105 protein-coding genes and 2 pseudogenes (1 of these 107 only partly in view) are annotated in these 113,328 nt (G+C 64.8%); 60 read left to right on the top strand and 47 right to left on the bottom strand.

The features are described from left to right. From uvrC to AABA86_RS32035, 9 genes are all read left to right on the top strand, one after another. A protein-coding gene (uvrC, locus tag AABA86_RS32075; RefSeq protein ID WP_212248417.1) for an excinuclease ABC subunit UvrC crosses the window boundary here: on the top strand, positions 1-1,901 show its 3' portion. The gene continues 154 nt to the left of window position 1, outside the view; only the last 1,901 of its 2,055 coding nucleotides appear in the window; its start codon lies off the left edge, out of view; it ends in the stop codon at positions 1,899-1,901. Positions 1,902-1,997: 96 nt separating this feature from the next. Then, a complete protein-coding gene (gene pgsA / locus AABA86_RS32070; RefSeq protein WP_212248418.1) occupies positions 1,998-2,615 on the top strand; it encodes a CDP-diacylglycerol--glycerol-3-phosphate 3-phosphatidyltransferase in 618 nt (205 codons plus the stop codon). Next, the gene (gene moaD, locus AABA86_RS32065; protein ID WP_018453492.1) at positions 2,612-2,863 is read left to right on the top strand and encodes a molybdopterin converting factor subunit 1; all 252 of its coding nucleotides are present in this window, start codon (positions 2,612-2,614) and stop codon (positions 2,861-2,863) included. The genes pgsA and moaD overlap by 4 nt, the downstream gene beginning before the upstream one ends. A gap of 3 nt (positions 2,864-2,866) precedes the next feature. Next, positions 2,867-3,349, top strand: coding sequence for a molybdenum cofactor biosynthesis protein MoaE (locus tag AABA86_RS32060; protein ID WP_212248419.1), 483 nt, complete (start codon positions 2,867-2,869; stop codon positions 3,347-3,349). After that, positions 3,349-4,308: a 50S ribosomal protein L3 N(5)-glutamine methyltransferase gene (gene prmB, locus AABA86_RS32055; RefSeq protein WP_338309622.1), complete on the top strand. Its 960-nt coding sequence runs from the start codon at positions 3,349-3,351 to the stop codon at positions 4,306-4,308. Before AABA86_RS32060 ends, prmB begins: the two co-directional genes overlap by 1 nt. A 90-nt stretch (positions 4,309-4,398) precedes the next feature. Continuing rightward, entirely contained in the window at positions 4,399-4,986 is a 588-nt protein-coding gene (locus tag AABA86_RS32050) for a phage holin family protein (protein ID WP_338309621.1), read from the top strand. Then, complete coding sequence (locus tag AABA86_RS32045; protein ID WP_212248422.1) at positions 4,987-6,117, top strand: YihY/virulence factor BrkB family protein; 1,131 nt, start codon at positions 4,987-4,989, stop codon at positions 6,115-6,117. Between the two features lie 163 nt (positions 6,118-6,280). Beyond that, the gene (locus tag AABA86_RS32040; RefSeq protein ID WP_338309620.1) at positions 6,281-7,780 is read left to right on the top strand and encodes an EAL domain-containing protein; all 1,500 of its coding nucleotides are present in this window, start codon (positions 6,281-6,283) and stop codon (positions 7,778-7,780) included. Positions 7,781-7,795: 15 nt separating this feature from the next. Next, positions 7,796-8,650 (top strand): TIGR01459 family HAD-type hydrolase, encoded by an 855-nt coding sequence (locus tag AABA86_RS32035; RefSeq protein ID WP_212248424.1) that lies wholly within the window; start codon positions 7,796-7,798, stop codon positions 8,648-8,650. Positions 8,651-8,829: 179 nt separating this feature from the next. On the opposite strand, the gene AABA86_RS32030 is transcribed toward AABA86_RS32035, so the two are convergent. After that, entirely contained in the window at positions 8,830-9,225 is a 396-nt protein-coding gene (locus AABA86_RS32030) for a response regulator (protein WP_008567674.1), read from the bottom strand. A 229-nt stretch (positions 9,226-9,454) separates the two neighbouring features. Between AABA86_RS32030 and AABA86_RS32025 the strand changes: the two genes are divergently transcribed. The 7 genes from AABA86_RS32025 (at position 9,455) to arfB (ending at position 18,453) form a co-directional block, all read left to right on the top strand. Beyond that, positions 9,455-10,426 carry a bifunctional riboflavin kinase/FAD synthetase gene (locus AABA86_RS32025; protein WP_338309619.1) on the top strand — a complete coding sequence of 324 codons (972 nt, stop codon included), beginning with the start codon at positions 9,455-9,457 and terminating at the stop codon, positions 10,424-10,426. 203 nt (positions 10,427-10,629) lie between these two features. Further along, positions 10,630-13,647, top strand: coding sequence for an isoleucine--tRNA ligase (gene ileS, locus AABA86_RS32020; RefSeq protein ID WP_338309618.1), 3,018 nt, complete (start codon positions 10,630-10,632; stop codon positions 13,645-13,647). 8 nt (positions 13,648-13,655) lie between these two features. Next, positions 13,656-14,150, top strand: coding sequence for a signal peptidase II (lspA, locus tag AABA86_RS32015; RefSeq protein WP_338309617.1), 495 nt, complete (start codon positions 13,656-13,658; stop codon positions 14,148-14,150). A gap of 95 nt (positions 14,151-14,245) precedes the next feature. Next, a complete protein-coding gene (locus tag AABA86_RS32010) occupies positions 14,246-14,971 on the top strand; it encodes a hypothetical protein (RefSeq protein ID WP_212248428.1) in 726 nt (241 codons plus the stop codon). Positions 14,972-15,160: 189 nt separating this feature from the next. After that, entirely contained in the window at positions 15,161-16,555 is a 1,395-nt protein-coding gene (locus tag AABA86_RS32005; protein WP_445083393.1) for a M16 family metallopeptidase, read from the top strand. Then, on the top strand, positions 16,552-17,919 hold the full coding sequence (locus tag AABA86_RS32000; RefSeq protein ID WP_212248430.1) for a M16 family metallopeptidase: 1,368 nt from the start codon (positions 16,552-16,554) through the stop codon (positions 17,917-17,919). The genes AABA86_RS32005 and AABA86_RS32000 overlap by 4 nt, the downstream gene beginning before the upstream one ends. Positions 17,920-18,036: 117 nt before the next feature. Beyond that, positions 18,037-18,453, top strand: a complete 417-nt coding sequence (gene arfB / locus AABA86_RS31995) for an alternative ribosome rescue aminoacyl-tRNA hydrolase ArfB (protein WP_212248431.1) — start codon at positions 18,037-18,039, stop codon at positions 18,451-18,453. A 58-nt stretch (positions 18,454-18,511) separates the two neighbouring features. Here arfB and AABA86_RS31990 read toward each other — a convergent pair whose 3' ends face one another. Next, positions 18,512-18,820 carry a hypothetical protein gene (locus AABA86_RS31990; protein ID WP_212248432.1) on the bottom strand — a complete coding sequence of 103 codons (309 nt, stop codon included), beginning with the start codon at positions 18,818-18,820 and terminating at the stop codon, positions 18,512-18,514. 302 nt (positions 18,821-19,122) lie between these two features. Here AABA86_RS31990 and AABA86_RS31985 point away from each other — a divergent pair, with 302 nt between their 5' ends. Genes AABA86_RS31985 through AABA86_RS31970 form a run of 4 tightly spaced genes read left to right on the top strand, consistent with a single transcriptional unit; the run spans position 19,123 to position 22,083 of the window. After that, complete coding sequence (locus AABA86_RS31985; protein ID WP_212248458.1) at positions 19,123-19,509, top strand: c-type cytochrome; 387 nt, start codon at positions 19,123-19,125, stop codon at positions 19,507-19,509. Further along, on the top strand, positions 19,510-19,905 hold the full coding sequence (locus AABA86_RS31980; RefSeq protein ID WP_212248433.1) for a VOC family protein: 396 nt from the start codon (positions 19,510-19,512) through the stop codon (positions 19,903-19,905). Positions 19,906-19,936: 31 nt separating this feature from the next. After that, on the top strand, positions 19,937-20,485 hold the full coding sequence (locus AABA86_RS31975) for a gluconate 2-dehydrogenase subunit 3 family protein (protein WP_212248434.1): 549 nt from the start codon (positions 19,937-19,939) through the stop codon (positions 20,483-20,485). Between the two features lie 29 nt (positions 20,486-20,514). Continuing rightward, positions 20,515-22,083, top strand: coding sequence for a GMC family oxidoreductase (locus AABA86_RS31970; RefSeq protein WP_212248435.1), 1,569 nt, complete (start codon positions 20,515-20,517; stop codon positions 22,081-22,083). A 239-nt stretch (positions 22,084-22,322) separates the two neighbouring features. On the opposite strand, the gene AABA86_RS31965 is transcribed toward AABA86_RS31970, so the two are convergent. Beyond that, positions 22,323-22,640, bottom strand: a complete 318-nt coding sequence (locus AABA86_RS31965) for a ribbon-helix-helix domain-containing protein (protein WP_212248436.1) — start codon at positions 22,638-22,640, stop codon at positions 22,323-22,325. 251 nt (positions 22,641-22,891) lie between these two features. Here AABA86_RS31965 and mutL point away from each other — a divergent pair, with 251 nt between their 5' ends. Beyond that, the gene (gene mutL, locus AABA86_RS31960; RefSeq protein ID WP_338309615.1) at positions 22,892-24,703 is read left to right on the top strand and encodes a DNA mismatch repair endonuclease MutL; all 1,812 of its coding nucleotides are present in this window, start codon (positions 22,892-22,894) and stop codon (positions 24,701-24,703) included. Positions 24,704-24,799: 96 nt separating this feature from the next. Here mutL and rsmD read toward each other — a convergent pair whose 3' ends face one another. Together rsmD and AABA86_RS31950 are read right to left on the bottom strand one after the other, a co-directional pair. Next, positions 24,800-25,354, bottom strand: coding sequence for a 16S rRNA (guanine(966)-N(2))-methyltransferase RsmD (rsmD, locus tag AABA86_RS31955; RefSeq protein WP_338309614.1), 555 nt, complete (start codon positions 25,352-25,354; stop codon positions 24,800-24,802). Positions 25,355-25,356: 2 nt separating this feature from the next. Further along, positions 25,357-27,486 carry a pseudouridine synthase gene (locus AABA86_RS31950; RefSeq protein WP_338309613.1) on the bottom strand — a complete coding sequence of 710 codons (2,130 nt, stop codon included), beginning with the start codon at positions 27,484-27,486 and terminating at the stop codon, positions 25,357-25,359. A 119-nt stretch (positions 27,487-27,605) separates the two neighbouring features. Here AABA86_RS31950 and AABA86_RS31945 point away from each other — a divergent pair, with 119 nt between their 5' ends. Continuing rightward, complete coding sequence (locus AABA86_RS31945) at positions 27,606-28,064, top strand: nucleoside deaminase (RefSeq protein WP_011090228.1); 459 nt, start codon at positions 27,606-27,608, stop codon at positions 28,062-28,064. A 107-nt stretch (positions 28,065-28,171) separates the two neighbouring features. On the opposite strand, the gene AABA86_RS31940 is transcribed toward AABA86_RS31945, so the two are convergent. Both AABA86_RS31940 and purD read right to left on the bottom strand, forming a co-directional pair. Beyond that, positions 28,172-29,074 (bottom strand): alpha/beta fold hydrolase, encoded by a 903-nt coding sequence (locus AABA86_RS31940; protein ID WP_338309612.1) that lies wholly within the window; start codon positions 29,072-29,074, stop codon positions 28,172-28,174. Between the two features lie 189 nt (positions 29,075-29,263). Continuing rightward, entirely contained in the window at positions 29,264-30,547 is a 1,284-nt protein-coding gene (purD, locus tag AABA86_RS31935; RefSeq protein WP_338309610.1) for a phosphoribosylamine--glycine ligase, read from the bottom strand. A gap of 490 nt (positions 30,548-31,037) precedes the next feature. On the opposite strand from purD, the gene AABA86_RS31930 reads away from it, so the two are divergent. Further along, positions 31,038-31,661: a hypothetical protein gene (locus AABA86_RS31930; RefSeq protein ID WP_338309609.1), complete on the top strand. Its 624-nt coding sequence runs from the start codon at positions 31,038-31,040 to the stop codon at positions 31,659-31,661. Positions 31,662-32,116: 455 nt separating this feature from the next. Here the strand turns inward: AABA86_RS31930 and AABA86_RS31925 are convergent, their stop codons facing one another. Genes AABA86_RS31925 through AABA86_RS31915 form a run of 3 tightly spaced genes read right to left on the bottom strand, consistent with a single transcriptional unit; the run spans position 32,117 to position 34,073 of the window. Continuing rightward, positions 32,117-32,416 (bottom strand): winged helix-turn-helix domain-containing protein, encoded by a 300-nt coding sequence (locus AABA86_RS31925; RefSeq protein WP_200296180.1) that lies wholly within the window; start codon positions 32,414-32,416, stop codon positions 32,117-32,119. Further along, positions 32,416-32,970 (bottom strand): hypothetical protein, encoded by a 555-nt coding sequence (locus AABA86_RS31920; RefSeq protein ID WP_338309608.1) that lies wholly within the window; start codon positions 32,968-32,970, stop codon positions 32,416-32,418. The genes AABA86_RS31925 and AABA86_RS31920 overlap by 1 nt, the downstream gene beginning before the upstream one ends. Next, complete coding sequence (locus AABA86_RS31915) at positions 32,967-34,073, bottom strand: alpha/beta hydrolase (RefSeq protein ID WP_338309607.1); 1,107 nt, start codon at positions 34,071-34,073, stop codon at positions 32,967-32,969. Before AABA86_RS31915 ends, AABA86_RS31920 begins: the two co-directional genes overlap by 4 nt. 138 nt (positions 34,074-34,211) lie before the next feature. Between AABA86_RS31915 and xseA the strand changes: the two genes are divergently transcribed. Then, entirely contained in the window at positions 34,212-35,834 is a 1,623-nt protein-coding gene (gene xseA / locus AABA86_RS31910; protein ID WP_338309652.1) for an exodeoxyribonuclease VII large subunit, read from the top strand. Between the two features lie 251 nt (positions 35,835-36,085). Here xseA and AABA86_RS31905 read toward each other — a convergent pair whose 3' ends face one another. Further along, a complete protein-coding gene (locus AABA86_RS31905) occupies positions 36,086-36,232 on the bottom strand; it encodes a hypothetical protein (protein ID WP_338309606.1) in 147 nt (48 codons plus the stop codon). A gap of 267 nt (positions 36,233-36,499) precedes the next feature. Next, the gene (locus tag AABA86_RS31900; RefSeq protein ID WP_338309605.1) at positions 36,500-37,324 is read right to left on the bottom strand and encodes a dienelactone hydrolase family protein; all 825 of its coding nucleotides are present in this window, start codon (positions 37,322-37,324) and stop codon (positions 36,500-36,502) included. Between the two features lie 190 nt (positions 37,325-37,514). Here AABA86_RS31900 and AABA86_RS31895 point away from each other — a divergent pair, with 190 nt between their 5' ends. After that, on the top strand, positions 37,515-37,742 hold the full coding sequence (locus AABA86_RS31895; RefSeq protein WP_018321926.1) for a DUF2093 domain-containing protein: 228 nt from the start codon (positions 37,515-37,517) through the stop codon (positions 37,740-37,742). A 130-nt stretch (positions 37,743-37,872) separates the two neighbouring features. Here the strand turns inward: AABA86_RS31895 and AABA86_RS31890 are convergent, their stop codons facing one another. Beyond that, the gene (locus AABA86_RS31890) at positions 37,873-38,187 is read right to left on the bottom strand and encodes a hypothetical protein (RefSeq protein ID WP_212253315.1); all 315 of its coding nucleotides are present in this window, start codon (positions 38,185-38,187) and stop codon (positions 37,873-37,875) included. 507 nt (positions 38,188-38,694) lie between these two features. On the opposite strand from AABA86_RS31890, the gene AABA86_RS31885 reads away from it, so the two are divergent. Then, positions 38,695-38,892, top strand: coding sequence for a hypothetical protein (locus AABA86_RS31885; RefSeq protein ID WP_246551052.1), 198 nt, complete (start codon positions 38,695-38,697; stop codon positions 38,890-38,892). A 369-nt stretch (positions 38,893-39,261) separates the two neighbouring features. Here the strand turns inward: AABA86_RS31885 and AABA86_RS31880 are convergent, their stop codons facing one another. From AABA86_RS31880 to AABA86_RS31850, 7 genes are all read right to left on the bottom strand, one after another. Beyond that, positions 39,262-39,597, bottom strand: coding sequence for a GYD domain-containing protein (locus tag AABA86_RS31880; protein WP_212253313.1), 336 nt, complete (start codon positions 39,595-39,597; stop codon positions 39,262-39,264). Between the two features lie 284 nt (positions 39,598-39,881). Further along, on the bottom strand, positions 39,882-40,898 hold the full coding sequence (gene lpxK, locus AABA86_RS31875; RefSeq protein ID WP_338309603.1) for a tetraacyldisaccharide 4'-kinase: 1,017 nt from the start codon (positions 40,896-40,898) through the stop codon (positions 39,882-39,884). Further along, the gene (locus tag AABA86_RS31870; RefSeq protein ID WP_338309602.1) at positions 40,891-42,237 is read right to left on the bottom strand and encodes a 3-deoxy-D-manno-octulosonic acid transferase; all 1,347 of its coding nucleotides are present in this window, start codon (positions 42,235-42,237) and stop codon (positions 40,891-40,893) included. The genes lpxK and AABA86_RS31870 overlap by 8 nt, the downstream gene beginning before the upstream one ends. Then, positions 42,200-42,919 (bottom strand): lysophospholipid acyltransferase family protein, encoded by a 720-nt coding sequence (locus tag AABA86_RS31865; protein WP_212253307.1) that lies wholly within the window; start codon positions 42,917-42,919, stop codon positions 42,200-42,202. The genes AABA86_RS31870 and AABA86_RS31865 overlap by 38 nt, the downstream gene beginning before the upstream one ends. Then, positions 42,916-43,158: a DUF4170 domain-containing protein gene (locus tag AABA86_RS31860; protein WP_212253305.1), complete on the bottom strand. Its 243-nt coding sequence runs from the start codon at positions 43,156-43,158 to the stop codon at positions 42,916-42,918. The genes AABA86_RS31865 and AABA86_RS31860 overlap by 4 nt, the downstream gene beginning before the upstream one ends. A gap of 62 nt (positions 43,159-43,220) precedes the next feature. Next, on the bottom strand, positions 43,221-44,030 hold the full coding sequence (locus AABA86_RS31855) for a 3'(2'),5'-bisphosphate nucleotidase CysQ (RefSeq protein WP_338309601.1): 810 nt from the start codon (positions 44,028-44,030) through the stop codon (positions 43,221-43,223). Continuing rightward, positions 44,017-45,435, bottom strand: a complete 1,419-nt coding sequence (locus AABA86_RS31850; protein WP_338309600.1) for a TldD/PmbA family protein — start codon at positions 45,433-45,435, stop codon at positions 44,017-44,019. The genes AABA86_RS31855 and AABA86_RS31850 overlap by 14 nt, the downstream gene beginning before the upstream one ends. 265 nt (positions 45,436-45,700) lie before the next feature. Between AABA86_RS31850 and AABA86_RS31845 the strand changes: the two genes are divergently transcribed. Then, on the top strand, positions 45,701-46,219 hold the full coding sequence (locus tag AABA86_RS31845; protein WP_338309599.1) for a DUF6101 family protein: 519 nt from the start codon (positions 45,701-45,703) through the stop codon (positions 46,217-46,219). Between the two features lie 103 nt (positions 46,220-46,322). Here the strand turns inward: AABA86_RS31845 and ubiA are convergent, their stop codons facing one another. Next, a complete protein-coding gene (gene ubiA / locus AABA86_RS31840; protein ID WP_338309598.1) occupies positions 46,323-47,255 on the bottom strand; it encodes a 4-hydroxybenzoate octaprenyltransferase in 933 nt (310 codons plus the stop codon). Then, positions 47,252-47,914: a hypothetical protein gene (locus AABA86_RS31835; protein ID WP_212253294.1), complete on the bottom strand. Its 663-nt coding sequence runs from the start codon at positions 47,912-47,914 to the stop codon at positions 47,252-47,254. The genes ubiA and AABA86_RS31835 overlap by 4 nt, the downstream gene beginning before the upstream one ends. Before the next feature lie 210 nt (positions 47,915-48,124). On the opposite strand from AABA86_RS31835, the gene AABA86_RS31830 reads away from it, so the two are divergent. The 6 genes from AABA86_RS31830 to AABA86_RS31805 all read left to right on the top strand — a co-directional run bounded on the left by AABA86_RS31830 (position 48,125) and on the right by AABA86_RS31805 (position 54,076). After that, positions 48,125-48,877 (top strand): 16S rRNA (uracil(1498)-N(3))-methyltransferase, encoded by a 753-nt coding sequence (locus AABA86_RS31830; protein WP_212253292.1) that lies wholly within the window; start codon positions 48,125-48,127, stop codon positions 48,875-48,877. 133 nt (positions 48,878-49,010) lie between these two features. Beyond that, positions 49,011-50,162 carry an ATP phosphoribosyltransferase regulatory subunit gene (locus tag AABA86_RS31825; RefSeq protein ID WP_338309597.1) on the top strand — a complete coding sequence of 384 codons (1,152 nt, stop codon included), beginning with the start codon at positions 49,011-49,013 and terminating at the stop codon, positions 50,160-50,162. 3 nt (positions 50,163-50,165) lie between these two features. After that, a complete protein-coding gene (hisG, locus tag AABA86_RS31820) occupies positions 50,166-51,143 on the top strand; it encodes an ATP phosphoribosyltransferase (RefSeq protein WP_338309596.1) in 978 nt (325 codons plus the stop codon). 100 nt (positions 51,144-51,243) lie between these two features. After that, complete coding sequence (locus AABA86_RS31815) at positions 51,244-52,290, top strand: glycosyltransferase family 2 protein (protein WP_338309595.1); 1,047 nt, start codon at positions 51,244-51,246, stop codon at positions 52,288-52,290. After that, positions 52,287-53,126, top strand: a complete 840-nt coding sequence (locus tag AABA86_RS31810; RefSeq protein ID WP_338309594.1) for a ChbG/HpnK family deacetylase — start codon at positions 52,287-52,289, stop codon at positions 53,124-53,126. The genes AABA86_RS31815 and AABA86_RS31810 overlap by 4 nt, the downstream gene beginning before the upstream one ends. Positions 53,127-53,251: 125 nt before the next feature. After that, positions 53,252-54,076, top strand: a complete 825-nt coding sequence (locus AABA86_RS31805; protein ID WP_338309592.1) for a DUF2076 domain-containing protein — start codon at positions 53,252-53,254, stop codon at positions 54,074-54,076. Between the two features lie 745 nt (positions 54,077-54,821). Here AABA86_RS31805 and AABA86_RS31800 read toward each other — a convergent pair. Continuing rightward, positions 54,822-55,634 (bottom strand): L,D-transpeptidase, encoded by an 813-nt coding sequence (locus tag AABA86_RS31800; protein WP_212253266.1) that lies wholly within the window; start codon positions 55,632-55,634, stop codon positions 54,822-54,824. A 315-nt stretch (positions 55,635-55,949) separates the two neighbouring features. Between AABA86_RS31800 and AABA86_RS31795 the strand changes: the two genes are divergently transcribed. Then, on the top strand, positions 55,950-56,735 hold the full coding sequence (locus AABA86_RS31795) for a protein phosphatase CheZ (RefSeq protein WP_212253263.1): 786 nt from the start codon (positions 55,950-55,952) through the stop codon (positions 56,733-56,735). A gap of 206 nt (positions 56,736-56,941) precedes the next feature. Here AABA86_RS31795 and AABA86_RS31790 read toward each other — a convergent pair whose 3' ends face one another. Further along, entirely contained in the window at positions 56,942-57,463 is a 522-nt protein-coding gene (locus AABA86_RS31790; protein WP_338309591.1) for a hypothetical protein, read from the bottom strand. 317 nt (positions 57,464-57,780) lie between these two features. On the opposite strand from AABA86_RS31790, the gene AABA86_RS31785 reads away from it, so the two are divergent. The 3 genes from AABA86_RS31785 (at position 57,781) to AABA86_RS31775 (ending at position 61,266) form a co-directional block, all read left to right on the top strand. Then, the gene (locus tag AABA86_RS31785) at positions 57,781-58,077 is read left to right on the top strand and encodes a co-chaperone GroES (RefSeq protein WP_027525027.1); all 297 of its coding nucleotides are present in this window, start codon (positions 57,781-57,783) and stop codon (positions 58,075-58,077) included. 147 nt (positions 58,078-58,224) lie between these two features. Next, positions 58,225-59,856, top strand: coding sequence for a chaperonin GroEL (gene groL, locus AABA86_RS31780; RefSeq protein ID WP_212253259.1), 1,632 nt, complete (start codon positions 58,225-58,227; stop codon positions 59,854-59,856). 198 nt (positions 59,857-60,054) lie between these two features. Then, entirely contained in the window at positions 60,055-61,266 is a 1,212-nt protein-coding gene (locus AABA86_RS31775; RefSeq protein WP_338309590.1) for a hypothetical protein, read from the top strand. A 186-nt stretch (positions 61,267-61,452) separates the two neighbouring features. On the opposite strand, the gene AABA86_RS31770 is transcribed toward AABA86_RS31775, so the two are convergent. Together AABA86_RS31770 and AABA86_RS31765 are read right to left on the bottom strand one after the other, a co-directional pair. Then, positions 61,453-61,851: an META domain-containing protein gene (locus AABA86_RS31770; RefSeq protein ID WP_212253255.1), complete on the bottom strand. Its 399-nt coding sequence runs from the start codon at positions 61,849-61,851 to the stop codon at positions 61,453-61,455. A 159-nt stretch (positions 61,852-62,010) separates the two neighbouring features. After that, a complete protein-coding gene (locus AABA86_RS31765; RefSeq protein ID WP_338309589.1) occupies positions 62,011-63,675 on the bottom strand; it encodes an L-lactate permease in 1,665 nt (554 codons plus the stop codon). A gap of 315 nt (positions 63,676-63,990) precedes the next feature. Between AABA86_RS31765 and AABA86_RS31760 the strand changes: the two genes are divergently transcribed. Then, complete coding sequence (locus tag AABA86_RS31760; RefSeq protein ID WP_212253251.1) at positions 63,991-65,751, top strand: ABC transporter ATP-binding protein/permease; 1,761 nt, start codon at positions 63,991-63,993, stop codon at positions 65,749-65,751. Between the two features lie 106 nt (positions 65,752-65,857). On the opposite strand, the gene AABA86_RS31755 is transcribed toward AABA86_RS31760, so the two are convergent. From AABA86_RS31755 to AABA86_RS31735, 5 genes are all read right to left on the bottom strand, one after another. Beyond that, the gene (locus AABA86_RS31755) at positions 65,858-66,874 is read right to left on the bottom strand and encodes a TorF family putative porin (RefSeq protein ID WP_212253249.1); all 1,017 of its coding nucleotides are present in this window, start codon (positions 66,872-66,874) and stop codon (positions 65,858-65,860) included. 389 nt (positions 66,875-67,263) lie between these two features. Further along, positions 67,264-67,662, bottom strand: coding sequence for a histone (locus AABA86_RS31750; RefSeq protein WP_212253247.1), 399 nt, complete (start codon positions 67,660-67,662; stop codon positions 67,264-67,266). An 84-nt stretch (positions 67,663-67,746) separates the two neighbouring features. After that, positions 67,747-69,069: a glycolate oxidase subunit GlcF gene (gene glcF, locus AABA86_RS31745; protein ID WP_338309588.1), complete on the bottom strand. Its 1,323-nt coding sequence runs from the start codon at positions 69,067-69,069 to the stop codon at positions 67,747-67,749. After that, positions 69,066-70,304, bottom strand: coding sequence for an FAD-binding protein (locus AABA86_RS31740; protein ID WP_338309587.1), 1,239 nt, complete (start codon positions 70,302-70,304; stop codon positions 69,066-69,068). Before AABA86_RS31740 ends, glcF begins: the two co-directional genes overlap by 4 nt. A 72-nt stretch (positions 70,305-70,376) precedes the next feature. Continuing rightward, complete coding sequence (locus AABA86_RS31735; protein ID WP_338309586.1) at positions 70,377-71,870, bottom strand: FAD-linked oxidase C-terminal domain-containing protein; 1,494 nt, start codon at positions 71,868-71,870, stop codon at positions 70,377-70,379. A 280-nt stretch (positions 71,871-72,150) separates the two neighbouring features. Between AABA86_RS31735 and cycA the strand changes: the two genes are divergently transcribed. Next, positions 72,151-72,546, top strand: a complete 396-nt coding sequence (cycA, locus tag AABA86_RS31730; protein WP_212253239.1) for a cytochrome c-550 CycA — start codon at positions 72,151-72,153, stop codon at positions 72,544-72,546. Positions 72,547-73,524: 978 nt separating this feature from the next. On the opposite strand, the gene AABA86_RS31725 is transcribed toward cycA, so the two are convergent. Then, a complete protein-coding gene (locus AABA86_RS31725) occupies positions 73,525-74,481 on the bottom strand; it encodes an alpha/beta fold hydrolase (protein WP_338309585.1) in 957 nt (318 codons plus the stop codon). A gap of 368 nt (positions 74,482-74,849) precedes the next feature. Here AABA86_RS31725 and AABA86_RS31720 point away from each other — a divergent pair, with 368 nt between their 5' ends. Beyond that, the gene (locus AABA86_RS31720) at positions 74,850-75,032 is read left to right on the top strand and encodes a hypothetical protein (RefSeq protein ID WP_212253229.1); all 183 of its coding nucleotides are present in this window, start codon (positions 74,850-74,852) and stop codon (positions 75,030-75,032) included. Between the two features lie 91 nt (positions 75,033-75,123). Here AABA86_RS31720 and AABA86_RS31715 read toward each other — a convergent pair whose 3' ends face one another. From AABA86_RS31715 to ykgO, 3 genes are all read right to left on the bottom strand, one after another. Then, positions 75,124-75,384, bottom strand: coding sequence for a hypothetical protein (locus AABA86_RS31715; RefSeq protein WP_338309584.1), 261 nt, complete (start codon positions 75,382-75,384; stop codon positions 75,124-75,126). A gap of 169 nt (positions 75,385-75,553) precedes the next feature. Beyond that, positions 75,554-76,186, bottom strand: a complete 633-nt coding sequence (locus AABA86_RS31710) for a tetratricopeptide repeat protein (RefSeq protein ID WP_338309583.1) — start codon at positions 76,184-76,186, stop codon at positions 75,554-75,556. A 121-nt stretch (positions 76,187-76,307) separates the two neighbouring features. Continuing rightward, entirely contained in the window at positions 76,308-76,433 is a 126-nt protein-coding gene (gene ykgO / locus AABA86_RS31705; RefSeq protein ID WP_006611362.1) for a type B 50S ribosomal protein L36, read from the bottom strand. A gap of 309 nt (positions 76,434-76,742) precedes the next feature. On the opposite strand from ykgO, the gene AABA86_RS31700 reads away from it, so the two are divergent. Continuing rightward, entirely contained in the window at positions 76,743-77,627 is an 885-nt protein-coding gene (locus AABA86_RS31700) for a 4-hydroxyphenyl-beta-ketoacyl-CoA hydrolase (RefSeq protein ID WP_018321552.1), read from the top strand. A 72-nt stretch (positions 77,628-77,699) separates the two neighbouring features. Here AABA86_RS31700 and AABA86_RS31695 read toward each other — a convergent pair whose 3' ends face one another. Beyond that, the gene (locus tag AABA86_RS31695; protein WP_338309582.1) at positions 77,700-78,434 is read right to left on the bottom strand and encodes an SDR family NAD(P)-dependent oxidoreductase; all 735 of its coding nucleotides are present in this window, start codon (positions 78,432-78,434) and stop codon (positions 77,700-77,702) included. A gap of 148 nt (positions 78,435-78,582) precedes the next feature. On the opposite strand from AABA86_RS31695, the gene AABA86_RS31690 reads away from it, so the two are divergent. Then, the gene (locus AABA86_RS31690) at positions 78,583-78,954 is read left to right on the top strand and encodes a winged helix-turn-helix transcriptional regulator (protein ID WP_212253325.1); all 372 of its coding nucleotides are present in this window, start codon (positions 78,583-78,585) and stop codon (positions 78,952-78,954) included. Positions 78,955-79,418: 464 nt separating this feature from the next. Here AABA86_RS31690 and AABA86_RS31685 read toward each other — a convergent pair whose 3' ends face one another. Continuing rightward, positions 79,419-81,179 carry a caspase family protein gene (locus tag AABA86_RS31685; protein WP_338309581.1) on the bottom strand — a complete coding sequence of 587 codons (1,761 nt, stop codon included), beginning with the start codon at positions 81,177-81,179 and terminating at the stop codon, positions 79,419-79,421. A gap of 101 nt (positions 81,180-81,280) precedes the next feature. On the opposite strand from AABA86_RS31685, the pseudogene AABA86_RS31680 reads away from it, so the two are divergent. Further along, positions 81,281-81,441, top strand: a pseudogene (locus AABA86_RS31680) (haloacid dehalogenase type II); the annotation flags it as partial. A gap of 38 nt (positions 81,442-81,479) precedes the next feature. On the opposite strand, the gene AABA86_RS31675 reads toward AABA86_RS31680, so the two are convergent. Further along, positions 81,480-82,181, bottom strand: a complete 702-nt coding sequence (locus AABA86_RS31675; RefSeq protein ID WP_338309580.1) for an alpha/beta fold hydrolase — start codon at positions 82,179-82,181, stop codon at positions 81,480-81,482. A gap of 129 nt (positions 82,182-82,310) precedes the next feature. After that, a pseudogene (locus AABA86_RS31670) lies at positions 82,311-83,015 on the bottom strand (alpha/beta fold hydrolase). Positions 83,016-83,124: 109 nt separating this feature from the next. Here AABA86_RS31670 and AABA86_RS31665 point away from each other — a divergent pair. Genes AABA86_RS31665 through AABA86_RS31650 form a run of 4 tightly spaced genes read left to right on the top strand, consistent with a single transcriptional unit; the run spans position 83,125 to position 86,200 of the window. Next, on the top strand, positions 83,125-84,048 hold the full coding sequence (locus AABA86_RS31665; RefSeq protein ID WP_338309579.1) for a LysR family transcriptional regulator: 924 nt from the start codon (positions 83,125-83,127) through the stop codon (positions 84,046-84,048). A 24-nt stretch (positions 84,049-84,072) separates the two neighbouring features. Then, on the top strand, positions 84,073-84,804 hold the full coding sequence (locus tag AABA86_RS31660) for a haloacid dehalogenase type II (protein WP_338309578.1): 732 nt from the start codon (positions 84,073-84,075) through the stop codon (positions 84,802-84,804). 38 nt (positions 84,805-84,842) lie between these two features. Continuing rightward, positions 84,843-85,310: a YbaK/EbsC family protein gene (locus AABA86_RS31655; RefSeq protein ID WP_212253204.1), complete on the top strand. Its 468-nt coding sequence runs from the start codon at positions 84,843-84,845 to the stop codon at positions 85,308-85,310. A gap of 59 nt (positions 85,311-85,369) precedes the next feature. Beyond that, positions 85,370-86,200, top strand: a complete 831-nt coding sequence (locus AABA86_RS31650; protein WP_338309577.1) for an adenylate/guanylate cyclase domain-containing protein — start codon at positions 85,370-85,372, stop codon at positions 86,198-86,200. 68 nt (positions 86,201-86,268) lie between these two features. On the opposite strand, the gene AABA86_RS31645 is transcribed toward AABA86_RS31650, so the two are convergent. Continuing rightward, entirely contained in the window at positions 86,269-86,616 is a 348-nt protein-coding gene (locus tag AABA86_RS31645) for a hypothetical protein (protein ID WP_212253200.1), read from the bottom strand. A gap of 251 nt (positions 86,617-86,867) precedes the next feature. Here AABA86_RS31645 and AABA86_RS31640 point away from each other — a divergent pair, with 251 nt between their 5' ends. Beyond that, complete coding sequence (locus tag AABA86_RS31640; RefSeq protein ID WP_338309576.1) at positions 86,868-89,486, top strand: autotransporter outer membrane beta-barrel domain-containing protein; 2,619 nt, start codon at positions 86,868-86,870, stop codon at positions 89,484-89,486. A gap of 112 nt (positions 89,487-89,598) precedes the next feature. Here AABA86_RS31640 and AABA86_RS31635 read toward each other — a convergent pair whose 3' ends face one another. Continuing rightward, positions 89,599-90,585 carry a tripartite tricarboxylate transporter substrate binding protein gene (locus AABA86_RS31635; RefSeq protein WP_212253196.1) on the bottom strand — a complete coding sequence of 329 codons (987 nt, stop codon included), beginning with the start codon at positions 90,583-90,585 and terminating at the stop codon, positions 89,599-89,601. Positions 90,586-90,729: 144 nt separating this feature from the next. On the opposite strand from AABA86_RS31635, the gene AABA86_RS31630 reads away from it, so the two are divergent. Then, entirely contained in the window at positions 90,730-90,987 is a 258-nt protein-coding gene (locus AABA86_RS31630; RefSeq protein ID WP_212253194.1) for a hypothetical protein, read from the top strand. Between the two features lie 30 nt (positions 90,988-91,017). On the opposite strand, the gene AABA86_RS31625 is transcribed toward AABA86_RS31630, so the two are convergent. Beyond that, positions 91,018-91,953, bottom strand: coding sequence for a LysR family transcriptional regulator (locus AABA86_RS31625; RefSeq protein ID WP_338309575.1), 936 nt, complete (start codon positions 91,951-91,953; stop codon positions 91,018-91,020). Between the two features lie 125 nt (positions 91,954-92,078). Between AABA86_RS31625 and AABA86_RS31620 the strand changes: the two genes are divergently transcribed. Together AABA86_RS31620 and wrbA are read left to right on the top strand one after the other, a co-directional pair. Beyond that, positions 92,079-92,777, top strand: coding sequence for a pirin family protein (locus AABA86_RS31620; protein ID WP_338309574.1), 699 nt, complete (start codon positions 92,079-92,081; stop codon positions 92,775-92,777). 44 nt (positions 92,778-92,821) lie between these two features. Next, complete coding sequence (wrbA, locus tag AABA86_RS31615; RefSeq protein ID WP_338309573.1) at positions 92,822-93,421, top strand: NAD(P)H:quinone oxidoreductase; 600 nt, start codon at positions 92,822-92,824, stop codon at positions 93,419-93,421. A gap of 59 nt (positions 93,422-93,480) precedes the next feature. Here the strand turns inward: wrbA and AABA86_RS31610 are convergent, their stop codons facing one another. From AABA86_RS31610 to AABA86_RS31600, 3 genes are all read right to left on the bottom strand, one after another. After that, on the bottom strand, positions 93,481-94,626 hold the full coding sequence (locus AABA86_RS31610) for a GNAT family N-acetyltransferase (RefSeq protein WP_338309572.1): 1,146 nt from the start codon (positions 94,624-94,626) through the stop codon (positions 93,481-93,483). Between the two features lie 118 nt (positions 94,627-94,744). Then, positions 94,745-96,097, bottom strand: a complete 1,353-nt coding sequence (locus tag AABA86_RS31605) for an O-antigen ligase family protein (protein ID WP_338309571.1) — start codon at positions 96,095-96,097, stop codon at positions 94,745-94,747. Between the two features lie 15 nt (positions 96,098-96,112). Then, entirely contained in the window at positions 96,113-97,216 is a 1,104-nt protein-coding gene (locus AABA86_RS31600; protein WP_338309651.1) for a glycosyltransferase, read from the bottom strand. Positions 97,217-97,461: 245 nt separating this feature from the next. Between AABA86_RS31600 and AABA86_RS31595 the strand changes: the two genes are divergently transcribed. Then, a complete protein-coding gene (locus tag AABA86_RS31595) occupies positions 97,462-98,448 on the top strand; it encodes a glycosyltransferase (protein ID WP_338309570.1) in 987 nt (328 codons plus the stop codon). A 3-nt stretch (positions 98,449-98,451) separates the two neighbouring features. On the opposite strand, the gene AABA86_RS31590 is transcribed toward AABA86_RS31595, so the two are convergent. Beyond that, positions 98,452-99,480, bottom strand: coding sequence for a glycosyltransferase family 2 protein (locus tag AABA86_RS31590; RefSeq protein ID WP_338309569.1), 1,029 nt, complete (start codon positions 99,478-99,480; stop codon positions 98,452-98,454). Positions 99,481-99,874: 394 nt separating this feature from the next. Between AABA86_RS31590 and AABA86_RS31585 the strand changes: the two genes are divergently transcribed. From AABA86_RS31585 to AABA86_RS31565, 5 genes are all read left to right on the top strand, one after another. Then, positions 99,875-100,675, top strand: a complete 801-nt coding sequence (locus AABA86_RS31585; protein ID WP_338309568.1) for a class I SAM-dependent methyltransferase — start codon at positions 99,875-99,877, stop codon at positions 100,673-100,675. A gap of 291 nt (positions 100,676-100,966) precedes the next feature. Then, entirely contained in the window at positions 100,967-103,333 is a 2,367-nt protein-coding gene (locus AABA86_RS31580) for an exopolysaccharide transport family protein (protein WP_338309567.1), read from the top strand. After that, the gene (locus AABA86_RS31575; protein ID WP_212253167.1) at positions 103,326-104,129 is read left to right on the top strand and encodes a WecB/TagA/CpsF family glycosyltransferase; all 804 of its coding nucleotides are present in this window, start codon (positions 103,326-103,328) and stop codon (positions 104,127-104,129) included. Before AABA86_RS31580 ends, AABA86_RS31575 begins: the two co-directional genes overlap by 8 nt. 19 nt (positions 104,130-104,148) lie before the next feature. Next, positions 104,149-105,141, top strand: a complete 993-nt coding sequence (gene galE, locus AABA86_RS31570) for a UDP-glucose 4-epimerase GalE (RefSeq protein ID WP_212253164.1) — start codon at positions 104,149-104,151, stop codon at positions 105,139-105,141. A 187-nt stretch (positions 105,142-105,328) separates the two neighbouring features. Continuing rightward, positions 105,329-105,670: a hypothetical protein gene (locus AABA86_RS31565; protein ID WP_338309566.1), complete on the top strand. Its 342-nt coding sequence runs from the start codon at positions 105,329-105,331 to the stop codon at positions 105,668-105,670. Here AABA86_RS31565 and AABA86_RS31560 read toward each other — a convergent pair. Further along, on the bottom strand, positions 105,644-109,759 hold the full coding sequence (locus AABA86_RS31560) for a bifunctional diguanylate cyclase/phosphodiesterase (RefSeq protein ID WP_338309565.1): 4,116 nt from the start codon (positions 109,757-109,759) through the stop codon (positions 105,644-105,646). The two genes, AABA86_RS31565 and AABA86_RS31560, sit on opposite strands and share 27 nt — an antisense overlap. A gap of 296 nt (positions 109,760-110,055) precedes the next feature. Between AABA86_RS31560 and AABA86_RS31555 the strand changes: the two genes are divergently transcribed. From AABA86_RS31555 to AABA86_RS31545, 3 genes are read left to right on the top strand one after another with little or no spacing between them, the layout of a single operon-like run. After that, complete coding sequence (locus AABA86_RS31555; protein ID WP_338309564.1) at positions 110,056-111,108, top strand: Ldh family oxidoreductase; 1,053 nt, start codon at positions 110,056-110,058, stop codon at positions 111,106-111,108. Positions 111,109-111,129: 21 nt separating this feature from the next. Then, complete coding sequence (locus AABA86_RS31550) at positions 111,130-112,497, top strand: LLM class flavin-dependent oxidoreductase (RefSeq protein WP_338309563.1); 1,368 nt, start codon at positions 111,130-111,132, stop codon at positions 112,495-112,497. Positions 112,498-112,512: 15 nt separating this feature from the next. Beyond that, on the top strand, positions 112,513-113,298 hold the full coding sequence (locus AABA86_RS31545) for a fumarylacetoacetate hydrolase family protein (protein WP_338309562.1): 786 nt from the start codon (positions 112,513-112,515) through the stop codon (positions 113,296-113,298). The last annotated feature ends 30 nt before the right edge of the window (positions 113,299-113,328 follow it).

The raw sequence follows: 113,328 nt of genomic DNA, 5'->3' as shown, positions 1-113,328 counted from the left end.
AAGAGAGCGGGGCCGTCGGCGAAGGACCGCTGGCGACCGGTCACGAGGCGATCGAGCGCGCGGTCCGCCTCGCCCCCACCTCGCCCGGCGTCTACCGCATGCTCAATGCGAATGCCGACGTGCTCTATGTCGGCAAGGCCAAGAACGTCAAAAAGCGCCTCTCCAACTATGCGCGCCAGAATGCGCCGCAGCCGGCCCGCATCCTGCGCATGATCGCAGCCACGGTGACCGTGGAAATCGTCTCGACCAACACCGAGACCGAGGCGCTGCTGCTGGAAGCCAACCTCATCAAGCAGCTTCGGCCGCGCTTCAACGTGCAGCTGCGCGACGACAAATCGTTTCCCTATATCCTGATCACCGGCGACCATTGGGCGCCGCAGATCCTGAAACATCGCGGCGCGCAGAGCCGGCCCGGGCGCTATTTCGGTCCGTTCGCCTCCGCCGGCGCCGTCAACCGCACCATCACGGCGCTGCAGCGCGCCTTCCTGATCCGCTCCTGCACCGATTCCTTCTTCGAGAGCCGCACCAGGCCCTGCCTGCTCTACCAGATCCGCCGCTGCGCCGGCCCCTGCACCCGCGAGATCGACTTTCCCGGCTATACGACCCTGGTGCGCGAGGCGAGCGACTTCCTGTCCGGCAAGAGCCATGCTGTGAAGCAGGAGCTTGCCGGCGAGATGGAGAAGGCCTCCGGCGAGCTCGAGTTCGAGCGTGCCGCGCTCTACCGCGACCGCCTCGCCGCGCTGTCGGCGATCCAGTCGCAGCAGGGCATCAACCCGCGCACGGTCGAGGAAGCCGACGTGTTCGCCATCCATCAGGAGGGCGGCTTCTCCTGCGTCGAGGTGTTCTTCTTCCGCACCGGCCAGAACTGGGGCAACCGCGCCTATTTTCCGCGCGCGGAAAAAACGTACACCCCGGAAGAGGTGCTCGGCTCCTTCCTCGCCCAGTTCTACGACGACAAGCCGCCGCCGAGGAACATCCTGCTCTCGCACGAGATCGAGGAGAGCGAGCTGCTCGCCAATGCGCTGTCGATCAAGGCCGGCCACAAGGTCGAGGTCGCCGCGCCCAAGCGCGGCGAGAAGAAGGAACTCGTCGCCCACGCGCTGACCAATGCGCGCGAGGCGCTCGGCCGCAAGCTCGCGGACACCGCCACGCAAAGCCGCCTGCTCGACGCCATCGCCACGACGCTGAGCCTGCCGCATTCGCCCAAGCGCATCGAGGTCTACGACAACAGCCACATCCAGGGCACCAATGCGGTCGGCGCCATGATCGTCGCCGGCCCTGATGGTTTCGTGAAGAACCAGTACCGCAAGTTCAACATCAAGTCGGAAGGGATCACGCCCGGCGACGACTTCGCCATGATGCGCGAGGTGCTGGAGCGGCGCTTCAAGCGCCTGATCAATCCGCCCGAGGAGGGTGCGAGCAAAGCGAAGGACGACGATTTCCCGCAATGGCCCGATCTCGTCATCATCGACGGCGGCCGCGGCCAGCTCAACGCCGTGCGCGAGATCTTTGCCAATCTCGGCCTGACCCAGGTGTCGCTGATGTCGGTCGCCAAGGGACCGGACCGGGATGCCGGCCGCGAGACCCTGTTCATGCCGGAGCGCGAGGCGATCAAGCTGGAGCCGCGCGACCCCGTGCTCTATTTCATCCAGCGCCTGCGCGACGAGGCCCACCGCTTCGTCATCGGCTCGCACCGCAAGCTGCGCAAGAAGGACATCCGCGAGGCCGGCTTGCAGGAGATTCCGGGCATCGGCCCGTCACGCAAACGTGCCTTGCTGCATCATTTCGGGACCCTGAAGGAGATCGAACGCGCCTCGATCGCGGATCTCGGCAAGGTTCCGGGGGTGAGCGCCGAGAGCGCTCGCAAGATTTTCGAGTATTTCCATCCTCAGCCGGGATGAACTAAAGGGGGCTGTGGTCATATGGTCGTCGCATCCCGCACCCCATCTGGGAGCTGAACGGTTGACCTTCAGGCCACAGCGGTATTGGTAGGACGGATGAACATCGCCACGACACGAGGGACGACCAGCCGCGCGATGTCCCTCCCGAACCTCCTGACCTATGGCCGGATCGCCGCGATCCCGGTCGTCGTCGGATGCATCTATGCGCAGTCGATTCTGGATCAGCCGCTCTGGCTACGCTGGGTGGCGGTGGCCATCTTCATCGGCGCCGCGGTGACCGATTACCTTGACGGCTACTATGCGCGGATCTGGAATCAGCAATCGGCGTTCGGCCGGATGCTCGATCCGATCGCCGACAAGCTGCTGGTCGCCTCGTGCCTGCTGATGCTGGCCGCGGACGGCATCATCCACGGCTGGTCGCTGTGGGCCGCCATCGTGATCCTGTGCCGCGAGATCCTGGTCTCGGGCCTGCGCGAATATCTCGCCGCGCTCCGCGTCAGCGTTCCCGTGACCAAGCTCGCGAAGTGGAAGACCACGGTCCAGCTCGTCGCCATCGGCTTTCTGCTCGCTGGCCCGGCCGGCGACGAGGTGGTGCCCGTCGTCTCGATGATTGGCCTCGCGCTGCTATGGGCCTCGGCGATCCTGACCATCTACACCGGCTACGACTATTTCCGCGCCGGCATCCATCACCTCATCAAGGAGGACGAGGGATGAAGGTGAAGTATTTCGCCTGGGTGCGCGAACGCATCGGCAAGGCCGAAGAGACCATCGAGCCGCCGGCGACCGTGCGGACCGTCGAGGAGTTGATCGCGTGGCTGTCCGGCCAAGGCGAGGCCTACGCCTACGCGTTCGAGAAGCCGAAGGTGATCCGCACCGCGATCGACCATGCCCATGTCAAATCGGATGCCGCAATCGCGGGCGCCCGCGAGATCGCGTTCTTCCCGCCGATGACCGGCGGCTAGACCATGACTTCCCCTGTCTCCAGCTGCCCCGTCACCATCCGCATCCAGGCGGACGATTTCGACATCGCGCGCGAGATCGCGGCTTTGACGGCGGGCCGCACCGACATCGGCGCGGTCGTCACCTTCTCCGGCATCTGCCGCGGTGACGAGGACAGTGCGAAGATCGCCGCGCTGACGCTCGAACACTATCCCGGCATGGCTGAGGAAGAGATCAGGCGTCATACCGACGAGGCGACCTCGCGCTGGCCGCTGAACGGCGTCACCGTGATTCACCGCGTCGGCCGCTTCATGCCCGGCCAGAACATCGTGCTGGTGTTGACCGCCTCGCAGCACCGCCAGGCCGCATTCCATGCGGCCGAGTTCCTGATGGACTACCTCAAGACCAGCGCCCCGTTCTGGAAGAAGGAAGAGAGCGAAGCCGGCACCGGCTGGGTCGAGGCTCAGGCTCGCGACGACGAGGCCGCCGCGCGCTGGACCCGATCCTGATGGCAAAAGCATCCAAAAAGACCGTCCGCGGCCGCGCCGCGCCCAAGCTCGCCAAAGTCGGCCCGGGTGAACTTCTCACGCTGGTCGATTTCGTCCGCTATGGGGTGAGCCGCTTTGTCGAAGCCGAGCTCGCCTTTGCGCACGGTACGACCGATCCGGTTGTCGAAGCAGCCTTCCTGGTGAGCGAAGCGCTGCATCTCAATCCCGAGCAGTTCGAGATCTTTGCCAACGCACGGGTCACGGCGGCGGAAGGCAAGACCATCCTCGACCTCATCCATCGACGTGTCACCACGCGCAAACCGGCCGCCTATCTCGTCAACAAGATCTACATGCTCGGCTTGCCCTTCTATGTCGATGAGCGCGTCATCGTTCCGCGCTCCTTCATCGGAGAGCTGCTGGAGTCGCATTTCGGCGGCGATGGCGAGGCCGGATCGCTGATCGACGAGCCTACGGGCGTCGAGCGCGTGCTCGATCTCTGCACGGGATCGGGATGCCTCGCCATCCTCGCGGCGCATCATTTCCCGAACGCCACCGTCGATGCCGTCGATGTCTCCAAGGGCGCGATCGAGGTCGCCACGCGAAATGTCGGCGAATACGGCCTCGAGGACCGGATCAACCTGTATCGCGGCGACCTGTTCGCCCCGCTCGGCGATGCGCGCTACGACCTGATTATCACCAATCCGCCCTACGTCGATGCCGAAGGCATGGCGACGCTGCCGCCGGAATGCCGGGCCGAGCCGAAGCTCGCCTTCGATGGCGGCAGGGACGGTCTCGACGTGGTGCGCCGGATCCTGCGCGAGGCGCCCGATCACCTCACCCCGGACGGCGGACTGATCTGCGAGATCGGCCGCGGCCGCGACCTGGTCGACGAGGCCTTTCCGGAACTGCCGCTGCTCTGGCTCGACACCGAGGACTCCGAGGGCGAGGTGTTCTGGATCGCAGCCGCCGATCTCGGTTGATTCGACGCGGCGGACAGAGCTCCGTCGGAACAACTCAAATACCGCCACGTTCATCCTCCGACAATTTTCTTGCTCTTGGAGGATGTCCAGATGCTCGCGCCATCGGGCGAATTGCTGCGCGCCGGCATGGCGCTCAAGCTCAACCACGTCAAACGCGCCGCTCAATCCTATCTGCGTGACCAGACCAGCCAGGCAACCGGCAAGGTGACGTCTTACGCGGTGGCTGGCGGGCTGTTCGCGGTCGCGGGCCTTTTCGTTGTCGCGGCCTTCTTCGTCGGGCTGATCGCCCTCTACCGCTGGGTTGCCATCACCTACGGGCAGTTCTGGGGGTTTGGTGCCGCCGGAGGAGTGCTGCTGGTGCTGGCGGCGGTCTGCGCTGGCGTGGCAATGGCGCAGATGAAGCGCAAATCGAAGCCGATCGTGCCACTTGCCAGTCGGTTGCGCGTTGCAATCGCGACCCCACGGATTCCGCGCGGAACGGTCAAGGAAGCCGTTAAAGAGGTCGCCACCACGATTCCCCTTGCGCCGCTCGCCCCCGGCGAGCGCCGCCATGGCGCAAGAGCTTCGGCGGCGCGCACCAACCGACCCGTGCAGCTTGGTCTGATGCTCGCGGCGATTGGGCTGGCGGGATTCACGGCGGCGCGCCGCAGACGTCACGGTCAGAGATTGGGCGCTTGAATGCTGGTGCGGCGCTCCGAACAGCTCGACTCCTGGCTGCTGGTGGCCGCCACTGCCGTCTTCGTGCTGACCGCGGAGCGCTACTTCCAGGACTCCGGCCTGGTCGGATCCGGCCCTCCGCAAGACCACCGCAAAGGCGAGGCGAATTCACCGGAAACGCACCCGGCCAGTGCGGCGGTGCAGCCCGGCCGCGGCCGCCGGGCGAAAAGTCCGTTCGAGATCCCCTGGACGGGCTGGAAGGACATCTTCTGGCGCACCTATCAGCGCATCGACGACGATCGCCTGCTCGCGACAGCGGGCGGCGTCGTCTTTTTTGGGCTGCTCGCGATCTTCCCGGCGGTGACGGCGCTGGTCTCCTCTTATGGCCTGTTCGCCGACCCCGCGACGATCAGTTCCAATCTGCAGACGCTTGCGACCATGGTGCCCGAGGGCTCGTTCCAGATCGTGGAGGATCAAGTCTCGCGCGTGGTGTCGAACGGCAATACCACGCTCGGCGCCACCTTCCTGCTCGGCCTTCTGCTCGCGGTCTGGAGCGCCAATGCGGGCGTCAAGGCGATCTTCGATGCCCTCAACGTCGCCTATGAGGAGCGCGAGAAGCGCAGCTTCATCAAGCTCAATCTGGTGTCACTGGCCTTCACCGTCGGCGGCATCGTGGCGCTGCTGCTGATGGTGGGTGCCGTCGTCGCCTTCCCGCTCGCGCTCAATCATCTCGGCATGGCGCCCGAAAGCAAGCTGATCGTGGCGCTGGCGCGATGGCCGCTGCTGTTCCTGATCCTGCTCGTGGCACTGGCGATCCTGTACCGCTTCGCCCCCAGCCGCGACGCCCCGCGCTGGCAATGGTTGAGCCTCGGCGCAGTGACGGCGGCCCTCCTCTGGATCGCCGGCTCGGCGCTGCTGTCCTGGTATCTCTCGGCATTCGCCAATTACAATGCGACCTACGGCTCGCTCGGCGCCGCCATCGGCCTGATGATGTGGATGTGGATGTCCGCCATCGTCATCATGTTCGGCGCCGAGCTGAATTCGGAAATGGAGCGGCAGACGCTGAGGGATACGACCACCGGCCGGCCCAGGCCGCTCGGCACCCGGGAGGCTGTCTCGGCCGACACGGTCGGCGCCGCCGCACCGTCCTGACTGCGTGATCGTCCTGAACGTGCAGGCCCGAGCCGCTATCCCCTCGAATCAACAATGATGTTAAGGTCATACGGCCTAGGGGGAGCATGAGGCGTGACGGGTTCGCACAGTGACCCGTGTTTTCCCGGGTAAGGCAGTCAGCTCTTGAGGCGTAACGCGCGGCATGATTCGCATTTCGACGATCTTCATCGCCATCTGCATGGTACTGGTCGCGGCCTCGCTCGGGCTTGTGCTCTACGCCGTCGCCGGCATCAGCGGAACCGAATCCGCCATCGTGGCGCTGACCGCGCTGACCTTCCTGATCCTCTACAACGCGGTGTCGATGCGGCTGCGCGACCGCAGCGACGTCGGCGGGCAGATCGCCGATTTGTCGCGCGGCACCGCCGACCTGGCCCGCCAGGTGGCGGAGTTCGGCCGCCGGTTAGCTGCGATCGAGGGACGCATCGCCTCGTCCAATTCGACCAACTCCGACCGCATCCAGTCGGTGGTCGGCGAGATCAACGAGCTCGGTGGATTGGTCAGGCAGCTCGCCGCCACCGTATCGACCCATGAAGATTTGTTGGCCGGCAATGCGCCGGCTCCCGTTCCCGCTCCGATCGCCAGGCTGGAGCCGGAGGCGCCGATCGACCTGATTGCGCCGTTCGAGGAGCGGCCGGCGGCCCCTCCCCCGCTGCCCGCACCGCCGTCACGACCGGCACCGGCGGTCCAGAGCCAGGCCGCCAACCCGGTTCCGGCAGTCACCGGGCGCAACCAGACCCAGCTGCTCGCGACGCTGCGCAACGCGATCGACGAAAACCGCATCGACATCTTCCTGCAGCCGATGGTGACGCTGCCGCAACGCAAGGTGCGGTTCTACGAGGCGGTGACGCGCCTGCGTGACGAGCGCGACCAGCTGATCGCCGCCGAGGAGTTCATCAGCATCGCGGAAGCATCCGGGCTGATCGGGCGCATCGACAACATGGTGATGCTGCGCTGTGTGCAGGTGCTGCGGCGCCTGATGGTGCGCAACAAGGACGTCGGCGTGTTCTGCAACGTCGCGGCCTCCACGCTCGGCAATTCCACAACCTTCGCGCAATGCCTCGACTTCCTCGAAGCCAACCGGGCGCTGGCGCCCTCGCTGGTGCTGGAGTTCAAGCAATCGACCTTCCGCAATCTCGGCCCGGCCGAGACCGAGAATCTCGCGGCACTGGCCCAGCGCGGCTTCCGTTTCTCGATCGACCATGTCACGGATCTCAGGATCGAGCCGCGCGAGCTGGCCGACCGCGGGGTGCGCTTCATCAAGGTGCCGGCCACGCTACTGCTCGACCCCAGACAGGCCCCGGCCTCGGACATCCATCCCTCCGACCTCTCCGACCTGCTCGGCCGCTTCGGCATCGACCTGATCGCCGAAAGGATCGAAGGCGAGCGCGCCGTCGTGGACCTGCTCGACTATGACGTGCGGTTCGGCCAGGGCTTCCTGTTCGCGCCGCCCCGGCCATTGCGGCCTGAGGGGGCATCTGCTACCGGCGGGGCCTCGCCGAACCAGGCGCAGGACATTCAGGGATCCAATGGCTCCGCTCCCCCCAGCCAAGGTACGAAATCTGGCGCGACACCTGGCGCGACGTCAGCCGCTCCTCCGGCCCAACGCATCACCGGCAACGCGGCGCTCGCGCGCCGCATCTGATCGACGCTGCGCATCATGACCACACTGCATTTCGCCGAAAGCCTGCGCGAACTCGTGGGCGGTGTCGATGTCGTGCTCAGCGACATCTGGGGCGTGGTCCATAACGGCCTCGAATCCTTCCCCGAAGCCTGCGAGGCGCTGCACACATACCGCAGCCGCGGCGGTACGGTGATCCTGATCACCAACGCACCGCGCCCCGCCGACAGCGTGCAGCGGCAATTGCGCAAGCTCGGCGTCGCCGACGAGACCTATGACGCGATCGTTTCTTCGGGCGACCTGACGCGGCTCTATGTCGCCGAGCATCCCGGCCGCAAGATGTTCTGGCTCGGACCCGAGCGCGACAACTCGATCTATCGCGGCCTCGATGCGAAAACCGCGCCGCTCGAGGACGCCGACTACATCGTCTGCACCGGCCTCTATGACGACGAGACCGAAACGGCGGAAGACTATCGCGGCATGATGCTGAAGGCGCGCGAGCGCAAGCTGACGCTGGTCTGCGCCAACCCCGACATCGTGGTGGAACGCGGCGACCGGCTGATCTATTGCGCCGGCGCCATCGCGGAGCTCTATCGCGAGCTCGGCGGCGAGGTGATCTTCTACGGCAAGCCGCACCGGCCGATCTACGAGCGCGCGATGGCACTCGCCGGCGAACGCCAGGGCCATCCGATCGAGCGGAAAAAAGTCCTTGCGATCGGCGATTCCGTCCGCACCGACTTAACCGGCGCGCGCGAATTCGGCATCGACTGCCTGTTCGTGACCCGCGGCATCCACGCCGAGGAGTTCGAGGGTCTCGACCAGCTCGACCCGGCATCGGTGATGGAATTGTTCGGCCATCCGCCGAAGGCGCTGATGCGCGAATTGAAGTGGTAGTGATCTGATCGTCATTCCGGGGCGCGCGAAGCGCGAGCCCGGAATCTTAAGATTCTCAGGTGCGCAATCGCGCCCCATAGTTCGGTGCTTCGCACCGTGCCGGAATGACGAACCGAACAACAAAAGCCCGGGACAAGCCCGGGCCTTTCCGAATTCGCCTGATGGCTTCGAACGCGCGCTTACGCGCTCGCCATGTCCGGGAAGACCGCCTCGATCTTGGTCTTCAGCGTCGCCGCATTGAACGGCTTGACGATGTAGTTGTTCACGCCGGCCTTCTTGGCCGCGATCACGTTCTCGGTCTTGGATTCCGCCGTGATCATGATGAAGGGCGTGGTGGCGAGGTTCGGATCCGCGCGCACTTCGCGCAGCAGGTCGTAACCCGTCATCGGCTCCATGTTCCAGTCGGAGATCACGAGCCCGTACTTCTTGCCGCGCATCTTGTTCAGTGCTGCCGAACCGTCGCTGGCATCATCGATGTTCTCGAAGCCAAGCTGCTTCAGCAGATTCCTGATGATACGGATCATGGTGCTGTAGTCATCCACCACCAGAACCGGCATCGACAAATCAACCGCCATCTCGACTCCCCCAACGCAAACCCAGGAATATTACGATCGGACCTGCCCAAGCCGGAGCCCGGCAGTTCCACGGTCAAGGACTAACACCAAGGCGTTAAACAGCGCGTTAATTGGGGACGCCCCCCAAGGACTGAAATCGCGTTCGATGCGGCCACCCCCTCCCGCTTGACTTCATCCGGCCGGTCGCGCCACGGTCCCGGCCGGTCCCGCCGGCTTGAGAATTCCCCTGATGGCTCCGCATTTTACCATTATCCGCGACACCACGCCGGACTCCGCGATTCCAAGGGGTGCCGTGGTCGCCATGGGCAATTTCGACGGGGTTCATCTCGGCCACCGCGCCGTGATCGCCGCGGCCCTGGAAATGGGCCGGGCGCAGGGCCGCCCCGCGCTGGCATTGACCTTCGAGCCGCATCCGCGGCGGTTTTTCAGCCCCAACACCCCCCAATTCCGCCTGACGGACGAGCGGGCCAAGCTGCGGCTTCTGGCCGGCACCGGGCTTGCCGGCGCCGTGGTCATGACCTTCGACAAGGCCCGTGCCGGAACCAGCGCGCAAGACTTCATTCACCATGACCTGATCGGGCGGCTCGGCGTCAGCGGGATCGCGGTCGGCTACGACTTCCATTTCGGCAAAGGACGCGTCGGCTCGCCGAGCCTGCTGGTCAACGAAGCGCCCCGGCTCGGCATCGAGGTCGACGTGCAGCCCCATGTCGATATCGACGAGCGGCCGGTATCCTCCAGCGCGATCCGGATCGCACTCGCCGAAGGCCAGCTGGACGAGGCCACCACCATGCTGAGCGCACCCTGGTTCGTCACCGGTCAGGTGATCCACGGCGAGAAGCGCGGCCGCGATCTCGGCTATCCCACCGCCAACATCCGCCTGGACGCCAATTGCGGACTGAAGCACGGCATCTATGCGGTGCGGGTCGGCCGCGGGCCTGAGCGGCTCGACGGGGTGGCAAGCTTCGGCCGCCGCCCGACCTTTGATAATGGCGCTCCCCTCCTCGAGATCTTCCTGTTCGACTTCAAGGGCGACCTCTACGAGCAGGAGCTGGACTGCGCCTTCGTCGGCTTCATCCGCGAGGAGCTGAAATTCGACAGCCTGGAGGCTCTGATCCGGCAGATGGACGACGATTCCGCCCGTGCCCGCGCCATCCTGGCCGCCGCCCCGGACGCGTTTCCGCGGCTCGGCACCGTCGATTGAGCCCGACCCCAGCCTCCCCGAACCTTTGCGCTTCCCTTGGCCCCCTGCTATGGAGAGCCCATGTTTGCGCGGCGCATCATAGGGATTAGCGGCCCGGCTTCCGCCTGAGCCTGAAGGCTCGGCGCAAGACCGGGATTTTGTCGTTTCACCCCGCGATTCCGCATCGCCATCCGTTCCCGCGCCCTTCCGAGCCAGTCAGCCTCATGTCCGAAAAGCCGCAAAAGTCCCAAAAGCCTGAAGCCAAAGACTATTCCAAGACCCTGTTCCTGCCGCAGACCGAATTCCCGATGCGCGCCGGCCTGCCGCAGCGCGAGCCGGAGATCCTCAAGCGCTGGTACGAGATCGGCCTCTACGAGAAGCTGCGCGAGAGCGCGAAGGGCCGCGCCAAGTTCGTGCTGCATGACGGCCCGCCCTATGCCAACGGCAACATCCATATCGGCACGGCGCTGAACAAGATCCTCAAGGATCTCGTCACCAAGAGCCAGCAGATGCTCGGCTTCGATTCCAACTACGTGCCGGGCTGGGACTGCCACGGCCTGCCGATCGAGTGGAAGGTCGAGGAGGAGCACTATCGCAAGAAGGGCAAGCAGAAGCCCGATTTCCGCGATTCCACCGCGATGATCGACTTCCGGAAGGAGTGCCGCGCCTACGCCACGCATTGGCTCGGCGTGCAACGCGAAGAATTCAAGCGCCTCGGCGTCATCGGCGATTGGGATCATCCCTACGCCACGATGAGCTATCCGGCCGAAGCCCAGATCGCGCGCGAATTGATGAAGTTCGCGGCCAACGGCACGCTCTATCGCGGCTCCAAGCCCGTGATGTGGAGCGTGGTCGAGAAGACCGCGCTGGCCGAGGCCGAGGTGGAGTACGAGGACCACACCTCCGATACGGTGTGGGTGAAATTCCCGGTCACGTCGCCCGCGCATGGCGCTCTCGCCTCCGCAAGCGTCGTGATCTGGACCACGACGCCCTGGACGCTGCCGGGCAACCGCGCCATCTCGTTCTCGCCGAAGATCGCCTACGGCCTGTACAAGGTGACGGACGCGCCCGCCGACAATTGGACCAAGACGGGCGACCTCCTGATCCTCGCCGATGCGCTCGCTGAAGAGGTCTTCAAGCAGGCGCGCGTGACGGCCTTCGAGAAGGTGCGCGACGTGCCTGGCGACACCATGGACGCGATCGAATGCGCCCATCCGCTGAAGGGCCTTGCCGGCGGCTACGACTTCGTCGTGCCGCTGCTGCCCGGTGACCACGTCACCGACGACACCGGCACCGGCTTCGTGCACACCGCCCCCGGCCATGGCCGCGAGGACTTCGATGCCTGGATGGCGCAGGCGCGCGATCTCGATGCGCGCGGCATCACCACGGCGATCCCCTACACCGTCGACGAGAACGGCGCCTACACCGATCACGCGCCGGGCTTTGCCGGCAAGCGTGTCATCAACGACAAGGGCGAGAAGGGCGATGCCAACGAGGCCGTGATCAAGGCGCTCGTCGAAAGAGGCATGCTGCTGGCACGCGGCCGGCTCAAGCACCAATATCCGCACTCCTGGCGCTCCAAGAAGCCGGTGATCTTCCGCAACACGCCGCAATGGTTCATCGCGATGGACAAGGATGTTGCAGCGAGCGGCAAGGCGAAGAGCGGCGACACGCTGCGCGCCCGCGCGCTGCACGCGATCTCGGTGACGCAATGGGTGCCGCCGTCGGGCGAAAACCGCATCAACGGCATGATCGAGGCGCGGCCCGACTGGGTGATCTCGCGTCAGCGCGCCTGGGGCGTGCCGATCGCCGTGTTCGTGCGCGAGAAGGGCGACGGCTCCGCCGAGATCCTCCAGGACGAGGCCGTCAACACCCGTATCGGCGATGCCTTCGAGCAGGAAGGCGCCGACGCCTGGTACGCCAAGGGCGCGCGCGAGCGCTTCCTGGGCGCGCGTGCCAATGAAGACTGGCAGAAGGTCGACGACATTCTCGACGTCTGGTTCGATTCCGGCTCGACGCACGCCTTCGTGCTCGAAGACCCCGTGCATTTCCCGGGCCTCGCGGGGATCAAGCGCAAGGTCGACGGCGGCACCGACACGGTGATGTATCTGGAAGGCTCGGACCAGCATCGCGGCTGGTTCCACTCCTCGCTGCTGGAGAGCTGCGGCACGCGCGGCCGCGCGCCCTACGACATCGTGCTGACCCACGGCTTCACCCAGGCCGAGGACGGCCGCAAGATGTCGAAGTCGCTCGGCAACACCATCGAGCCGCAGTCCGTCATCAAGGAATCCGGCGCCGACATCCTCCGGCTCTGGGTCGCGTCCTGCGACTACACCGACGACCAGCGCATCGGTCCCGAGATCCTGAAGAACACCGTCGAGACCTACCGCAAGCTGCGCAACACCGTGCGCTGGATGCTCGGCACGCTGCATCATTACAAGCCGGCCGACGCAGTGGCGCCTGCCGAGATGCCCGAGCTCGAACGCCTGATGCTGCACGAGCTCGCGATCCGCGCCGCCGCCATCGGCAAGGCCTACCAGGAGTTCGACTTCAAGTCGGTGGTCGCGATCCTGTCCGCTTTCCTGAACAGCGAGCTTTCGGCGTTCTATTTCGACATCCGCAAGGACACGCTGTATTGCGATCCGCCGTCGTCGCCGACGCGCAAGGCGGCGCTGACGACGATCGACCTGTTGTGTACCTCGGTCCTGAAATGGCTGGCGCCGATCCTCAGCTTCACCGCGGAGGAAGGCTGGCGCATGTACCGGCCCGATGCCGAACCGTCGGTGCACCTGACGCTGTTTCCGAACGATCTCGAAGCCTTGCGCGACGACAAGCTTGCTGAGAGATGGCAGATGATCCGTACAGTGCGCCGGGTCGTCACCGGAGCGCTCGAGATTGCACGCGCGAACAAACTCATCGGCTCCTCGTTGGCGGCCTCGCCTGAGATCTATTTGGCGAAGGAATTCATGGGAGCCTTGTTCGACGTCGATTGGGCGGAAGTCTGCATCACCTCGAACGCCGAGGTTCATGTACTCCGCGACGGCGAAAAGCTCCCCGAGGAAGCGTTCACGATCGACGGCGTGTTCGAAATTGGTGTGATCGTGAAAGAAGCGCAGGGTCGCAAATGCGCCCGCTCCTGGAAGATCTCGCAGTTTGTCGGCGATGATCCTGAATACCCCGACGTCACCCCGCGCGACGCACAGGCGCTGCGTGAGTGGAAAGCGTTGGGCGTGAGCGTCTGATCCCCGGCATGACCCCGCTTGGCGCCGGCATCCTCGCGGCCCTGGTCACGCTCGTGGCCGACCAGGCCTCGAAGCTCTGGCTGCTGAACGGGTTCGACCTCGCCCGTCGCGGCGTGGTGAAGGTGACGCCGTTCTTCGACCTGGTGCTGGCCTGGAACATCGGCATCAGCTTCGGCTGGCTCCAGAACGACAGCCAGGCGGCGCAGCTCGCGCTGATGGCGGTCAAGGCCGTCGCCGTGGTCGCGCTGGCGATCTGGATGGCCCGCTCGCACACCCGGCTTGCCACGGTCGCGCTGGGGCTGATCATCGGCGGCGCCATCGGCAACGGCATCGACCGCTTCGCCTATGGCGCGGTGGTCGATTTCGCCCTGCTCCACATCGAGATCGGCGGAAATACCTATAATTGGTATGTGTTTAACCTCGCCGACGTGGCCATCGTTGCTGGGGTGGCGGGGCTATTGTATGATTCCTTCCTGGGGGTACCCGCCGCAAAAGCGCCCTGATCCCGGCCGATACGGACCGGCAGGTGGAACCCGGCCTTTGCGAGGGTTTGCCGCGTGCGAGCGGCGATCTGACACAATATGGAACAGGTACAGTAATGCGCAGCTCGAAGACCAGCATTTCGATGGTTCGAGACCCCCGATCGGGGCTTTGGCAGGCGTTGAAATTGTCCGCCGTCGCGCTTGGCATCGGTCTCGTCATGTCGGCCGGCGTGGCCCGCGCCGGTGACGACGAGGATGAAGATGACGGGATGACCTTCGAAGAGAAGATCATCGACAATCTGATGTCCGGTATCGGCGCCAAGAGCATGGAAAAGCCCGGCATCGAATACCGCGAGCGCTCGCCGCTGGTCGTGCCGCCCAAGCTCGACCTGCCGCCTCCCGCGACCCAGGCCAAGGCCGCTCCGAACTGGCCCAAGGACCCCGAGGAGAAGCGCCGCAAGGAAGCCATCGCCGCGCGCAAGAAGGCGACCAAGGAAACGGAAAACTGGCAGGTCGCCCGGCCGCTGACGCCCGCCGAAATGAAGGCCGGCCAGACGGCTGCCCCCGAGCGCACCAGCAACGATCCCATTCAGCCGGGTACCAACGGCAACCCGTCGCTCAGCCCCGCCCAGCTCGGTTTCTCCGGCGGGCTGTGGAACATGATGAAGGGCGGCAACAGCTCCGAGGAAAAGAAATTCACGACCGAGCCCCCGCGCCAGTCTCTGGTGGAGCCGCCGCCGGGCTACCAGACCCCGTCCCCGAGCTATGCCTATGGCGCCGGGGTCGACAAGTCGCGCCGGACCTATTTCGACATCATGTCGGGTAAGGACAAGGAGCAATAACGCTCCTGTCCTACGGACCCGAAATCCCGCGCCGGCGATTCATGTACGCCGGCCGAGGCGCATAAATTGCTGATCAGTAACTTGCCACCGCGTTGAGTTCTCTGCTTCGTGACGCGAAGCCTCAGCCGCACGGTGTAGCATGCCGTGCCGCCCGAGCCGGACATCCGGACTCGGCCTTTCATAAGGATCATGATGTCCTCTTACCGATCGGCTGCCTGCCTCCTTGCCGCGCTGCTTTCGACCAGTGTCCTGACATCAGGCGCGGCCATTGCCCAGACCACGGTCACATCGGCCCCGCCCGCCAGCTTCACGCTCAGCAACGGCATGCAGGTCGTGGTGATCCCCGATCACCGCACGCCCGTCGTCACCGAGATGATCTGGTACAAGGTCGGCTCGGCCGACGAGACGCCGGGCAAGTCCGGCCTCGCCCACTTCCTCGAGCACCTGATGTTCAAGGGCACCTCGAAGCATCCGGTCGGCGAATTCTCCCAGACCGTGCTTCGCGTCGGCGGCAACGAGAACGCCTCGACCTCGGTCGACTACACCAACTATTACCAGCGCGTGCCGAAAGAGCAGCTGCCGACCATGATGGAGTTCGAGGCCGACCGCATGACCGGCCTCATCCTCAAGGACGAGAACGTGCTGCCCGAGCGCGACGTCGTGCTCGAAGAATACAACATGCGCGTCGCCAACAATCCGGACGCGCGGCTGAACGAGCAGATCATGGCCGCGCTCTATCTCAACCATCCCTACGGGCGGCCGGTGATCGGCTGGCATCAGGAGATCGAGAAGCTCGATCGCGAGGACGCGCTCGCCTTCTACCGCCGCTTCTATGCGCCGAACAACGCGATCCTGGTGATCGCCGGCGACGTCGAGGCCGCCGACATCCGCCCGCTGGTCGAGCGCAATTTCGGCTCCATCCCCGCGCAATCGGCGATCCCGGCGCGGCGCGTCCGTCCGCAGGAGCCGGAGCCCGCCGCCCCGCGCACCGTCACGCTGGCCGACCCGCGCGTTGAGCAGCCGAGCATGCGGCGTTATTATCTGGTGCCCTCGGCAACCACGGCCGCCGCCGGTGAAAGTGCCGCCCTCGACGTGCTGGCCCAGCTGATGGGCAGCGGCAGCAATTCCTATCTCTACCGCGCCCTCGTCGTCGACAAGCCGCTCGCGGTCTCCGCCAACGCCAGCTATTCGAGCATCTCGCTCGACCCGACCCAGTTCGCGATCTCGGCCTCCCCGAAACCCGGCGTCAGCTTCGCCGAGGTCGAGCAGGCGGTCGATGGCGTCATCGCCAACGTCGCGCAGAATCCGATCCGCGCCGAGGATCTGGAGCGGGTCAAGACCCAGCTCATCGCGGAAGCGATCTACGCCCAGGACAACCAAGCGGTGCTGGCACGCTGGTATGGCGGCGCGCTGACCACGGGCCTGTCGATCGAGGACATCAGGAGCTGGCCCGACCGCATCCGCGCGGTCACCGCCGAGCAGGTCCGCGCCGTTGCGCAGAAATGGCTCGAGAAGAAGCGCTCGGTAACGGGCTATCTGATCAAGGACACTGCCGCCACCAAGCGCGAGGAGAAGCGTTCGTGACCTATCCTTTCCTTCGACGCGCTGCATTCTCCCTTGCCACCGGCGCTGCGCTCGCGCTCGCTGCGGTCTCGCCGTCACAGGCGGCCGCAAAGATCCAGCACCTGATCTCGCCGGGCGGTATCGAAGCCTGGTTCGTGCAGGACGCAACCGTGCCGCTGATCGCCATGGAATATTCCTTTGCCGGCGGCTCGGCGCAGGATCCCAAGGACAAGCCGGGCGTCGCCAATCTGGTCGGCGACCTGCTCGACGAAGGCTCCGGCGATCTCGACTCCAAGACCTTCCACGAGCGGCTCGACCGCCGCGCCATCGAGCTCTCCTTCAGCGCCACCCGCGATACTTTCCGCGGCAGCCTGCGCATGCTGCGCGACAACAAGGACGAGGCCTTCGACCTGCTCAGGAGCGCGCTGACCTCGCCGCATTTCGACGCCGCCGATGTCGAACGCATCCGCTCGCAGGTCATCTCGGGCCTGCGCCGCGAGACCACCAACCCGACCTCGCTGGCGAGCCGCAAGTTCCTGGAGGTCGCCTTCGGCGATCATCCCTATGGCCGGCAGACCAACGGCAACCTCGACAGCGTGCCGACCATCACGGTCCCGGACATGAAAGACTATGTCGGCCGCGTGCTTGCGAAGGACGGGCTGAAGATCGCTGTCGTCGGCGACGTCGATCCGGCGACCCTCGGCAAGCTGCTCGACCATACCTTCGGCAGCCTGCCCGCCAAGGCCAACCTCACGCCGGTTCCGGACGTCGAGGCCGCAAAGCCGCCGCAGCGCGCCTTCGTGACGCTCGACGTGCCGCAGACCGTGATCACCTTCGGCGGCCCAGGGGTGAAGCGCAGCGATCCGAACTTCATGGCGGCCTATGTCGTCAATCACATCCTCGGCGGCGGCGGATTGTCCTCCCGGCTCTATCGCGAGGTCCGCGAGAAGCGAGGCCTCGCCTATTCGGTGTTCGAATCGCTGCTCTGGATGGAGCATTCGGCGGTGTTCATCGGCAATACCGGCACGCGCGCCGACCGCGCCGGCGACACCATCGACGCCATCGACAAGGAAGTGCGCCGGATCGCAGAGGAAGGCCCGACGCAGAAGGAGCTCGACGAGGCCAAGTCCTACCTCAAGGGCTCGCAGATGCTGGCGCTCGACACCTCCTCCAAGCTGGCGCAGGCGCTGCTGCAGTATCAGCAGGACAAGCTGCCGATCGACTATATCGAGAAGCGCAATGCCATCGTCGATGCCGTGACGCTGGACGACGCCAAGGCCGCCGCCAAGCGCCTGTGGGGCCAGGGTCTCCTGACCGTCGTCGTCGGCCGCGCCCCGCAGGCCGCGGCGCAGCCGTCCGCGGCTCCGGCGACGAAGTCGAACTGACGTCTCCCTACGTTTTCTGAAATGGCCGGGCTCCGCCCGGCCATTTGCGTTTCCAGGATGCGCCATTGCCGAACGTGGACGTCCGCGATATGTCCGGACATCACGAATGGTGCCACCATGCTGCGGATATCCCGCGATCTCGTCATCGACGAGGACGACATCGAGATCGGCTTTGTCCGCGCCTCCGGCCCGGGCGGGCAGAACGTCAACAAGGTCGCGACCTCGGCGCAGCTGCGCTTCGACGCCAGCAAGCTGACCTTGCCGGAGGATGCTGCCCTGCGCCTTGCCCGCCTCGCCGGTCAGCGCATGACCAAGGACGGCGTGATCGTGATCCAGGCGCAGCGCTTCCGCACCCAGGAGCGCAACCGCCAGGATGCGATCGACCGCCTCACGGAGATGCTGCGTGAGGCCATGATACGGCCGACGCCGCGGCGCGCGACGCGGCCGACCTTTGCCTCCAAGCAGCGCCGGCTCGACGGCAAGAAGCGCCGCGGCGACGTCAAGGCCGGGCGCGGCCGGAGCTTCGACGATTGATTGGGCAAGAACCTCCAGTCGCGAAGCGACCGGAGGTTTGCCTGTTCGCGGCCCGGCGTCAGTAACGCTTGCCGGGGGCGGGACTGCCGGTAGCGGAATCGTCGACCGCCCCCTTGTGCGCTGCGCTGCCCGTGGTGCCGACCGTGCCCTTCGTGCCCTTGGTCGACTTCATGCCCGTCTTCTCGCCTGCAGCCCCCTGCTGTGCACCGACATCTTCGTCCTCACTGCCTGCCGCGCCGCCCTGCATGGGTTTGCTTTGCACGGTGCCGCCAGGCCTGGCACCAGATGACGTGCCTTGCGCGAAAACGGGCGTCGCAATGAGGGCCGCGACAGCGCATGCGATTGCAGAGGTCTTCACCAACTTCATTCATTTCTCCTGGATTTTTCGCGATGAACGGTTCGGCTGCTTGCTGCGCCGCCCGCCTGTGCCGGACCGGTTCATCGCGTCGAGAGTTCGAACGGCGCGATCACGATGCAATCCGCATGGTGTGGTGATCGTTTAGGGATTTCGGGGCGGTTTCGCGGAATTGCGCTCCTCATATGCGGCGGCGCGGAACACGCGCGACCCACGAGCATCTCCGCGCGCAGCGAAACAGCCCGCTACTACCACCGCCCATCTGACGCCGCCTAGAGTTTGCGCAGGTTGATGTGGATGGGCGGCTCTTGACGATGCGCGCGTTCGTGCTGGGATTGTGCACTGCGATGGTGCTGGTGGTGCGGGCTGCCGACGCGCAAATGCCTTTGCCGGCCGCAAAGCCGCCGGATGGCGCGACACTCTTCAAGCAACAATGTGCGGTGTGCCACACGTTGAGCCTGTCGGAGCCGGCGCGCCAGGGGCCGCCGCTGCTCAAGGTCGTGGGCCGTCCCGCCGGCAAGATCGAAGGCTTTCGTTACTCGGAGAGCCTCGCAAGAGCTGACTTCGCCTGGGACGAAGCCCGGCTCGACGCATGGCTGACCAATCCGCAGGCCGTCATTCCCGGCGTGGTCATGGCCTACCGGCAAGGCAAGCCGGAGACACGCGCCGCCATCATCGCTTACCTGAAGGAGCAGAACTGAATGGCAAAGCCGGTCCATTCCATGATCCGCGTGCTTGATGAAGCGCGCTCGCTCGACTTCTACCGGCGCGCCTTCGGCCTCGAAGTCGCCGACCATCTGAAGTTCGCAGACTTTGCCTTGATCTATCTGCGTCACCCCTCCTCACCTTTCGAGGTCGAGCTGACGGTGAATTTCGATCGCAAGGAGCCGTACCAGCTCGGCGACGGCTACGGCCATCTCGCCGTGGTGGTCGAGGATCTCGAGGCCGAGCACGCCCGCTTCGAGCGCGAGAAGCTCGCACCGGGACCCTTACGCGATTTCAAGCACGACGGCAGGACGCTGGCGCGCTTCTTCTTCGTCAGCGATCCCGATGGCTACAAGATCGAGGTGATCCAGCGGGGCGGACGTTTCAACTAGACCAAATCAAAAAAATCTTAGGAGGAATGCCATGAGAGAAGTCGATCGCCGAAGCAAGCACAGCCGCCGCGTCTTTCTCAAGGGCGCGGCCACCGCCGTTCCAGTCGTGGCCGTTGCAACCAGCGTCGCCGTCAGCATCGAGGGCGCCTGGGCGGATGAGGCGAGCACGCTTTCGCCCGCGACGATGAAGACGCTGCTGAAGGTCGCGCGCGACATCTATCCGCACGATGTGCTCGGCGACAGCTACTACATCACCGCGGTCAAGCCGTGGGACGGCAAGGCGGCGAAGGATCCCGCTGTCAAATCGCTGATCAGCGACGGCATCGCGCGGCTCGATCAGAATGCGCGGGATCGCCACAAGGTGCCTTATGTCGAAGTGCCGTGGGAAGCCGACCGGGTCGTGCTGCTGAAGGAGATCGAGGGAAGCGACTTCTTCCAGAAGGTGCGCGGCGACCTCGTCGTGTCGCTCTACAACCAGAAAGAAGTCTGGCCGCGGTTTGGCTACGAGGGCTCCTCCGCCGAGCATGGCGGCTACATCAACCGCGGCTTTGCCGACATCGACTGGCTGCCGAAAGCCTAAAGGCCACCCAACGGTTCAGGAGAACGCATATGGCAAAATTCGATCTGAACGACTCCAGCGTTGTGGTGATCGTCGGCTCCGGTGCCGGCGGCGGCACGCTGGGCAACGAGCTCGCCCAGAAGGGCGTCAAGGTGGTCATTCTCGAAGCAGGTCCCCGCATCGAGAACCACGATTTCATCAACGACGAGTGGGAGAGCTTTTCCCAGCTCGCCTGGACCGATGCGCGCACCACGTCGGGGACTTGGCGTGTCGCCAAGGACTTTTCCGGTCTTCCCGCCTGGATCGTCAAGGCGGTCGGCGGCTCGACCACGCACTGGGCCGGCGCCTCGCTGCGCTTCGACGAGCACGAGTTCAGGGTGAAGAGCACCTACGGCAGCATTCCCGGCGCCAACCTCCTGGACTGGCCGGTCACGCTCGCCGAGATGGAGCCGTGGTACGCCAAGGCCGAGAACAAGATGGGCGTAACCCGCACCAACGGCATTCCCGGACTTCCCGGCAACAACAATTACAAAGTGCTGGAAGCCGGTGCGAAGAAGCTCGGCTACAAGACCGTGCACACCGGCAACATGGCGATCAACAGCCAGCCGCGCGACGGCCGCGGCGCCTGCCAGCAGATCGGCTTCTGCTTCCAGGGCTGCAAGTCCGGCGCGAAATGGTCGACGCTCTACACCGAGATCCCCAAGGGCGAGGCGACCGGCAATCTCGAGGTCCGTCCCGCCAGCATGGCGGTCAAGATCGAGCACGATGCCGGCGGCAAGGTGACCGGCGTGGTCTACGCCGACGAGAGCGGCGCGATGCAACGCCAGAAGGCGCGCATCGTGGCGGTCGCCGGCAACTCGATCGAGAGCCCGCGGCTGCTGCTCAACAGCGCCTCGACCATGTTCCCCGACGGCCTTGGCAATTCATCGGGCCAGGTCGGCCGCAACTACATGCGGCACATGACCGGCAGCGTCTATGCGGTATTCGAGAAATCGGTGCACATGTATCGCGGCACCACGATGGCCGGCATCATCCGCGACGAGGCCGCCAACAATCCGAAGCGCGGTTTCGTCGGCGGCTACGAGATGGAGACGCTATCGCTCGGCCTGCCCTTCATGGCGGCGTTCCTCAATCCCGGCGCCTGGGGACGTCCGTTCACGGCGGCGCTCGACGGTTATCCGCGGATGGCCGGCATGTGGCTGGTCGGCGAGGACATGCCGCAGGAGACCAACCGCATCACGCTCGACCCGGTCATGAAGGACAAGTTCGGGCAGCCGGTCGCGAGCGTGCATTTCGACGATCATCCCAACGATATCGCGATGCGCGCCCACGCCTACAAGCAGGGCGCTGCGGTCTACGACGCCGTCGGCGCCACCGTGACCTATCCGACGCCGCCCTATCCGAGCACCCACAATCTCGGCACCAACCGAATGAGCGAGAAGCCCCGGGACGGCGTCGTCAACAAGTTCGGACAGAGCCACGACGTCAAGAACCTGTTCGTCTCGGACGGCAGCCAGTTCACCAGCGGGGCTGCCTGCAACCCGACGCTGACCATCGTCGCGCTGGCGATCCGGCAGGCGGACTACATCGCGGGTGCGATGCAGAAGAAGGAGATTTGAGGAGGGGGTGTTGTCACCGCGCCAGCGATGGCGACGTTGAAGGATTGCGTATCCACACCCAAGGTGTCGTCCCGGCGAACGCCGGGACCCATAACCACAGGGAGACATTTGGCGAAGATTGATCGTTCGGTACACCGACCTTCTGCAACAGCGAGATCACGCGGTATGGGTCCCGGCGCCCGTGCGCAATCGCGCACTAGGCCGGGACGACATTGTGGAAGCGTGCTCGCGCCCAACTGCTACTCCGCCGCGTCGAGCATGGGCGCCACCGTGGCCTTGAACTCCGGCGCCGTCACCATGCTCTTCGATCGGTAGATCAAGCACGAGCAGCGCAGCAGCGAGGCGAAATTGTTGACCTCGCCGTGATGGTCGAGGACCTCGTTGTAGAGCGTGGTCAGGAACTTGCCGACGCTCATATTCTCCTTGGCCGCGATCTCCTCCAGCGTGTCCCAGAACGCCATTTCCAGGCGGATCGAGGTGCAATGGCCGCCGATCCGCAATGAGCGGGTCTGGGATTCGTAGTCGCGTTGGGGCTGGTGCGCAAAGAGATGGCACATGGCGTCCTCCCGTCCTGTTGCCATTTTTTCACAATGCTACACCGCCGCCCCACACCCCACAATCAGGACGGTCGCCGGGGAAGCCGGCTCCGGATTGCGCGATTTTCTCGAACGGCCAATGTCTTCAATGTGATAGGCATCCCTCTTCCCCAGGCCGTCACGCGGCTGTTGCCCAACACATGCTTTTGACGCAACACGGCCTAGAATAGCGCCGTCAGCGAATCCAGATCGTAAGCCTAAGCCCAGAGCCCATGCCCGTCCGCCAGCTTCCAGAACAGGTCGTCAACCGCATCGCCGCCGGCGAGGTGGTCGAGCGGCCGGCGAGCGTGGTCAAGGAGCTGGTCGAGAACGCCATCGATGCCGGCGCGAGCCGGATCGACGTCTTCACCGATGGCGGCGGGCGGCGGCGGATCGGCATCACCGACGACGGCGGCGGCATGACCGCGAAGGACCTCGCGCTCGCGGTCGAGCGTCACGCCACCTCCAAGCTCGACGACGAGGATCTGCTGCAGATCCGCACCCTCGGGTTCCGCGGCGAGGCGCTGCCCTCGATCGGCTCGGTGGCACGGCTGTCCATTACCACGCGCCATGCCAGCGAGCCGCATGCCTGGGCACTGTCGGTCGAAGGCGGCGAGAAGTCCGAGATCATGCCGGCGGCGCTGGCGCATGGCACCCGCGTCGAGGTTGGCGACCTCTTCTACGCGACGCCGGCCCGGCTGAAATTTTTGAAGACCGACCGCACCGAGGCCGAGGCGATCCGCGAAGTGGTCAGGCGCCTCGCGATGGCGCGGCCCGATATCGCCTTCACGCTGGCCGGCGAAGAGCGCGCACCGGTGACCTGGGCCGCCGCCCTGCCCGGCGCCGCCGGCCGCCTGACGCGGCTCGGCGACATCCTGGGCGCGGAATTCCGCAGCCATGCCTTCGAGGTCCATGCCGAACGCGAGGGCGTGGTCGTTGCCGGCTATGCCGCGGCCCCGGCGCTGACCAAAGCCAATGCGCTCGGGCAATATCTCTTCGTCAACGGCCGCCCGGTGCGCGACAAGCTCATCTTAGGGGCGGTCCGCGGCGCCTATGCCGACTATCTGCCGCGCGACCGGCATCCGGTGCTGGCTCTGTTCGTCACGCTCGACCCGCGCGAGGTCGACGCCAACGTGCATCCGGCCAAGACGGAGGTCCGCTTCCGCAACGCGGGCCTCGTTCGCGCGCTGATCGTGCACGGGCTGAAGGAAGGCCTCGCGCGGGAGGGCCGGCGCACCGCCGCCAACAGCGGCGAGAGCGCCTTGTCAGCGTTCCGACCGGCCTTCACGCCGCGTCCCGCAAGCTGGGACTGGCGGGCCTCGCCATCCGCGCCCGTTGCGCCGATGCCGTCCTTCGAAGGCGCCGCGGCGCCTGCCTTCGCCGAGCGCGCGCAGGCGGCCTTCGACGTCGGGGCGCCGAGCGCGGACGTGCGGATCGAGACTCAGCCCGTCAGCGATCTCGTCGACCGCCCGCTCGGCGCGGCGCGCACGCAGATCCACGAGACCTATATCGTCTCGCAAACCCGCGACGGATTGATCATCGTCGACCAGCACGCCGCGCATGAGCGCATCGTCTATGAGCGGCTGAAGGCCTCGCTGGCCGCGAACGGCGTGCAGCGGCAGATCCTCCTCATTCCCGAGATCGTCGAGATGGACGAGGCGACGGTGGAGCGCCTGCTCGAGCGCAGCGAGGAGCTCGCATCGTTCGGCCTCGCCATCGAATCCTTCGGCCCGGGCGCGGTCGCCGTGCGCGAGACGCCGTCGCTGCTCGGCAAGACCAATGCGGGCGGGCTCTTGCGCGACCTCTCAGAGCATATGGCCGAATGGGACGAAGCGCTGCCGCTCGAGCGCCGCCTGATGCACGTCGCCGCGACCATGGCCTGCCACGGCTCGGTGCGCGCCGGCCGCAGGCTGCGGCCCGAGGAGATGAACGCCCTGCTCCGCGAGATGGAGGACACCCCGAACTCCGGCCAGTGCAATCACGGCCGGCCGACCTATGTCGAGCTGAAGCTGAGCGATGTGGAGAAGCTGTTCGGAAGACGGTGACAGTGCCGTAGGGTGGGCAAAGCGTAGCGTGCCCACCATCACGATCTCAGCCTTCGATGGTGGGCACGGCGCGCGAAGAGCGCGCCTTTGCCCACCCTACGATCTCTTCAAAAACACGAACTCCGTATCGTCATACGCCCGCCGCTCCAATTCCTCGAAGCCATCAGGCGCCACGAACTGCGCGGCCTTCGCCTCCTCGACCACAATCAACGCGCCGGGCGTCAGCCAGCCGCCATCGCGCAAGGAGGCCAGCGCCTTCTCCGCAAGACCCTTGCCGTAGGGCGGATCGAGGAACGCCAGCGAGAACGGCTCGACGGGATGCGCGGGGCCGAGATCGGTCGCATCGCGGCGATACACTTTGGTCACGCCGCCGAGGCCGAGCGACTCGACGTTATTGCGCAGCAGCGCCCGTGCTTCCGCACCGTTGTCGACGAACAGCGTGAACTTTGCGCCGCGTGACGAGGCTTCGATGCCGAGCGCGCCGGTGCCGGCGAAGAGATCGAGCACGCGCGCGTCTTGAATCGGATCGTCATAGGCGTGCACGAGGATGTTGAACACGGACTCGCGCAGGCGGTCCGCCGTGGGGCGGATGTCGCGCGAGGACGGTGAGGCGAGATTACGCCCCTTCAAACGACCGCCGACGACGCGCAACCCTAGTCCTCCTTCGGCGTCAGGTCGCGCTTGCCGTGATAGCCGCGCTTGGGACGGCGCGGCGGGCCGTAGCCGCTGGCCTCTTCCTCGTTGCGCTCGCGCGCCTCCTCGCTACCGGTGCGCTGCACCAGCACGCGGCGGCCCTTGCGGTCGTTGATCACCGCGCGCTTGCTGGCGGGCTTCGTCTCGCGCGGCGCGTCGTCGACGCGCGAGGCGGATTTCGAGGGCACGTCGAACTGCGCCCCCGACTTCTCGATCACCTTGTCGCCGAGCTGGTCGCGCAGCACGCGCGACTTGATCTCCTCGACCTGCCCTTCCGGAACTTCGCCGAGCTGGAACGGACCATAGGAGACCCGGATCAGCCGGTTCACCTCGAGCCCGAGATGGGCGCAGACATTGCGCACCTCGCGGTTCTTGCCTTCGCGGATCGCGAACACCAGCCAGACATTGGCGCCCTGGTCGCGCTCCAGCGTCGCTTCGATCGGACCGTATTTGACGCCCTCGACCTCGATGCCGTTCTTGAGCTCGTCGAGTTGCGCCTGGGTGACGTCGCCATGGGCGCGAACGCGGTAGCGGCGCAGCCAGCCGGTATCGGGAAGCTCGAGCGTGCGCGCGAGGCCGCCGTCATTGGTGAGCAGCAGCAGGCCCTCGGTGTTGAAATCCAGCCGGCCGATCGAGATCAGCCGCGGCAGGCCTTCGGGCAGATTGTCGAACACGGTCGGACGACCCTCGGGGTCGTCATGCGTGGTCATCAGTCCGCGCGGCTTGTGATAGAGGAACAGCCGCGTGCGCTCGCGCTCCGGCAACGGCTTGCCGTCGACCAGAACGACGTCGTTCTTTGTAATGTCGAGCGCCGGCGAGTTGATGACGCGGCCGTTGACGGTGACGCGGCCCTGCGTGACCATCTCCTCGGCGTCGCGGCGCGAGGCAAGCCCCGCGCGGGCCAGCGCCTTGGCGATGCGCTCGCCGGCCTTCTTCGGCTTCGGCTCTTCCTCCCGGCGCGGCCGCCGGTCGAAATCACGGTCGCGCTCGCGATAGGCGCCGCGGCCGCCGAAGGCGGGGCGTTTCTCGAAAATCCGGCTCTCGTCCTCGTTTTCACGGCGCGGGCGATCGCCGAAACGGCCCTCGCTGCGCGGATGCTCGTGCCAATCGGAGCGGCCTTCCGAGCGCTCGCGCGGACGATTGAATTTCGGCCGGTCGCCGCCGCGGTCGCCATCGCCGTCGCGACGGGGCCGATCGAACTTCGGACGATCGTCGCGCGGCCGATCGAATTTGGGCCGCTCGCGGAACGGGCGATCACCCGAGGCGCGATCGTCGCGCGAACGCGAGAACCGGGGACGGTCCTCGCCGCCTTCGCGCTTTTGCCAGGGCTTGTCCCCGCCGCGGTCACGACCGCCGAAATCCTTGCGCGGCCCGCGATCCCCACGGTCGCGTTCGCGATCCGGTGCGCCTCGCGAAAACTTTCGCTCGCCGTCGAACTTGCGCTCCGGACGGTCGCCACGCGGCGCACGATCACCGCGATCGAAATTCGGGCGATCTCCACGCGGCTTAAAACTGCGCTCGCCACGATCTTCGCGCGGCCCGCGATCGGGTGCGCCCCGCGAGAACTTCCGCTCGCCGTCGAACTTGCGTTCCGGGCGGTCGCCACGCGGCGCGTAGGGCTTCTTGTCGCCAAACTTTCTGTCACCGGTCCGGCCGGCCGGGCGGGAATCGTCACGATCCCTGCGCGGCGGACGGTCGTCGCGGCCATAGGACGGGCGATCGCCACGCGGCTTGAAGGGACGCTTCTCGCCGTCGCGCGAGGAGCGATCGGAAAACGGACGGTCGCCGCGGGGCTTGAAGCTGCGCTCGCCACGCTCCGCGCCGCCGCGGTCGTCGCGCTTGAACTTCGGCCGATCGCTGAAATCGCGGCGCGGCGCATCGCCCTCCTCGCGGCGGCGGAAGGGTTGACCCTCGCGGGGCGCGCGGCTGTCGCGGTCGCCACGGGGCGGGCGGGCGTCGCTCCTGCCCTCGGGGCCGCGCTTGGCGAACTTCTTCTCGGGACCGCGCGGCTTGCCGGACCGGCCCTTGGGCGGGCCGCCTCGATCACGCCGGCCGCGGGAATCGTTGTCTTTGTCGCTGTCGCGAGGCATGAATGATCTCACTCAGGGGGTAGCCAAAAAGCTTTGTGCGCGCTCGTTCCGAGCCGCAAGCTCAGGCAAAATCGGTAAGCACTTCTGCTGAAGGCGCAGCTACTAGCAGGTTTCTGGCGATGATACGAGGCTTGAAAGCCCCCTCTTTCATGGATTTGGCGCTCAAAACGGCCGAAAATGCCGGAAAGGCGGGCGAAGTTCCGATCGGCTGCGTGGTGGTCCGCAATTACGAGGTGATCGCCACCGCGGCGAACCGGACGCTGACCGATTACGACCCCACTGCTCACGCCGAGATCGTCGCGCTGCGCGAGGCGGCGAAAAAGATCGGCAGCGAGCGCCTGGTGGACTGCGACCTCTACGTGACGCTGGAGCCCTGCACCATGTGTGCGGGCGCGATCTCGTTTGCAAGGGTCAGGCGGCTCTATTACGGCGCCGCCGATCCCAAGGGCGGCGCGGTGGAATCAGGCGTGCGGTTCTTCGCCTCGCCGACCTGCCATCATGCCCCGGATGTCTATTCCGGCGTCGGCGAGAGCGAGGCGGCGCGGCTGCTCAAGGAGTTCTTTCGCGAGCGGCGGTAATCCGGCGTCGCGTAGCCCGGATGGAGCGAAGCGCAATCCGGGACAGTGTCGCCGCGCTGACTAACAGACCCCGGATTTCGCTTCGCTCCATCCGGGCTACAAGATCGTTAAGCCGTGAAGAACTCCCGCAACGCCTTCGCGGTCACGTCCGGATTCTCCTCGGTGAGGAAGTGACCGGAATCCACCGGCATGCCCTCCACGTTGGTCGCCCATTGCTGCCAGGTGTCGAGCGGCGTCGCGGCGGCCTGGGCCACGCCGGCGTTGCCCCACAGCGCCAGCATGGGAATGGTGATCTTCTTGCCGGCTTCGAAATCGGCCTTGTCGAGGTCGTAGTCGAAATAGGCGCCGGCGCGGTAGTCCTCGCACATCGCATGCACGCGGGCGGGATCGCGGAACGGGGCGATGTAGTGCTCGAGCGCGCGCGGGTCGATGGCATCCAGCGTCCTCGACCTGGTCTGGCTCGCCATCTTGAAGCGCAGGAAGAACTCGCCATTGCTCGAGATCAGCGTCTCCGGCAGCGGATAGGGCTGCGCCAGGAAGGTCCAGTGATAGATCTTCAGCGCGTAGGCGCGGTTCATCCGCTCCCAGTAATTATAGGTCGGCAGGATATCGAGCACCGCGAGCTTCGACAGCCGGCCCGGATGGTCGAGCGCGAGGCGATAGGAGACGCGACCGCCGCGGTCGTGGCCGGCCAGTGCGAAGTGGACGTGGCCGAGCCGCTCCATCACCTCCACCATCGCCTTGGCCATGGCGCGCTTGCTGTAGGGGATGTGCAGCGCATCGCTCTCGGGCATGTCGGACCAGCCATAGCCCGGCAGATCGGCGATGATCAGCGTGAAGGCGTCGGCCAGCTCAGGCGCCACGCGGTGCCACATCACGTTGGTCTCGGAGAAGCCGTGCAACAGCAGCAGCGGTGGGCCCTTGCCGCCGACGCGGGCGAAGATGCGGCCGAACGAGGTATTGATCCATTCAGAGCCAAAGCCCGGATAGAGGTCGGCGAGATCGGACATCTTGTTGCATCCTTGAGGGGTCAGTCGGGGCCGGTCCCCGACACCTAAATTTGCGAAAACAACCCCATGCACAGTACCGGTATCATCATCGGGGCTGATAACCCCAACGACCGATTGCACATTCTGGCGGGCTGATGTGGCGATCCGGTGACGCCAACCGCGCCGAGCTCGCTCTGGACGAGCCCTCGACTAGCCCTTGGCCTTCTCCGCCTCCACCGCCTGCCAGCCGATGTCGCGGCGGCAGAAGCCCTCGGGCCAGTTGATGCGGTCGACGGCCTGGTAGGCGCGCGCCTGCGCCTCCGTCACGGTCTTGCCGAGCGCGCAGACATTGAGCACGCGGCCGCCATTGGCGAGGATGGCGCCGTCCTTCGCGACCGTGCCGGCGTGGAAGATCTCGACGGTGTCCACCCTGGCGGCGTCATCGAGCCCCTCGATGCGCGTGCCCTTCTGGTAGTCGCCGGGATAACCCTTGGCCGCCATCACCACCGTGAGCGCGGAGTCCGGATGCCAGCGCAGATCGAAATTCTTCAGCTGGCCGTCGCAGGCGGCGAGGAAGGCCGGCACGATGTCCGACATCATGCGCAGCATCAGCACCTGGCATTCGGGGTCGCCGAAGCGGACGTTGAACTCGAACAGCTTTGGGCCCTGCGTCGTCAGCATGATCCCGGCATAGAGCACGCCGCGGAACGGCGTGCCGCGCTGCTTCATGCCGGCGACCGTCGGCAAGATGATCTTCGCCATGATCGCGTCGTGGATGGCGGGCGTCACCAGCGGCGTCGGCGAATAGGCGCCCATGCCGCCGGTGTTCGGGCCGACATCGTGGTCGAACACGCGCTTGTGGTCCTGCGCGGAGGCCAGCGGGATCGCGGTCTCGCCGTCGCACAGCGCGAAGAAGCTGATCTCGCGGCCGGGCAGAAACTCCTCGATCACGACCTCCGCGCCGGCCTCGCCAAAGGCGCCCTCGAACATCATGGCGATGGCGTCCTCGGCCTCGCGCACGGTTTTCGCGACGACGACGCCCTTGCCGGCGGCAAGCCCGTCGGCCTTCACCACGATCGGCGCGCCCTGGCTCTGCACATAGGCGCGCGCGTCATCGGCGTTGGTGAAGCGCTTGTAGGCGCCTGTGGGAATGCCGAATTCGGTGCACAGCGCCTTGGTAAACCCCTTGGAGCTTTCGAGCTGGGCGGGGATCCTGCTCGGGCCGAACGCCTTGATGCCGGCAGCGGCAAGATCGTCGACGATGCCGGCCGCCAGCGGCGTCTCCGGTCCGACCACCACGAGCTCGACCTTGTTCGTCTTGCAGAACTCGATCACCGCAGCATGGTCGGCGACATCGAGCGCCACGCATTCGGCCTCCCTGGCGATGCCGGCATTGCCGGGCGCGCACCAGAATTTGGTCACCAGGGGCGAGGCCGCGATCTTCCACGCCAGGGCATGTTCGCGGCCGCCGGAACCAAGCAGGAGAATGTGCATCGAAGGCTCAGAAATGAGGGAGTTGCTGGGAGCGGAGGTCGCACGAATCGGGGCGGGCCTCAAGGGGAAACGGCCTAACCTTTCCGTCAGCATTGTGAACTTCGCACACCACTAGTTGCGCAAAGTTCACAAATCAGTCTGACTAAGCGAGCCGTCATCGGCACCATTCTGTGATTCGGCGAGCAGCCGAAGGTCCAAATGCGCGCGCCCCGCTGGGAGGGGCGGACCTGCGGGTAGATTGCCCGCGCAACAGAAAGGAGATCGCCATGCGAAGACATGGCACTAGTCGGAAGCCAGTTTTTGTAAACGCGTATGACCGATTTCGCTACGGTCGATGGGAGAGCGTCTGCTCCCATTACCGATCGCTACCGGGTCAACTGTCCTTCGACTTTTGATGAGGGGAAGCACCGGTTTCCCTAGCGTCCGCCGATGACGGCAACTCGTTCCGGCCTTCCTCGCGAGGGGACTTACCGGGTTGTTTTAGCGTCGCATGAAGCTTCCTCTGACCCGCAACCTTCTCGATTTGGACCTCTTGGCAATGGCTAAAGATACCATCAGAGTTAGTAAGCTCGACGCGGCACGCCGACAGCTTCGGACAGCCATATCACTTTGGTTCAACGGCGGCGATCCAGTGGCGATCCATACACTGGCATTCGCTTCTTATGAGGTGCTCCACTACATCAGCGAAAAGCGCGACCCTTACAGACGCGATCTGATCTTTGATACGTTTACAGTCAAGGACGAATACCGGCGCTACTGGAACCAAAAGGTGCGCAAGGAAGCCAACTTCTTCAAACATGCAGACAGGGACGGCGACTCGGTGATCGAGTTCAACACATCCCTCTCTGAATACTTCATTTTCTTCGCCATTTTGGCCCGTAGTCTTTGCGGCGAGACCGAGAGCGACGAAGAATCAGCCTTCCTAAGATGGATGCATATCAATCGGCCCGACCTCCTTTTGGAGCAGGGAAAGGTTAGCATCACAAATAGCCTCAAGGCCGAAGATATTGAGTGGATCAGAACCCGGCCCAGGAGTGAGTTTTTCGACCATTTCTTGCAGGCGAGACGAAACGTTGGCACTCTCAATGCACGCTTCAGCCTCCCGGTCGATTAACCAAGCGTCCGCTCTTAAAACGCGGACGTCTCCATACTCGCTGCTTAAAATAAAAGAACACCGGTGACAGCCCGCGAAGCCATGAAGACGCTGTTAATTACGAACGAGTCCTTAGAGCGCGAGATGGAAGAGCGCGTATCTCGCGGGTACATTTGCGCATCGAACGCGGGCGGTTCAATACTTACCCGGATGAGACTTGACATGGCAATTACGGTGACGGTGCTGGACTGCACCCCTGAAGTGAGACACGATAGTTTCAGTAACAGGTGCGGTTGTCACGAAGCGTTACCGCAAGGTTGATTTGCGCCAATGCGCTTTCGAACTCAGGTGGCCGATGCCTCACCCGTCATTCCGGGACGCGCGTAGCGCGAGCCCGGAATCCATCGGGCCGCAGCATTCGTGGATGAATGGATTCCGGGCTCGTCGCTTCGCGACGCCCCGGAATGACGAGAGAATCAAACCTGCTTCCCCGCAATGATCTCCTGCAACGTCGCCACATGCCGCGCGAACGCGCCGCGCCCTGCAGCCGTGGCCGTCACCGTCGTCTGCGGCTTCTTGCCGACGAACGCCTTCTCCACCGAAACGTACCCTGCCTTCGCCAGCGTCTCGATGTGCGCGCCGAGATTGCCGTCGGTGGCGCCGGTGAGTTTTTTCAGTCGCGAGAACTCAAGGCCAGCTGAAACCGGCAGCGCGTTCAGTGCCGCCATGATCTTCAGCCGCAGCGGCTGGTGGATGATGTCGTCGAGCTCGGCCATCAGATCCGCCGCATCCAGAGGCCGCCGAGGATCAGGCCTCCGCCATTGACGAAAGCCATCCAGAGCGGGAACGCCTCGCCGATATAGAAGAAGCCGATCAGCGTCAGGGCGGAGATGCCAAGACCGATCGCCACGAAGGCATAGCCGAACCACAGCCCCGCCAGCGTGTAGAACAGCATGAAATAGATCGGCCAGAACGTCCCCAATTGGCGCGGACCGAAATGACCGACGACGCTGGTGACGAGATAGCCGAAGGCGAAGAACAGCGCGAATATCAGGAACAACCTGAGGGCAACGCCGGCGCCGAAGGGGTGACTTGATGGATTGAGCACGCGAAGTGCAATCAGGCCGCCGACGCCGAAAACATCCGCGGCAACCCAGGCGTAGGCCGCGTAGATCGGCCAAAGCCAGGTCACGAGATTGGCTGCGAACACCAGCACGCCCCACCAGACCGCAGCTAAGCTCGCCAGCTCGTAGAGCTGCGATTGCTTCACGCGCTGGACGATGTCGTCGATATCGGCCAGCGCTGCGGACGCCTCCCTGCTGTCGATCATGACTGCCCTGCCCCGCGCGTTGCGACGTCCTCGGCGATCACCGAGATCGCTTTCGGATGGGTGACGATGCCCATGTGGTTGATGCCGTCAATGACCTTGACGTCGACCGACGGCTTCACCGCTTGCACGACTTCAGCATATTTGTCCGAGATCATCATCTCGTCCTCGGCGCCGCCGAAGATCGTGACCGGACGCGTGGTTGCCGGAAGATCGACGCGATAGCCGCGCGTCGCGAAATTGCGCGTCAGGCGATCCGAATAAATGGAGACGAGGTACTTCGCCGAGGTCGGCGGCACCGCCAGGGCCAGCACCGGAAGCTGCGAACAGCAGTCGATGCCGAGCTTGCGCAGCGCCGTCAGGCCCAGGAAGCGCGGGACATTGAAATTGGCCCAGCCGCCGGCGTTCGGCCTGTTGGTCGGCGCGTCATAGCCGAGATAGGGCGCGAGCAGCACGGTGCGCACGAACATGTCCTGCATGATCGGCGTCGCGGCGACGCGCAGCGAGAAACCGGCACCGGCGGAATGGCCGATCAAGGTGAGCGGCAGGTCCGGCGCGGTCTTGCGAATCTCGGCGACGAAATCGACGAGGTCGTCCTCGAGCTGGCCGACATAGCCGATATCGCCGCGCGTGCCGGAGCCGCCATGGCCGCGGATGTCGAGCGCCCAGGTCTCCACCCCGCGCGAGGCGATCGCGTGGGTCAGCGCATGGTTGACGGTGCCGCTGGAGCCGGACGAGCCGTGGATGAAGATCGCACCCCGGCCTGCCGCCGGGCCCCCGGAGCCATTTCCGTTCCGATGGGATCGGGCTCCGGATTCTTGTTTTGACGCGTTTTCTTCACGCGAACCGGCTTCCACTTCGCTTGAAAACGCATTGGCCGCGTAGTGGCGATAGCCGATCCAGGTGCCGTCGCGGGCCTGGAAGCGCTCCAGCGCAGGCAGGGTAGACCAGTCGATCCCCTTGGCGGAGTCGGAGACCGACCGCATCTCGGGCGGGCGCTCGAGCGGCGTTGCGATCATCGCTGTCAGGATCAGCGCCACGCCGCCGACCGCACACAGGACCCATTTCAGGCCATTCAAAATGCCGCGCAGCAACCGGACCGCCATTGTTCCATCTCCTCAAACGCATCAATCAATAGAGAACTCTATAAAACAGAGTACTCTTTTGATCAACCCCTGGATTGGCGCCGCACGGCGAAAATCCTTAACGTCGGGTCTGACCCCAAAATGCCGAATCGTGTGCCGATGCCGCCTGCGGAACAACTGAACAACGCGTTTGAATTCACCGTCTCCGAGCTCTCCCAGTCCCTGAAGCGGACTGTGGAGGATACCTACGGCCATGTCCGGGTCCGCGGCGAGATCTCGGGGTTCCGGGGCGCCCATTCCTCCGGCCATTGCTATTTCGCGCTCAAGGACGAGAACGCCAAGATCGAGGCGGTGATCTGGAAGGGCGTGCACGGCCGGATGCGCTTCAAGCCCCAGGAAGGGCTCGAGGTCATCGCCACCGGCAAGCTCACGACCTATCCGGGCTCCTCGAAATACCAGATCGTGATCGAGGCGCTGGAGCCGGCCGGCATCGGCGCGCTGATGGCGCTGATGGAGGAGCGCAAGAAGAAGCTCGCCGCGGAAGGGTTGTTCGACGAAGCGCGCAAGCAGCTGCTGCCGTGGTTGCCCGAGGTGATCGGCGTCGTGACCTCGCCGACCGGCGCCGTGATCCGCGACATCCTGCATCGGCTGGAGGACCGCTTTCCCCGCCGCGTGCTGGTGTGGCCGGTGAAGGTGCAGGGCGACGGCTCGGCCGAGCAGGTCGCGGCCGCCATCCGCGGCTTCAACGCGCTGCCTGAAGGCGGCAGGATTCCGCGGCCCGACGTGCTGATCGTCGCGCGCGGCGGCGGCTCGCTGGAGGATCTCTGGTCGTTCAACGAGGAGATCGTGGTGCGGGCCGCGGCCGAGAGCATGATCCCGCTGATCTCGGCGGTGGGGCACGAGACCGACATCACGCTGATCGACTTCGTCGCCGACAAGCGCGCGCCGACGCCGACGGCAGCGGCCGAGATGGCGGTGCCGGTGCGCAGCGAATTGTTCGTCGAGGTCGCCGATCTCGGGCGCCGCACCCGCGCCTATTGGCAACGCAGCCAGGAGAGCCGCCGCAGCGAGCTGCGCGCCGCCGCACGCGCGCTGCCCGCGGCCGGCGATCTGCTCGCCATTCCGAGGCAACGGCTGGATTCGGCGGGCGCATCCCTGCCCCGCTGTCTCAAGGCCAACACCCACGCGCATTTCCGAAGGTTCACCGCCGCGAGTTCAAAACTGACGCTGCGGGTGCTGCACGGCCAGATCTCGCAGGCCGACCACCGGCTCACCGTGTGCGGCGAACGGCTCGGGCTGTCCGCGCGCTCGCTGCTGCGGCGTCGGCGCGACCGCTTTGCCGGACTCGAGGTTCGCTTGCGCGCTTCGAAGCTTTCCAATGCGCAGGCGCAGCGCAACGCGATTCTCCGCCAGCGCGAGCGCACGCAGCGTCTTGGCGAACGCGCCGGCCGCGCGCTCGTCACGTTGCTGCAGCGGTTAGAGGCCCGCGTCGAGAACAGCGGCAAGCTGCTATCGGCACTGTCCTATCGCAGCGTGCTCGCGCGCGGCTTCGCGCTGGTGCGGGACGAGGCGGGACATCCGCTGCATGCGGCGGACAGCATCGGGCCGAATGCACGGCTCGAGATCGAGTTCGCGGATGGACGTGTTGCGGCGACCGCGGACGCGGATCGGCCGGCGCCGACGACAAAGCGTGCGCCAGCGCAGCCAAAGTCGGCTGCGGCGGACGCAAAGGCCGCGCCGAAGCGTGTGGGCAAACCGGTGGATCAGGGCAGCTTGTTCTGAGGTGTGAGAACGGCGCCCCACCCTCGGTGTCATTCCCCGCGAAAGCGGGGAATCCAGTACGCCGCAGCTTCTCGATGACTCACAGCCGCCTCGGCGTACTGGATCGCCCGGTCAAGCCGGGCGATGACAGCGATTGTGTGGGTCGCGCGTGTATTCCCAAGCGTCATTGCGAGGAGCTCGCGACAAGATTGCGTAGCAATTTTGCGCTGAAGCGACGAAGCAATGACGGAGCATGTGGGGACAGCATGCCCCTACCGACACGACAATCCCGCGTCGATCGTGGTCCAGAAGCCGCAATGGTCCGGCGCGCGCTGGGGGGCGCCGGCATGGGCTTCATACAGGAAGATCGCGACGGTGAAGACGGCCAATGCGGAGAAGAGCGTGAGACGGTTGCGCATGAGGATTGCGTTTAATCGACATCGTGGTCGAACTAAGGCGCCGTCACGTGCTGAAACCCGCGCCGTGCGCGATCCGTAGATTCCCGGTCGGCCATTATCCGTGCAGGGCGGTGGTCGATGCGGGGCTGTCCGCCTGAATTTGTTCCTCGGGCGGCCCCGCTTTGGAAGACCTGTAGCCCGGATGGAGCGAAAGCGTAATCCGGGTTCATGCCACGCGCAGCACTGTCCCGGATTGCGCTGCGCTCCATCCGGGCTACGGCGCTCCCACTACCGCGCCAGCCACTGCGCGACGTCCTTCTGCGACTCCGCGCGCGCCTCGGCATCGGTGCCGAGGTGACCGCGCTCGGGTGCGGCGGCATCGTTGCTGCCACTGGCCGCGTGCAGCGGCGTGTTGGCGCGGTCGAAATCGTGATAGGCGCCGGGATAGACCACGATGCGTGCGAGCGCGCTGCGGCCATGCGCGCCCTCGACCATCTGGCGGCAGGCCGGCGGCGAGGAGACATCGTCATTGGCGCCGATCAGCACCAGGGTCGGCACCCGCGTGCTCCAGCCGAGACCGGCGGAGATCCGGCAGTCCGGATAGAACGCGATGGCGGCGCGGAAATCGGGTCCCACCTCGCGCGCCGCGCTCTGCGGACGCACCGCCCAGAGCAGCGCGCTGGCGCCATTGGCCCAGCCCATCAGGCTGACGCGATCGCGCGCCACCCAGGACTGCTTCATCAGCCAGGCGCGTGAGGCCGCAATATCGGTGACGCGCTCGCGCCGCGCCTTGACGTGCATCTCCTTGACGCGGCATTGCGGCCCGAGCTCGCGCGAGCCGTAGCTGTCCGGCAGCAGCACGGCATTGCCCGCCCTGAGCAGGCGCTCGGCCCACTCGCGATAGTGCGGCAGCACGGGATCGGAATGGCTACCGAGGCCTCCGCAGCCGTGCAGCGCGATCACGGCCGGAAACGGCCCCGCACCTTCAGGCTTGTAGAGCTGCGCATGCAGCACGCCGGACGCCAGCGGAATATCGACCGGCTGCGGCGCCGGCGCGGCACGCGCGGCCGACATCAGCAGCGTCAGGAACAGGGCGGTCAGTGGAAGGCGCATCGGACTCTGCCATAGGAGATGCCGGAACCAGCGGTCCTTCGCGCAAGCACTATCATGCGGAAACGGCGGCAAAACATCACAAACCGGTGGGTTTACCGGGCGGACAAGCCACCCTATCTATGCTACATCCCGTCCAACGCACCGTGCCCTCCAGTTTCGACGGAGAGGCCTTCCACGGAGACTTTCGACCGTGCTGAACAAGTTCGGCCCCTCGGGCCATGGCGAAGCGCAAGTGCAATATCTCGACGGCGACTTCCGCGTGATCTCGCCGGGGACCTTCGTGCGCTGTGCCATCACCGACACGCGGATTCCGCTCGACGAGCTGAAGTACTGGAGCGTGGATTTGCAGGAAGCCTACGCCACACCCGCCGCGGTGCTGCAGCGGCATTTCCCCGGCGCGCCGAAACCGCAGCAATGAGCTTTCCGCTCTCGTAGGGTGGGCAAAGGCGCAAAGCGCCGTGCCCACCATCTCTCCGTGACCGCGATGGACAAGGTGGGCACGCGTTGCTTTGCCCCGCCGACGAGAGCGAGTTGGTGGCGTCGTTCCGCTATTGCTGCTCGGGACCATCCGCACCCACGCAAGTCTTGATCGCGCTCTTCCTGGCTTCGCCGACGACCTTCTGATCGATCGCCTGCTTCAGGCAATCGAGCCGCGCCTGCGCCATGCAGAGCTGCAGCTGGTCGCGCTTGTCCTGACCTTTCAGGCTTGCCGTCGTGGCCAGACACGTGACGCGCTTGGTCGCGGGAACCGGCACCGTGCTGGTTGGAGCAGCGGGAGCTGCCGCAGGCGGCGTTTGCGCGAACACGGGCGCAACGATCAGACACACAAGGCTGGCGGCAACGGTCCCAGACGGCAGTTTCATCGAATTCTCCCGATCGTCGGAAACCGATAGGCGCTTTGCGATGAATGCCGCCTGAATGGCAGGCTGCTGCAGGGTGGGCAAAGCGCAGCCCCGTGCGGCGTGGCACGAGCGGTGCAGCTTTTCGCGCGTCATGGCGATGAGACGACGTTCGCATGCACATGAACTGCGAGTCTCACCGAGGAAAGATCTCCGCCGTGTCGATCCGCGTTGCATCGACGAGTGCTTGCACTCCGAGGTAAGTCAATTCGCGCTGTGGTGGATTCTTTGTTGCGAATCCGGCGCCCTTAGGTTGTTTGACGAAGTCTGAATGAAACAGAGCGCTGCTATAATGCATGTTAGGTAATTGGCCCTGTTCTTTTTATCGCACAGACAATCAAGTCAACCAAACGGCCCTCGAGCTTTGGAATTGGCGCAGTCTGTGAACGGGCTCATAACGAAGAGCCATCCGACGGGCTACGATCACCTCGAAAATTCGCGGTGGAATTTCTGTAGATCGAAAGTCGAGCGATGGGGGTGATCATGCCCACCATATTGGACCTGCTCTATCGTGAATATTGCCGCGCCCGTCTCGCTGAAATGCGCAAACAGCTTCTGATCGCGGCTGAACGCGCCGAGGCTCACGAAGCGCATCATCATCCTGCGGATCAGGGTGACGATGAAGGGACGGACGCACATCGCAAGACCGGTCGCGGCTTGCCGCATTGAAGTGGCCGAGACCGGCGATCTCTCCCGCGTAGCAGTGACCAAGCAATTGGCAACAGTTTGGGAGTGAGCAATGAATACACCCGAATGCTATACCGTCGTCGTGGCCTGCGTCTCGTGCCTGACCATTATTGGATTAATGGCCGCTGGGGCGTGGTGAGCATGACTGACTGCCGAGCCGCGATACCGGTTCGCGTGAAGAAGGCGCATCCAAGAGGGGAATCCAGAGCTCCGGTTCTGCTTCAATCAGAACCGAAGCTCTAAAGCGCGATGCGATCAGGATGAATCGTCATCGCGCTTTAGGTTGGTTTAAGCAAGATCTTTTCGGAAAACCGCTGCGCCCTTTTCCGGATCATGCTTGAGGTCCGGATGTCAGCTTCCGGGCGGGGTATACGAAGAACGCAGCTTCGCCGCGTTCTGACGGACCTGCTTGATCTCGTCCTGCGTGAACAACCTGGTCAGCTTCACATTCTGCAGGGTGCCCGCGGAGACGGTCAGGCCGGAAATGGCCGGAGCCGCACCCGGATCAGGCACATCGAAAATCACCAAGACCCCTGGGCCGTCGGCCGCAACGCTGTACATCGAAAGCAGCTTTCCGCCGGCTGCTTCGATGAGCTTTCTTGCCGCCTCCTGGCGATCGGTCGTGGGATTCTCCAAAATGGCATTGAGAGCGCGTGGTGTGTATTGTCCGGTGAGGCAAAAATGCATGGCATGTTCTCCTCTGGGTTTTTGGCAATGATTCTCCCTGCCGTTCCGAACTGATCGTTACGGCCGCCGCATCTGAAATGATGAAGGTACTGCCCGCCGTGGGCATGAACGCCGCCGATGATTTCCGGGAGTTCGGCACGTCCCGGTGACGGCTCTCATGGAAGGCTACATCAACTCCCCAACGTGCGGAAGAGAATTCATCAGCCGCGACATGTTGCCCGATCAATTGTCGAATATCGCATGGCGTTGGATGAATTGCTCTTGGGGCTACCCACCCAACGGGATCATCGCCTGCCGAACCGCCGCTCGCGCGCCTTGTAGAGGTGATCGCTGATCAATTGCCGGAGCGCTGCCGGATCATCGAATTCGAGCTGCACAGCGAACGGCACGATGCTGTCAGGCAGGCCATCGCGGCCGCGGAGGCGCGCGAGATCCTTTTCCGTCGTCACCAATGTGTGCTGCTCGCGCTGCGCTTCCGCTGCGAGAGCTGCGATCTCGTCGTTTGAGAACATGTGATGATCGGCGAAGGCGCGCGTGCGCGCGACCTCGATGCCGCAGGCGCGCAAGCTGCGGAAGAATCGTTCGGGATCGCCAATGCCCGCGAACGCGAACACCGGCTTGCCCAACAATCTTGCGACCGACTCGGCGTCCGGCCTCAGGCGCGCACGCAGCTCGGGCTTGCTGCGCTTGGCAAGCTCAGCCGCGACATCGTTGGCGGCGCGGCCGTCGCCGATCAACACCAGCGCATCGGTGCGCGCAAGCTGCGCCTTCAGCGGCGCGCGCAGCGGGCCGGCGGGAAACACCTTGCCGTTGCCGAGGCCACGTTCGCTATCGATCACGATCAGCGAGGTGTCCTTGACCAGGCGCGGGTTCTGGAAGCCATCGTCCATCAGGATGACGGTGGCGCCTTGCGATTTGGCGAGCGCGACACCCTCGAGGCGGTCACGCGCAACAGCGACCGGGACATCGCGCGCCATCATCAACGGCTCATCGCCGATGTCGGAAGCGGTGTGGCGAGCGCGGTCGACCATGACCGGGCCCTCCAGCCGTCCGCCATAGCCGCGGCTGAGCACCACCGGCGTCTCGCCGAGCTCGCGCAGCAGCTTCATCAGCGCCAGCACAGTCGGGGTCTTGCCGGCGCCGCCGACGTGATAATTGCCGACGCAGATCACGGGGATGCCGGCATCCACGCCTTGGCGCAGCATGCGCCGTTCGGTGATTGCGCCGTAGAGGGCTCCGAGCGGCCATAACGCGTACGACGGGAGGGAACGTGGCCGGTACCAGAAGGCCGGCTCACGCATTGGCGGCTCCCATCTCGATCCGCAGCTGCAGCAGATACGGCTCGAGCGCGGCCATGGTGCGATTGAGCGCGCCGCCGAGATCCTCGACCACGCCGCTGCCCGCGCGCTGCATCTTGTCGCGCAAGGTGGGATCGGCCAGCAACTGGCCGAGCTGCTTGACCAGCGCCTCCTGCGTGTCGGCCTGGCGTGCGCCGCCGCCACTATCGAGTGCTTCGTAGACGTCGGCGAAGTTGAAGACGTGCGGGCCATGCACGATCGCGGCCCCGAGCTTGATCGCCTCGATCGGATTCTGGCCGCCATGGCGGATCAGCGATCCGCCCATGAACACGATCGGCGACAGCCGGTAGAACAGGCCGAGCTCGCCCATGGTGTCGGCGACATAGATGTCGGTGGTCGCGGTCGGCAGCTCCTCGCGCGAGCGCAATGCCGGCTTCAGGCCCGAGGCCGTGATCAAGCCAGCGATCGAGGAGCCGCGATCGGGATGCCGCGGCACGATCACGGTGAGGAGTTGCGGGAAGAAGCCGGACAGGCTGCGATGCGCCGCGACCAGCATCTCGTCCTCGCCCGGATGGGTCGAGGCCGCGACGATGATGGGACGCCCGCGCGTCATCGCCATCAGCCGTTCGAGCTTGGCGGGATCGGCCGGCGGCGCCGGCACGTCGAGCTTGAGGTTGCCCGTGGTGACGACGTCGCGGCCGCCGAGCGTGGAGAAGCGTTCGGCATCGGTCTTCGACTGCGCGAGGCAGATGTCGAAACGCGAGAGCAGCGCCGAGATGGTGCCCTGCATGCGGCGCCAGCGCGGGAAGGAGCGCGGCGACATCCGCCCGTTGATCAGCACCATCGGCAGGCGGCGCGCCGCGCCCGCCAGGATCAGGTTCGGCCACAGATCGGATTCGATGAACAGCGCCAGCGACGGCTTCCAATGATCGAGGAAGCGCGCGACATAACGCGGCGAGTCGTACGGCACGTATTGATGGATGACGTCGGGCGGAAAGCGCTTTGCGACCACAGCGGCCGAGGTGACGGTGCCCGAGGTGAGCAGGATGCGTAAGTTGAGATCGCGCAGGCGCTCGATCAGCGCCGCCGCGGCCAGCACCTCGCCGACACTGGCGCCGTGGATCCAGACCAGCGGACCATGGGGCCGCACGTCCCGGGACAGGCCGCGCCGCTCGCCGACGCGCGCGGGATCCTCCTTGCCCTGCTTCAGCCGCCGCTTGATCAGCGCCGGTGCAAGCGGCACCAGCCCGGAGGCCAGGCGCCGATACATCCGCAGCGTGATCGGCAGCGCAATGGGCAGCGATTTAGGCATCTTGCGGTCCCGGGCGGCCGAGTTGCGCATAGGCGCGGCGGGTCGCCTCGTTCAACGTCTCTTCCAGCTCCTGCCGCAACGCTTCCATCGTGGCGGCGTCGGCATCTGCGGGAACGTGAATTTCCTTGATGCCGACCAATGCGCCCCGCCCGAATGGCAGGTTGATGGTGGTGCGGTCCCAGTTCTTGAGCCGGATGAAGCGGCTGGTCGCCATCGCGAAAGGCATGATCGGCCGCCCCGATTCCCGTGCCAGCATGATGATGCCGAGCCCGGCCACGCGCGCGCGCTTGGGGACATCGGCGGTCAGGGCGACATTACAACCGTCCTGGAGCGTGCGCACCATTTCCTTGAAGGCGCCGACCCCACCCTTGCGATGGAAGGCGCTGCCGTGATCGCCGGAACCGCGAATCAGGCCGATGCCGAGCCGCTCCACCGCGATGGCGTTGAACTCGCCGTCGCGGTGGCGGGAGATCAGGACCTTGGCGCGATAGGAGGCCTTGTTCTGGTTCTTGATGAAAGGCGTGAGGAAATGCTGGCCGTGCCAGAACGCGAAGATCGCAGGGAGCTGAGGCTCAACCTGCGCATAGACGTCGGGCGGATCCAACGTGAATTTGTTGGTCCGCCAGACCAGACGCAGATATTCAGCCGCCAGCACCCCGACGGCACGCTGAAACCAGCTGCTTCGCAGCGTATTGCGAAGCAGCTTTTTCAACGCGCCGGTTCTTGATTCGGGTCGAGCAGCCGGTGGAGATGGACGATGAAATAGCGCATCTGCGCATTGTCGACCGTGCTCTGCGCCTTGGCCCGCCAGGCGGCGTGCGCGGTCGCATAATTCGGATAGAGGCCGACGATCTCGACGTCGTCGAGGTTCTTGAAGATGTTGTGCTCGAGATCGACGAGCTCGCCGCCGACGACGAGGTGAAGCAGTTGTTGCGGGGCACTATCTGGCATGAGTTCTGTTCCTAACGGGCTGCCCGGCAAAGCAGTGTTCGACAAGCACGACGAATAGCGCTTCAGGCCAAGGGGCGGTTTCGAAAATGCGCGACAATGCTCGCATGACGATCGCGTCCCGCTGCCACCAGCACCCCGTGCGTAACTTCCCTGCGGTTATAGAGGATGGGGTCTCCGGAGAGGTCGCTCATCCTACCATCCGCTTCCTGCACGATCAAATCGGCCGCCGCAAGGTCCCAATCATGGCTGTTGCCCCCCGCAAAAGCCGCATCCAGCCCGCCATGGGCGACCCGGCACAGGCGTAGCGCGAGCGAGCCGATTCGCGGATGCAGCTTGATCTCGTGGCCGGAGCTGTTGAGGCGCTCGACCATCGGTTTCGGGCCGGCGACACGGGAGAAGTCGAGCGCCGATCCGGGCGAAGCCCGCACGGCTGCGCCGTTGAGCGTGGTGCCCTGGCCGCGTGCGGCGAAGAAGAACTCATCGGTCGTCGGCGCGAACACCGCGGCCAGCACCGGCGCGGCGTCCTCGACCAGCGCGACGCTGACGCACCAATCGTCATGGCCGTTGAGGTAGTTGCGCGTGCCGTCGATGGGATCGACGATCCAGGTCAGCCGCCGCGACAGCCGCGCCGCATCGTCGGCACTCTCCTCCGAGAGCCAGCCATAATCCGGCGTCGCACTGCGCAGGCGCGCTTCGAGCAGGTCATTGACGGCGATGTCAGCTTCCGACACCGGCGAGGACGCGCCCTTGATCCATTTCTTCAGCTCGGTGCGAAACATCGACTGCGCCAGCGCGCCCGCTTCCCGCACCGTATCTTGCAGCAGCGCCGCATCGCGCGTCAGGATCGTGTCGTTCGCCTCAACGTCCGCCAAGCGTCAATCCCTCGATGCGCACCGTCGGCGCATTGATACCGTAGCGGAACTCGAGATTGTTCGCGGGCTGCATCGACTTGAAGATCTCGAACAGATGCCCTGCGATCGTCACCTCGCTGACGGGATAGGTGATCTCGCCGTTCTCGATCCAGAAGCCCGAGGCGCCGCGGCTGTAATCGCCGGTCACGCCGTTCACGCCGGAGCCGATCAGATCGGTGACGTAGAAGCCCTGCTTGATGTCGGCGATCAGCTCGGCTGGCGTCGGTGTGCCGGGCTCGAGATGCAGATTGTACGGCCCGGGCGAAGGCGAGGACGACACGCCGCGATGGGCATGGCCGGTGGTGGCAAGGCCGAGCTCGCGCGCGGTGGCACAGTCGAGCAGCCAGGTCGTCAGCACGCCCTCGTCGATCAGCGCGATCTTCTTCACGGCAACGCCTTCTGCGTCAAACGTCTGCGAGCGCAAGCCGCGCTTGCGCAGGGGATCGTCGATGATGCGGATGTTCTTCGCAAACAGCTGCTGGCCGAGCTTGTCCTTGAGGAAGCTGGTCTTGCGCGCGATCGAAGCGCCGTTGATGGCGCCGACGACATGACCGACCAGGGAGCCGGCGACGCGCGGGTCGAACACGACAGGCACCTTGCAGGTCTCGACCTTGCGCGGATTGGAGCGCGCCACGGTACGCTCGCCGGCGGAACGGCCGACGATCTCGGGCGACAACAGGTCGGCGCCATGCGGCGCCGAGGTGAAGTCGTAATCGCGCTCCATGCCGGTGCCTTCGCCAGAGATGGCGGTGGCCGAGATGCCCTGGCTGGAGCGCAAATAGGAGCCGTGGAAGCCGGTCGAGGTGACCAGCACCATGCCGCCCATGCCCGCGGACGCCGAGGCACCGCCGGATTTGGTGACGCCCTTCACGGCGAGGGCCGCTGCCTCGGCTTCGAGCGCGCGGCGCTCGAGCTCGCCGGTGGCGGGCACATCGGGATCGAGCAGATCGAGATCGGGAAAGTCGCGCGCGAGCAGCGCGGGATCGGCGAGCCCGACATATTTGTCGTCGGGCGCGACGCGCGCCATCGCGACCGCGCGTTCGGCAAGCTTGGTCACGGCATCGCCGCTGACGTCGTTGGTGGAGACCACCGCCTGGCGCTGGCCGACCAGCACGCGCAGTCCGACGTCGTCGCCCTCGGAGCGCTCGGATTCCTCGACGCGTCCGTCGCGCACCTCGACGCCTTGCGAGACGCCGCGCACCGCGACCGCGTCGGCCGCATCCGCGCCGGCGCGCTTCGCCGCCTCCACCAGCCGCTGCGCCAGATCCGACAAAGCGGACTGGTCGAACAGGTCGCGGCTGGCCTTTGACCCCTTGGCGGAATCCTTGGACGAAAGCGTCGAGCTTGCGGATGGTGAAGAGTTCACGAACGAAATCCTGTTGGGGCGGGGGTTCGGGACCGGAACCCACAGATGTGCCCTGATCGCGCGGACTTCAAGCATTTTCAGCCCGCCAGAAGCTCAGATTCGCACCTTTGGCGCAACGTCTCGTCAATCATGCGCGCCAAGGTCTTGTCAATCATGAGCAGCAGTGACGGTAGGTTAACCAGCCTTTTTAAGCGGTTTCGGAAAGCCGCGCGCTAAGGTCCTCGCATCGACCGGGAACATAATCCCGGCGGGGAGAACTAAAGCCGTGAGGCGTCAAACAGCAACATGCGGGGTCGCTCCCGCCGGGTCGAGCCGCTCTCTGCGGCTCGACCCCCTTTCCCTTCCGGTCCGCTTCGATGCGCACGATCCGCGCGCCGACGGACATGTCAGGCAGATCGAGCTTCATCGCGAACGCGTCGTGCTGCGCCGTGCCGTTCGCGGCATGCAGATGGCGATCAACGTCCGCGTCAGCGACTTCACAGGCGTCGCACTGCGCGGCAATGACGAGGCGCAGGCCATCGTCCTCGTGCATCGCGATCCCTCGCTCTCGGTGCCGCTGCTCGTCAGTGCCGATGGCGACGAGCTCAATGAGGCCTGGGCGATCTGGAGCGAGCTGTTCGCGCTTCCGCAGCTCGACGAAGGTGCACGCAAGCCCGCAGCCCGCCGCCGCCGCGCCAATGCGATCCGCGCCCGCCGTCCGAAATTCCTGATGCGCCGGCGCACCGGCATCGCGCGCGAGCTGCCGGTTCATCGCGAAGAACGCGAGATCATCGCGAGGAATTGAAGGTGCCGTAGGGTGGGCAAAGCGCAAGCGTGCCCACCTTTTCGATCAATCATTGAGAGTTCGTGGGCACGGCGCAAGGGCGCCTTTGCCCACCCTACGAGATCTACGCCGACCGCATCACCGCGTCGACCAGCAATCCCGCAAACAGCAACAAGCCCGCATATTTGTTTGACTTGAACAGGCGCAGGCAGAGCTCGGGATCATCGATCCGCAAGCGCACGATCTGCGATGCCAGGTGCACGGCGAAGGCGATCAGCCCGAGCCAGGCCGGCCAGCGCGCATCACCCGAGGCCAGCGCGACGCCGATCAACATCACAGCGAGCCCGTAGAACAGGATCAGCGCCTGGTGCGTGTGCGCGCCGAACAGGCGTGCGGTCGACTTGACGCCGATCAGCGCGTCGTCCTCGGCATCCTGATGCGCATAAATGGTGTCATAGCCGATCACCCAGGCAATCGAACCGGCATAGAGCACCAGCGCGGTGACGTCGATGCGTCCGAAAGTGACGGCAAAGCCCATCAGCGCGCCCCAGGAGAAGGCGAGCCCGAGGAAGACCTGCGGCCACCAGGTGACGCGCTTCATGAACGGATAGATGGCGACGACCACCAGCGAGGCGATGCCTGTCATGACGGCAAAGCGGTTGAACTGGAGCAGCACCACGAGACCGATCACGGCCAGCGCGACCAGGAAGACCAGCGCCTGCTTCACGGTGATTTGCCCCGCCGGCAGCGGTCGCGAGCGGGTGCGCTCGACCTTGTCGTCGAGGTCGCGGTCGGTGATGTCGTTCCAGGCGCAGCCCGCCCCGCGCATCACAAAGGCGCCGATGAAGAACAGCGCGATGGTGAGCGGCAGTCCGCGGACGTCATGCGCCATGCCGCTCGCGAGCGCTGCCGACCACCAGCACGGCATCAACAGCAGCCAGGAGCCGATCGGACGATCGAAGCGGGACAATCGCAAATAAGGCCGCGCCCATGGCGGCGCGAGCGTATCGACCCAGTTGCCGGTGGAATCGGCAACGCGGGCGGATGTGTCGCTCATCGGGTCAGGACGTTGCCGTTGAGCGTGTCGAAGGTGCTGCCGCCCTTCTTGCCGGCATTGGCCTCAGGCGCCGAGCCCGAACCGAGCACCTCGCTGAGCGACGGGCCGGCCGGACCGCGCGGCTGCTGCTGCATCTGCTGCGCGACGTTGCAGACCTTCGTCGCCATGGCCTCGGTATTCTTGTGACCGTCCTTCATCTGCGTGCCGATCTGCGGCGGGATTCCGCATTTGGCGGCGTGGGACTCGATGTACTTGATCATCTTGGTCTCAGCCTGGCTGAAATTGCGGATCAGCTTGCAGGCTTCGTCCGGCGGCGCATGACGGTCGCTCGCGGCCTTGATCAGCTTGCCGCGCTTCTCGGCTTCTTCGCGCAGAGGAATGAAAGCCTTCATGCAGTCCTCGCCGGGGCCGCCCTGGGTCGGCGGGGCCGCGCTGAACGCGCCAGCGCCGCCGACGGGCGCGGCGCCATTCACGGGAAAGGACGATTGCGGTGCCGTGCCGACCGAAGCGGTCGGCGCCGAGCCGTTGACCGGGGGAAACGCCGAACTGGTCGCGGCCTGGTTCGGCAGCGGCGCCGGGAAGGCACTTTGCGCATAGGCGCCCGCGGCGCTCAGGGTGACCATGGCGGCAGTGATCGGAACCATCAAATGACGGATCATCAAGACAGTCTCTCCGGCAGGAGCTACGGGGTTCAGCGTCTTCCCAATTGAAGCGCAACCAGCGTGTTCGCGTTTTTACGATTCCCGCCGGCGCTTAACAACCCGTTGAATAGGGCAAGAGCGCGGCGCGGGGACGCACCATTTCGGCAATATTTACCCCCGGAATGGCTGCTTTCGGTTAAGAACGGCCCCAAATCGGACCCCTGAACGATGCCCTCCCACGATTTTCGCGCCCCCCGCCTGTTCGTCGACGCTCCTCTTGCCCAGGACGCCAGGGTCCCGCTCGACCGCGACCAGAGCAATTATCTCGGAAATGTGCTGCGGCTTGCCGCCGGGGCCGAGGTGTTGGCCTTCAACGGCCGGGACGGCGAGTGGCAGGCCGCCATCGAAGGTCGCAAGCGGCCGGACGGCCTCGTGATCCTCCAGCAGACCCGGCCCCAGGACGGGCTGCCTGACGTCGCCTACGTTTTCGCCCCGCTCAAGCATGCCCGGCTGGATTACATGGTCCAGAAGGCCATCGAGATGGGCGCCGCCGCCCTGCACCCGGTCGTGACCCGGTTCACCCAGGCCTCCCGGGTCAACACCGAGCGGATGCGCGCCAATGTCGTCGAGGCGGCCGAGCAATGCGGCATTTTGAGCATCGCAACGGTCGCCGAGCCGGTGCCGCTGGAGCGGTATCTCGGCCAGCGCCCAGCGGGCCGCCTGCTGATCTTTTGCGACGAGGCGGCGGAGGTGCAAAGCCCCGTTCAAAACCTGCAAAACGCCCGCGAGGCCGGACAGGGTATTGATGTGCTGATCGGCCCCGAAGGCGGCTTTGCCGAAGAAGAGCGGGCCCTGCTGCTGCGGCAGCCCAAGATTCTCCGGCTGGCGCTCGGCCCACGGATCATGCGGGCCGATACCGCTGCCGTAGCCGCCCTGGCGCTGGTGCAGGCGGTGCTGGGCGATTGGGGCAACGCCAGCTGATCCCGGCGTTGCCCGCCTGTTAAGCGATTGATCCTTTGGAGGTCGAAACCGCTTTCGGGCCATGCTAAGGGCAGCGCAATTCCTGTCCTTCCCCTTGCCCTGCCCGGTTCCACCGGGACGATGGACCTCTGTTATGACCGCGACTGCCACCTCAAATGCTGCCGGCTCCGCCGCCTGGGCGGATACGCTGCTGTTGTCGTTCGCGCAGGCCGGTTACGTCCGGGCCGAGCCCGCCATCCTGCAGCCGGCCGAACCATTCCTGGACCTCTCCGGCGAGGACATCCGCAAGAGCCTGTACCTGACCACGGACCTCACGGGCGAGGAGCTCTGCCTGCGCCCGGACCTCACCATTCCGGTGGCGCGCGATTACCTGAGTTCCGGCCGTGCCGGCCAGCCGGCCGGGTTCAGCTATCTTGGGCCGGTGTTCCGCTACCGCAGCGGCCAAGCCAGCGAATTCCTGCAGGCCGGCATCGAATCGTTCGGCCGCCAGGACCGCGCCGCGGCCGACGCCGAGACGTTGGCGCTCGGGCTCGAAGCGACCGCGGCCTTCGGTGTCCGCGACGTCGAGATCCGCACCGGCGACGTGGCGCTGTTCAACGCGCTGCTCGATGCGCTCGACCTCTATCCGGTCTGGCGCCGCCGCCTGGTCAAGGACTTCAACCGCAAGATCAGCCTGGAAAAGGATCTGGAACGGCTGGCGGCCGCGACCACCGCGACCCGCAGCGAATATGAGGGCGTGCTCGCCGCCCTCGCCGGCTCCGACCGCAAGGCAGCGCTCGCCTTCGTCACCGATCTGATGTCGATCGCCGGCACCACCAATGTCGGGGGACGGACCACGGCCGAGATCGCCGACCGCTTCCTCGAGCAATCGACGCTGAAGGGCGGCGCGCTGCCGCGCGAGGCGATTGCCGTGCTCAAGCGCTTCCTGACGATCGCAGGCAATCCCGACGATGCCATCGCCGAGCTGCGCGCGCTCACTGCCGACGCCAGGCTCGACCTCACGGCCGCGATCGATCAGTTCGAGAGCCGGGTCGGCTTCATGGCGGCGCGCGGCATCGACGTGAAGCAGACGCGCTTCTCGACCGCGTTCGGACGCGGCCTCGACTATTACACCGGCTTCGAATTCGAGCTGCATCACCGGGGCAACGGCGCCGAGCCGCTGGTCGCCGGCGGCCGCTATGACGGGCTGATGACCCAGCTTGGATCGAGAGAACCAATCCCCGCGGTCGGCTTCTCGGTCTGGGTGGATGCGCTGACGAAGATCGGCCGCAAGGTGGGAGCTTAAGTCATGAGCGCGCCATTCGTTCTGGCCGTTCCCTCCAAGGGCCGCCTGCAGGAAAACACCGAGGCCTTCTTCGCCCGTGCCGGGCTCAAGCTGTCGAAGGCCGGCGGCGCCCGCGACTATCGCGGCACGCTTGCAGGCCTCGACAATGTCGAGGTCGCCTATCTCTCGGCAAGCGAGATCGCCTCGCAGCTGTCGCGCGGTTTCGCGCATCTCGGCGTCACCGGGGAAGACCTGGTGCGCGAGAACATCGCCGATGCCGACAAGCGCGTATCGCTGATCGAAGGCCTCGGCTTCGGCTATGCCGATGTCGTCGTCGCGGTGCCCCAGGCCTGGATCGACGTCCGCACCATGGCCGACCTCGACGACGTCACCACCGGCTTCCGCGAGCAGCATCACATGCGGATGCGGGTCGCGACCAAGTTCATCAACCTCACCCGCGCCTTCTTCCAGAGCCACGGCATCACCGATTACCGCATCGTTGAAAGTACCGGTGCGACCGAAGGCGCGCCGGCGGCCGGCAGCGCCGAGCTGATCGTCGACATCACCACGACTGGCGCGACGCTCGCCGCCAACGGCTTGCGGGTGCTCGACGACGGCGTGATCCTGCGCAGCCAGGCCAATCTGGTCGCCTCGAAAGAGGCCGACTGGTCGCCGCAGGCACGCGAGACGGCGCGCGTGATCCTCGATCACATCGCAGCACGGGCGCGGGCCAGCAAGTACCGCGAGGTCCGCACCCGCTTCCGGCAATGCGACGCCGCCCTGCTCGGCGAAGCCCATGGCCGGTTCGGCGTCGAGGCTCCGTTCGGCGGACCGACCTCGTCGGGCATGCTCACCCTGCACTGCCCGCCGGGACAGCTCTATGCGCTGGCAAGCTTCCTGCGCGAGCATGGCGCCGAAACCGTCTCGGTGGTTTCGCTCGACTACGTGTTCGACCGGGAGAACCCGCTGTTCGCCAAGCTGGAGGCGTTCCTGCGGCAGTGAGCCCCAGGTCCGCTCAGCTTTTCCGTTCAGCTTTGCGACAGCAAATGGCAGCTACCATATGCTGTTGAGATGACTTTGAACGCCTCTGGAACCTTGATCGATGACGCTGGGCTCTGACGTTTCCGGCATGACGACGACCGCAGGCACCGCCGCCGCGAAGGGACTGTCGATCGTCGTCCCCGTCTACAACGAGGCGGCGGGCCTTGCCGCCCTGCATCAGCGCATCTGCGATCTCGCAAAGACCTTGCGGGAGCGCTATCGGCTGGCTTGCGAGGTCGTCTATGTCGACGACGGCAGCAAGGACGCGACGCTGGCGATCGCCCGCTCGCTGCCGGCCGATGCGATCGACGTCCAGGTGGTGTCGCTGTCGCGCAATTTCGGCAAGGAAGCCGCCCTGATGGCCGGTCTCGACCATGCCCGGCTCGGCGCCGTCATGTTCATGGACGGCGACGGACAGCATCCGCCGGCCCTGATCGAACAGCTGGTGCGGCACTGGATCGATGACGGCTATGACGTCGTCTACACCGCCAAGGCGCACCGCGACAACGAGACCTTCCTGCGCCGGGTCGCCGTGCACGGCTTCTACGCGCTGATCAATTGGGGAGCGCGGCAGAAGATTCCCGAGGACGCGGGCGACTTCCGCCTGCTGTCGCCGCGCGCGGTCACAGCGCTCAGGCAGCTGCCCGAGCGCAACCGGTTCTTCAAGGGTCTCGCCAGCTGGATCGGCTTCCGCCAGATCCGGGTCGACTACGAGCCTTCGGCGCGCGCCCATGGCGTCACCACCTTCAACGCCGCGAGCCTGCTCGGCCTGTCGATCGAGGGCCTGACCTCGTTTTCGGTGGCCCCCTTGCGCTTCGCCAGCCTGCTCGGCGTCATCCTCGCCGGGGGCGCCTTCCTGTTCGGCCTTTCGATCCTCTGGGAGGTGTTCACGACCGGCAAGCAGGTGCCCGGCTATCCCTCGCTCGTGATCGGCCTGATGACGATCGGCGGCGTGCAGCTCATCATGATCGGCATCGTCGGCGAATATATCGGCAAGATCCTCTCCGAGCTGAAGGCGCGCCCGATCTACTTCGTCGCCGAGCATAGTGAAAAGCACTTCGAAGCCGAGAAAGCCGACGACGCCGCGAAGAGGACGGCCGCCGAATGAGCGCGGCCGCGGGCCTGCGGCGGATCTGGCTCTGTGCCGACGATTACGGCATCAGCCCCGGCGTCAACCGCGCCATCCGCGACCTGATCGAACGCGGCCGCCTCAACGCCACCTCGGTAATGATGGTGGGCCCGGCGATCGCGCGCAGCGAGATCGAAGCGCTCCAGGCGACCGCGAGCCCGCGCTGCGCGATCGGATTGCACGTGACGCTGTCGGCGCCGTTCCGTCCCCTCACCATGCACTTCCGTCCGCTCGACGGCGACATGTTCATGCCGTTTCCGAAGCTGCTGCGCGCCGGCGTTCTGCGGCGGCTCGACCGCGAGTTCTTCCGTAACGAGGTGAAGGCGCAGCTTGCCGCCTTCGCCGAAGCGTTCGGGCGCGCGCCCGACTTCGTCGACGGCCATCAGCACGTGCAGCTCTTTCCGCAGGTGCGCGACGGCTTTGTCGATGCGGTCGGCGAAGGCGCGCCAAACGCCTGGGTGCGGCAGGGCGGCCGCGACCTGCCGCTCAGGCAGCGCCTCGCTTCACCCAAGGCCATGGTGCTCGACGTCCTCAGCGCGCAATTCCGCCGCCGTGCCGGCAGCGCGGGGCTCGGCTTCAACCCGGGCTTCGCCGGCGCCTATGATTTCACGCGGGCGGCCGATTTTGGCGCGCTGATGCGGCAATTCCTGGAGGGCTTGCCGGACGGCGGCCTCGTGATGTGCCACCCCGGCTTCGTCGACGATGTCCTCGCCGGCCTCGACCCGATGACGGATGTCCGCGAACGCGAGCACGCCTATTTGGCCGGTGACGCCTTCCCCCGTCTGCTGGCGGACAGCGGCGCCACGCTGGGATGAAGCCGGCGGACGGCAAGCCGCGGGGCAGCTTGTCGCATACCGAAATTTAATCCGGCCGGCACTGTTGGGGCCACAATGGAACCCTACATCTGCCTCGCGCTTGTTTTGCGCGAGGGAGACTGATCATGACGCCGCAGGAACGCCAGCTCGTCGACGAGCTTTTCGACCGGCTTTCGAAACTGGAAAATGCACCGCGCGATCCCGACGCGATCGCCGCGATCTCCGACGGGCTGCGCAAGGCGCCCGGCGCCGTGTATGCGCTGGTCCAGACCACGCTGCTGCAGGACGAAGCGCTGAAGCGCGCCCATCACCGCATCCAGGAGCTGGAAGCGGCCCATGCGCCCGAGCAGGCGCAGTCCGGCGGCTTCCTCGACACCATGCGCGACACGCTGTTCGGCGGAGGCCCCTCGCGCGGCTCGGTTCCGAACGTGCCGCCGCGTGACGCGCGGCCGGTCTGGAACAGCGGCGGAGCGATGCAGCAGACGCAGCCCGGCTACGGTCAGCCCCCTTACGGCCAAGGTCCAGGTCAGGGCCCCGGCCAGGGTTATGGTGCACCGCCGATGGGCGGAGGCGGCGGCTCGTTCCTCGGCACGGCGGCGGCAGCTGCCGCCGGCGTCGTCGGCGGCTCGCTGCTGCTCTCCAGCATCCGCGGCATGATGGGCGGATCGCATCAGCAGGCCTTCGGCGACACCAATGCCCTCGGCGACCGCAACGCTGGTGGAAGTCCTTGGGGCGGCAGCGATCAGTCCGGCGGCTCGCTCGCGCGCGATGCCGGCCTCAACGACATCGGCTCGAACCGGGAGTCCCGCCAAAACTTCTCCGACCAGGCGAACAACGATCGTAACGACAACGACCAGAACTACGGCGACAACAACGACGACGGCGATATGGACGTAGCCGACGACAGCGATTTCGGCGGCGACGACGATGGCGGCAGCGATTACGCGTGAGCGATGCGCCCGAAAGATGCGGACGGCCGCCTCCCGGCGGCCGTTTTTTTTAGAGCATGGCTCGAACGCCTTTTCTGCCACGGCAAGCAGATAGGACATGCGAAATAGTATGACTAATGTGCTGCGCCATTGGACTGGGCTGAACGTTACCCGACGCGCCTGAATTCACCATGACAAATCAAATCGGCGTCTGACGCGCGCGACCGTAGACTCCCGGATTTCCAAATTCGGACATGGGTGTTCAACTGGAAGAACACGTTGCTCATGCCACACACCAATGTGGTTGCCTCTCTTGGTCATAGTCGGGGTTTTAAAAATGAGTCCACTTCAGCAGCGCATCGCAACCCTGACCAACGTGACAACTCATCTCATCACCGAGTTGTCGGAGTTGGAGGGACTGCACGAGCGCCTCAAGAAGGCAGAGCTGTCGGCGCGGCGGTTGAAACGCTCCGCTCGCGCATCGCTTTCCCATTCATCAACTCGTCGTCGCTGCTCTGTTGCCGCTCGTTTCGGTTCGACGCCGCATCGTCGGCCAGCCTAAAGCATGATCCGGAAAAGTGCGCAGCGGTTTTCCGAAAAGATCACGCTTGAACAACAACCTGAAGCGCGATGACGATTCATCCTGATCGCATCGCGCTTTAGACCTCGGCCGGAGGACGTACACCGGCGGCACGCAACGCCTGCGATGCCGCGCGTCGCGAGCCCGCGCGACACGCGGAGTTGACGGCTCGCAGCGCGCGCTCGGCTACATCACCACGACCTTGGTGCCGACATTGACGCGGCCGTAGAGGTCGATGACGTCTTCGTTGCGCATGCGGATGCAGCCGGAGGAGACGTTGGTGCCTATGGTCCAGGGCTCGTTGGAGCCGTGGATGCGGTACAGCGTCGAGCCCAGATACATCGCGCGGGCGCCGAGCGGGTTCTCCGGACCGCCTTCCATGTGCCGGGGCAAATCGGGGCGGCGTGCGATCATTTCGGCCGGCGGCGTCCAGTCCGGCCATTCGCGCTTGGCCGTGATCGCCTTTACGCCGGACCAGGTGAAGCCGGGACGCCCGACGCCAATGCCGTAGCGCATCGCCCTGCCGTTGCCCTCGACGAGATAGAGGAACTTGTTCGGGGTATCGACCACGATGGTGCCGGGACTTTCCTTGCCGCTATAGTCAACAGACTGTTTCTCGAACCTCGGATCGAACGGACGCTGCCGCGGGTCGGCCGTCTCCTGCTGGACCGCACCTTGCTGATATCCACCCTGCATCGGCGGCTCGCCCATCGGCGGCAGACGGCGCTGGTCGTAATAGCCGGGCTGCTGTTGATAGACCGGCTGCTGCGGCGCGTAGGCCGGACCGCGGCCGGGACCGTCGCCGAACAGGAACTCGATGAATCCGCCGCCCATGTTCGCATTGGAGGCGACGCGCACCGGCGCCGGCGGCACCTGCGGCTGGTAGAGCACCGCGGGCGGATCGTTCGGCACCGAATTGTCGAAGGCGCTGGCGCTGGTTGCGCCGGCAATGAAGGTGCAAGCGCTGCCGAGCAGCGCGACAGACATTTTCTTGAACATCGACGTACTCTGTACTGTTTCGTCTAGATCACATGCGCCGTGGAGAGCTGATGGCTGGTCCGCGCCCCCGACGTGGTCAATAAAAGGCAAAAGCCGCTTTGTTTGGTAAACAGAAGCGGCGTTTGGATTCACCACGTCGTCAGCAGCGGGGCAATTTGGCGATCAGCGTTTATTTTCGATGAACGCCGCACGCGCATGGTTAATCGCTTCTTTGCGCGCCGTCGCGCGCAGCCGCACAACAGTTCCTGCCGTGAACTTCGTGTTAAATCGCTTCTGCCTACAAAGACGCGTGAGTGAGGTGGGGGGAGTATCCTGATGGCTGTTCACCGCAAACGTTTTCGCGTCGAGGATATCGCTGGTGGCGAGATGCCGATTTTGGACGTAACTGAAGAGGCAATCCCGATGCATAGCGAGATCATGGCCGAGTTGCGTGCGATCCGTGCACAGATGGCGAAAGGCGCTGCGCCCTTGCCCTTGTCCGGCAGCGCAGCCATGGCGGCGATCGACGCATCCACCGCCCACGAGCTCTCCGAGGCTCGTACCATGCTCGAAACCTATCGGGCCCAGATCGAGCAGTGCGAGAAGCTGAAGGTCGAGCTCGACCTCATCCATGACGCCATCGACCGCACCAAGCGTGAAATCGCGACGCTGCACGGCAAGAGCTTTGACGGCGGCGAAATGGCCAAGGTCAATGGCGAGCTCGGCGCGGTGGTCGGCGGCACCGAGCAGGCGACCCAGCAGATCCTCGAAGCCGCGGAATCGATCGACCAGGCCGCCAGCGCGATGTCCAAGGTGGACTCGATCGACCAGCAGAAGCGGCTCGCCGACGACATCCAGGAACGCGTCATCTCGATCTTCGAAGCCTGCAACTTCCAGGACCTGACCGGCCAGCGCATCAGCAAGGTCATGACCACGATGAAGTTCATCGAGCAGCACATCAATGCGATGATGGACATCTGGGGCGGCGTCGACGCGATCAAGTCCCACGTCGTGCCGCCGGTCGACAATCGCAGCGAGGACGACAAGCTTCTCAACGGCCCCAAGCTCGCCGGCGACGTCGGCCACGCCTCGCAGGACGACATCGACGCGCTGTTCGACTGAGCAGACGCGACATAGCGAAAACAAAACGCCGGCGAAAGCCGGCGTTTTTGTTTTTGGCCCAGCCCGTCATTCCGGGGCCGCTCGACGGAGCCGAACCCGGAATCCGGAGATTTAAGGCAGGAAGCCCACCACATCGAGATTCTCAGGTGCGCGAGTGCGCACCATAGTTCGCGCTTCGCGCCCCCCGGAACGACGGAAGACGAACATCACGCCCGCGGCGCGCAGCGGACGTAGACCATGTTGCCGTAGCGGGTGGCGGCGTCCTTGTCGATGAAGCGCGTGATCAGGACGCGGCCGTCGAAGGAGATGATTTCGCGGTCCTGCTCGCCGGGGGTCGGACCCGCCGGTCCGATGTAGTTCTTGCCGCTCGGCGAGCCCTTCAGCCGCAGCTCCTGGGGCGTTGCCTGGTCGGCCAGATGCATGATCACGCCGCCGGAGGAGCCGGCGGTGATCACGTAGGGATTTTTGCACTGGGCCCGGGCGGCCGCCTCGGTACGGGCGCGGTCGGCCGGGTTCTGGAACGAGGCGAGACCCCAGCGGCCGACGATCTCGTCGGCGCGAATGGTCGCAGGCATTTCCGGACCAGTACCAGGCTCGGCTTCGGGCGGCGGCGAGGACGACGAGAAGGACGGCAGGCTCATGCCGCCGCCGCAGGCGCCCAGCAGCAGCGCCAGACAAGAGGCGGCGGCCAGATTGGCAACCGTGCGCGCGTGAGCTGAACTGATCATGGCATTCCCCCGAACAAGACCATGGCCGCACCCCTCCTGCAGCCAAGCGCAAAACCGCTGCCGGAGCAATGACGTCCTTTAATACGTCGGCGCCCCGAACAAGTTTCCAGTGCCACCATCCTATATCCGCCTCACCAATCGCTTAACCACCTTTGCTTGACAGGATCGCGGCCAAGCCATATTTCCGGGCCCACTATTAGCACTCGGAAAGCCCGATTGCTAAGCGCGCCGTTCGATCCTCGGGATAGGGGGGTGGACGGAAGCGCCGCCCCACCCACTTCCAGTCCTTCCGAAGCGAGCCTCCAAAGGGAAACGTCATGGCTAAATCCAAATTTCGTCCGCTGCATGACCGTGTCGTGGTCAAACGTATCGACGCCGAGGAAAAGACCAAGGGCGGCATCATCATTCCGGACACCGCCAAGGAAAAGCCGTCCCAGGGCGAGATCGTCGCCGTCGGCCCCGGCGGCCGTGACGAGGCCGGCAAGCTGATCCCGATCGACCTCAAGGTCGGCGACCGCGTGCTGTTCGGCAAGTGGTCGGGCACCGAGGTCAAGATCGACAACGAAGATCTCCTGATCATGAAGGAGTCGGACATCATGGGCGTTTTGGCCTAAGGCCATCCGCCTGAACGGCCGCTGAATGTCATGCCCGGATCGAAGCGATCCGGGCATCCATCATTCCGACGGGTTCGATCTTCGGATCCCGGAATTGATGCGACGGGCGAGCGGCAGACACATCACCAAACACGAGGGATTGCAGAAATGGCTGCCAAAGACGTCAAGTTTTCCGGAGACGCGCGCGATCGCATGCTGCGCGGCGTCGATATTCTCGCCAACGCCGTCAAGGTGACGCTCGGCCCGAAGGGCCGCAACGTCGTCATCGAGAAGAGCTTCGGCGCGCCCCGCATCACCAAGGACGGCGTCACCGTCGCCAAGGAGATCGAGCTCGAGGACAAGTTCGAGAACATGGGCGCCCAGATGGTACGTGAGGTCGCCTCCAAGACCAACGACCTCGCCGGCGACGGCACCACCACCGCGACCGTGCTGGCCCAGGCCATCGTGCGCGAAGGCGCCAAGGCGGTTGCCGCCGGCATGAACCCGATGGACCTCAAGCGCGGCATCGACATCGCGGTCGCTTCCGTCATCAAGGACATCGAAAAGCGGGCCAAGCCGGTTGCCGCCTCCTCCGAGGTCGCCCAGGTCGGCACCATCTCGGCCAACGGCGATGCCGCCATCGGCAAGATGATCGCCCAGGCGATGCAGAAGGTCGGCAACGAAGGCGTCATCACCGTCGAGGAGAACAAGTCGCTCGACACCGAAGTCGACATCGTCGAGGGCATGAAGTTCGACCGCGGCTATCTCAGCCCCTACTTCGTCACCAACCCCGAGAAGATGACCGCCGAGCTCGAGGATGCCTACATCCTCCTGCACGAGAAGAAGCTTTCGGGCCTCCAGGCCATGCTGCCGGTGCTGGAAGCCGTGGTGCAGTCGGGCAAGCCGCTCGTCATCATCGCCGAGGACGTCGAGGGCGAGGCGCTGGCCACCCTGGTCGTCAACCGCCTCCGCGGCGGCCTCAAGGTCGCCGCCGTCAAGGCGCCGGGCTTCGGCGATCGCCGCAAGGCCATGCTCGAAGATCTCGCGATCCTCACCGGCGGCCAGCTCATCTCCGAGGACCTCGGCATGAAGCTCGAGAACGTCACGGTGAAGATGCTCGGCCGCGCCGGCAAGGTCGTGATCGACAAGGAGAACACCACGATCGTCAAGGGCGCCGGCAAGAAGCCGGAGATCGAGGCCCGCGTCGGCCAGATCAAGGCCCAGATCGAGGAAACCACCTCGGACTACGACCGTGAGAAGCTCCAGGAGCGCCTCGCCAAGCTCGCCGGCGGCGTCGCGGTGATCCGCGTCGGCGGTGCCACCGAGATCGAGGTCAAGGAGAAGAAGGACCGCGTCGAGGACGCCCTCAACGCCACCCGCGCCGCGGTGCAGGAAGGCATCGTCCCCGGCGGCGGCGTCACGCTGCTGCGCGCCAAGAAGGCGGTCGGCCGTCTCACCAACGCCAATGCCGACGTCCAGGCCGGCATCAACATCGTGCTGAAGGCGCTCGAGGCTCCGATCCGCCAGATCTCGGAAAACGCCGGCGTGGAAGGCTCGATCGTGGTCGGCAAGATCCTGGAGAACAAGTCCGAGACCTTCGGCTTCGACGCCCAGACCGAGGACTATGTCGACATGATCGAGAAGGGCATTATCGATCCCGCCAAGGTGGTGCGCACCGCGCTCCAGGACGCCTCCTCCGTGGCCGGCCTGCTGGTCACCACCGAGGCCATGGTCGCCGAGACGCCGAAGAAGGAAGCCCCGCCCGCGATGCCCGGCGGCGGCGGCATGGGCGGCTTCTAAGCCTCCGTTCCGTTACAATGTTGCGAAGGCCGCCTCCGGGCGGCCTTCTTTTTTGCCGACCCTGCCCCTCCGCTTTCCGATTCAACCGACGGCCAAAACCCACTACGGTGACGCGCCGATTCGAATTGTTTGGGCATGATCCTCTCGGAAAACCGCTTCACACTTCCGGATCATGCCCGTTGCGCGAGGATTTCATCGATGCGTGCGCTTCTGGTTTGCTCGACAGCCCTTTTGGCAACTCTGCTTGCAGCTTCTCCGCATCCCGCATCCGCCCAGATGAAGCTGTCGCCGAAGGCCACGACACCCGGTGGTCCGGAGACACGCTATTTCACCTCGATCGACGGGCTGATGGACGGCAATGCCGACGTGATCCTGAAGGAGACACGCCAGGGCAAGACGGTGACGGCAGCGGTGCTCGACGTCTGCTATCCCGTCGCAAAGAATTCCGACCGCAAGGACCGCTTCGTCGTCAACCTCCAGGTCGCGGGCCAGACCCTGACCGGCACCACGCAGAGCATCAGCGAGAAGGCGCCCGTCAGCGTCAAGCTGCTGCGCAAGCAGGCCGGGGACACCTTCGAATTCCGCGGCCAGATCAGCATCGGCCAAGTCGTGACCGAAGTGACCTCGCCCGACAATTCCGATCTCAGCGAGAAGGAATTTCAGGACAACCAGACCTCCGACGACGGCATCACGCCGCAGCCGAAGGATTTCACCGACGTCTCGCCGGAGGCGATCGCGGTCAAGGTCAAGCTCGACGCTGCAACCGACTTCCTGAAGAGCCTGAAGGGCCAGGCGGTCGAGGTGACGCTGGCGAGCCTCACGGTCGGCTGCGATGCGCTACGCGCCGGCGAGCAGACCATCAACATGTCGGTCGATCCAGAGCGCGCCGGCGCGCTGCTGGCGAAATTCAAGGCGACGCCGGGCGTCACCGCCGCGGGCTGGACCGCGGGCATGACCGAGATGGACCGCACCATCCGCTTCGCCGCGGCCGACTGGCGCGAGGGTGACAAGATCAGCAAGGACAAGCTCGCGGCCGCCGTCTCGAACGTTTTGAGCCGGACGCTCGCGGCAAAGCCGGTCTCGCAAAGCTTCAACCCCGCCACCGGCAAGCTCAAGCTGGTCTTCAAGCGACCGAACCCGGATTTCCCCGCGCTCGATCTCACCGACACGATCGAGGTCGCAGGGCTCGTCTCGCCCGACAAGCCGGGCACGACCGACAAGCTCATGCTGTGGATCGGCAGTCCCGCGACGACGACCGCCGACGAGGGCAGCGGCGCCAAGCTCAATCTCTCCGACGACACCTCGGTCGACGAGGAAGGCGAGCAGCCCGACGACAACGGTTCGGTCGAGGCGCTCGCCAAAGAGCTCAAGGGCCAGCGCTGGGATGCCGACAAGTCGGTGTGGAAGTAGACGCGCTGAACTATCGTGCCGCGGACGACACAAGCGCGTTTACGCGCGTCTTCGACGCGCTATGGCGCGAAGCGCTACGAGCCGGGGCCCAGAGGCCACACACGAATTTGCCGATAGAAAATCTGGGTCCCGGCTCTGCGGCGCATCGCTTGCGCGACGCGCCTTGTCCGGGACACGAGAGCGGGGCTAATTCCCCGTCGTCCTGAAACGCAGCGGCTTGGGGCCGATCAGCGTCAGCACATCGCCCTGACGCTTCCAGGTCTCGACACTGCTCAGAGCTGCGACGAGATCGTCGTCGGCCTGCGCCCTTGCCGGCGGGCAGGAGCGGTCCTGGATCTGACCGGGGACGAAGATCACGGTGTTGCCGGCGACCGAGAACTGGCCCTTGCCGCCCTTGCACCAGAGCTCGAGCACGACCTCGCCATGGTCGCCGATCTCGATGTTCGGAATTCGCTTCGAGCCTGCTTGCGGCAGCGCTTCCAGCGTCATCTCGGTGCCGAACGGGAAACCGTCCTCGGCACGCGCGACAATGGACATCGCGAGCATTGCAACCGCAGCACACATCAATCGCTTGAGCGAAACCATGAGACCTCTCGTCCGACCTGATTTGCCGCACCTTCTATAAGACGGCGGCGCCATTGAGAAGGTTCGCGCCACCTGGAGCACGATGAGATTTGATTGGACGCAAAAATCCCCGCGGGGCGGAACCTCGCGGGGATTTGCGTTCGAGCCGGAGTTGGCCTGCTACTTCAGGACCATTGCCGTGAACGGCCAGACATAGGCCTGCAACGTCACGAGCACGCCGACGAGACAGGCCAGCACGATCGAGTGCCAGAACACGAAGCGCAGGATCGTGCCCTCATGGCCGTACCAGTTGGTGGCAGTGGAGGCGACCACGATCGACTGCGCGTCGATCATCTTGCCCATCACGCCGCCGGACGAGTTCGCCGCGGCCATCAGCACCGGCGACAGCCCGAGCTGCTCGGAGGTGATCTTCTGCAGATTGCCGAACAGCACGTTGGACGCCGTGTCCGATCCCGTCAGCGCCACGCCGAGCCAGCCGAGCAGCGTGCCGAAGAAGGGATAGAGCACGCCGGTTGCGGCGAAGGCGAGACCGAGCGTCGCGTCGACGCCGGACAGCCGCGTCAGGGTGCCGATCGCCAGCATCGCCGAGATCGTGATCAGCGAGATCGCGCAGAGCCGGATGGTGCGGCCGTACTCGGTCAAGAGCTTGCCGGGGCCGACGCCCATCAGGACACCGGAGATGATCGCCGCGATCAGCATGCCCGTGCCGGTGAAGGACAGGTAGGTGAAGCCGAACACCGCGCTCTCTTTCGTCGGCCCTGGCGCGACCGGCGGCATCTTGTTGATCATCTGGTGCAGCTCGGGCACGGGATAGTTCCAGACGAAGATCGAATTCGCCCACGCCTTGAACGCCCCGTTGCCCCAGATCAGCATCACGATGCAGACGATGATCCACGGCAGCAGCGCGCCGAACAGTTCGCTCTGCGTCAGCGGCGTCTTGTCGAGCGGTTTTGCCGCCGCCATGGTGGCTGCCGATTCATCGCGGCCGCGCAGCGCCGGCGACAGCCAGAGCTGCCTGGGCTGCCAGACCTTCAGGAACAGGATCAGCGCGCCCATCGAGATCAGCGACGCGCCGATGTCGACGATCCAGGGGTTGATAAAGTTCGAGATCACGAATTGCGGAACCGCGAACGATACGCCGGTGACCAGGATCGCCGGCCAGACATCCTTCATGCCCTTCCAGCCCGCGAATGCCCACACCACCCAGAACGGCACGATCAGCGAGAAGAACGGCAATTGCCGCCCGACCATCGCGCCGAGGATGTAGGGATCGAGCCCAGTGACCGAGGCAAGGCCCTGGATCGGCGTGCCCAGCGCGCCATAGGCGACCGGCGCGGTGTTGGCGATCAGCGACAGGCCGGACGCCGCGAGTGGCGAGAAGCCGAGGCCGATCAGCACGGCACCGGTGATGGCGACCGGCGTGCCGAAACCCGAGGCCCCCTCGAAGAACGCGCCGAAGGAGAACGCGATCAGCAGCAATTGCAGCCGCCGGTCCTCGGTGACCCCGCCGATGGCGCGCTTGAGCAATTCGAAGCGCCCCGTGCTCACCGTCACCTGGTAGAGGAAGATGACGTTGAGGACGATCCAGCCGATCGGGAAGAAGCCGGTGACGATGCCCAGCACCGAGGCGCGGATCGACATGTTCGCCGGCATGGTGAAGACGAAGATCGTGATCAGATTGGCCACGATCACGGCGATGACCGCCGCGATATGCGCCTGGACGCGGCCGCTCGCGATCAGCACCAGCAGCGTGACGACGGGCACCGCGGCCGCAATCGTCGACAGCACCGGGCTGTGCAGCGGATCATAGACTTGATTCCACATGGTCTTCCTCCCCCACGCATGTTTGCGGCAGACGGCCCGCGTGGAGAGCCGATCCTGCTTGACGCTGGAAGCGATAACCCCCGAGCTGGACGCGAATTCCTCGCGAATGCGGCGGTTCCCGTCCCGCTCACAAGCTCGCGAAATCCCAGAGCACCCCACCCCGCGCCGTCGAACCCCATGCTAGGGTTGCAAGCTGCGACAAGCCAACGCAAATTGCAGCACTTGCGACTTTAGTCTAAGCGCGCCCATTTCAGCCATTGCCTCAAGCCTCTGGCTCCGGGCCGTTGTGCACATCCCCCTAGGAGATTCTGCTCTGTGAAGAACCTCAGCGCCACGCTCGCGATCGTCTGGCGAATCGCCGTCCCCTATTTCCGGTCGGAGGACAAGTGGGCCGGCCGCGGCCTGCTCGCCGTCGTCGTCGCGATGGAGCTGGTGCTGGTCGCGATCAACGTGCTCCTCAATCAGTGGCAGAACCGGTTCTACAGCGCGCTGCAGGCCTACGATCTGCCCGAATTCGTCAAGGAGGTCTGGATCTTCCTTGGGCTTGCCTTCACCTTCGTCGCTTTGGCGGTCTACAAGCTCTATTTGAACCAGTGGCTCCAGATCCGCTGGCGGCAATGGCTGACGCGACACTATCTCGGCGAATGGCTCGAGGGCGCCACCCATTACCGCATGCAGCTCAAGGGCGATGCCGCCGACAATCCGGACCAGCGCATCACCGAGGACGTCAAGAATTTCGTCGAGCAAACGCTGACCATCGGCCTTGGCCTTTTGTCGTCGATCGTGACGCTGGCCTCGTTCGTCGTCATCCTCTGGGGTCTGTCCTACAAGGCCCCCTTGTACATTTACGGCACCGATATCCTCGTGCCCGGTTTTCTGGTCTGGTGCGCACTGGCCTACGCTATTCTGGGTACCGCGCTGACCCACTGGATCGGCGCCCCGCTCATCAATCTCAATTTCGAGCAACAGCGCTTTGAGGCCGACTTCCGCTTCAACCTGATCCGCGTGCGCGAAAATTCCGAGCAGATCGCCCTGCTGAAAGGTGAGCCCGCGGAGCGAGGGCATCTGCTGCGGCGCTTCGGCTTCGTCATCGGCAATTGGTACGAGATCATGAGCCGGACCAAGCGCCTGACCGCCTTCACGGCAAGCTACGGTCAGGCTGCGACGATCTTTCCCTATGTCGTGGTGGCGCCGGCCTACTTCGCCAAGCGCATCCAGCTCGGCGACATGATGCAGACCGGCTCGGCGTTCGGCAGCGTGCAGGATGCGCTGTCCTTCTTCGTCACCGCCTACCGCTCGCTCGCAGAGTGGCGCGCGGTGATCGCCCGCCTCGATGGCTTCGAGATGTCGGTCAGCTCCGCCGCCCACGGCGCGGCGCTCGAACCGACCATCGACATCGCGCCATCGAACGGCAAGGCCATCGCGCTCGAGCAATTGCTCGTCAAGCTGCCGAACGGCGCGCCTCTGGTCGCAGCCGATGCCTTCACGATCCAGCCCTCGGAGCGGGTGCTGGTGACCGGCCCGTCGGGCTCCGGCAAGTCGACACTGTTCCGGGCGATTGCCGGCGTCTGGCCGTTCGGCAGCGGCACCGTCGCCATTCCCGAGACGTCGAAGCTGATGATGCTGCCGCAACGACCGTACTTCCCCATCGGTGCGCTTGGCGACGCCGTCATCTACCCGGCCGGGCACGGCTCCGTCCCGCCCGAGAAGATCCGCGACGCGCTGATCGCAGTCGGCCTGCCGCGGCTGGCGGAGCGGCTCGACGAGCACGGCCACTGGAACCGGACATTGTCGCTCGGCGAACAGCAACGCCTTGGGCTTGCTCGTGCGCTGCTGCACGTGCCGGACTATCTATTCCTCGACGAAGCGACGGCGTCGCTGGACGAGCCGTCCGAGGACCGGCTCTATCGGCTGCTGACGGAGAAGCTGCCGCAGGCCACCATCGTCTCGATCGGCCACCGCTCGACGCTGGACGCCTTCCACACCCGGAAGGTGGCCTTGGTGGAGCACGGCGAGATCCACGTCCTCGGCAAAGCCGGCGAGCCGGCCCGGCCGGAGCCGACCGCGGCACGCTGAGAGGCCGGCGGGCGTCTCGGACGACCAAGGCCAGGCACCCCGCACCCCAAAAAGCAGAAGGGCGGCAGATTGCTCTGCCGCCCCAACAAGTCGTTCCGGGAAGAAATTACTTCAGGTTGGTCATCGCCGTCAGGTCGAACGAGAGCTTGGCGATGCCAGCCGCGCCGCACCAGTTGGAGCCGACGCCGGTCGGATTGATGTTGCTGAAGCTGCCGTTGGCGGTCGCCGTATAGTCGCTGGTGAACGCGTTGCAGTTCGCCTTCGACAGGTCGGTGTCGGAGTAACGCAGGTCGAGCGTGAAGACCTTGTAGGTGAAGCCGATGCCGATATTCCAGGTGTTGTAGTCGGCGTACTTGATGCCGTTCGGGAACGGACCGGCGAAGCCCGGCGCGGCGAAGCCCGTGCCGTAGAACGAGTCGGACGTGCCCAGGAACTGGCGGCCGAACTCACCCGAGACGTACATGCCGACGCCACTGGAGCCGAAAATGGTGCTCGGAGCAGTGTACTTGGCGGTGATCGACACGTAGTCGCCCCACGCACCGGAGTTCAGGAAGCTCGGCGTGTAGTACTCGTTCAGGCCGACGCTCCAATTGTCGTTGATGGTGTAGTTCACCTTGCCGTAGACTTCGAAGAAGCTGACGTCCTTCTTCATCACGTTGCCGTTGAGCAGGGCGTTCGCGGCGCACTGCGCGCTGAGCGGGTTGCCGGCGGTGTCGATCGGCGCACCGTAATAGCAGGTCCCACCCGGATACAGGTAACCCCAGACGCCGATGTCGAAGGCGAATGCACCGAAGGTCGGGCGGATACCGCCGTAGATATCGATCTCGGCTGCGGCGCGGTTCGGGAAGGAGATGCTCTCACCGGCCACACCAACATAGAGCTGGAGGTCCTTGGTGACGTTGTAGCGCGGCTCGAAATAGGCCGAGACCGACGGCTTGTGGTTCGACTGGGTGATACCGCGGAAGATGTAGTCGCTCATCACCGCACCGCCGAAGGCGATATCCCAGGGATCGAAGGCGGGCGGCGGCGGGGCCTTCAATGCCTTCACGCGCAAGTCTGCCGCGAAAGCCGAACCCGTCGTCACCATTGCCAGCGCCGTTGCCAACAAAGCCAATTTTTTCATTTCGATCCCCATCGCCAGTTCTTACCCAGTCGGATCCCGGAAGCCCCCGGGGCAAACGACTTGTCTGCAAAATTGCGTTACTGCGACAATCTGGATTGAGGGATGTGGGCCGTGAAGCAAAAATCACGGGCATCTGCCGACTTTTTGGGCGTTTTGACGATTCCACGAAAGGTTGTCGGCCTGTGTGTCTTCTCGATCACATTATTCGCATTCCAAAACGCACGGCAGGACCGTGCAAGTACGGGGAAGGCGGCCAGCGTGGCATCCGGGCTACGAATCAAACAGGCGCCGTAAACGGAGAGCTTCCGGAGCTACTTGCGGCGATGCAAAAAGGCCGCAGCGTCACCGCAGCGGCCTTCCCGTTGGCGATCGCGGTCGCTGGATGGGACCTAGCCTTGCCCCTCGGCCGGCGCCGCTTCCGCAGAAGACGAAGGCATCGCCCAGCTCGTCTCGGCGGCCGGCTCGGGAGCCGGAGCTGCCGCCGGCGCTGACGGCTTGGGCGCAGGAGCTGCCTTCGCCTTCCTCGGTGCCGCTTTCTTCGCGGCCTTCTTCGGTGCAGCCGGGCTGGCGGCCTTCTTGGCTGTTTTCTTCACAGCCTTCTTGGCGGCCTTCTTCGGCGCGGCCTTCTTCGAAGCTTTCTTTGCAGCCTTCTTGGTAGATTTCTTCGTGGATTTTTTGGCAGACTTCTTCGCGGACTTCTTGGCTGCCTTCTTCGCGGATTTCTTCGCCGCTACTGCCTTCTTCGCCTTTTTGGCCTTCTTGCTTTTTTTCTTCTTCGCTTTCGCCATCGTGGTCCTCCTGTTGCCGACGAACAATGGTCGATCGAGCGCCGTTCTACCGTCGCCTCCGGACGAAAGTTCAGGCTTGAAAGCTCAAACTTGCGCGTTCAATGCCGGCCGCGACCCGCCCGTAGCCCAATCGAGAAGCTCAATCGTGTGTACGACCGGAACTGACGTGCCACTGGCAATCTGCACCATGCAGCCGATATTGCCCGCGGCAATCATGTCCGGCTTGACGCTTGCGATGTTGGCGATCTTGCGATCGCGCAACCGGCCCGCAAGCTCGGGCTGGAGAATGTTGTAGGTCCCCGCCGAACCGCAACACAAATGGCTCTCCGGCACATCTTTCACCACGAATCCATTCTTGGAAAGCAATTCTTTCGGAAGGCCCGTGATTTTCTGCCCATGCTGCAACGAACACGCCGAGTGATAGGCGACGACGATGTTGTCCTGTCGCGCAGTCGGCTCGAGTGCGAGGCCGGCGATGTATTCGGTGATGTCCTTGGCGAGCGCGGACACCTTCGCCGCATCGGCGGCGAACGCAGCATCCTCGCGCAGCAGATAGCCGTAGTCCTTGATCACTGTGCCGCAGCCGGACGCCGTCACCAGGATGGCGTCGAGCCCCTCGCCGGCCGCTTCCTTCCGCCAGGCCGCGACGTTGGCCCGCGCCCGCGCCAATGCATCCTGATCGTTGCCGAGGTGATGGGTCAGCGCGCCGCAGCACTGCTCGTCCCGGACCAGGACAACCTCGATGCCGTGGCGGGTGAGAAGACTGATGGCCGCCTGGTTGATGCGCGGCGCCAGCACCTGCTGGGCGCAGCCCTGCAGCAGCGCGACCCGGCCGCGCTTCTTGCCGAGCGCCGCGAACACGCTGCCGGCGGCGGGACCCGGCGGCGGCAGCCGGTGCGGAGCCAGCGCCAGCATCGCCTTGATGCGCTGGATCAGGCCGGGCGTCGCCGAAGGCCGCGGCGTCGGCAGGAAAACGGCAAGCGGACGGGCCAGCCGCGCCAGCACCATGCTGATGCGAAAGCGCTGCGGGTCCGGCAGGACGAAGGCCAGCACCTGGCGCAGCAGCCGCTCGGCCAGGGGCCGCTCATAACGCTGCTCGATCCTGACCCGGGCCTGGTCGACGAGATGCATGTAGTTCACCCCCGAGGGGCAGGTCGTCATGCAGGCCAGGCACGACAGGCAGCGGTCGACATGCTTGACCACTTCCGCCGTCGGCGTCTGGTCCTTCTCCAGCATCTCCTTGATCAGATAGATGCGGCCGCGCGGGCTATCGAGCTCGTCGCCGAGCAGCACATAGGTCGGACAGGTTGCGGTGCAGAAGCCGCAATGGACGCAGGCGCGCAGGATCTTGTCGGCCTCCGCAATGTCGGGGTCGGCGAGCTGGGCGAGTGAGAATTCGGTCTTCATGCCACAGCGCCTCGGCTCAAGCGGCCCCGGTTGAGAACGGCCTTTGGATCGAAACTGGCGCGCACCCGCTCGCTCAAGGCGGCAATGCCTGGCGCTTGCGGATGAAACACGTCGACATCGCGCCTGACGTCTTCGGCCGCCCGGATCAGCGTTGCGTGGCCGCCGACGGCATTGGCACGCATCCGCACCGCCGGAGCATGCGCGTCGCCCTTCGGCGGCAGTGCCGCCCAGATCAGCCCGCCGCCCCAATCGTACATCACATCGCCCCCCGTCTCCCGCGCCAATTGCGTGCCGAGCGCAGCACCCGAGGCCGGCGCGCAGACGATCCGCCAGACCGGCCAGGCGCCGAGCGCGCCGCCGGCGGCGAACGGCAGCACGTCGCGGATCGTCGCCCATAGCGCAGCAGACGCTGCGTCCTCGATCAGCGTCGCGGTTCCGAACGGCGCCAGCAATTCGCGCAACGACCCGGCGCGATGGGCGGCTGAGGCCGTGATGCCCTCGAGCCGCAGCACGGTCAGCGCCTCCCCCTCCCCCGCGAGATCGCCAAGCCCCTCGGTCTTGGCCCGGAACGCCGATTTCGGCAGATGCGCGGCACCGGAGACGTCGAAGGGCGAGCCGAGCGCCGCGGTCATCGCCTTGTTGGCGGCGGCATCATCTAACCCGTGCAGCAGCAGCGTCCGCTCGGCCTCGGGCTTCGGCATCACCTTCAGCGTGACCTCGGTCATGACGGACAGCGTGCCCCAGGATCCCGCCAGCAGCTTGCAGAGGTCATAGCCGGTGACGTTCTTCACCACCTTGCCGCCGGTCTTGAAGCTGTCGCCGAAGCCCGAGACGGCGTGTGCCCCGAGCAGGTGGTCGCGCGCCCCGCCCGCCCTGATGCGCCGCGGGCCGGCGAGCCCGGCCGCGATCATGCCGCCGATGGTCCCGAGCGCGGGCGTGCCGAGCAGCGGCGCGGTATTCATCGGCTCGAAGGCGAATTGCTGGTTCTTGGCGTCGATCAGCGAGAGCACGTCGGCCAGCGGCGCACCGGCCTGGAGCGTGATGATCAGCTCGTTCGGCTCGTAGGAGGTGACGGCGTTGAGCGCGGAGAGGTCGAGCACGGCGTTGGTCGCCATGGCATGGCCGATGCCGCGCTTACTGCCATGACCGATGATCTCGAGCGGCTGCTCATTGGCAATCGCCGCGCGCACCACCTCTTCGACGTCTTTGGCGTCTCTGACCTTAAGCGTATTCACGACTGAGCCGGTATCCAAGTTTAGAACGGAAAGCAAATCTGGCGCGTTGCAGCGAAGGCGCAGCTATCGACGCTAGAACCGCGGAATGTCCGGGAACGCCAGCTTGCCCGCGTGGACATGCATGCGGCCGAGCTCGGCGCAGCGGTGCAGGGTCGGAAACACTTTTCCGGGATTGAGCAGGCCCTGCGAGTCGAAGGCGCATTTCAGCCGCTGCTGCTGGTTGAGGTCGATCTCGCTGAACATCTCCGGCATCAGGTCGCGCTTTTCGATGCCGACGCCGTGCTCGCCGGTGAGCACGCCGCCGAACTCGACGCAGGCACGCAGGATGTCGGCGCCGAAGGCTTCGGCCCGCTCGATCTCGCCGGGCTTGTTGGCATCGTACAGGATCAGCGGGTGCAGATTGCCGTCGCCGGCGTGGAACACGTTGGCGCAGCCGAGCTGGTATTTTTCGCCGAGCTCGCGGATGCGCGCCAACGCCTTCGGCAGCGCGCCGCGGGGAATCGTGCCGTCCATGCAGAGATAGTCGGGCGAGATGCGCCCCACCGCCGGGAACGCGGCCTTGCGGCCGGCCCAGAACAAATTGCGCTCGGCCTCGGAATTGGAGATCTGCAGCGTCACCGAGCCGCAGCCTCGTGCGATGGTCTCGACGCGCGCGATCAGCTCGTCGACCTCGATCTTGGGACCGTCGAGCTCGATGATGAGCAGCGCCTCGACGTCGAGCGGGTAGCCGGCATGGACAAAGGCCTCCGCGGCATGGATCGCGGGCTTGTCCATCATCTCCATGCCGCCGGGAATGATGCCGGCGCCGATGATGCGCGCCACGCATTCGCCGGCGGCCTCGACCTCGGCGAAGCCGACCATCAGCGCGCGCGCCGTCTCGGGCTTCTGCAGGATGCGGACCGTGACCTCGGTGATGACGCCGAGCAGGCCTTCGGAGCCGGTGATGACGCCCATCAAATCGTAGCCCGGGTTCTCGCACCCCTTGCCGCCGATGCGCAGGATCTCGCCGCTCATCAGCACGATCTCGCAGCCGAGCACGTTGTTGGTGGTCATGCCGTATTTGAGACAGTGCACGCCGCCGGAATTTTCCGCGACATTGCCGCCGATCGAGCAGGCGATCTGGGAGGACGGATCGGGCGCGTAATAGAAGCCGGCATGGGCGACCGCCTGGCTGATGGCGAGGTTGGTGACGCCGGGCTCGGTGACGACGACGCGGTTGTCGAAATCGATCTCGCGGATGCGCTTGAACTTGCCGAGGCCCAGCAGCACGCCGTCCTCGAGCGGCAGCGCCCCGCCTGATAGCGATGTGCCGGAACCGCGCGGCACCACCTTGATGCCTTGACCTGCACAATATTTCAGGATCAGCGAGACCTGCTCGGTCGTATCGGGTAACACCACGACCATCGGCGGCTGCCGATAGGCCGTCAGCCCGTCGGATTCATAGGCCCGCATCTCCGCAGGCGTATCGATCACACCCTCGCCGGGCACGATCGCACGCAATGCAGCAACGATCTCAGCGCGGCGCGCCAGCACCGCCTGGTCGCTCGCAGGCATCATGATGGCCATATCGGATCCTTCATGGCATATCCTTCCGGCTCGCGCCGCACGATCAATTTGTCTCGGCAAATCAATCACGTCCGCGGGTGTTTGGGTAGGCCATCCGAAAGTCGGATCGCCCATCTTCCGCCAGTTCGCTCTGGGACAAGTCGGAAATCATGAAACCTGTCATGGTTTGGTGGCTTGTCCAAGCCGCGCAGGCCTGCCAAAACCGGCAGGTCGGGCGATTGCCGATCCGGCAATGGACTGACCAGCCCAGACCCACCAGGGAAGAGACGAAGAGCACCCGATGACAAAACTGATTTTTGGCGCACTGACGATCCTCACCGCGATTGCCACCGCACCCGCCGCGATGGCGCAGGATGCCGCGGCCGGCAAGACGTCGTTCAACAAATGCCTGGCCTGCCACGCGATCGGCGAAGGCGCCAAGAACAAGGTCGGCCCCGAGCTCAACGGCCTCAACGGCCGCAAGTCGGGCACGGTTGAGGGCTATAGCTACTCGGACGCGAACAAGAATTCCGGCATCACCTGGGACGAGGCCGTGTTCAAGGAATACATCAAGGACCCCAAGGCCAAGATCCCCGGCACCAAGATGGCGTTCGCCGGCATCAAGAACGAGACCGAGATCAACAATCTCTGGACCTATGTCTCCCAGTTCGACAAGGACGGGAAGATCAAGCAGTAAGCACGTAGCAGACAGCCGCTGCAGCTTCGGTTCTGATCAATCGGGACCGAAGCTGCAGCTTTTTGTTTTGACGCGCCTTCTTCGTATAAGGCGGCACCTGCGTTCTCCAACCTCCACTGTCATTCCCCTCGAAGGCGGGGAATCCAGTACGCCGCGGCCTCTCGATTCAATCACAAGCGCCTCTGGAATACTGGATCGCCCGGTCCTGGTGCGCAATTGCGCACTGGCCGGGCGATGACAGCGAGTGTGTGGCTGCGGACATGCCTTCGCAGCCTCGCGGCTGAATACGCCCGAGCTTTGCTTCATCTTTCGCCCTCTAAAGCCAAGAGGGCGCAGGGAAGGCCGGGTGCCGGCTCGCACCCGCGGTCCGCTGCGCGAAATGCACACGCAGAAAGAACCGCACAGCAGCATACAGGTGGTGCCGATCACTCGGCCTTCCCTGCGCGATGGTCGGACGGCTTATGCCGTGCTCTCCCGGGAGCCGAGTTCCCTCTGGCCTCCCTCGCCGTTCGAATTGACGATGCCGTCCGCCCGGTTGGGCTCGCGCGCACCTTCGAAAGGCTTGACCGTAGCAACGACGGCCAGGACCACACGGTTTTGCCGTACGCGTTCAGCGTCGCTCGTCCGCACGCGGTTTCGGGCTCACAGGGACTACCCGCCCTGCCCGCTACCTTTTTCGTGCCGACGCTGCCGCGTCCACCGCAAGCCCGGCTCGCGAAACGTGACGACGCGCGATCGCCCCTCAAGGTCAAGCCGGAATGGGCAACACATACGTCGAAACCGAATTTCGGTAAAGTGGAATATTTTTGCGCGCATGGATTGACAGAGGGCGACACAGGCGCGGTCCCGTAGCCCGGATGGAGCGAAGCACAATCCGGGACGGTGCAAAATGCCGGGCGAGCGGCCCCGGATTGCGCTTCCGCCTTCGCTCTGCGAGCTGCGGCGGCAGCTCCATCCGGGCTACGGGGAGCGTCAGCTCTAATCGGCGGCCGCCTGCGCCGGGGCGATTTTCCCGATCATCGCTTCGATTTCCGTCTTCACGAGCTCCGGCACGGCGTTCTGCACCATGTGGCCGAGATCGGGCAGCACGATCAGCTTCGCATGCGGCACCATGGCTGCGAACGGGCGGGCGTGGATGTTGGTCTTCACCGTCTTGTCGGGCTCGCCGGCGATGATCGTGACCGGCGCCGAGATCTCGCCATAGCGCGCGGCTTGCGCCGTCACCGCCTGCTTCAGCGTCACCAGATCATAGGCATTGGCGATGAACTCGCGCGGGCGCAGCAGCAGCGGCGTCGCGGAGTCCTGCACGAATCCATCCGGCATCGTCTGCGGCAGGAACACGTTGCGCGCGCCGGGCTCGGCCAGAAAGTAGCCGAGCGGCAGGGTGATCGTGTAGGCGAGCAGCGGACCGATCACCGGCGTTGCGATGAACTCATTGTAACGGCCGACCCCGCCGCGCCAGGGATGGGTGACGGGAGCGAGCATGACCAGGCCGGCGACGCGGCCGGGATGATCGAGCGCGATCCGCGCGCCGAGCGCACCGCTCCAGGAATGAACGACGAACACCGCGCGATCGATCCCGAGCTTGCCGAGCGCCTCGTCGATCATCCGCGCCTGGATCTGCGGCGTGGAATCCTGGCGCCGCGCCCGCGTGCTCCAGCCATGGCCGGGACGGTCGACCAGGATGACGCGATGATCCTTGGCGAGGAGGTCGCCGAGCGGGCGCCGCATTGCTTCGAGATTGGAGCTCGCGCCGTGCAGCATCACGATCGGCAGGCCTGCGTCGCGCGGACCGATATCGACGATGTGAAGCGTCGCGCCGTCGACCTCGACCATCCCGCCCTGCGGCGGAAAGGCGCGCTGCACGGCGACGATTCCAGCCTGCGTGACCAGCGCCAGCAGAACCAGCGCCGTCACGACTGACATCACGATCATGGAGAGAATCCGGGTGATCCTGGGCACAGGGCAGTTACGGGTGTCATGGGCGGCAGTTTCGGGCGGCAGTTTCGGGCGGCAGTTTCGCTCCGCCGGCTTCCGCGAATCCGCCGAAACTGCCGGGGCTGTGGATATGTGCATAATTGGAGAACGTGAAAACTCAATGGAATCAACAACATTCCAGGAGGGCGCGCAAGCCTCGGAACAGCTTCATGCAGCCGTCATCGGGGCTTCCTTATAATCGCCATGGTCGGTTCCGCCATTTAGGCGCGGGTGGGCGCCGATCCTCCTCGCAGGCCCCAGGGCAACCTCAGGGGATGCGGGAAAGACCGGCAGGATTTGTCCTGATTTGAACCGGAGGATTTTCGATGAGCTTCAGATCGAACGACAGTGCGATCGACGAGATCGTGGCGAGCTGCAACGGCGATCTGCGCGGTGCCGTACGGGCGCTGCTGCTGATCAACGAGCACCTGGAATCGGAGCTTGCAAAGGCTTACGCGGCAGCCGCCGACCGCGGCCTGGTCGAGCGCGGCGGCAGCGCCCTGCACTAAAGTGCGGTGGACCGCACTTTAGGCTCTCTATCGAGCATGATCTTGTCGGAAAACCGCTGCACACTTTTCCGGATTATGCTTGGCACGATTGCTAGTTCGCGCCGTCCTCGTCCTTTTCCTCGTCCGGCGTGAGCGCGGGACAGAGGCGGATCGTCGAACGGGCAAGCTTGGCATCGGCCCTCGACTTGTAGGGACCGTCGCCGAACCAGATATCGCCGATGATGACCGGATTGCTGGTCACGATGTTGCATTTTCCGGTGGCGCGGTTGCCGACCACCCAGAACAGTCCGTCGGCGAAGCTCGCCGTCCCCGACGCGAGCAGCAAGCACCCTGCAAGAATCAAACGCTTCATGGCTTTTGCTCCTGCCATGCAGGTAGGCCCCTGGCGGCGCCGGCAATAGTCCTCACGATGCCGCGCTTCCGATCGTGGTTAATCCACGTAAGGCGCCATCGCTCGGAAGATGATCAAACTATCCGCTATTGCGCGAGCACGATCCTCCCGAACTTTTCCGGATCGTGCTCTAGATATCGCGGCCTTCGACCTTCTCGGTCAGCGATTTGACCTGGTCGGGAATCTTTTCGAGGTGCGGATTGACGGCGAGCGCCTTGCGATAGGCCTCGAGCGCACGCTTCTCGTCGCCGACCTCCTGCATGATCATGCCGAGGCCCGCGAGCGCGCCGAAATGGCGCGGCTCCCGGATCAGCACCTGCTGGATATCCGCGAGCGAGCGGCCATAGTCGTTCTGCATGTAGTAGAGCGTGGCACGCCGGTTCCAGGCCTCGATATAGTCGGGCCTGAGCTTGATGACCGAATCCAGCAGCTTGATCGCGACCTCGATCTTCTTGGCGTCGACCGCGGTCTTGGCGCGGGCCATCAACAGCGCCGCGGTGTCGCTCGGGGTCTGGAGCCAGATCGCCCAGATCCGCGCCTCGACATGCTTGGCGCTGGCCTCGTCGGGCGCCGCCTTCAGCGCGCCGAACAGGAATTCGAGATTCTTGTTGCGATCGACCTTGGGCAGCTTGGCGGGCGCCTCGGGGAGCTTCTTCTGCTTGCCGGGTGGATCAACCTGCTGTGCCAGGGCCGGAGCAACGCCGGCGGTTCCCAGCACAAAGGCCAGACACAGGGTGCGCGCTAACGGGAATCTCGCTGCCATGATGAAAGTCTAAACGCGTAAAGCCGCCCTTGCAAAGCAAAGGCGGCGTCAAACTCGTGTGAGACCGTCGTCTTTCGGGGGCGCGCTCAGGAGCCCTCGACAGGGATCAGCCTTTGACTGATCAGCCCTGACGAGCCTTGAAGCGGCGCTGCACCTTGTTGATCACATAGACCCGGCCCTTGCGGCGGACCAGGCGGTTGGCGCGATGGCGACCGCGCAGCGATTTCAGCGAGTTACGGACCTTCATGGCGGAATCCTGAACGTTCGAAAGGCCGTGTTCGGCACTACCGTTTCGGCACGCGCGAATGTGGCAAAATGAGATTTTTCCCGCCGGCGGACGACCACCCGGGACGGGGCGGTTCTTAAGGCATGGCAGGAGGGGATGTCAATGTTAACTGCCCGGTTCCGAACCGGCAAATTCGCGAAAACAACCCCATGCACAGTCAAAGCGGCCGGATCGGCCCGATTTATCGCAAGGGAGTCAGACCTTTCGACGACGCCTTGCCAAATTCGTTATATCATATAATCAATTCGGCAACCCGTCGGGAGGAAACCCATGCCGAAGCTGAAGCTGCCCAATATCGACGATGTCGTCGCCATCGACATCCACACCCATGCCGAGGAGCCCTGCGGCTGCCACCCCGACGACGGTTATGACGATTTCCAGGCGCAGATGGCGGAATACTTCAAGTCGCCGAACAAGCATCCGCCGACCGTGCCGGAGACCGCGGCCTACTACCGCTCCAAGAACATCGCCGCGGTGATCTTCCCGGTCGACGCCGAGCGCGAGACCGGCTTCCGCCGCTACAACAATTACGAGATGATCGAGGCCGCCTCCGACCATCTCGATGTTCTCATCCCCTTCGTCTCGATCGACCCGCACAAGGGCAAGCTCGGCGCACGCGAGGCGCGCAAGCTGATCGAGGAATACGGGGTGCGCGGCTTCAAATTCCACCCGACCATGCAGGGCTTCTACGCCAACGACCGCATGGCCTATCCGCTCTACGAAGAGATCAACAACGGCGGCGCGGTCGCGCTGTTCCACACCGGCCAGACCGGCGTCGGCTCGGGCATGCCCGGCGGCATGGGGATGCGGCTGAAATATTCCAACCCGATGTACATGGACGACGTCGCGGCCGATTTCCCCGACCTCAAGATCATCCTCGCCCACCCCTCCTTCCCCTGGCAGGAAGAAGCGCTGTCGGTCGCGACCCACAAGCCGAACGTCTATATCGACCTCTCGGGCTGGTCGCCGAAGTACTTTCCGCCGATCCTGGTGCGCTACATCAACTCGATTCTGCAGGACAAGATGCTGTTCGGCTCGGACTGGCCGGTGATCACCCCGGACCGCTGGCTGTCCGACTTCGCCAAGATCGAGATCCGCGATGAGATCCGGCCGAAGGTGCTGAAGGCGAACGCGAGGAAGCTGCTGGGGATCTAGCAGCAGCATCTTCGTCGGCATGGAGGGCTTCGATCATGATGACCGAAGCCCTCACGCCCGATGCTCAGAGCGTCAGATCTGAGCGAGGCCGCCGTCGACGAACACCTCGCTTCCGGTCATGAAGCTGCTGTCCGACGACGCCAGGAACGCGGCGACCGCGCCTGTCTCCGACGGGGCTGCCACGCGACCGAGCGGCGTCGTGCTTCCAAGCGCGTCGAAGGCTTCCTCGCCGACGATCTCCAGCGCCAGCTCCGTCTTGGTCGGCCCCGGCGACAGCACATTGACGCGGATGCCGGTGCCGCGCAGATCCTGCGCCCAGCTGCGCGCCAGATTGCGAACCGCGGCCTTGGTCGCGCTGTAGATGCTGAACTGCGGCGTTCCCATCACGCCCGTGCTCGAACCGGTCAGGATGATCGACGCGCCCTTCGTCATCAGCGGCAGCGCCTTCTGCACGGTGAAGACCAATCCCTTCACGTTGACGTCGAAGATATGATCGTAATGCTCGACCGTGATCTCGCCGAGCGGCGCGAACAACCCGGTCCCGGCGTTGGCGAACAGGATGTCGAGCCCGCCTCGTTCTTTCTTCACCGTCTCGTAGAGACGGTCGAGGTCGGACAGATCGGTCACCGAGCCCCTGACGGCGCGCGCCGAGGATCCGAGCTTCGCCACCGCAGTGTCGAGCTGCTCCTGCCGCCGGCCGAAGATGTAGACGAACGCGCCTTCGTCGATGAAGCGTTTCGCCGCACCAAATCCGATGCCGGTGCCGCCGCCGGTCACCACTGCCGTCTTGCCTTGTAGTCTGCTCATGATGTGCTCCTTCACTGAGGTTGCACTGAGCTGGCGGCATACCTACCTATCGACAAGTATGCACCTTTTGGTAAGTACCTAAAAAATGTCAGACACGACTTTCCCGCCTGCACAGGCTCCCACACCGGTCCAGAGCTGCACGCCGACTTTGCCCGGCTTCACCTGCGGCCTCGATGCAACCTTGCGGGTGGTCGCCGGCAAGTGGAAGCCACTGATCCTGTACTTCGTCGCCCAGGACGGCCCGACCCGCTACGGCGAGCTCCGGCGCGCCATCCGCGACGTCAGCGACAAGGTGCTGATCCAGCAGTTGAAGGAGCTGGAGGCCGATGGGCTCGTGAAGCGGACCGACTACAAGGAGGTGCCTCCGCGGGTGGACTACAGCCTCACCCCGTTGGGCCACAGCCTCGCCCAGGCTCTCGTGCCGCTCTGCGCGTGGGGCACCGAGCACATGGCTGAGGTCAGCCAGGTCTTCGCCGAGCGCGCGACCTGGACGCGGCGGGGACGTCAGCCGACTGGCTAGCTTGAATGGCTGCATCGAACGCCATGCAAACTCTACCTCTGCGTCTGCTTCCTGTTAAAACGGTTGTTTAGACAGTTGGCTGGCGAACAATATTTGCGGTGTTTTGCAAAAGCCGAACCGTCCATGGCGCAACTGCCGGTGGGACATTGTCCGTTGTCAGAGCTCATCTTGGCCGCTGGACTGTGCACCTGAGCCCTCGCTTCGACCGCAAACACCAGCGGAAACATCACAACAAAAAGAACTGCAGGAATCCTCGACATCAACCGCCCCCTTGTTTCAGGATCTAGTCAGACTTTACCCAAGAATTTGACTGAGAAAGAAAGCAACTCGATCATTAAGAGCGTACGCCTTGCGCTTCGACAGTGGAACGTCTCTATCCATTTGAGCCGATGCGAATTCAAAACGCGACTGCGCCGACGATAGCCTGACGACGAGCAACTTTCATTCTTCTCCGCCTTCGTGATTCAGCACGCCGGCTGCCGACTGCACCAGATCTTGGCTCTTTGCGGATCCATCTGCTGGATAGCCCTTGCATAACATCCCGTGATGGGGCCCATGCATTTCTGGTAGGTGCCGTTAGATAGAGCCGCATCAGCGCGCGTAACGGCGGAGGACGAAGAGGGTCTTACTTCGCGTTGCTGCAGCTCTGGCTTTTTCTTTGCTTCAGGCGATGCTCCCTTCTTCTCGCACTCATTCTCGTCGTTCAGGACGTAGCCCTTGCGGCAGGTGATCTTCGTGCAGCGGTCCCCCTCTGCGCGGTAGCCGTTCTCGCAAGTCAGCGGACAGATTCGCCCGCCCTTGTTTCTGACGGCGTCGAGCGCGTCGGTCGTGGCGACGCTCACATTCAGTTTCATGCCAGCGTGCTTGTTGAAGAGGTCGAGGGCTTTCTGCGAGGGCTCACCCCAAACGCCGTCGACAACGCCCACATTGCATCCCACACGACGTAGCTCGGCTTGCAGCGCGCGCGCCGTATCGGCGCTGATCTGCTCCGTCTCGACGGGAGGTGGCAGAGCAGCGACCTGCTGGTTCTTTTCTCGCGAGGCCTTCTCTCGAATTGCTTGTTCCCGGGCCGCGTTCTCCTGGGCCAGACGAGCTCTTTCAGCAGCAGCAGCCTTGTCCTGCTCGATCTGCTTGACCTTCTCGGCAGCGATGCGGGCCTCTTCAGCAGCCTTGGCAGCCGCGGCTGCTTTTTCAATCTCGAACTGTCTTGCACCTTCTGCGGCAAGACGAACCCTCTCCTGCTCCGCAAGCCTCGCCTTTTCAGCGGCAGCCGCCCGCGTCTCTTCTGCAGCGATTTTCTTCGCGTGCGCTCTTGCAAGGTTGGCATAGAAGCCATCTGGATATTGAGACAGAAAAGCTTCCCAGCCATCGTGGGTGCCGAGTTGCAGCGCCAGCTCGTAGTCCCTTCGGATCGCCGTCTGAGGATCAGCCTGCGGTCCTGTTGGGGACGGCGCCGCCGCTGCCGGGACAAGCGACAAATCATCGCCTCCAAGTGAGCCGTAGAGATATGGCTCTTGCCTATTGGCGGTAGACTTCAAAACTTCGTCGCGGACGTAACCAAAAGCCTTTCGCAGATCCAGGCCAGGCTTGGTAACGTGGTGAACCATCGCCGCCGTGAACGGACTATTCTTGCCATCACCGTCCAGCGCCGTTGAACCTGCCTTTGATGCGAAGGCAATCAGAGTGTTGGGGCTTGAGGGTTCCACCTTTGCGAGGCCGCGCCCAATCGCCCTGGAAGCGAGGGTCCGCTTCATCACCTTCGAGAACGGGCTGTCACGGCATGCGTCAAGAACCACCAGCCGCAACTTCTTCGCAGGCTCGATAGCGACAAACACCCGATCCAGCGACAATGCCTCGTCATAAATGTCAGTGTCACGTTCGAGGACAGCATCGGTCGGGACGAGATAATTGACCCCATCAACCTCGATGCCATGACCGGCATAGTAAACGACCGCAACCTCGGCATCGCGGGACTGTTCGACAAAGTCCCGCAGCGCCCGCCTCATATCAGCTACTTTCAGGTCACGACGCAGGTCGACAAGATCGAAGCCGGCGGCCTTCAGAGTTTCGGCCACGAGTGCTGCATCGCTGGAGGGATTGCCGAGCCGCGCGACCTTTTCATAAGCCGAGTTACCGATCACCAGCGCCACGCGGCGCTCGGCCTGCGCCGAACCGCAGGTCAGCCAGATGAAAAAGAATAATGAAAACCAACGAAGAGCGCCCATCGCAGGCCCCGATCAACGTGTGCGCAGCCTACGTCGAGCCTGATGAAAGGCAAGCATTGGCTCTGTGATATCAATCACACTTCGATGCCGTGCCCCCCTTGGTGCGCTCGCTGATGCGGCGTTACCAGGGCTTTGCCGCGGTCACCCGCGACTCCCTCGCCTAACGCTGCGCGTGCTCGGGCTGGCCTATGAGAGCGAGGCGCTCACGTGGGTGATCGAGAAATATCTGCACCTCGATCTCTATCCGGATGCGACAAGCGCGTAGGATGGGCTTCGCAAGAGTTCAACCCATCCTGCGAACTAGCTCTTTCGAACAGCGGCTGCCGCCTTGCGGATGACGTCGATCACAAGGTCGGGCTGAGAAAGCATCGGCACGTGGCTACTTGCCACCTCCGTGACCGTCGCTCCCATGCGCTTCGAGACCCAGCGTTGCAGGTCGGGATGCACGGTATGGTCTCCAGTAGCCAGGATGTACCAACTTGGCTTCGATCTCCACGCGACCTCGTCCGCGCTAAGCTTCTGCTGCTGGAACAGATCGGCGACGGGCGCATAATGAGTGGCCCACACCAGCTTCTGCTCTGCTTCGGAAAGGTCGCCGGCAAAAAACTCGGTGCCGCTCGGCAGCATCCAGGCACGTCCGTCTGCGATCTCGACGCGCGAGAAGATGTCCGATGGATATTTATCGAGCTGGTCTTGCACGGTTTCACCTGCATCGGGGGCCACGGCTGCGATGTAGACGAGGCCACAAACGCGATCATCAGTACCGGCGCCGGTGATGGTCGCTCCGCCGTAGGAATGACCGACGAGGAGCACTGGGCTGCCAACGCGGTTGAGCGTGCGCTTCACCGTCGCAAGGTCTTCTTCATAGGAGTCCAATCCATATTGGACGGCAATGACCTCGTGGCCGTCGGTCTGCAATGCAGGAATGACTTTGCTGAAGCACGAGCCATCAGCCCAGATACCGTGACAAAAGACGATTGTTGGCTTCGAGACGGTGGACATGGGCACTCCTCAATTGTCGTGACTGGATCCCGAATTCTGTCGAAAGACCCAGCTACGTCTTCCGAAATCCCCCGAATCGGCGAAAAGGAGACGCCTTAAACGGCGTCCCCTTCGCGAGCGAAATGTCACCTACTTCGACCGACTTGCCTGAACCGCGGCAGCGGCCTTGCGAATGACCTCGATGACGAGGTCAGGCTGGGAGAGCATGGTGACATGGCTGCTGTTGGTCTCGACCGTGGTGGCATTCATGCGCTTGGCCAGGAAACGCTGAAGGTCGGGATGCACGGTCTGGTCCTTCTGCGCGAGGATGTATCAGCTCGGCTTGGACCTCCAGGCGACTTCATCGAGATTTTGCTGATCGAGCAGATCGGCAGCGGGCGGATAATGGGTCGCCCACACCAGCTTCTGCTCTTGCTCGGAAAGGTCTCCCGCGAAGTACTTGACGCCATCCGGCTTGATCCAGATACGTCCGCCTGCGTTCTCGATCTGGGAGAATATTTCGGTCGGGTACTTGTTGAGCTGGCTCTGCACGGTCTCCCGAACATCCGGGACGACCGCGGCGATGTAAACGAGGCCGGCGACGCGCTCGTCGGTACCGGCGCCCGTGATGGTGGCTCCGCCATAGGAGTGACCCACGAGTACGGCTGGGCTGTTGACCCGACCCAGCGTGCGCTTCACGGTGGCGACGTCGTCCGCGTAGTTGTTGAGCCCGTATTGGACAGCGATCACTTCGTGACCATCGGCCTGCAAGGTGGGAATCACCCTGCCGAAGCAGGAGCCATCGGCCCAGAGGCCGTGACAGAACACGATGCTAGGCTTGGAGGTTGTCGACATTCTTCCTGGTCCCTTGGTGGGTTGAAACTGCGCGAAGCTAAATCCCCCTTCTGTTGATGACTAAGACCTTGTACGCTCGGAGCTATGCCTCAAAGATATACGAGGGCGAATGGAACTTCGGCATTTGCGCTATTTCGTTGCCGTGGCGGAGGAAGGCAGCTTTTTGATCGCTGCCCAGCGGCGGCTGAACACATCGCAGCCGTCTTTGAGTCGACAGATCCGCGATCTGGAAAACGAAGTTGGCGTACAGCTATTGGAGCGCCAGGCCCGCGGCGTGACGCTGACAGCCGCAGGAAGAGTGTTTCTCGATCACGCTCGGCTGGCGCTCTTGCAAGTAGAGGCGGCGACTGACGGTGCTCGGCGGACGGCCGAGCCGCAAAGACCCACGCTTTCCATGGGGTTCCTGGTTGGATTGGAGGTTATGTGGCTACCCCATCTGTTGCGGATCCTCCGCGAGGAAGCACCCGAGGTCGAAGTCACGCTCTGCACTCAATCCTCCCCAGAACTCACGCTCGCGTTGATGCGAGGAAAGTTGGATGTCGCCTTCCTTCGGCCTGAGAAAGACAGCGCGGGTCTAATCTTCAAGATGCTGGCGAAGGAGCCCTTGATTGCTGTGCTTCCGGCTGACCATCGTTTGGCCTCTCGCAAAAAGATTCGGCCGCAAGATCTGGCCCGGGAAATTTACGTCAGTTCGGCAAGAACCTCCCCGGTGCTGCAAGCCGTCATTGATGATTATGCATCCAGGGTTGGGATCACGCTCAAGGCAAGGTACGAAGGCGAGAATATATCGTCGGCGATGTCGCTCGTAGCGTCCACAGGCGGAATTAGTCTTGTTCCCCTCTATGCGCAGAATATGCTGGCACCCAACGTTGTTGCCAGAGCGATCGAGGGAGGAGCGCCAACGGTCGATTTAGCCTTGGGGTTCAATCAGGAAAATTCCTCCCCGTTGCTCCAACGGCTTTTGTCTCGCGCAGATGAATTGATCGCAAGCGTTCAGAATCAGAGCATCATCCGCTATGCCGAAGTTCAATAATTGGCGGTCGCGAAGGGACAGCCGATGACCATCAAAGCCGTCGTCTTCGACGCCTACGGAACGCTCTACGACATCCAGTCGGTCGCTGAGGTCACCGAGGATGCGTTTCCGGGCTATGGCGAGATCATCACGCAGGTCTGGCGCATCAAGCAGCTCGAATACACCTGGCTGCGCTCGCTGATGCAGGCTTACCAGGATTTTGCCGCGGTCACCCGCGACTCCCTGGCCTATACGCTGCGCGTGCTCGGGCTGGCCTATGAGAGCGAGGCGTTCGAGCGGGTGATCGAGAAATATCTGCACCTCGATCTCTATCCGGATGCGACAAGCGCGCTTGCAGCGCTCAAACCGCGAAAGCTCGCTATCCTCTCCAACGGCAGCCCGGACATGCTGAATGCACTCGTGCGCAACTCCGGCCTCGACCGCCTGCTCGATGCCACCATCAGCGTGGACGCGAAGAAGATCTTCAAGCCGAGCCCGGAGGCCTACATGCTGATCGGGGAAGTGCTCGGCACCGCACCGAGCGAGGTTCTGTTCGTGTCCTCCAACCCCTGGGACGTGGCGGGCGCGAAAGCATTCGGGCTGAACGTCGCCTGGATCGAGCGGGTGACGCCGGAGGCGATGGCGCTGGCTTGCGTCGAGAACGAACTCGTGGCACCGCTGACCATGTTCAAGGCGATCCGCACGCAGATGGACGAGCTTGGATTTGCGCCGGACCACCGCGTCCGTTCGCTGTCCGAGCTGCCAATGATTGCTTAGGCATCGCCGCCCGCAAAGTCTGAAATGAGCTGCCCGGAATGAGCCTGGAATCCGTTCGCGCCTTCTTCGCCGAGAAAGCCCCCGACATCACCGTGATGGAATCACAGATCAGCTCGGCCACGGTGCCGCTGGCCGCCGAAGCCTATGGCGTCGAGCCCGGAATGATCGCCAAGACGCTGAGCCTGCGCGTCGGCGAACGCGTGATCCTGATCGTCGCCGCCGGCACCTCGCGGATGGACAACAAGAAGGTCAAGGCGCAGTTCGGCGGCAAGCCGAAGATGCTGGGGCTGGAGGAGGTCGCCGACATCACCGGCCACGAGGTCGGCGGGGTCTGTCCGTTCGGGCTGAAGGCGCCGCTGCCGATCTACTGCGACGTGTCGCTGAAGGCATTCGACGTGGTGGTGCCGGCCGCCGGCTCGACCCACAGCGCGGTGCGCATCACCCCCGATCGCATGGCCGAACTGACCGCCGCCGAATGGGTCGATGTCTGCGAGGTCAGGCCGTAAGGTGGCACCGGATACGATGCCTGATGCATTTGCCGGCCAGGGAGGCTAGCATAGCAACGATGACCGACGACAAGGTGAAACGCCGACTGACCACCGTGCTGTGCGCTGACGTGTACGGCTATTCTCGTCTCATGGAAGCGGACGAGGCCGGGACGCTGGAGACGCTCCGCCGCTACCGCACGGCCATCGCGCGATTGGTCGAGCGCCATGACGGCCGCATCGTGAATACCTGGGGCGATGCCGTGATCGCCGAGTTCGCCAGCGTGGTCGAGGCCGTGCAATGTGCAGTCGAGATCCAGCAGGAAATTTCCAGTCAGGCTGCTGACACGCCTCAGGCGAGCCCGATGCAGTTTCGCATCGGCATCAACCTCGGCGACGTGATGGTGGACGGCTCCGACATCTATGGCGACGGGGTCAATATCGCATCGCGGCTGCAAGAGCTCGCTGAGCCCGGCGGCGTCGTGATCTCGAGCTCCGTCTACGACCAGGTGCACAACAAGCTGTCCGTTGGCTTCGACTGTCTCGGCCAGCGTCCCCTGAAGAACATTGCTCCTCTGACCAGTTATCGGCTGACCCTGGGCGGCCGGGCCGCCGCACAAGGGAGCTTCCCGATCGCGGCAAGCGCAACGCCCTCGGAGCGAGCGCGTGCTCCTCGGGTGGAAGACAGGCGCGAGCTTTCTTCGGCGACGAATGTCGTCTCGGATTGGCTCGCAAAGCTGCCCCGCCCGCTTGCAGCGGCCCTCACGGTGTCGGCCTTTCTGATTCTGATCAATCTTTTCACTGGCAACAAGATCTGGTTCCATTGGCCAGTCGCAGCCATTCTCTTCGGTGTCGTCCTGCGGATGGTGCTTGGACAGCGACCTGAATCGGACAGCAAGACCGAGCGCTGACCGGGCGGCACGACCGCATCGTCGCGCCGTCCGTTGCGCAATTTTCCGGATCATGCGCTCTTCGAAGCCTAATCGTCGTAATCGTCATAGGGACGCTGCGGAGGGGGCGGCGGCGCATTGTTATAGCGCGGCGGCGGTGCGGCGCGATTGCGCGGGACCTGCTGCTGCGGCGACATCTGGTTGTTGGACTGGAACACGGCACGGCAGCCGCTCGAGAGCTGCGGAGTGTTCTGCTGCAGGCAAGCCGTGATCCGGCTCACGTCCGGAATCTGATCGCTGCACAGACGCCAGACATCCGGCGTGCAGGCCATCTGCTGTTCCATGGTCCCGCGATATTCCTCGGCGAATGCTGCGCCCGGCGCGACGATGCCGCCGATCGCGAGCACGACACCCAGCGCAATCCGCTCTGTTCGCATATCCCGTTCCTTCTCGATTGCTGCGAATTCTCATCAATCAATGAGGCGGGAGCCGGTTCTGGACCAACAAAAAAATGTGAAAACGCGGCTGGAACCCCGGCGGTCTCGCTGGCGCTCCAGTCCGTGGCAGCGCCGCAACAGCGCCGGCGCAAACCGGCGTCTTGCGCCTTTGGCCATAAGGCATTTCGCATAACGCCAAGAAGCATGAGGGCTTCCCCGCTAGCAATCGTGTTGCAATGAGGGGAATGTCGATGCCGACTGCAATACCGGCCTATGCGCAAAGTGCCACAACGGCCGCCATCCTGCGTCACAGGCTGCTCGTCACCGCGGCGTTGACGCCCCTCGCGCTCGCCGCATTCCCGGTCCTGATGCCGAGCCCGGCGCTCGCGGCGTGCACTGTGGCCGGCACCGGCACGATTGGCGCGCTCAATTCGGGCGATGTCGCGACCTGCACCGGCCTCGGCAACACCGATCACATCAACGCCACCGGCGGCAGCAACGTCACGGTCAACGTCGGCGACGGTACGTTGACGTCGCTCCTGCCGGGCGCCGGGATTCCCGCGATCGTGTTTGACGGCACCATTGCTTCGCATGTCACCGTCAACAATCAGGCGACAGCTTCGACCTACAGCGGAGCCGTACTGCTCTCCAACGGATCAAGCCACAACAATGTGACGATCGCGGCCGGCGGGATCGCGGAGGGTACGGGCAACGCCGAAGCGGCCATCGTCATCGACAATTCGAACAGCAATCTCGTCAACATTCGCGGGACGGTCGTCGGCACCGGAGGAAACACGACGGGACTGCGGATCAGCGGCACGTCCAGCGACAATGTCGTCCTTGTCTATCAGGGTGGATCGATCGGCGGCGGCCATACCGGCGTGCAGCTCATTGCCGGCGGCAACACGCTCATCAATGGCGGCACGATTTCGGGTGGCTTCTTCATCGCCATCCAGGGCTCTTCCGGCACCGACACTGTCCTCAATGCCGGAACCATCTCGGGCGGCGGCAGCGGAGCGATCGGCCTGTTCGGGGGCGACGACCTGCTGGGCCTCGCCCCCGGCTCGACCATCACCGGAAATGTTCGCGGCGGGACTGGCACCGACACGCTGAATTTCGGCAGCAGCGGCAGCGCCTCGTTCGATCTCGGCAATCTCGGAGCCGGACTGCAATTCGACGAGTTCGAGCAACTGACAAAGACCGGCACCTCGGTCTGGACGCTGACCGGCACCACCGCCTTCAACGGTGCCACCACGGTGGATGCAGGCGGCCTGATCGTGAACGGCACGTTGCCCTCCGTGGTCACCGTCAACGGCGGCTATCTCGGCGGCACCGGCACGGTCGGCGGCATCGTCGTCAACAATGGCGGCATGGTCGCTCCCGGCAATTCGATCGGGACCCTCAACGTCAGCGGCAACGTCACCTTCAACGCCGGCTCGACCTTTCAGGTCGAGATCAATCCCGGCGGCCAGTCCGACAAGATCGCGGCCACGGGGACGGCGACGCTCAATGGCGGCACGGTGCAGATCGTGCCGCTCGGCGCCGGCTTCCTCGCCAACACCCAATATACGATCCTCACCGCGACCGGCGGCGTCAGCGGCACGTTCGCGACGCTCACGACCTCGGGCAGCCCGCTGGTTTCGGGGCAGCTCAGCTATGATGCCAACAATGTCTACTTCATCCTGCAACAGATCGGCGGCTTCGGCACGCTGTCGGGCCTGACGCCGAACCAGACGGCGGCGGCCGGCGCGCTGGATCAGGCCCAGTCCGGCGGCGCATCGGGATCGCTCGGCACCGCGATCAATACGCTCGCCGCACTCAGCACATCGGGCATCAAGGCTGGCCTCGACGATCTCGCCGGGCAGATTCACGCCGACGGTCGCCGCTTCACCGCGGACCAGGCCGACATGTTCCAGAGCTTCATGTGGAACGCCGGCACACAGTCGCGCGGCGAGAGCGTGCGGATGTCGGCCACCGCTTACGCCGAGGCGCCGGCGGACCCGATCGGCAAGGCGCTGCGTGGTCGCCGCGCTGCGCCGGTGCAGAGCGTCTGGTTCGGCGGGTACGGCAATTGGGACAAGGTGGCGACGAGCAACATTGCTTTCGGGACCAGCACGGCCGTTGGCGGCGCGGCCCTCGGCGCCGATCTCTGGAACCTGCCGGGCTTCACGGCCGGCCTTGCGATCGGCGCATCGACCGGTCAGTTGCGCTTGGCGGGCCGGGCCGACCGCATCGACGCCAATGCCGGTCATGCCGGCTTCTACGCACGCGGCGAAGCCGGGGGATTCAACCTCGCATCCGCCATCAGCTATTCCTTCGCGGCGCTGGAATCCTCCCGCACGATCTCGTTCCTGGGACGGACTGCAACCGCGTCCTCGCGGGCGAATACCTTTGCCGCGTCGTTCGGCATCGCACGTCCCTTCGAGACCGGATGGGGCTTTACGGCCGAGCCATTCGCCAAGGCCGACTGGTATTCAACGCGCCAGGGCAGCTTCTCCGAGACCGGCGCGCCCGGCGTCAATCAGCTGGTGCGCGCCGGCAGCTTCGACGTCGGCTACGGCACGGCCGGCTTGCGCACCCATCACCGCATGATGATGCCGAACGGTCACGCGGCACAGTTCGGCGCGACCCTTGCCGTACGCCATGAGTTTTCCGGCAACGCAGCAACCATTACGGCTGCGCTCGAAGGCGCGCCCGGCATTCCGTTCGCGATCACCGGCGTCGAGCGCGCACGCACGGTGGCGCTCACCGGTGCCGAGATCCGATGGGACCTCACGGCCGCGACATCGTTCAAGGCGTCTTACGAGGGCGCGTTCGCGCCGGGATACGACCGGCATACCCTGCGGGGCGTCGTCCGCAGCGAATTCTAGAGCATGATCCGGAAAAGTGCGCAGCGGTTTTCCGAAAAGATCATGCTTAAACAGACAACTTAAAGCGCGATGACGATTCATCCTAATCGCATCGCGCTTTAGAGCGAAGCCCCTACTCGACCTTGCCGATCTTCTTCACGGCCGCGATCAGCCGCGTGCTGTCGGTCGCGACGAATTGGGCGAAGGCCGGCGCATCCTGATAGGCGACGAGGCTGCCCGAGGTTTCGAAGGCCTTGAGCACCTCGGGACTCGCCATCACCTGCGCCATCGCCTCGCGCAGGCGGGTCGCGATCGGGGTCGGCAGCGCACTTTGCGCAAACAGCCCCGCCCAGATGTACATCTCGACGTCCTTGTAGCCGAGCTCCTGGAAGGTCGGCACGTCGGGGAAGCTCGCGATGCGCTGCGCGCCGCAATTTCCGAGCACGCGCAGCTTGCCGTCGTCGACCTGCGGCTTCAGCGTGCCGGGTGCGGCGGCGATCGCCTGCACGGTGCCGCCGAGGATCGCGGTGAGTGCGGGACCGGCGCCACGGAACGGCACGTGCAGCAGCTTGATGCCGGCGCTGTTCGCGAACATCTCCATCGCCACATGCAGCGTGCCGTAAGGGCCCGACGAGCCATAGGTGATCTGACCCGGGCGCTTCCGGGCATCCTCGACGAAATCCTGCGCCGTTTTCCACGGTGCGGAGGCGGGCACGGCGAGCAGCGTGGGATCGGCGAGCACGCGCGCGATCGGCATGAACTGCGAGACCTCGTAGGCGGCGGGACGGTCGAACAGACGGTCGGCCTCGGGAAGCACCGCGAGCGAGGACAGCGTCATCAGCAGCGTGTAGCCGTCGGGCTCGGCGCGTGCCGCCGCGGCATTGCCGACCGAGCCGCCGCCGCCACCGGCACGGTTGTCGACGATGACAGCCTTGCCGAGGATCCGCTCCAGCGCCATCGCCACCGGCCGCGCCGCGAGATCGGCCTGTCCGCCGGCCGGAAACGGCACGATCATGGTGATGTTGCGGGCTGGGTAGGTTTGCGCGAAGGCCGGTCCGGGTAACGCAGCGCGCAGCAACGGCAGTGCAGCAGCGGCGCGCAGGACATCGCGTCGATCCATGGCAGATCCCTCCCGAATTTTCTTCTTCGCTCCCAGCCTAGCGCGGCGATCGGCAAGAACAAGCGTTTACGAAGCGTTAGCCATGTTCGTCCCAGCCCGGAACGCATGCCTGGAGCCGCTGTTGCCCTCCCAGGGAGTGAGCAGATGCCGAAACTTGGAACCATCGATGTCGCCCTGGACGAGATGCTGGTGAATCTCGCCGCGATCGTTCTGCGGCTTGCAAGGCCCGACGTGACACGTACGCCGGAAGCGCGGCGTGCGTTGGCGCAATCGGTCCATCAATACGCGGTTTGTGCGAGGCGTTCGAGGGACCCTCGCGTTCACGAATTGAAGTCGCAGCTGGAAGAAACGCTGAAACCAGCCTTGCGCATCGTCGCGATCGACGGCGTGAAGGTGGCGTAGGCGAAGCCGTCATTGATGCCGCTCGCTTTCCTACGACGCCTTGACCTTCCCGCGCGTCCGCCGCTTGCATGTGCCCGGCAGCTTGGCCGCAAGGAAATCGCCGAGCGCCTCGACGCGGGCGGGACGCGGGCCGCCGGGGGGCGTCACCAGGTGTACGGCGCCTTCGGCCTGTTTCCAGTCCTTCAGGATCACTTCGACGGCGCCCGACGAGATCGCTTCGCCGACGATGAACTCGGGCAGCTCGGCGATGCCGAGACCCGCGATCAGCGCCGGCATCACGGCTTCGCCGTTGTTGACGCGAAGCTGGCCGCCCGGGCGCACGCTGGCCTGCTCACCGGCTGAATTGGTGTAGTGCCAGACATTGGGTGTCGACATGTAGGCGTAGCTGAAGCATTTGTGCTCGGCCAGATGCATCGGATGCGTCGGCCGGCCATGCTTCTTCAGATAGGACGGCGCAGCCACGGTGAAGCGCGGCATGGTGAAGAGCCGCCGCGCGATCAGCGAGGAGTCCGGCAGCCGCGCGATCCGCACCGCCATGTCAAAACCCTCGCCGATCAGGTCGACGGTCGCATCGCTCAAATGCAGGTCGACCGAGACTTCCGGATAGGCCTCGAAAAACTCAGGCAGCAGCGGCGCCACCGCCTTGATGCCGAACGTCATGGGCACGGCGAGCCGCACCAGGCCGCGCGGCGCCACCGATTGCGCCAGGGCCTCGTTCTCTGCCGCTTCGCCGTCGGCCAAAAGGCGCGTCGCGCGCTCGGCGAGCTTGTGCCCGGCGTCGGTCAGCGCAAGCCGGCGCGAGGTGCGGTTGAACAGCCGGGCGCCGAGCCGCTCCTCCAGCCGCGTCACCGCCTTGGACACCGTCGCCTTGGACATGACGAGCTCGCTCGCGGCCCCCGCAAACGACCGTAACTCCACGACTTTTGCGAAAATAGCGAGCGCCTCGAAATCAGGGAGTTTTGCCATCAGGGCCGTCCAATTGGGGCATCCACGGAAACAATGCGTTTCAACAGTTTCTATTTCTATACCACAGACGGAGGCTTATCCAAGGGTCATCAGACATTCAGGACGCCCACACAGGGATAAACCAAATGATCGAACTCAGACCTTTCAACAAGCTCGGCGGCGCCGATCACGGTTGGCTAAAAGCAAAACATCATTTCTCCTTCGCCAGCCATTATGACCCCGACAACATGGGCCATGGCTCTTTAAGGGTGTGGAACGACGACGAGATCGCGCCCAACACCGGCTTTCCCGCCCATCCCCACGCCAACATGGAGATCATCACCTATGTGCGCGAAGGCGCGATCACCCATCAGGACAGCCTCGGCAATCAGGGCCGTACTGAAGCGGGCGACGTGCAGGTGATGAGCGCCGGCAGCGGCATCCGCCACTCCGAGTACAATCTGGAACCGACCAGGACGCGGATCTTCCAGATCTGGATCGAGCCGACGCAGCGCGGCGGACAGCCGACCTGGGGCTCGAAGCCGTTTCCGAAAGCGGATCGTTCCGGCAAGCTCGTGACCATCGCGAGCGGCTTCGATGACGATGCGGACGCGCTGCCGATCCGCGCCGATGCGCGGGTGCTCGCCACCACGCTCAAGGCCGGCGAGAGCGCGGAGTACGCACCGCAGAAGGCGCGGCATCTCTACCTCGTGCCTGCGGCAGGTTCAGTCGAGATCAACGGTGTGCGCGTCAACGCCCGCGACGGCGCCGCGATCCGCGACGAGGACCGGCTGAAGATCATCGCGCTCGAGGACACCGAGCTCGTGCTGGTCGACGCGGCGTAACGCTCCAATCAACCAATCATCTCATCCCCCCAACGGAGACCACCATGACCAAAGTTCTCGTCCTCTATTATTCCGCCTATGGCCACATCGAAGCGATGGCCAACGCCGTCGCCGAAGGCGCGCGCGAGGCCGGCGCCACCGTCGACGTCAAGCGCGTGCCGGAGCTGGTGCCGGCCGAGGTCGCCAAGGCTTCGTATTACAAGGTCGATCAGGCCGCCCCCATCGCTGAGATCGGCGATCTCGCCAATTACGACGCGATCATCGTCGGCACCGGCACCCGCTTCGGCCGCATGGCCTCGCAGATGGCGAACTTCCTCGATCAGGCCGGCGGGCTCTGGGCCAAGGGCGCGCTGCACGGCAAGGTCGGCGGTGCCTTCACGTCGACTGCGACCCAGCATGGCGGCCAGGAGACGACGCTATTCTCGATCATCACCAACCTCCTGCATTTCGGCATGGTCGTGGTCGGCCTGAACTACGGCTTCGCCGGCCAGATGAAGCTCGACGAGGTCACCGGCGGCGCACCCTACGGCGCCACCACGATCACCGGCGGCGACGGCAGCCGCCAGCCCAGCGCCAACGAGCTCGCCGGCGCGCGCTATCAGGGACGCCAGATCGCGGAGACCGCCAGGAAGCTCCATGGCTGAGCTCCATGGCTGATCGGTAGCGCCGATGCGTCGCGGCATTCCCGTTCGGGAGTGCCGCTTCAGCGTGTCCCCTTGCCCATGGCGCGCGCCGCAAGGGCGGCCGCCGTGGGATGGCGGCGCAGGCCCTGCGCGGCATGGTCGCGCCACGCAAAGGGAGCCCCGCGCCAGGACAGCGCGATGCTGACGTCGGTCAGCGGCACCCTCTCGGCGCCAAAGCGCCGCTTGTAGTCTTGATTGCCGATGCTGAGGTCGAAACGGCGCACGCCCTCCGCATGCAACGCCGCCATCGTGCGCTCGGCGACGAGCAGCCCCGGCGAGCAGCTCGACCATGGATTGCCGGCGTGGCTGATGCGCAGAAGGTAATAGGTCGCGCCGGATCTGACGCCGAACGCGGTGGCAACGGTGCCCTCGTCGCAGACGAGCGCCGTGACGACGGCATAGCCGTCCGCGACGCCCTGGCGGGCGACCTCGCGGTAAAACCGGGCATGGGCGTCGTCGTTGAGGACGAACCGCGAGCCGAGCTGGCGCATGCGCGCCTGCTGCTGGACATCCATCACGTCAAGAAGCTCATGCGCGCGCGCAACGTCCGCGGCGATCTCGAACCGCGCGCCTTCGTGCCGGCTGAAGACGCGCCAGCAACGCGGCATCTGCATGCGCTTGATCGACGCTTGATAGTTCTCATAGTCGTCGCCCATCAGCACGACATTGCCGTTGAGCGACGAGGAGCCGATCCGCCCGAGCAACACCAGCGGATTCGGCTTGCCGCCGACCTGAGCCGGCATCTTCCTCAGGCGGAGCAGGTCGAAGCGGTCCGGCAAGGCGCGCAACGCCTCGACCAGGGCCTCGCCGATCGCATCCATCGCCGCCGCGTCCAACGCGGCATCGAGCGCCAGGATCGGCGCGTTGTTGTCGGAGACGCCGAGATCGGCGAATTCGACGATGCGGATGCCGCGCCTGATGTGGCTGACCATCGGCACTAGCGCGATGTCCCTGCCGGTGGCGGCATCCGAGATCATCGCGATCAGCGGCGCAAAATCGTGAAACGCCTGATACCATGCATCGAGCCAGTAGCCATGCTGGAATGGGGTGCGATGCCCGGCGTTCAGACGCGACGCGGCCTGCCGCCAGTCACGCACGAAATCGACGGCGATTTTCGACGTGCTGGACACAAGACCATCTGGTTGCTCGACGCTGAGGAACGTCATCTGCGAGGCATACGATTACTGAATGTTTCGAGATAGATTATGTTTTGTCGCACACCACAAGAGACCTAGCCGCTTATCGTTAAGCCGATGCCACCATCGCCTCGACTGCGACAAGCTGTCAGCGCTCCGGTTCCAGCTGCTCGACGCATTGGAACCTGGCGAGGAAATGCAGGCCGGCCACGGCGAGCGCGAACATGAACCAGATCGGATTCTGCCGTTCGAGCAGGAAGGTCTCGGTCGCGCCGTAGTAGAGGCCGAACAGCCACACGGTCAGCAACAGCTTTGCCAGCGCCCCACTGCGATTGTGTGTCTGGGCTGACTGGAAATTGCCGAGAGGACCGAGCACGAAGACGAGTATCACGAGCAGCAGCCCCGGCAGACCGATGGTGACAGCGAGGTCGAGATAGCTGTTGTGGCTATGCGCCGCCGACGTCGCCCATTCGGCGCCCTGGGCGGTCTGCCGCGCCGTGACATCATCCCAGAAGGCCGCATAGCCATGACCGATGATCGGCTTCTCGGCGACGGCCGCGAGCGCGAACTCCCAGATCGCGGAGCGGCCGGTGAAGGTCGGATCGAGCGGCAGCAAGCGCGTCATCGCCCCCAACGCCGGGCTCATGACACTGCCGACCGTCAGCAGGTTCATCACGATCAGCGGCACGAAGCAGATGATCCGCTTCAGCCACAGGCCGGGGGTGACATAGACCAGCGACGCGAGCGCGTAGATCGCAAGGCACAGCACCGACGAGGTCTTGCCGCCGGTGAAGATCAGGAAGATGCCGGCCAGCGCGGCGATCGCCGGTCCCATCACGAACGAGCCGACGGCGGACAGGTAGATGCCGACATAGACCAGGATGGTCATCACGGGTGAGGCGATGTTCTTGTGGCCAAAACTGCCGCGCCAGTCGCCGGCAAGCTGCGGCTCGCTGATATCGAGCGCGGTGTGGATCGAATATTGCGGCGCGAGGAAGACGCCGAGATAGCAGAGCGCGAGCAGCACCAGCGCAGCTCCGCCCAGGCACAGGTTGAAGCTGCGCTGCGTCGGCGGCAGCAATGGCAGCAGGACGGCGAGCGACGTCACGCTGGCGGCGAGCACAAAACGCTGGATCGAAACGCCTGGGCTTTCGGAGAGGACGATGTTGATCAGCAGCCAGCCTACCAGGCAGAGATGAAGCGGTGTCACCAGGGTCTTCAGCGCGGGCGCATCCGTGGTGGCGACGAACAGCACCGCAACCGCAGCGAGGAGTCCCCAGGAAACATAGGCCAGCGCCATTCGTCCGCCGACGACGGTGGTGACATCGGGATTGCGCAGGTCCGGGAACGGATCGAGCGTCACCAGCACCAGCAGCAGCGAGGCGACGGCGACGAGGCAGCGCGCAGCCTGCACGGCATTCAGCTCCGCAAGGCCGTCGCGGAAGGCGCGCCCCAACGATCGGGCCTCGAGGTCAGTGATGTCGGCGGCGCTGCGGTCCATGCTGCAATCCATGGCTCAAGACATTTGCTGACGCCGGGGAAGCTCCAGGTCGTGGCTTAACCCCATCGAGCGTCCATCGACCGGGCCACCGGAGGCCTGCGACGCCGCCGGCTGCCGCACGATGCTCCGCGCGATCTCGTAATACTGCAGCGCCCGTTGCTCCAGCGTGAGGCTGTCCAGGACATAGCCGCGCGGATCAAACACGCCCGCAGCGCACCCTTCCCAGAAGTTTTCCCAGCCCGCGTCGAATCCCGCGACGTCGACGAATTTGGCCCCGCAGCGCTCATCCCAATACGGTACCGACGACACCGGCGCGAACTGCACGCGGTGCGGATAGTAATCGGGGTCTCGCCACGGGCCGCCCGGATCCCAGGCGAATACCGGCACGCCGCAAGACAAGGCCTGCTGATAGGCAATGCCCTGACTCTCGTTCTGGCACAGAAAGATCATCGCGCGCGAGCGCGCCAGCGCGGCCTGAAAGTCTTCCTCCTTATAGCTGCCATAACGCAGCTCCGTGAAAGAACGTCCCTCCCTGACGAGCCGGGCGCGGACGGGTTCGATCAACTCCGGCGCATAACGCTCGCGGTCCCAGTGGACCTTGTCGTAGATCAGCACGTCGACGGCCTTCTGCGAGGCCTGCGACGGCGCCCATAGATCGGTGTCGATACCGACCGGCCAGGCCTCCGTCTCGGGCCAGTACGGCCGGTACATGTCGACGTACCAGGGGCCGGGTACCACGACCTTCTTCACCGGCAGACGCTTGAACAAATCAGGGTCGTCGAGCGGATGATTGTGGGCGGCGACGCCGAGCAGGATCGGGTTCTTCCACGCGAACTTGTCGAGCAGGAAGGTGCGGCCGATGATGCAGGCGAGCTCGCCGGGATGCCGCGCGATGTAGCCGTAATCGTTGACGCGATAGCGGATCCCGAGCCGGTCGAGTCCCGCGCAGAGATTGAGGAACACGCGAAGCTGACCGCTCATGCGCGGCTCGCCGAGCAGCAAGCGGCGCGCCATGCGCCGCAGATGCCGATCGCCGGGAAACCAGCGGTCGTCCTTGTCCTCATAGAAGAGGTTGAGGATCATCGCATCTGGGTCTTGTTCGAAGGTCTTTGCGGGCACTGGATCCATCCGCGGCAGCCGGATGCGCATTCTCGCACGGGAGCGGCTGTCGCTCTCTTCCAAATTTGCCACAGGCTTAATGCCAGCGGCTTAACGCTAACTGACGAAACCAGCGCCCCGCACGGCTTCCCGGCAACGATCTGGCTGTAATGCGAGTATCATTCGCGGGGCCTGCACATGCTGCGATCGATCGCATCATCCATTCAGCAGATACGCCCTGGTTAACAGACTCTTAAAGGCGAGCCGTGGCTCAGATCACCGCCGAAGACGTTCTCGACTTGCCGGCCACCACGCGCCTCGTTCCGGCGGTTCGCCAGCCGCTGCCGTCGAGCACGACGGTGTCCGTGGTCATTCCCGCCAAGAACGTTGCGGCCTATGTCGGCGAAACCCTCGCCAGCGCACTGGCGCAGGGCGAGGTGGGCGAAGTGATCGTCGTGGACGACGGCTCGACCGACAACACCGCCGCCATCGTCCGCGGCATCCGCGATCCGCGGCTGCGTCTGATCACGAATGACTCCGCCGGCGTGTCGGCAGCGCGCAATCTCGGCGCGCGATATGCCCGCGGCGACTGGCTTCTGTTCCTCGATGCCGACGACCGCCTCCGCCCCGGCGCAGTGGCGGCGCTGCTGGCGGCGGCACGGGGGGCTCCGCGGGCGGTGCTCGTCTACGGCGATTACAACACGATCGACAGCGAGGGACACCAGATCGGCCGGCGCGGCCTGCTGAAGGGGCGCCGGAAGCCGTCCGGCGACGTGCTGACGCGGCTCGCCGCCGGCAATTTCATCGTCAATGGCGGCATCGCGCTCGCGCGCGCCGAGGCTTTCCGTGCCATCGGCGGCTTCGACACCTCGCTCAGATATTGCGAGGATTGGCATTGCTGGTGCCGTTTGGCCGCAATCGGCGAGTTCGAATTCGCGCCGAAACTGCTGCTCGATTATCGCCTGCACACCGCCAACACCATGAATGCCGCGGTGCGAACACCGAAGGATTTCTTCCCGGCCATTGCGCGGGTATTCGACGACGGGCTGATCCTGGCGCGCCTGCCCGAGGGCACGGCGGCCGGATTGCGGCTCGCCGCCGAACTTCATCTCATCACCTACTCGGCGATGCAGGCGGTGCGCTTCGGCCGATATCGCCAGGCCTTCTTCTATCTCGGAATGGTCGGCCGGCGGTCGCTCAAGGCGTTGCCGCGCGCCGCGGCCAGGACCGCCCTCGCACGCTTCGGCATCTGATCGTCACGACACGATCTTCGAGGCCTCATAGGGTTTTGGCTCGATCCCGAACGCCGCGAGCATCGAGCCGAGCGCGACCATCACCGGATGCATCGCGACGACGGCCTTCGACGACGTCAACAGACCTGCGGACCGAACCAGCGAGAGCGGCAGCCGCCCGAGCATCTGTACGAACACCCGCGCTCGGGCCGCCGCGCTCTGCGCGGCCTTGTGCTGCACGCGGTAATTGATCGCGCCGATGCGCAGGCCACGCTTGGCGATCCAGCCGAGGCTGGTGCGGCTTTGCGGCACGGTCTCGGTGATGACCGCCTCCGCCGTCCAGTGGAAGATCATGCCGGCATCGCGGCACCGCACGAAGAAGTCGCAATCGCCGCCGCCGAGGAAATTGAAGCGCAGGTCGAACGCGGGACGATCGAACCGCTCGAAGGCGGACCGTGTGATCAGACAATTGCCGCAGCCGTAGATCAGCGGCACCGCGCCGGAATAGTCGTAGGCGGGACAGAAGGCTGGATGACGCGAAAGCCACGGCTTGCTGTCGTCGTCGAACATCGGCAGCACCGGCCCGCCGACGACGTCGGCACCGGTCGCCTCCGCGGTGCGGACCATCAACTCGAGCCAGTCCGGCGAGGCGATCTCGTCGTCGTCGATCATCAGGAAGCGGGTCGCGGCGGAAAACAGCGCCTGCGCCGTCTCGAACGCAGCGTTGATGGCCTGGCAATTGCCCTGGCGCTTCTCGACGAGGCAGACGCCCTGCAGCCTGCCGGCCGCCAGGAATTCCGCAGCAACCGGCGCGCTTTCGCGCTGCGCGGCATCGTTCTCGACCATGACGACGGCAAAGGAACGTGGGGTCCGCTGGTTCGCAAGCGACTCCAGCGTCAATCGCAGATGCTGCGGACGGCGGAAGCAGGGAATGCAGACGACGATACCGACCGACAGGTCGATGACCCCGGAGCTCGCCACGATCTCCCGGTTGGGATCGCGCACGGCATCCGAGATGCGCGTGGCGGACAGGTCTGTCGGGATCAATGTCATGACGTTCTAGATGTCCGAGATATGTTGAAAAAGCCCTGCTTCATTCGTACGTCCCGCGACGGCGCATCGTCGCGGGACAGATGCGTCCCAAAACGAACGGCCAGTTGAAGGGGCGCGCCTGTGCCTCGCCCCGGTCTCCCGGCCGTCCTGAAACAACATCATGCGTTTAACCGCATTCGCCGGTTTCTCCCGCGACATCATGCGCGCGTGATACTGCAAGTCGCGGTCCATGCGCCGACGACGACCCAACATGAACAATGCCGTAGTTAATGCGCATGCGCATTAACCCGACCCTAAGCACTGCGACCGGTGAGACGGCGCGGCATCGGATTTGCTCTTCGGGCTCGCGATATTTTTCCTGTAAATTTGAATAGAACAAGCGCGGTCCAAAAACATGAACAAGCCAGCCACAATCGATTTTGCGACAGCCACGGCGATCCAGATCCCCGCGGCGGCTGCACCCGTCCAGGCGCTTCACGAGCTCGTCCCGGGCGAAGCCCGCGACAGCCTGCTCGCCGTTCACGACGTGCTGCGCCGCGAACTGCCGCAGGGCCAACTCGCCATCTATGAAGCCGGTGGCGGCTCGTGCAGCGTCCTGCCGCCGGAATTGCCGAACCGCAGCAAGGTCACCGTCGTCGACATCGACGAGGACCAGGTCCGCAACAACACTTACGCGGACGAGGCGATCCTCGGCGACGTGCAGACCCACCGTTTCGGTCACGAGACCTTCGATCTCGTGATCTGCTACAACGTGATCGAGCATCTGCCCCATGTCGACGCCGCGCTCCTGAACTTCCGCGATGCGCTCAAGCGCGGCGGCTTGATCCTGATCGGCGCGCCCAATCCCCGCTCGCTGTCTGGCGTCGTCACCAAATATTCGCCGCACTGGTTCCACGTCTGGTTCTACCGGCACATCCGCGGCATCAAGGATGCCGGACTGCCCGGGGAGCCGCCATTCCCGACCTTCTTCCATCCACTGGTGACGCTGCCCCGGCTCGAAGCCTTCGCAGCCGCCAACGGCCTGGAGATGATCTACCGCCGTGAGGTCGAGAGCCCGCGCTATCCCGAGATGCGCCGGCGCAAGCCGCTGTTCGCTGCGCTCGTGGACGCCGGCGCCGCCGTGCTGAACGCCGTGCTGCCGCGGGGCGTCGACGTCCGCCGCGGCGACTATCACGTCATCCTGCGGAAGAGCTGACGGTCATGGCGCGCGCGCGGCCCATTGCAGAGCAAGCCGAGCCTCGCGGCCATGCCGTGCGCGGTAACGAACCGTTAATCTCCAGGGAGCCCCGGCATCGCCGGCGTCACGAGGACGCACCGCGGAGTGGCAAGCGCTTAAACGCTTTGTTTGCCATTTCGGTGAATAGTCCCTCAGTGAGTATGGTTAATTTTCCCTGTTGCGTTGATTGGGCACCTATATCCCGGGTGCATGGCGTAGAGCGAAGAATAGCCCCTCAGCCTGCGGCATTTGGAATGAAAGCTGGGGATCATGCTTGACTATAACCAGCCGATAGATCGGGCCAGACCCGAGCCCCCGCAACAGAGATCTCAGGCCGGTTTCAACGCGCTGGAGCTCGCCAATCTGCTCTGGCGGCGCAAGATCGCGATTGCCGCGGCTGCCCTGCTCGGCGCGACGCTTGCCGTCACCGTGGGCAAGAGCCTGACGCCCCGCTACACCGCCACCGCCCAGCTCTATGTCGATCCGCGCGAGCTTCAGCTCGTCGACCGCGAGCTCACGCCGCGCGCGCAGGACGTCTCCGGCATGTCCATGGTGGTGGAGAGCCAGGCGCGCTTGATCACCTCCAACAGCGTCCTGCTCAAGGTGATCCAGCAGGCCGGTCTCGACAAGGATTCGGAATTCGGCGGCGGCGACGGCAAGAGCCTGATGTCGTCGCTGCTCGGCCTGATCGGCCTGCAGCCCCGCGCGCCCTCCGCTGCGGAGACGAAGGAAGTGCAGCTTGGGGCGCTCGACGCGCTGAACCGGCACATCACGGTCCGCAAGACCGAGAAGAGCTTCATCGTCGACATCGAGGTCTGGTCGACCGATCCGGCGAAAGCGGCGATGCTCGCCAACACGCTGACCAATGCCTACCTCACCGAATCCCGCAACTCGCAGGCCTCGGCCGCACGGCGCGCCACCAACGATCTCTCCGGCCGCCTCAAGGAGCTGCGCGAGCGGCTGCGCAGCGCCGAGACCACGCTCGCCACCTACAAGGCCCAGAACAATTTCGTCGGCACCCAGGACGCGCTGATCAGCGATCAGCAGCTCTCAGCCAGCAACCAGCGGCTTTCCGCGGCTCGCGCGGCGACGATGGACGCGCAGGCGCGGCTCGACCAGATCGAGGCGAGCCGCCGTACCGCTGCCGATGCCGGCGCGAATTCGGAGGCGCTGCAATCGCCGACCATCGCGAATTTGCGCGCGCAATATGCCGATGCGCGAAAGAGATATGCTGAGCAGGCCGGCGAGCTCGGGCCGCGCCATCCGGCGCTGCGCCAGACCGAGAAGCAGGTCGAGGACCTCAAGCGCACCATCAACGAAGAGATCGACCGCTTCGCGCAGTCCGCCAAGAACGATCTGACACGCGCCCGCGACTTCGAGGCCTCGCTCAACCGGGCGCTGGAAGCGCAGAAGCGGCAGAGCGTCCAGCTCAGCCAGGCCGCCGTGCGCCTGCGCGAGCTCGAGCGCGAGGCCGATGCCAGCCGCGACGTCTACCAATCCTTCCTCAAGCGCTCGCGCGAGACCGAGGAGCAGGAGACGCTGAACACCTCGGCGGCCCGCGTCATCGGCGAAGCGACGGTACCGCAGCGGCGCTCGTTCCCGCCCGCGATGAGCCTGTTCGCCATGATCGGCTTCATCTTCGGCGCGCTCGCGGCGTCGAGCTGGTTCGCCGCGGCCGAACTCCTGCTCGTCGGCGCACCGGCGCCCGCATCGGCCCGCCGTGAGCGCAAGCCGGTACCGGAGAGAACGCGCACGCCCGAGGTCCTGCCGGCTCCGGCAGCTCCGCAGCCTCCGCAGGTTTCGCGACCTCAGGAAGTGGCGCAGGCCCTGCCTGAACTTGCCGCGCCATCGCTGCAGCCTGAGATGGTCGAAAAGCCCCTGATCGAAAAGCCGCTGATTGCGCGCCTCCAGGAGGCCGACGTCATCCACACGCTCGGAGCCATTCTCGCCACCGGCGGCGGCGTCGACCTCACCCGGCTGGGCTGGCCGACGTTGCGGCCCGGCTTTCCCCTGACGCGGCTGCTCAACGCCTGGCGCGATATGCGAACGGCCGTGGCCCGACGCGCCGGCGACAAGACGATGCCGGTCATCGCGCTCGTCGGCGCCGACGAGACCAGCGGACGCAGCGTGATCGCGCTGAATTTCGCGCTCGCGGCAGCGCGCGACGGCGCCCGCGTGCTGATGATCGATGCCGACCATCTGGCCCACGCGCTCTCGAACAGGGTCAGCCGCCCCGGCAAGAGCGAGCCGAGCAGGCTCGGCTGGCTCTCGATCGGCAGCAAGGCCGCACGCGAGATCAAGACGGTCAACGGCATTTCGGTGCTGCCGGCCGGCGAGAGCGACGCCGGCAAGGCCGCCGACGCGATCCGCAAGGCGATTGCGCAGGCGCGTTCCGCAGGCGGCTATGACCTCGTGATCCTGGACGGCCCGGCGATGCCGCTCTCGGCCGGCGGCCGCAAGTTGCTCGACGACACCGACGCGCTGGTGGCGGTGCTGCCGACCAGCCTCGACATCAACGACAGCCTGGAAGAGATCCTCACCGCGCTGGGCCGCGCCGAGCGCAAGCTCGTCGGCGTCGTGCTGGACGAGCTCACCCCGGCACTCCAAACGCGCCAGCGAGGCAGACAATATGCTTGAGCGTCGCGTCAACCTCGACGGACGGGCAGCAACGGCCGACGTGCCGCGAATCACCGTCGGCGGGCTCCGCATGGCCGCGATCGATCTGGAAGCGACCGCCGATTTCATGATCGAAGCGACCGATCCGGACAATCGCATCGGCCGCCCGTTATTCCTGACCTCGGCCAATGGCGAGGTGCTGGCGCGCTGCTCGACGGAACCGCAGACCGAGCGCCTGTTCCGCGCCGCCGACCTGATCAACGCCGACGGCCAGCCGCTGGTGGCGGCCTCGAGGCTGCAATCATGGTTTCCCCTGCCCGAGCGCGTCGCGACCACGGACCTGTTCCACGTCGTCGCGCGCAAGGCGGAAGCGGTCGGCCGCACCTTCTACATGTTCGGCGCCAGCGAGGCCGAAAACATCGTGGCCGTCGAGAACGTCCAGAAGCTGTATCCGGACCTCAAGATCATCGGGCGCAGCCATGGCTATCTGCGAGGCGAGGCGCTGCGCGCCAAGGTCGAGGAAATCAACGCGCTTGCGCCGGACTATCTGTGGGTCGCGCTCGGCGTGCCCAACGAGCAGGCATTCGTGGAAGAGTTCACGCCGCACCTGACCAATGTTGGCGTTATCAAGACATCAGGCGGGCTGTTCAATTTTTTATCGGGCAGCCGTTCCCGCGCGCCACAATGGATGCAGAAGGTCGGACTCGAATGGGCCTGGCGCACCTTGCTCGAGCCGCGCCGCCTGCTCTGGCGCTATTTGACCACCAACCCCCGCGCGCTCTATCTTCTCTTCAGCCGCAACAAACCCCTCCGCTAAGAGAAGAGCAGAAGACGACATGACCGACCGACCGACCGTCCTCGTCACTGGGGGCGCGGGCTATATTGGCTCGCATGCCTGCCGCGCATTGACCGCCGCCGGCTATCAGCCCGTCGTTTATGACAATCTCTCGACAGGTCATCGCAGCTTCGTTGCCGGTCCCCTGGTGACGGGCGATCTGCTCGACGGCACGGCGCTGGCACGCGCCTTCGCCGATCACAAAATCACGGCTGTGATGCATTTCGCGGCGGCGAGCCTGGTCGGCGAGTCCATGACCGATCCGCAGAAATACTACATCAACAACGTTCAGGGCACGCTGTCGCTGTTGCAGGCGATGCGCAACGCCGGCTGCCATCGCATCGTGTTCTCCTCGACCGGCGCCGTCTACGGCAATGCCGATTCCAAGGAGCTGCCGGAAGACTTTCCCTGCGCACCGATCAACCCCTATGGCGCGTCGAAATGGATGATCGAGCGGATGCTCGCCGATTACCGCGCGGCCTACGGCTTCGGCGCGTTCTGCCTGCGTTACTTCAACGCCAGCGGCGCCGATCCGGCCGGCGGCATCGGCGAGCTGCGCGACAATGAAACCCACCTCATTCCCCGCGCCATGATGGCGCTGCAGGGCCATGTCGACTTCGCAGTGTTCGGCGACGATTACGACACGCCCGACGGAACCGCGATCCGCGATTACATCCACGTCACCGACCTCGCCGCGGCGCATGTCGCGGCCCTGAAGCTCCTGGAGGAGGGGCATGCCGGCGGCAGCTTCAATCTCGGCACCGGCTCCGGCTTTTCCGTGCGCGAGATCCTGAACGCGATCAGGCAGGAGACCGGCCGCGAGGTGCCGCATACCATCAAGCCGCGCCGCGCCGGCGATCCCACTTATCTGGTCGCGGATCCTTCCGCTGCGAGAAAGGTGCTGAACTTCGTGCCGCGTCATTCCGACCTGGCGACGGTCATCCGCACCGCCTGGGCCTGGCACCAGAAGGCGCATCCGCTCAGACAGCGTTAGGCAATCGGGGCGCCCGCGCCTTGCTCGACGGAGGCATGAACGGCTAGACTGGGCCTTCGCTGCCGGCGACGATGCCGGCATGCATGGCTCGGCCGATTGCGCGAGCCGATTTTTCCGAGCGTCAGGCCACGATCACGTCGACGCGTCGGCCTTTCATCGGTCGCGGCCCCCTGGGAGCATGGAACGAATGCATCAGGCCGCACGCCTGGAGTTCGAACGCGTGATGGCAGAGTTTGCCCGCTGGCACATTGTGCCCGCGGACGAGCGCTCGCCTGCGCCCGCCTGGTGGTGGGGACCCGCGATGGCAGTGTTCGATGACCGGGAGCCGATGAGCTGCGCATGGTGCGCCGAACTCGGTTTGAACGAGGGCGCGAGCTTCGCCGAGGGCGCGCACACGATTCTCGCGCTGTTCGTCGAACAGACATCGCTGACGGGACCGCAGGATTTTCCGAGCAAGGCCGAGGGCGGGGAACACGACGCCCGCGAGCTGCACCCGCAGCCGTCAGACGACAGCGCGTTTCAGCCGTGACGCTGCAGCTTCCATCGCCGCAACGTCCGGCTCCGGCTGGAGCGGCGGGGCGATAGGCAGGACCATCGGCCGCAACAGCGCGGCCATCTGCTTGGCTGGCAGCGGCTTCGAGATCAGGAAGCCCTGCATCTCGTCGCAGCCATGGGTGCGCAGGAACGCCTCCTGCTCGGCGTTCTCGACGCCTTCGGCGACGACGGTCATGCCGAGCGCCTTGCCCATGCTGATGATGGCCTGTGCGATCGCCTGGTCTTCCGAATCCTGTGGCAGGTCCCGTACGAAGGAGCGGTCGATCTTGATCGTGTCGATCGGGAAGTGCTTCATCAGCGACATCGACGAATAACCGGTGCCGAAATCGTCGATGGCGAGGCGGATGCCGCGGCTCTGGATGGCATCGAGCACCTTGAGCGCGCGGCCGACATTGCGCATCATCATGCTCTCGGTGACCTCGAGCTGGAGCAGCACCGGCGACATGCCGCTGGCCGCCAACGCCTCGTCGACGTCCTGCAACAGATGCTCGTCGGCGAACTGCCGCGGCGACAGGTTGACCGCCATCGACAACGGCAACAAGCCGCGGCGCTGCCAGGCCATGGCCTGCGCGCAGGCTTCCCTCAGCACCCAGCGGCCGATCGGCACGATCAGGCCGGTCTCCTCCGCGAGCGGGATGAACTGAGCCGGCGAGATGTTGCCGAGATCGGGATGCGCCCAGCGCAGCAGGGCTTCCACGCCGGTGATCTGGCCGGTCGCCATGTCGACCTTGGGCTGGTAATTCAGCGAGAACTGCTCGCGCTCCAGCGCGCGGCGCAGCGCACTCTCCAGCGACAGCCGCTCGATCGACTGCGTCGTCACTTCCTTGGAGAAGAAGCGGTAGCCGTTCTTGCCGTCCTCCTTGGCGAGATACATCGCCATGTCGGCGTTCTTGGTCAGGGTCTGCGCATCGGAGCCGTTGGCCGGATACATCGCGATACCGATCGAGGCCGTGGTGTGACACTCGTGTCCGGCCAGCTCCATGGGCTCGGCGAGAGCCGCGAGCAGCCCGGTCGCGATGCGCTGGACGTCGTCGATCTCGCCGCACTGGTCGAGGATCACCACGAACTCGTCGCCGCCGAGGCGGGCCACCACGTCGCTCTCCCGCAGCGCCCCGCGCAAGCGGTTGGCGACTTCGAGCAGGAGCAGGTCGCCGGCCTCATGGCCCAGCGAATCGTTGATGACCTTGAAGCGGTCGAGATCGATGAACAGCACCGCGAAACGGTGATCGTGACGCTCCGCCGTGTCGATCGCCTCGCGCAAAAGCCCGTTGAAGGTCTCGCGGTTCGGAAGGTCCGTCAGGCTGTCATGCGAGGCCAGGTACTCGATCCGCTCGTCCGCCTCGTTCTTGGCGTCGGCGCGATCGAAATTCTCCATCGCAAAGGACACGTTGTCGGCCAGACGCTGCAACAGCTCGACGAACTCGGCCGTGAAGGTCGCCGGCTCGGTCGACATGTAGATCATGACGCCGACGGCCTGGTCGTGCACGATGAGCGGAAATGCCGCGCCGGACCGCGCGCCGTCGCCGCGGACGACGGCATGGAAGGCGCTTACGCGCTGGTCGTTGAGATAGTCGTTGCTGATGCAGGGCTGGCGCGTGCGGAACGCCGTGCCGCTCATTCCGCGTCCTTCGGGCCGCTCGGGATCGACGGAGAGGCGGACGTTCCGCGTGGTGTCGGCGGACGGGCCTGCGCTCGCCGCGATCTCCAGCTGGTCGCTGTCGGCCCTGGCCAGCGCGATGGTCGTCGACGTGAACTTGGCACCGTTCGAGGCGGCAAGGCAGACGAGGTCGAACAGCTCGGCGCGCGACTTCGCCCGCATGATCGCCTCGTTGGTCGCGCTCAGGGCCGCGAACATGCGCGTCAGGCGCTCCTTCTGCGCCTCGGTGCGGGCCTTTTCCTCGGCTCGGTCGAAATTGTCGAGCGCGAAGGAGACGTTTTCGGCAAGGCGCCCGAGCAGCTCGACCAGATCGGGCGTGAATGTGTTCTCCTCGGGTGCAAGGAAAAGCAGGATGCCGATCGGTTCCTGACCGGCCTTTAGAAGCGGGAAGCTGGCGGCGGCCCGCGTTCCATCCTCGATCGCCTTCGTCCGCCAATATGCCGACCGCGGCTCGTTCAGATAGTCGTTCATGACGCTGGGCTGGCGGGTCCGGAGCGAAGTACCGATGATTCCCTCGCCTTCGGGATGGTCGACGGAAATGCGACAGGTCCGTCCAGCCATTTGCTGCTGCAGGCGGCCCTTCACCGCGACGACGCGAACGAGTTCGTTTTCCTCGTCGATGATACCGATCGTTGCCGACGCGAACACGTCGCCGAGGATAGCTGCCTGGCACGCGGCCTCGAACAGGTCCTCGCGCGTCTTGGCGCGCATGATCGCTTCGTTGGTTGCGCTGAGCGCTTCGAACATTCCGGTCAGGCGATTGCGCTGCTTGTCCACTTGCGCCTTCTCCCCGGCGCGATCGAAGCTTTCCAGCGCGAAGGCGACATTGGCCTGGAGCTTGCGCAGCAATTCGACGAATTCGTCCGTGAAGGTGCCGCACTCCGGAGAGTTGAACAGGAACACGCCTTCGACCCGGTCGCCGTTGAAGAGCGGCAACGCCGCAGAGGACGCGATCCCGTTGCGGCGGGCGCTGGCGTGCCACGGCGCGATGCGCTCGTCGGCGAGCACGTCGTTGCTGACGGCGGGCTGGCGCGTGCGGAACGCCGTGCCCGTCAGTCCGCGCCCCTCCGGCACCTCCTCGGAGATCGAGAATTTGAAGTTACGAACCTGGTCGGCGTTGGGCCCGTAACAGGCGACGACACGCAGCAGCTCGGCGTCGCGGTCGACCAGCGCGATGGTGGCCGAGGTGAACTTGGCGCCCTTCGCGGTCGCCTCGCAGACGAGGTCGAACAGCTCGGAACGCGAGCGCGCGCGCAGGATCGCCTCGTTGGTGGCACTGAGCGCCGCATACATGCGTGCCAGACGTTCTTCCTCCGCGGCGATTCTGGCCTTCTCGGACTCCCGGTGAAAATTCTCGATCGCGAACGAGACGTTCTCCGCCATGCGCAGCAAGAGCGCAACGACCTCCTCGTCCTTGGCCCATGACTTGCTGATGAAGAACAGGACGACGCCGACGCTCTTGCCAAACTTGACCAGCGGAGCCGCGACGCAGGCTGCGACCCCCGTGTTGACATTGGCCTGCTCCCACAGCGTTCCCTTGGTGCGGCTCGCGAGGTCGTCCTCGACAAAGGGCTTTTGGCTGCGGAAGACGTTGCCGGAGATGCCGCGGCCATAGGGATTGGCGGCATCGACGGAATATTTGGTCTGGGCAACGAGCTCCAGATTCTGACCAGTGCCGGCAACGGGCTTCAGCCAGTGGGACTCCTGCTCCTTCAGCAGGACGATCGTCGCCAGCGACTTGCCGCCATGGACGGAGGCGTCGCACACGAGCTGGTACAGCTCCTGCTCGGTCTTGGCGCGCAGAATGGCCTCGTTGGTGGCGCTGATGGCGCCGAACATGCGGTTGAGCCGCCGCGCCGCCCGCTCGCTGGTCTGCTGTGCGGTCTCGCGCGCGAAATTGTCCAGCGCATAGGATATGTTGGCCGACATGCGCTCGAACAGCGAGACCATCTGGTCGTTCAGCGAATTCGGCTCGCTGCGGGTCACATACAGCACTCCGACGCTGCGGCCGTTGCAGAGCAACGGTAGCGCCGCAGCCGCGCCGATATGGGCCGTGGCCGCCCCCACACGCCACGCCAGCGAGCGCGGATCATTGAGATAATCGTTGCTGATGCACAGTTTCTGATCGCGAAACGCCTCGCCCCCGACGCCCGATCCTTCGGGCGTGCCGGCTTCGGTGGTGATCAGGATCGAGCGCAGTCGCGGGATGTCGTCGCCGCAGCCGGCCGCAAATCGCAACCGCCGGCCGTCCGGTTCGACCAGGAACACGGCGACGGCCAAGAAATCCTCGCTCGAAAACCCGGCGTCGCAGACCTTCTGGTACAGCTCGTCCGGCGATTTCGCATAGAGAATCGCTTCGTTGATGGCGCTCAACGCCGCAAAGGTGCGCGCGAGTGTCGTCGGCACGATCTCAGCTCCCGGGCATTTCTGCCTATTTCTCCCGGGTGCCTTTATGAGGGGCCATCGCCTAAGTGGTCGTTATTGCGCGCTGCAAACAATCGATCAAAGTGAACGAGCTGCGAACGACCCGAGGCAAACTATCGAAAATACCGCCGCACGGGACGAATCTGAGCGAGAGGCGCGACCTCTTTACGAATTTGCAGCCCTGTATTGGTTTACGGGAGATTGATATCGCAGCTGCGCTTTGAGACGATGGCCTCCAACAATCAGTGCCCGCCAAGGGCAGGACCCCGGGGAACGCCATGCCGATCGTCAAGGCCGATCGCCTCACGCGCGTCAGCGCTGCCCTGCTCCGCGCCGCCGGCGCCTCCGAGGAAGAAGCCGACGCCGTCGCGGTCGGCTGCGTCAACGCCAATCTTGCCGGCCACGATTCCCACGGCGTGATCGCCGTTCCCACCTATATCGACCGCATCAAGGCCGGCCACATCGTTCCCGGCGCCAAATGGACCGTCGTCCAGGAATCGCCGACCACGACCGTGATCGACGGCCATTGGGGCTTTGGCTTCCACATCAACGCCAAGGCGATGGCGCTGACGATCGAGAAAGCCAGGACGGCGAATGTCGCTGCCTGCACCGTGTTCCGGCAAAGCCATGTCGGCCGCCTCGCCGCCTACCCCTTGATGGCGATGCGCGCAGGCATGATCGGGATTGCCACGGCGGACTCCGGCCGCTCGCCGAAACATGTGGCGCCGTTCGGAGGCAAGGAGGCGCGGCTCGGCACCAACCCGATCTCGATCGCGGTGCCGTCCGATCTCGACGCGCCGTTCTATCTGGACATGGCGACCTCGGCGGTGGCGGCCGGCAAGATCCAGCTCGCGGTCGCGCGCGGCGAGGAGATTCCGACGGGCTGGATCATCGATGCCGAGGGACGGCACACCACCGATCCCACCCAATACCGCAAGGGCGGCGCGCTGCTGCCGCTCGGCGGCACCGAGGGCTACAAGGGCAGCGGTCTTGCTGCCATGGTCGAGGTGCTGTGCGGCCTGCTCACCGGTCTCGGCTTCGGCGTCGAGCCTACGGGACGACACAACGACGGATGCTTCATGGCGGTGTTCAATGTCGCCGCGTTCCGGCCGCTGCAGGAGTTCAAGCGCGAGGTCGCCGAGTTCGCGCAATATCTGAAATCGACGCCGCCGTCGGAAGGCAGCAAAGGCGTGTTCTATCCCGGCGAGATCGAGGGCCTGCGCGAGCAGCAGCGTCTGCGCGACGGCATCGAGATCGAGGATGCCACCTGGGAAAAGCTGCGCGCGCTGGCGCGGGAATACAGGCTCGACACCGTCCTCGATCTGACCTGACGGCAGCAGGAGAACAGCAGCATGAATCGGCAGATGGTCCTGGTCGGCTTCCTCCAGGCGCAGAACTGCACCAACTTGCCGAGTTCCTGGCGACATCCGGACTCGCGCGGCGATTCGATGTCGGCGGACTACTATCAGGAGATCGGCAGGATTCTCGAAGCCGGCAAGTTCCACATGGCCTTCTTCGACGATCGCCTGGCAATGCCGGACCGCTACGGCAACGACCACGCCCACACGGTCGAATACGGCATCCGCTGCGTGAAGATGGACCCGCTGATCGTGCTGACCACGATGGGCATGGTCACCGAGAAGCTCGGCCTTGGGGCAACCTGCTCGACCACTTATTACGAACCGTTCGACGTCGCCCGCCGTTTTGCGACGCTTGACCTCATGTCGGGCGGACGCGCCGGCTGGAACGTCGTGACCTCGCTCAATGACGGTGAGGCCCTCAACATGGGGCGCGACTCACATCCCGAACATGATTCCCGCTACGACAAGGCCGACGAGTTCATGGAGGTCGTGCTCGGTCATTGGGACACCTGGGAAGACGGCGCGCTCATCATGGACAAGCAAAGCGGTCGCTTTGCCGATCCGGCCAAGGTGAAGCGGCTCGACCACAAGGGACCGGCCTTCAAGTCACGCGGGCCATTCACCGTGCCGCGCTCGCAGCAGGGCCATCCCGTGATCATCCAGGCCGGCGCCTCCGGCCGTGGCCAGCGCTTTGCCGGGCGATGGGGCGAGGTGATCTTCACCGCCGCGCGCAATCTTCAGGGCGCCAAGGACGGCTATGCCTCCGTGCGCAACGAGGCCGCCAAGGCCGGCCGGAATCCCGACCAGATGTTCCTCTGCAATCTGACGACGCCGGTCTGCGCGGCGACCAAGGCCGAGGCCGAGGACAAGATGGCGCTGATCAACAAGCTGCCGCTCCAGATCGACGCGCTGTCGCTGCTCGCCGAAGCGCTCAACTACGATTTCGCCTCCAAGGACCTCGACGAACCGCTGACGACGGAAGAATTGAAGAGCATGCAGGGCATTCTGGGCATCCGCGACGGCGTGCTGAAGAATTCGGGCAAGAGCAATCCGAGCGCGCGCGACTTCGTCACCTTCTCCGGCCGCGGCCAGGTGCAGGACGCCATGGTCGGCGGACCCAAGGAGATCGCGGACAAGTTAGAGGAAATGTTCGTGGAGCGCGGTTGCGACGGTTTTGTCATCGCCGCAACCTACGTCCCCGGCTCCTACGCCGATTTCGTCCAGCATGTCGTGCCGGAGCTGCAGCGCCGCGGCCTGTTCCAGAAGGATTATCGCGGCAAGACGCTACGGGAAAATCTCGGGCTCAAGCGGCCGGCGGCCGGCGCCTGGAAGGTGCAGCCGCGCGATGCCGCGGAATGATGGCGGGTACACAACATGCGCTGGCTGAAGTTCACTGAGACAGGCAAGACATCGTGGGGAATCATCGAGGGCGACAAGGTCATCGCAGTCGACGGCGATCCCTTCGGTGAATGGCAGCGCACCTCGCGCACGCATCCTTTGGCGCAGGTCAAGATCGAGCTGCCGCTGATCCCGCGCACCTTTTATTGCGTCGGCCTCAATTATCTGAAGCATCTGAAGGAAGCCGCCGACAAGGCCGGCACAGTGCCGGCCGTGCCCGACCGGCCCGAGATCGGCTATCGTGCACAGAACGCACTGATCGCGCATGACGAGGAGGTCGTGATCCCGTCCTTTGCGACGGAGAAGATCCACTACGAGGGAGAGCTCGTCGTCGTCATCGGCAAGAAGGTGAAGCACCTCACCGAAGCGAACGCGATGGATTGCGTGTTCGGCTACACCATCGGCAACGACGTCAGCGAGCGCAGCTGGCAGAAGGCCGACCGCAGCCTGTGGCGCTCGAAGAATGCCGACACGTTCAAGCCGATGGGACCGTGGATCGAGACCGAGGCCGATCTCGACAAGATGGAAACGATCGTCCGGGTCAACGGCAAGGAGACCAACCGCTTCGCGACCAACGACATGATCTTTGGCGTGGTGCCGTTCCTGGTCGAGCTGACGAAGTATTTCACGCTGTGGCCCGGCGACGTGATCTGGATGGGCACGGACGGCGCCTCGCCCGACATCAAGCACGGTGACGTCGTGGAGATCGACATTGCGGGCGTCGGGACGTTGCGGAACAGGTTTGTGCGGGAGGGGCGGTAAGCACCGGTGCCGTAGCAACCATTAAAGCAC

This window comes from Bradyrhizobium sp. TM233 (assembly GCF_036247965.1).
Lineage (GTDB): Bacteria > Pseudomonadota > Alphaproteobacteria > Rhizobiales > Xanthobacteraceae > Bradyrhizobium > Bradyrhizobium ottawaense.
This window is presented reverse-complemented; position numbering and strand designations above follow the sequence as displayed.

What these genes read in the sequence shown, in the direction of transcription:
- pgsA (WP_212248418.1), top strand. Translation starts at nt 1,998, where the DNA reads ATGAACATCGCCACGACACGAGGGACGACCAGCCGCGCGATGTCCCTC.
- moaD (WP_018453492.1), top strand. Translation starts at nt 2,612, where the DNA reads ATGAAGGTGAAGTATTTCGCCTGGGTGCGCGAACGCATCGGCAAGGCC.
- AABA86_RS32060 (WP_212248419.1), top strand. Translation starts at nt 2,867, where the DNA reads ATGACTTCCCCTGTCTCCAGCTGCCCCGTCACCATCCGCATCCAGGCG.
- prmB (WP_338309622.1), top strand. Translation starts at nt 3,349, where the DNA reads ATGGCAAAAGCATCCAAAAAGACCGTCCGCGGCCGCGCCGCGCCCAAG.
- AABA86_RS32050 (WP_338309621.1), top strand. Translation starts at nt 4,399, where the DNA reads ATGCTCGCGCCATCGGGCGAATTGCTGCGCGCCGGCATGGCGCTCAAG.
- AABA86_RS32045 (WP_212248422.1), top strand. Translation starts at nt 4,987, where the DNA reads ATGCTGGTGCGGCGCTCCGAACAGCTCGACTCCTGGCTGCTGGTGGCC.
- AABA86_RS32040 (WP_338309620.1), top strand. Translation starts at nt 6,281, where the DNA reads ATGATTCGCATTTCGACGATCTTCATCGCCATCTGCATGGTACTGGTC.
- AABA86_RS32035 (WP_212248424.1), top strand. Translation starts at nt 7,796, where the DNA reads ATGACCACACTGCATTTCGCCGAAAGCCTGCGCGAACTCGTGGGCGGT.
- AABA86_RS32030 (WP_008567674.1), bottom strand. Translation starts at nt 9,225, where the DNA reads ATGGCGGTTGATTTGTCGATGCCGGTTCTGGTGGTGGATGACTACAGC.
- AABA86_RS32025 (WP_338309619.1), top strand. Translation starts at nt 9,455, where the DNA reads ATGGCTCCGCATTTTACCATTATCCGCGACACCACGCCGGACTCCGCG.
- ileS (WP_338309618.1), top strand. Translation starts at nt 10,630, where the DNA reads ATGTCCGAAAAGCCGCAAAAGTCCCAAAAGCCTGAAGCCAAAGACTAT.
- lspA (WP_338309617.1), top strand. Translation starts at nt 13,656, where the DNA reads ATGACCCCGCTTGGCGCCGGCATCCTCGCGGCCCTGGTCACGCTCGTG.
- AABA86_RS32010 (WP_212248428.1), top strand. Translation starts at nt 14,246, where the DNA reads ATGCGCAGCTCGAAGACCAGCATTTCGATGGTTCGAGACCCCCGATCG.
- AABA86_RS32005 (WP_445083393.1), top strand. Translation starts at nt 15,161, where the DNA reads ATGATGTCCTCTTACCGATCGGCTGCCTGCCTCCTTGCCGCGCTGCTT.
- arfB (WP_212248431.1), top strand. Translation starts at nt 18,037, where the DNA reads ATGCTGCGGATATCCCGCGATCTCGTCATCGACGAGGACGACATCGAG.
- AABA86_RS31990 (WP_212248432.1), bottom strand. Translation starts at nt 18,820, where the DNA reads ATGAAGTTGGTGAAGACCTCTGCAATCGCATGCGCTGTCGCGGCCCTC.
- AABA86_RS31985 (WP_212248458.1), top strand. Translation starts at nt 19,123, where the DNA reads ATGCGCGCGTTCGTGCTGGGATTGTGCACTGCGATGGTGCTGGTGGTG.
- AABA86_RS31980 (WP_212248433.1), top strand. Translation starts at nt 19,510, where the DNA reads ATGGCAAAGCCGGTCCATTCCATGATCCGCGTGCTTGATGAAGCGCGC.
- AABA86_RS31975 (WP_212248434.1), top strand. Translation starts at nt 19,937, where the DNA reads ATGAGAGAAGTCGATCGCCGAAGCAAGCACAGCCGCCGCGTCTTTCTC.
- AABA86_RS31970 (WP_212248435.1), top strand. Translation starts at nt 20,515, where the DNA reads ATGGCAAAATTCGATCTGAACGACTCCAGCGTTGTGGTGATCGTCGGC.
- AABA86_RS31965 (WP_212248436.1), bottom strand. Translation starts at nt 22,640, where the DNA reads ATGTGCCATCTCTTTGCGCACCAGCCCCAACGCGACTACGAATCCCAG.
- mutL (WP_338309615.1), top strand. Translation starts at nt 22,892, where the DNA reads ATGCCCGTCCGCCAGCTTCCAGAACAGGTCGTCAACCGCATCGCCGCC.
- AABA86_RS31950 (WP_338309613.1), bottom strand. Translation starts at nt 27,486, where the DNA reads ATGCCTCGCGACAGCGACAAAGACAACGATTCCCGCGGCCGGCGTGAT.
- AABA86_RS31945 (WP_011090228.1), top strand. Translation starts at nt 27,606, where the DNA reads ATGATACGAGGCTTGAAAGCCCCCTCTTTCATGGATTTGGCGCTCAAA.
- AABA86_RS31940 (WP_338309612.1), bottom strand. Translation starts at nt 29,074, where the DNA reads ATGTCCGATCTCGCCGACCTCTATCCGGGCTTTGGCTCTGAATGGATC.
- purD (WP_338309610.1), bottom strand. Translation starts at nt 30,547, where the DNA reads ATGCACATTCTCCTGCTTGGTTCCGGCGGCCGCGAACATGCCCTGGCG.
- AABA86_RS31930 (WP_338309609.1), top strand. Translation starts at nt 31,038, where the DNA reads ATGAAGCTTCCTCTGACCCGCAACCTTCTCGATTTGGACCTCTTGGCA.
- AABA86_RS31925 (WP_200296180.1), bottom strand. Translation starts at nt 32,416, where the DNA reads ATGGCCGAGCTCGACGACATCATCCACCAGCCGCTGCGGCTGAAGATC.
- AABA86_RS31920 (WP_338309608.1), bottom strand. Translation starts at nt 32,970, where the DNA reads ATGATCGACAGCAGGGAGGCGTCCGCAGCGCTGGCCGATATCGACGAC.
- AABA86_RS31915 (WP_338309607.1), bottom strand. Translation starts at nt 34,073, where the DNA reads ATGGCGGTCCGGTTGCTGCGCGGCATTTTGAATGGCCTGAAATGGGTC.
- xseA (WP_338309652.1), top strand. Translation starts at nt 34,212, where the DNA reads ATGCCGCCTGCGGAACAACTGAACAACGCGTTTGAATTCACCGTCTCC.
- AABA86_RS31905 (WP_338309606.1), bottom strand. Translation starts at nt 36,232, where the DNA reads ATGCGCAACCGTCTCACGCTCTTCTCCGCATTGGCCGTCTTCACCGTC.
- AABA86_RS31900 (WP_338309605.1), bottom strand. Translation starts at nt 37,324, where the DNA reads ATGCGCCTTCCACTGACCGCCCTGTTCCTGACGCTGCTGATGTCGGCC.
- AABA86_RS31890 (WP_212253315.1), bottom strand. Translation starts at nt 38,187, where the DNA reads ATGAAACTGCCGTCTGGGACCGTTGCCGCCAGCCTTGTGTGTCTGATC.
- AABA86_RS31885 (WP_246551052.1), top strand. Translation starts at nt 38,695, where the DNA reads ATGGGGGTGATCATGCCCACCATATTGGACCTGCTCTATCGTGAATAT.
- AABA86_RS31880 (WP_212253313.1), bottom strand. Translation starts at nt 39,597, where the DNA reads ATGCATTTTTGCCTCACCGGACAATACACACCACGCGCTCTCAATGCC.
- lpxK (WP_338309603.1), bottom strand. Translation starts at nt 40,898, where the DNA reads ATGCGTGAGCCGGCCTTCTGGTACCGGCCACGTTCCCTCCCGTCGTAC.
- AABA86_RS31870 (WP_338309602.1), bottom strand. Translation starts at nt 42,237, where the DNA reads ATGCGCAACTCGGCCGCCCGGGACCGCAAGATGCCTAAATCGCTGCCC.
- AABA86_RS31860 (WP_212253305.1), bottom strand. Translation starts at nt 43,158, where the DNA reads ATGCCAGATAGTGCCCCGCAACAACTGCTTCACCTCGTCGTCGGCGGC.
- ubiA (WP_338309598.1), bottom strand. Translation starts at nt 47,255, where the DNA reads ATGAGCGACACATCCGCCCGCGTTGCCGATTCCACCGGCAACTGGGTC.
- AABA86_RS31835 (WP_212253294.1), bottom strand. Translation starts at nt 47,914, where the DNA reads ATGATCCGTCATTTGATGGTTCCGATCACTGCCGCCATGGTCACCCTG.
- AABA86_RS31830 (WP_212253292.1), top strand. Translation starts at nt 48,125, where the DNA reads ATGCCCTCCCACGATTTTCGCGCCCCCCGCCTGTTCGTCGACGCTCCT.
- AABA86_RS31825 (WP_338309597.1), top strand. Translation starts at nt 49,011, where the DNA reads ATGACCGCGACTGCCACCTCAAATGCTGCCGGCTCCGCCGCCTGGGCG.
- hisG (WP_338309596.1), top strand. Translation starts at nt 50,166, where the DNA reads ATGAGCGCGCCATTCGTTCTGGCCGTTCCCTCCAAGGGCCGCCTGCAG.
- AABA86_RS31815 (WP_338309595.1), top strand. Translation starts at nt 51,244, where the DNA reads ATGACGCTGGGCTCTGACGTTTCCGGCATGACGACGACCGCAGGCACC.
- AABA86_RS31810 (WP_338309594.1), top strand. Translation starts at nt 52,287, where the DNA reads ATGAGCGCGGCCGCGGGCCTGCGGCGGATCTGGCTCTGTGCCGACGAT.
- AABA86_RS31805 (WP_338309592.1), top strand. Translation starts at nt 53,252, where the DNA reads ATGACGCCGCAGGAACGCCAGCTCGTCGACGAGCTTTTCGACCGGCTT.
- AABA86_RS31800 (WP_212253266.1), bottom strand. Translation starts at nt 55,634, where the DNA reads ATGTTCAAGAAAATGTCTGTCGCGCTGCTCGGCAGCGCTTGCACCTTC.
- AABA86_RS31795 (WP_212253263.1), top strand. Translation starts at nt 55,950, where the DNA reads ATGGCTGTTCACCGCAAACGTTTTCGCGTCGAGGATATCGCTGGTGGC.
- AABA86_RS31790 (WP_338309591.1), bottom strand. Translation starts at nt 57,463, where the DNA reads ATGATCAGTTCAGCTCACGCGCGCACGGTTGCCAATCTGGCCGCCGCC.
- AABA86_RS31785 (WP_027525027.1), top strand. Translation starts at nt 57,781, where the DNA reads ATGGCTAAATCCAAATTTCGTCCGCTGCATGACCGTGTCGTGGTCAAA.
- groL (WP_212253259.1), top strand. Translation starts at nt 58,225, where the DNA reads ATGGCTGCCAAAGACGTCAAGTTTTCCGGAGACGCGCGCGATCGCATG.
- AABA86_RS31775 (WP_338309590.1), top strand. Translation starts at nt 60,055, where the DNA reads ATGCGTGCGCTTCTGGTTTGCTCGACAGCCCTTTTGGCAACTCTGCTT.
- AABA86_RS31770 (WP_212253255.1), bottom strand. Translation starts at nt 61,851, where the DNA reads ATGGTTTCGCTCAAGCGATTGATGTGTGCTGCGGTTGCAATGCTCGCG.
- AABA86_RS31765 (WP_338309589.1), bottom strand. Translation starts at nt 63,675, where the DNA reads ATGTGGAATCAAGTCTATGATCCGCTGCACAGCCCGGTGCTGTCGACG.
- AABA86_RS31755 (WP_212253249.1), bottom strand. Translation starts at nt 66,874, where the DNA reads ATGAAAAAATTGGCTTTGTTGGCAACGGCGCTGGCAATGGTGACGACG.
- AABA86_RS31750 (WP_212253247.1), bottom strand. Translation starts at nt 67,662, where the DNA reads ATGGCGAAAGCGAAGAAGAAAAAAAGCAAGAAGGCCAAAAAGGCGAAG.
- glcF (WP_338309588.1), bottom strand. Translation starts at nt 69,069, where the DNA reads ATGAAGACCGAATTCTCACTCGCCCAGCTCGCCGACCCCGACATTGCG.
- AABA86_RS31735 (WP_338309586.1), bottom strand. Translation starts at nt 71,870, where the DNA reads ATGGCCATCATGATGCCTGCGAGCGACCAGGCGGTGCTGGCGCGCCGC.
- cycA (WP_212253239.1), top strand. Translation starts at nt 72,151, where the DNA reads ATGACAAAACTGATTTTTGGCGCACTGACGATCCTCACCGCGATTGCC.
- AABA86_RS31725 (WP_338309585.1), bottom strand. Translation starts at nt 74,481, where the DNA reads ATGATCGTGATGTCAGTCGTGACGGCGCTGGTTCTGCTGGCGCTGGTC.
- AABA86_RS31720 (WP_212253229.1), top strand. Translation starts at nt 74,850, where the DNA reads ATGAGCTTCAGATCGAACGACAGTGCGATCGACGAGATCGTGGCGAGC.
- AABA86_RS31715 (WP_338309584.1), bottom strand. Translation starts at nt 75,384, where the DNA reads ATGAAGCGTTTGATTCTTGCAGGGTGCTTGCTGCTCGCGTCGGGGACG.
- AABA86_RS31710 (WP_338309583.1), bottom strand. Translation starts at nt 76,186, where the DNA reads ATGGCAGCGAGATTCCCGTTAGCGCGCACCCTGTGTCTGGCCTTTGTG.
- ykgO (WP_006611362.1), bottom strand. Translation starts at nt 76,433, where the DNA reads ATGAAGGTCCGTAACTCGCTGAAATCGCTGCGCGGTCGCCATCGCGCC.
- AABA86_RS31700 (WP_018321552.1), top strand. Translation starts at nt 76,743, where the DNA reads ATGCCGAAGCTGAAGCTGCCCAATATCGACGATGTCGTCGCCATCGAC.
- AABA86_RS31695 (WP_338309582.1), bottom strand. Translation starts at nt 78,434, where the DNA reads ATGAGCAGACTACAAGGCAAGACGGCAGTGGTGACCGGCGGCGGCACC.
- AABA86_RS31685 (WP_338309581.1), bottom strand. Translation starts at nt 81,179, where the DNA reads ATGGGCGCTCTTCGTTGGTTTTCATTATTCTTTTTCATCTGGCTGACC.
- AABA86_RS31675 (WP_338309580.1), bottom strand. Translation starts at nt 82,181, where the DNA reads ATGTCCACCGTCTCGAAGCCAACAATCGTCTTTTGTCACGGTATCTGG.
- AABA86_RS31665 (WP_338309579.1), top strand. Translation starts at nt 83,125, where the DNA reads ATGGAACTTCGGCATTTGCGCTATTTCGTTGCCGTGGCGGAGGAAGGC.
- AABA86_RS31660 (WP_338309578.1), top strand. Translation starts at nt 84,073, where the DNA reads ATGACCATCAAAGCCGTCGTCTTCGACGCCTACGGAACGCTCTACGAC.
- AABA86_RS31655 (WP_212253204.1), top strand. Translation starts at nt 84,843, where the DNA reads ATGAGCCTGGAATCCGTTCGCGCCTTCTTCGCCGAGAAAGCCCCCGAC.
- AABA86_RS31650 (WP_338309577.1), top strand. Translation starts at nt 85,370, where the DNA reads ATGACCGACGACAAGGTGAAACGCCGACTGACCACCGTGCTGTGCGCT.
- AABA86_RS31645 (WP_212253200.1), bottom strand. Translation starts at nt 86,616, where the DNA reads ATGCGAACAGAGCGGATTGCGCTGGGTGTCGTGCTCGCGATCGGCGGC.
- AABA86_RS31640 (WP_338309576.1), top strand. Translation starts at nt 86,868, where the DNA reads ATGCCGACTGCAATACCGGCCTATGCGCAAAGTGCCACAACGGCCGCC.
- AABA86_RS31635 (WP_212253196.1), bottom strand. Translation starts at nt 90,585, where the DNA reads ATGGATCGACGCGATGTCCTGCGCGCCGCTGCTGCACTGCCGTTGCTG.
- AABA86_RS31630 (WP_212253194.1), top strand. Translation starts at nt 90,730, where the DNA reads ATGCCGAAACTTGGAACCATCGATGTCGCCCTGGACGAGATGCTGGTG.
- AABA86_RS31625 (WP_338309575.1), bottom strand. Translation starts at nt 91,953, where the DNA reads ATGGCAAAACTCCCTGATTTCGAGGCGCTCGCTATTTTCGCAAAAGTC.
- AABA86_RS31620 (WP_338309574.1), top strand. Translation starts at nt 92,079, where the DNA reads ATGATCGAACTCAGACCTTTCAACAAGCTCGGCGGCGCCGATCACGGT.
- wrbA (WP_338309573.1), top strand. Translation starts at nt 92,822, where the DNA reads ATGACCAAAGTTCTCGTCCTCTATTATTCCGCCTATGGCCACATCGAA.
- AABA86_RS31610 (WP_338309572.1), bottom strand. Translation starts at nt 94,626, where the DNA reads ATGACGTTCCTCAGCGTCGAGCAACCAGATGGTCTTGTGTCCAGCACG.
- AABA86_RS31605 (WP_338309571.1), bottom strand. Translation starts at nt 96,097, where the DNA reads ATGGACCGCAGCGCCGCCGACATCACTGACCTCGAGGCCCGATCGTTG.
- AABA86_RS31590 (WP_338309569.1), bottom strand. Translation starts at nt 99,480, where the DNA reads ATGACATTGATCCCGACAGACCTGTCCGCCACGCGCATCTCGGATGCC.
- AABA86_RS31585 (WP_338309568.1), top strand. Translation starts at nt 99,875, where the DNA reads ATGAACAAGCCAGCCACAATCGATTTTGCGACAGCCACGGCGATCCAG.
- AABA86_RS31580 (WP_338309567.1), top strand. Translation starts at nt 100,967, where the DNA reads ATGCTTGACTATAACCAGCCGATAGATCGGGCCAGACCCGAGCCCCCG.
- AABA86_RS31575 (WP_212253167.1), top strand. Translation starts at nt 103,326, where the DNA reads ATGCTTGAGCGTCGCGTCAACCTCGACGGACGGGCAGCAACGGCCGAC.
- galE (WP_212253164.1), top strand. Translation starts at nt 104,149, where the DNA reads ATGACCGACCGACCGACCGTCCTCGTCACTGGGGGCGCGGGCTATATT.
- AABA86_RS31565 (WP_338309566.1), top strand. Translation starts at nt 105,329, where the DNA reads ATGCATCAGGCCGCACGCCTGGAGTTCGAACGCGTGATGGCAGAGTTT.
- AABA86_RS31555 (WP_338309564.1), top strand. Translation starts at nt 110,056, where the DNA reads ATGCCGATCGTCAAGGCCGATCGCCTCACGCGCGTCAGCGCTGCCCTG.
- AABA86_RS31550 (WP_338309563.1), top strand. Translation starts at nt 111,130, where the DNA reads ATGAATCGGCAGATGGTCCTGGTCGGCTTCCTCCAGGCGCAGAACTGC.
- AABA86_RS31545 (WP_338309562.1), top strand. Translation starts at nt 112,513, where the DNA reads ATGCGCTGGCTGAAGTTCACTGAGACAGGCAAGACATCGTGGGGAATC.